General features: G+C 65.1%; 97 protein-coding genes, 6 tRNA genes and 8 pseudogenes (2 of these 111 running past the window's edge). 36 read left to right on the top strand and 75 right to left on the bottom strand.

The features are described from left to right. The 27 genes and pseudogenes from rplC to ACW7G0_RS01990 all read right to left on the bottom strand — a co-directional run. Positions 1–411, bottom strand: the 5' portion of a protein-coding gene (gene rplC / locus ACW7G0_RS02120; protein WP_456962232.1) for a 50S ribosomal protein L3. It extends 246 nt beyond the left edge of the window; the window shows 411 of its 657 coding nt (coding positions 1–411); its start codon is at positions 409–411; the stop codon falls past the left edge of the window. A gap of 10 nt (positions 412–421) precedes the next feature. Next, positions 422–733, bottom strand: coding sequence for a 30S ribosomal protein S10 (gene rpsJ, locus ACW7G0_RS02115; protein WP_036196039.1), 312 nt, complete (start codon positions 731–733; stop codon positions 422–424). A gap of 335 nt (positions 734–1068) precedes the next feature. Beyond that, the gene (gene tuf, locus ACW7G0_RS02110) at positions 1069–2259 is read right to left on the bottom strand and encodes an elongation factor Tu (RefSeq protein WP_456987327.1); all 1191 of its coding nucleotides are present in this window, start codon (positions 2257–2259) and stop codon (positions 1069–1071) included. 69 nt (positions 2260–2328) lie between these two features. Beyond that, positions 2329–4419: an elongation factor G gene (fusA, locus tag ACW7G0_RS02105; protein ID WP_456987341.1), complete on the bottom strand. Its 2091-nt coding sequence runs from the start codon at positions 4417–4419 to the stop codon at positions 2329–2331. Between the two features lie 142 nt (positions 4420–4561). Further along, positions 4562–5029 carry a 30S ribosomal protein S7 gene (gene rpsG, locus ACW7G0_RS02100; RefSeq protein WP_456962235.1) on the bottom strand — a complete coding sequence of 156 codons (468 nt, stop codon included), beginning with the start codon at positions 5027–5029 and terminating at the stop codon, positions 4562–4564. A 12-nt stretch (positions 5030–5041) separates the two neighbouring features. Further along, positions 5042–5416 (bottom strand): 30S ribosomal protein S12, encoded by a 375-nt coding sequence (gene rpsL / locus ACW7G0_RS02095; RefSeq protein ID WP_456987339.1) that lies wholly within the window; start codon positions 5414–5416, stop codon positions 5042–5044. Between the two features lie 277 nt (positions 5417–5693). Further along, complete coding sequence (gene rpoC / locus ACW7G0_RS02090; RefSeq protein WP_456987337.1) at positions 5694–9923, bottom strand: DNA-directed RNA polymerase subunit beta'; 4230 nt, start codon at positions 9921–9923, stop codon at positions 5694–5696. A 96-nt stretch (positions 9924–10019) separates the two neighbouring features. Continuing rightward, entirely contained in the window at positions 10020–14183 is a 4164-nt protein-coding gene (rpoB, locus tag ACW7G0_RS02085; protein WP_456989428.1) for a DNA-directed RNA polymerase subunit beta, read from the bottom strand. A gap of 283 nt (positions 14184–14466) precedes the next feature. After that, the gene (gene rplL, locus ACW7G0_RS02080) at positions 14467–14841 is read right to left on the bottom strand and encodes a 50S ribosomal protein L7/L12 (RefSeq protein WP_456987335.1); all 375 of its coding nucleotides are present in this window, start codon (positions 14839–14841) and stop codon (positions 14467–14469) included. An 86-nt stretch (positions 14842–14927) separates the two neighbouring features. After that, positions 14928–15452: a 50S ribosomal protein L10 gene (gene rplJ, locus ACW7G0_RS02075; RefSeq protein WP_456987333.1), complete on the bottom strand. Its 525-nt coding sequence runs from the start codon at positions 15450–15452 to the stop codon at positions 14928–14930. A 360-nt stretch (positions 15453–15812) separates the two neighbouring features. Further along, positions 15813–16511: a 50S ribosomal protein L1 gene (gene rplA / locus ACW7G0_RS02070; RefSeq protein WP_456962239.1), complete on the bottom strand. Its 699-nt coding sequence runs from the start codon at positions 16509–16511 to the stop codon at positions 15813–15815. Between the two features lie 4 nt (positions 16512–16515). Next, complete coding sequence (gene rplK / locus ACW7G0_RS02065; RefSeq protein WP_456962240.1) at positions 16516–16944, bottom strand: 50S ribosomal protein L11; 429 nt, start codon at positions 16942–16944, stop codon at positions 16516–16518. A gap of 101 nt (positions 16945–17045) precedes the next feature. Beyond that, on the bottom strand, positions 17046–17654 hold the full coding sequence (gene nusG / locus ACW7G0_RS02060) for a transcription termination/antitermination protein NusG (RefSeq protein ID WP_456987331.1): 609 nt from the start codon (positions 17652–17654) through the stop codon (positions 17046–17048). A 13-nt stretch (positions 17655–17667) separates the two neighbouring features. Then, the gene (gene secE / locus ACW7G0_RS02055) at positions 17668–18045 is read right to left on the bottom strand and encodes a preprotein translocase subunit SecE (protein WP_456987329.1); all 378 of its coding nucleotides are present in this window, start codon (positions 18043–18045) and stop codon (positions 17668–17670) included. A 15-nt stretch (positions 18046–18060) separates the two neighbouring features. Beyond that, positions 18061–18136, bottom strand: a tRNA-Trp gene (locus ACW7G0_RS02050). Between the two features lie 107 nt (positions 18137–18243). Beyond that, positions 18244–19434 (bottom strand): elongation factor Tu, encoded by a 1191-nt coding sequence (tuf, locus tag ACW7G0_RS02045; RefSeq protein WP_456987327.1) that lies wholly within the window; start codon positions 19432–19434, stop codon positions 18244–18246. 45 nt (positions 19435–19479) lie between these two features. Next, positions 19480–19555, bottom strand: a tRNA-Thr gene (locus tag ACW7G0_RS02040). Positions 19556–19590: 35 nt separating this feature from the next. Next, a tRNA-Gly gene (locus tag ACW7G0_RS02035) sits at positions 19591–19664 on the bottom strand. A gap of 62 nt (positions 19665–19726) precedes the next feature. Beyond that, positions 19727–19812, bottom strand: a tRNA-Tyr gene (locus ACW7G0_RS02030). A 69-nt stretch (positions 19813–19881) separates the two neighbouring features. Then, positions 19882–20973 carry a redox-regulated ATPase YchF gene (gene ychF / locus ACW7G0_RS02025; RefSeq protein ID WP_456962244.1) on the bottom strand — a complete coding sequence of 364 codons (1092 nt, stop codon included), beginning with the start codon at positions 20971–20973 and terminating at the stop codon, positions 19882–19884. A 34-nt stretch (positions 20974–21007) separates the two neighbouring features. Further along, positions 21008–21589 (bottom strand): aminoacyl-tRNA hydrolase, encoded by a 582-nt coding sequence (gene pth, locus ACW7G0_RS02020; RefSeq protein ID WP_456987326.1) that lies wholly within the window; start codon positions 21587–21589, stop codon positions 21008–21010. A gap of 75 nt (positions 21590–21664) precedes the next feature. Continuing rightward, the gene (locus ACW7G0_RS02015) at positions 21665–22321 is read right to left on the bottom strand and encodes a 50S ribosomal protein L25/general stress protein Ctc (RefSeq protein ID WP_456987325.1); all 657 of its coding nucleotides are present in this window, start codon (positions 22319–22321) and stop codon (positions 21665–21667) included. 116 nt (positions 22322–22437) lie between these two features. Next, positions 22438–23403, bottom strand: coding sequence for a ribose-phosphate diphosphokinase (locus tag ACW7G0_RS02010; protein WP_456962247.1), 966 nt, complete (start codon positions 23401–23403; stop codon positions 22438–22440). A 42-nt stretch (positions 23404–23445) separates the two neighbouring features. Continuing rightward, positions 23446–23522, bottom strand: a tRNA-Gln gene (locus tag ACW7G0_RS02005). A 107-nt stretch (positions 23523–23629) separates the two neighbouring features. Then, a pseudogene (gene ispE, locus ACW7G0_RS02000) lies at positions 23630–24499 on the bottom strand (4-(cytidine 5'-diphospho)-2-C-methyl-D-erythritol kinase); the annotation flags it as partial. Next, positions 24499–25170, bottom strand: coding sequence for a lipoprotein insertase outer membrane protein LolB (lolB, locus tag ACW7G0_RS01995; RefSeq protein ID WP_456987324.1), 672 nt, complete (start codon positions 25168–25170; stop codon positions 24499–24501). The pseudogene ispE and the gene lolB, both read right to left, overlap by 1 nt. Then, positions 25167–26858, bottom strand: coding sequence for a tetratricopeptide repeat protein (locus ACW7G0_RS01990; protein ID WP_456987323.1), 1692 nt, complete (start codon positions 26856–26858; stop codon positions 25167–25169). The genes lolB and ACW7G0_RS01990 overlap by 4 nt, the downstream gene beginning before the upstream one ends. A 95-nt stretch (positions 26859–26953) precedes the next feature. Between ACW7G0_RS01990 and hemA the strand changes: the two genes are divergently transcribed. Genes hemA through ACW7G0_RS01975 form a run of 3 tightly spaced genes read left to right on the top strand, consistent with a single transcriptional unit; the run spans position 26954 to position 31049 of the window. Then, positions 26954–28252: a glutamyl-tRNA reductase gene (gene hemA / locus ACW7G0_RS01985; protein WP_456987321.1), complete on the top strand. Its 1299-nt coding sequence runs from the start codon at positions 26954–26956 to the stop codon at positions 28250–28252. After that, on the top strand, positions 28249–29334 hold the full coding sequence (prfA, locus tag ACW7G0_RS01980) for a peptide chain release factor 1 (RefSeq protein ID WP_456987320.1): 1086 nt from the start codon (positions 28249–28251) through the stop codon (positions 29332–29334). Before hemA ends, prfA begins: the two co-directional genes overlap by 4 nt. A 17-nt stretch (positions 29335–29351) precedes the next feature. Further along, positions 29352–31049: an O-linked N-acetylglucosamine transferase, SPINDLY family protein gene (locus ACW7G0_RS01975; protein WP_456987318.1), complete on the top strand. Its 1698-nt coding sequence runs from the start codon at positions 29352–29354 to the stop codon at positions 31047–31049. Between the two features lie 31 nt (positions 31050–31080). Here ACW7G0_RS01975 and ACW7G0_RS01970 read toward each other — a convergent pair whose 3' ends face one another. Both ACW7G0_RS01970 and ACW7G0_RS01965 read right to left on the bottom strand, forming a co-directional pair. Then, positions 31081–31668, bottom strand: a complete 588-nt coding sequence (locus ACW7G0_RS01970; protein ID WP_456987316.1) for a TlpA family protein disulfide reductase — start codon at positions 31666–31668, stop codon at positions 31081–31083. 3 nt (positions 31669–31671) lie between these two features. Beyond that, positions 31672–32934 carry a YihY family inner membrane protein gene (locus ACW7G0_RS01965; protein ID WP_456987315.1) on the bottom strand — a complete coding sequence of 421 codons (1263 nt, stop codon included), beginning with the start codon at positions 32932–32934 and terminating at the stop codon, positions 31672–31674. Positions 32935–33008: 74 nt separating this feature from the next. Between ACW7G0_RS01965 and wrbA the strand changes: the two genes are divergently transcribed. The 3 genes from wrbA (at position 33009) to ACW7G0_RS01950 (ending at position 34514) form a co-directional block, all read left to right on the top strand. Then, positions 33009–33599, top strand: a complete 591-nt coding sequence (gene wrbA / locus ACW7G0_RS01960) for an NAD(P)H:quinone oxidoreductase (RefSeq protein ID WP_456987314.1) — start codon at positions 33009–33011, stop codon at positions 33597–33599. Then, entirely contained in the window at positions 33596–33967 is a 372-nt protein-coding gene (locus tag ACW7G0_RS01955; protein ID WP_456987312.1) for a DUF2069 domain-containing protein, read from the top strand. Before wrbA ends, ACW7G0_RS01955 begins: the two co-directional genes overlap by 4 nt. Positions 33968–34028: 61 nt before the next feature. Then, positions 34029–34514 (top strand): asparaginase domain-containing protein, encoded by a 486-nt coding sequence (locus ACW7G0_RS01950; RefSeq protein WP_456987311.1) that lies wholly within the window; start codon positions 34029–34031, stop codon positions 34512–34514. On the opposite strand, the gene ACW7G0_RS01945 is transcribed toward ACW7G0_RS01950, so the two are convergent. Then, a complete protein-coding gene (locus tag ACW7G0_RS01945) occupies positions 34511–34978 on the bottom strand; it encodes a hypothetical protein (protein WP_456987309.1) in 468 nt (155 codons plus the stop codon). The two genes, ACW7G0_RS01950 and ACW7G0_RS01945, sit on opposite strands and share 4 nt — an antisense overlap. A gap of 167 nt (positions 34979–35145) precedes the next feature. After that, complete coding sequence (sufT, locus tag ACW7G0_RS01940) at positions 35146–35703, bottom strand: putative Fe-S cluster assembly protein SufT (protein ID WP_456962259.1); 558 nt, start codon at positions 35701–35703, stop codon at positions 35146–35148. 129 nt (positions 35704–35832) lie between these two features. Between sufT and ACW7G0_RS01935 the strand changes: the two genes are divergently transcribed. Beyond that, positions 35833–36249, top strand: a complete 417-nt coding sequence (locus ACW7G0_RS01935) for a hypothetical protein (RefSeq protein ID WP_456987307.1) — start codon at positions 35833–35835, stop codon at positions 36247–36249. Positions 36250–36303: 54 nt separating this feature from the next. Here ACW7G0_RS01935 and ACW7G0_RS01930 read toward each other — a convergent pair whose 3' ends face one another. The 4 genes from ACW7G0_RS01930 to ACW7G0_RS01915 all read right to left on the bottom strand — a co-directional run bounded on the left by ACW7G0_RS01930 (position 36304) and on the right by ACW7G0_RS01915 (position 41771). Continuing rightward, positions 36304–37725 (bottom strand): NAD(P)(+) transhydrogenase (Re/Si-specific) subunit beta, encoded by a 1422-nt coding sequence (locus ACW7G0_RS01930; RefSeq protein ID WP_456987305.1) that lies wholly within the window; start codon positions 37723–37725, stop codon positions 36304–36306. Further along, positions 37725–38057, bottom strand: coding sequence for an NAD(P) transhydrogenase subunit alpha (locus tag ACW7G0_RS01925; protein WP_456987303.1), 333 nt, complete (start codon positions 38055–38057; stop codon positions 37725–37727). The genes ACW7G0_RS01930 and ACW7G0_RS01925 overlap by 1 nt, the downstream gene beginning before the upstream one ends. Before the next feature lie 111 nt (positions 38058–38168). Continuing rightward, positions 38169–39278, bottom strand: coding sequence for an NAD(P) transhydrogenase subunit alpha (locus ACW7G0_RS01920; protein ID WP_456987302.1), 1110 nt, complete (start codon positions 39276–39278; stop codon positions 38169–38171). Positions 39279–39368: 90 nt separating this feature from the next. Next, positions 39369–41771, bottom strand: a complete 2403-nt coding sequence (locus ACW7G0_RS01915) for a DUF1631 family protein (protein ID WP_456987300.1) — start codon at positions 41769–41771, stop codon at positions 39369–39371. Between the two features lie 106 nt (positions 41772–41877). Here ACW7G0_RS01915 and ACW7G0_RS01910 point away from each other — a divergent pair, with 106 nt between their 5' ends. The 3 genes from ACW7G0_RS01910 to ACW7G0_RS01900 are packed head-to-tail and all read left to right on the top strand — an operon-like array spanning position 41878 to position 44017. Continuing rightward, the gene (locus ACW7G0_RS01910) at positions 41878–42492 is read left to right on the top strand and encodes a nitroreductase family protein (RefSeq protein WP_456987298.1); all 615 of its coding nucleotides are present in this window, start codon (positions 41878–41880) and stop codon (positions 42490–42492) included. Then, positions 42489–43415, top strand: a complete 927-nt coding sequence (locus tag ACW7G0_RS01905; RefSeq protein WP_456987296.1) for a 5'-3' exonuclease — start codon at positions 42489–42491, stop codon at positions 43413–43415. The genes ACW7G0_RS01910 and ACW7G0_RS01905 overlap by 4 nt, the downstream gene beginning before the upstream one ends. 44 nt (positions 43416–43459) lie before the next feature. After that, positions 43460–44017 (top strand): NUDIX hydrolase, encoded by a 558-nt coding sequence (locus ACW7G0_RS01900; protein WP_456987295.1) that lies wholly within the window; start codon positions 43460–43462, stop codon positions 44015–44017. Positions 44018–44023: 6 nt separating this feature from the next. Here ACW7G0_RS01900 and pip read toward each other — a convergent pair whose 3' ends face one another. Together pip and prmC are read right to left on the bottom strand one after the other, a co-directional pair. Beyond that, complete coding sequence (pip, locus tag ACW7G0_RS01895) at positions 44024–44965, bottom strand: prolyl aminopeptidase (protein ID WP_456987293.1); 942 nt, start codon at positions 44963–44965, stop codon at positions 44024–44026. Between the two features lie 70 nt (positions 44966–45035). After that, a complete protein-coding gene (prmC, locus tag ACW7G0_RS01890) occupies positions 45036–45860 on the bottom strand; it encodes a peptide chain release factor N(5)-glutamine methyltransferase (protein ID WP_456987291.1) in 825 nt (274 codons plus the stop codon). Positions 45861–46238: 378 nt separating this feature from the next. Between prmC and ahpC the strand changes: the two genes are divergently transcribed. The 3 genes from ahpC (at position 46239) to ACW7G0_RS01875 (ending at position 49886) form a co-directional block, all read left to right on the top strand. After that, entirely contained in the window at positions 46239–46802 is a 564-nt protein-coding gene (ahpC, locus tag ACW7G0_RS01885) for an alkyl hydroperoxide reductase subunit C (protein ID WP_456962270.1), read from the top strand. Positions 46803–47285: 483 nt separating this feature from the next. Beyond that, positions 47286–48890 carry an alkyl hydroperoxide reductase subunit F gene (ahpF, locus tag ACW7G0_RS01880; protein WP_456987290.1) on the top strand — a complete coding sequence of 535 codons (1605 nt, stop codon included), beginning with the start codon at positions 47286–47288 and terminating at the stop codon, positions 48888–48890. A 69-nt stretch (positions 48891–48959) separates the two neighbouring features. Next, positions 48960–49886: a LysR substrate-binding domain-containing protein gene (locus ACW7G0_RS01875; protein ID WP_456987288.1), complete on the top strand. Its 927-nt coding sequence runs from the start codon at positions 48960–48962 to the stop codon at positions 49884–49886. 18 nt (positions 49887–49904) lie between these two features. Here the strand turns inward: ACW7G0_RS01875 and ACW7G0_RS01870 are convergent, their stop codons facing one another. Then, positions 49905–50180, bottom strand: a complete 276-nt coding sequence (locus ACW7G0_RS01870; RefSeq protein WP_456962273.1) for a putative signal transducing protein — start codon at positions 50178–50180, stop codon at positions 49905–49907. 151 nt (positions 50181–50331) lie between these two features. Between ACW7G0_RS01870 and ACW7G0_RS01865 the strand changes: the two genes are divergently transcribed. From ACW7G0_RS01865 to rlmM, 4 genes are read left to right on the top strand one after another with little or no spacing between them, the layout of a single operon-like run. Then, a complete protein-coding gene (locus ACW7G0_RS01865) occupies positions 50332–52080 on the top strand; it encodes a glutamine--tRNA ligase/YqeY domain fusion protein (protein WP_456987286.1) in 1749 nt (582 codons plus the stop codon). Positions 52081–52136: 56 nt separating this feature from the next. Next, positions 52137–52484: a hypothetical protein gene (locus tag ACW7G0_RS01860; RefSeq protein ID WP_456987284.1), complete on the top strand. Its 348-nt coding sequence runs from the start codon at positions 52137–52139 to the stop codon at positions 52482–52484. A 13-nt stretch (positions 52485–52497) separates the two neighbouring features. Beyond that, on the top strand, positions 52498–53073 hold the full coding sequence (locus tag ACW7G0_RS01855; RefSeq protein WP_456987283.1) for a nucleoside deaminase: 576 nt from the start codon (positions 52498–52500) through the stop codon (positions 53071–53073). A gap of 1 nt (position 53074) precedes the next feature. Continuing rightward, entirely contained in the window at positions 53075–54145 is a 1071-nt protein-coding gene (gene rlmM, locus ACW7G0_RS01850) for a 23S rRNA (cytidine(2498)-2'-O)-methyltransferase RlmM (RefSeq protein ID WP_456987281.1), read from the top strand. A gap of 15 nt (positions 54146–54160) precedes the next feature. Here rlmM and ACW7G0_RS01845 read toward each other — a convergent pair whose 3' ends face one another. Together ACW7G0_RS01845 and ubiH are read right to left on the bottom strand one after the other, a co-directional pair. Beyond that, complete coding sequence (locus ACW7G0_RS01845; RefSeq protein WP_456987279.1) at positions 54161–55360, bottom strand: FAD-dependent oxidoreductase; 1200 nt, start codon at positions 55358–55360, stop codon at positions 54161–54163. Next, on the bottom strand, positions 55357–56658 hold the full coding sequence (gene ubiH, locus ACW7G0_RS01840) for a 2-octaprenyl-6-methoxyphenyl hydroxylase (protein ID WP_456987277.1): 1302 nt from the start codon (positions 56656–56658) through the stop codon (positions 55357–55359). The genes ACW7G0_RS01845 and ubiH overlap by 4 nt, the downstream gene beginning before the upstream one ends. Before the next feature lie 42 nt (positions 56659–56700). On the opposite strand from ubiH, the gene ACW7G0_RS01835 reads away from it, so the two are divergent. From ACW7G0_RS01835 to ACW7G0_RS01795, 9 genes are all read left to right on the top strand, one after another. Further along, a complete protein-coding gene (locus tag ACW7G0_RS01835; protein ID WP_456987275.1) occupies positions 56701–57279 on the top strand; it encodes a DUF6580 family putative transport protein in 579 nt (192 codons plus the stop codon). 9 nt (positions 57280–57288) lie between these two features. Next, positions 57289–57843 carry a cob(I)yrinic acid a,c-diamide adenosyltransferase gene (locus ACW7G0_RS01830; RefSeq protein ID WP_456987274.1) on the top strand — a complete coding sequence of 185 codons (555 nt, stop codon included), beginning with the start codon at positions 57289–57291 and terminating at the stop codon, positions 57841–57843. 31 nt (positions 57844–57874) lie between these two features. Further along, complete coding sequence (locus ACW7G0_RS01825) at positions 57875–58798, top strand: histone deacetylase family protein (RefSeq protein WP_456989427.1); 924 nt, start codon at positions 57875–57877, stop codon at positions 58796–58798. 147 nt (positions 58799–58945) lie between these two features. Beyond that, a complete protein-coding gene (gene lptD / locus ACW7G0_RS01820; protein WP_456987272.1) occupies positions 58946–61306 on the top strand; it encodes an LPS assembly protein LptD in 2361 nt (786 codons plus the stop codon). Then, complete coding sequence (locus tag ACW7G0_RS01815) at positions 61303–62655, top strand: peptidylprolyl isomerase (protein WP_456987271.1); 1353 nt, start codon at positions 61303–61305, stop codon at positions 62653–62655. Before lptD ends, ACW7G0_RS01815 begins: the two co-directional genes overlap by 4 nt. Position 62656: 1 nt before the next feature. Further along, positions 62657–63643, top strand: a complete 987-nt coding sequence (pdxA, locus tag ACW7G0_RS01810) for a 4-hydroxythreonine-4-phosphate dehydrogenase PdxA (RefSeq protein WP_456987270.1) — start codon at positions 62657–62659, stop codon at positions 63641–63643. Continuing rightward, the gene (rsmA, locus tag ACW7G0_RS01805) at positions 63640–64506 is read left to right on the top strand and encodes a 16S rRNA (adenine(1518)-N(6)/adenine(1519)-N(6))-dimethyltransferase RsmA (protein WP_456987268.1); all 867 of its coding nucleotides are present in this window, start codon (positions 63640–63642) and stop codon (positions 64504–64506) included. The genes pdxA and rsmA overlap by 4 nt, the downstream gene beginning before the upstream one ends. A gap of 47 nt (positions 64507–64553) precedes the next feature. Further along, positions 64554–64937 carry a Co2+/Mg2+ efflux protein ApaG gene (gene apaG, locus ACW7G0_RS01800; RefSeq protein WP_456978429.1) on the top strand — a complete coding sequence of 128 codons (384 nt, stop codon included), beginning with the start codon at positions 64554–64556 and terminating at the stop codon, positions 64935–64937. A 13-nt stretch (positions 64938–64950) separates the two neighbouring features. Then, entirely contained in the window at positions 64951–65811 is an 861-nt protein-coding gene (locus ACW7G0_RS01795) for a symmetrical bis(5'-nucleosyl)-tetraphosphatase (protein WP_456987267.1), read from the top strand. Positions 65812–65834: 23 nt separating this feature from the next. Here ACW7G0_RS01795 and ACW7G0_RS01790 read toward each other — a convergent pair whose 3' ends face one another. From ACW7G0_RS01790 to nudE, 13 genes are all read right to left on the bottom strand, one after another. After that, positions 65835–66275 carry a dihydrofolate reductase gene (locus ACW7G0_RS01790; RefSeq protein ID WP_456989426.1) on the bottom strand — a complete coding sequence of 147 codons (441 nt, stop codon included), beginning with the start codon at positions 66273–66275 and terminating at the stop codon, positions 65835–65837. Between the two features lie 62 nt (positions 66276–66337). Next, positions 66338–67132, bottom strand: coding sequence for a thymidylate synthase (locus ACW7G0_RS01785; protein ID WP_456987266.1), 795 nt, complete (start codon positions 67130–67132; stop codon positions 66338–66340). A gap of 1 nt (position 67133) precedes the next feature. Then, complete coding sequence (lgt, locus tag ACW7G0_RS01780) at positions 67134–68006, bottom strand: prolipoprotein diacylglyceryl transferase (protein ID WP_456987264.1); 873 nt, start codon at positions 68004–68006, stop codon at positions 67134–67136. Positions 68007–68052: 46 nt separating this feature from the next. Beyond that, positions 68053–68544 (bottom strand): TPM domain-containing protein, encoded by a 492-nt coding sequence (locus ACW7G0_RS01775; protein WP_456987262.1) that lies wholly within the window; start codon positions 68542–68544, stop codon positions 68053–68055. Positions 68545–68554: 10 nt separating this feature from the next. Continuing rightward, on the bottom strand, positions 68555–69526 hold the full coding sequence (locus ACW7G0_RS01770) for a TPM domain-containing protein (RefSeq protein ID WP_456987260.1): 972 nt from the start codon (positions 69524–69526) through the stop codon (positions 68555–68557). Continuing rightward, a complete protein-coding gene (locus ACW7G0_RS01765) occupies positions 69519–70178 on the bottom strand; it encodes a LemA family protein (protein WP_456987258.1) in 660 nt (219 codons plus the stop codon). Before ACW7G0_RS01765 ends, ACW7G0_RS01770 begins: the two co-directional genes overlap by 8 nt. Positions 70179–70262: 84 nt before the next feature. Next, on the bottom strand, positions 70263–70988 hold the full coding sequence (locus ACW7G0_RS01760) for a TerC family protein (protein WP_456989425.1): 726 nt from the start codon (positions 70986–70988) through the stop codon (positions 70263–70265). Between the two features lie 73 nt (positions 70989–71061). Then, complete coding sequence (locus tag ACW7G0_RS01755; RefSeq protein ID WP_456987257.1) at positions 71062–71442, bottom strand: diacylglycerol kinase; 381 nt, start codon at positions 71440–71442, stop codon at positions 71062–71064. Between the two features lie 240 nt (positions 71443–71682). Continuing rightward, complete coding sequence (locus ACW7G0_RS01750) at positions 71683–72642, bottom strand: isoaspartyl peptidase/L-asparaginase family protein (RefSeq protein WP_456989424.1); 960 nt, start codon at positions 72640–72642, stop codon at positions 71683–71685. A gap of 107 nt (positions 72643–72749) precedes the next feature. Further along, positions 72750–74054 carry a sensor histidine kinase gene (locus ACW7G0_RS01745; protein ID WP_456987256.1) on the bottom strand — a complete coding sequence of 435 codons (1305 nt, stop codon included), beginning with the start codon at positions 74052–74054 and terminating at the stop codon, positions 72750–72752. A 1-nt stretch (position 74055) separates the two neighbouring features. Beyond that, positions 74056–74766, bottom strand: coding sequence for a response regulator transcription factor (locus tag ACW7G0_RS01740; protein ID WP_456962293.1), 711 nt, complete (start codon positions 74764–74766; stop codon positions 74056–74058). 90 nt (positions 74767–74856) lie between these two features. Then, positions 74857–75663, bottom strand: a complete 807-nt coding sequence (gene cysQ, locus ACW7G0_RS01735; RefSeq protein ID WP_456987254.1) for a 3'(2'),5'-bisphosphate nucleotidase CysQ — start codon at positions 75661–75663, stop codon at positions 74857–74859. Next, on the bottom strand, positions 75660–76208 hold the full coding sequence (nudE, locus tag ACW7G0_RS01730) for an ADP compounds hydrolase NudE (protein ID WP_456962295.1): 549 nt from the start codon (positions 76206–76208) through the stop codon (positions 75660–75662). Before nudE ends, cysQ begins: the two co-directional genes overlap by 4 nt. An 80-nt stretch (positions 76209–76288) precedes the next feature. Between nudE and bioA the strand changes: the two genes are divergently transcribed. Both bioA and ACW7G0_RS01720 read left to right on the top strand, forming a co-directional pair. Then, complete coding sequence (gene bioA / locus ACW7G0_RS01725) at positions 76289–77704, top strand: adenosylmethionine--8-amino-7-oxononanoate transaminase (protein ID WP_456987252.1); 1416 nt, start codon at positions 76289–76291, stop codon at positions 77702–77704. After that, on the top strand, positions 77695–78441 hold the full coding sequence (locus ACW7G0_RS01720) for a 16S rRNA (uracil(1498)-N(3))-methyltransferase (protein ID WP_456987250.1): 747 nt from the start codon (positions 77695–77697) through the stop codon (positions 78439–78441). The genes bioA and ACW7G0_RS01720 overlap by 10 nt, the downstream gene beginning before the upstream one ends. 30 nt (positions 78442–78471) lie before the next feature. On the opposite strand, the gene ACW7G0_RS01715 is transcribed toward ACW7G0_RS01720, so the two are convergent. The 3 genes and pseudogenes from ACW7G0_RS01715 to ACW7G0_RS01705 form a co-directional block, all read right to left on the bottom strand. Further along, the gene (locus ACW7G0_RS01715; RefSeq protein WP_456987248.1) at positions 78472–78993 is read right to left on the bottom strand and encodes a chemotaxis protein CheW; all 522 of its coding nucleotides are present in this window, start codon (positions 78991–78993) and stop codon (positions 78472–78474) included. A gap of 10 nt (positions 78994–79003) precedes the next feature. Continuing rightward, positions 79004–80227, bottom strand: a complete 1224-nt coding sequence (locus ACW7G0_RS01710) for a chemotaxis protein CheB (protein ID WP_456987246.1) — start codon at positions 80225–80227, stop codon at positions 79004–79006. Next, a pseudogene (locus tag ACW7G0_RS01705) lies at positions 80217–82517 on the bottom strand (response regulator); the annotation flags it as partial. The pseudogene ACW7G0_RS01705 and the gene ACW7G0_RS01710, both read right to left, overlap by 11 nt. A gap of 341 nt (positions 82518–82858) precedes the next feature. On the opposite strand from ACW7G0_RS01705, the pseudogene ACW7G0_RS01700 reads away from it, so the two are divergent. Then, a pseudogene (locus tag ACW7G0_RS01700) lies at positions 82859–83212 on the top strand (pentapeptide repeat-containing protein); the annotation flags it as partial. Here the strand turns inward: ACW7G0_RS01700 and ACW7G0_RS01695 are convergent. Beyond that, positions 83147–83398 (bottom strand): annotated as a pseudogene (locus ACW7G0_RS01695) (pentapeptide repeat-containing protein); the annotation flags it as partial. The pseudogenes ACW7G0_RS01700 and ACW7G0_RS01695 overlap by 66 nt on opposite strands. Between ACW7G0_RS01695 and ACW7G0_RS01690 the strand changes: the two are divergent. Then, positions 83324–83530, top strand: a pseudogene (locus tag ACW7G0_RS01690) (pentapeptide repeat-containing protein); the annotation flags it as partial. The pseudogenes ACW7G0_RS01695 and ACW7G0_RS01690 sit on opposite strands and share 75 nt — an antisense overlap. On the opposite strand, the pseudogene ACW7G0_RS01685 reads toward ACW7G0_RS01690, so the two are convergent. From ACW7G0_RS01685 to pilG, 6 genes and pseudogenes are all read right to left on the bottom strand, one after another. Further along, positions 83486–83599: pseudogene (locus tag ACW7G0_RS01685) on the bottom strand (hypothetical protein); the annotation flags it as partial. The pseudogenes ACW7G0_RS01690 and ACW7G0_RS01685 overlap by 45 nt on opposite strands. 235 nt (positions 83600–83834) lie before the next feature. Then, positions 83835–86570 (bottom strand): annotated as a pseudogene (locus ACW7G0_RS01680) (Hpt domain-containing protein); the annotation flags it as partial. 97 nt (positions 86571–86667) lie between these two features. Next, entirely contained in the window at positions 86668–88689 is a 2022-nt protein-coding gene (locus ACW7G0_RS01675) for a methyl-accepting chemotaxis protein (RefSeq protein WP_456987244.1), read from the bottom strand. A gap of 67 nt (positions 88690–88756) precedes the next feature. Further along, positions 88757–89317, bottom strand: a pseudogene (locus tag ACW7G0_RS01670) (chemotaxis protein CheW); the annotation flags it as partial. Beyond that, positions 89314–89679 (bottom strand): response regulator, encoded by a 366-nt coding sequence (locus tag ACW7G0_RS01665; protein ID WP_456962301.1) that lies wholly within the window; start codon positions 89677–89679, stop codon positions 89314–89316. The pseudogene ACW7G0_RS01670 and the gene ACW7G0_RS01665, both read right to left, overlap by 4 nt. A 19-nt stretch (positions 89680–89698) precedes the next feature. Continuing rightward, positions 89699–90100 carry a twitching motility response regulator PilG gene (gene pilG / locus ACW7G0_RS01660; RefSeq protein ID WP_456962302.1) on the bottom strand — a complete coding sequence of 134 codons (402 nt, stop codon included), beginning with the start codon at positions 90098–90100 and terminating at the stop codon, positions 89699–89701. Positions 90101–90297: 197 nt separating this feature from the next. On the opposite strand from pilG, the gene gshB reads away from it, so the two are divergent. Beyond that, on the top strand, positions 90298–91254 hold the full coding sequence (gene gshB / locus ACW7G0_RS01655; RefSeq protein WP_456987243.1) for a glutathione synthase: 957 nt from the start codon (positions 90298–90300) through the stop codon (positions 91252–91254). 2 nt (positions 91255–91256) lie between these two features. Further along, a complete protein-coding gene (locus ACW7G0_RS01650; protein ID WP_456987241.1) occupies positions 91257–92120 on the top strand; it encodes an energy transducer TonB in 864 nt (287 codons plus the stop codon). On the opposite strand, the gene tsaB is transcribed toward ACW7G0_RS01650, so the two are convergent. Genes tsaB through mrcB form a run of 4 tightly spaced genes read right to left on the bottom strand, consistent with a single transcriptional unit; the run spans position 92117 to position 97904 of the window. Further along, positions 92117–92866, bottom strand: a complete 750-nt coding sequence (tsaB, locus tag ACW7G0_RS01645; RefSeq protein ID WP_456989423.1) for a tRNA (adenosine(37)-N6)-threonylcarbamoyltransferase complex dimerization subunit type 1 TsaB — start codon at positions 92864–92866, stop codon at positions 92117–92119. The genes ACW7G0_RS01650 and tsaB overlap by 4 nt on opposite strands. Before the next feature lie 14 nt (positions 92867–92880). Next, complete coding sequence (locus ACW7G0_RS01640) at positions 92881–94968, bottom strand: ATP-dependent DNA helicase (RefSeq protein WP_456987240.1); 2088 nt, start codon at positions 94966–94968, stop codon at positions 92881–92883. Positions 94969–94971: 3 nt separating this feature from the next. Continuing rightward, positions 94972–95481 carry a tetratricopeptide repeat protein gene (locus tag ACW7G0_RS01635; RefSeq protein ID WP_456987238.1) on the bottom strand — a complete coding sequence of 170 codons (510 nt, stop codon included), beginning with the start codon at positions 95479–95481 and terminating at the stop codon, positions 94972–94974. Then, positions 95478–97904 carry a penicillin-binding protein 1B gene (gene mrcB / locus ACW7G0_RS01630; protein ID WP_456987237.1) on the bottom strand — a complete coding sequence of 809 codons (2427 nt, stop codon included), beginning with the start codon at positions 97902–97904 and terminating at the stop codon, positions 95478–95480. The genes ACW7G0_RS01635 and mrcB overlap by 4 nt, the downstream gene beginning before the upstream one ends. 156 nt (positions 97905–98060) lie before the next feature. Between mrcB and ACW7G0_RS01625 the strand changes: the two genes are divergently transcribed. Next, positions 98061–100163, top strand: coding sequence for a glycosyltransferase (locus tag ACW7G0_RS01625; protein WP_456987236.1), 2103 nt, complete (start codon positions 98061–98063; stop codon positions 100161–100163). On the opposite strand, the gene ACW7G0_RS01620 is transcribed toward ACW7G0_RS01625, so the two are convergent. Then, complete coding sequence (locus ACW7G0_RS01620) at positions 100160–101587, bottom strand: hypothetical protein (protein WP_456987234.1); 1428 nt, start codon at positions 101585–101587, stop codon at positions 100160–100162. The genes ACW7G0_RS01625 and ACW7G0_RS01620 overlap by 4 nt on opposite strands. 126 nt (positions 101588–101713) lie before the next feature. Further along, positions 101714–103924, bottom strand: coding sequence for a RelA/SpoT family protein (locus tag ACW7G0_RS01615; RefSeq protein WP_456987232.1), 2211 nt, complete (start codon positions 103922–103924; stop codon positions 101714–101716). 69 nt (positions 103925–103993) lie between these two features. Between ACW7G0_RS01615 and ACW7G0_RS01610 the strand changes: the two genes are divergently transcribed. Then, complete coding sequence (locus tag ACW7G0_RS01610) at positions 103994–104512, top strand: hypothetical protein (protein WP_456987230.1); 519 nt, start codon at positions 103994–103996, stop codon at positions 104510–104512. Positions 104513–104554: 42 nt separating this feature from the next. Here ACW7G0_RS01610 and hrpA read toward each other — a convergent pair whose 3' ends face one another. Beyond that, entirely contained in the window at positions 104555–108667 is a 4113-nt protein-coding gene (gene hrpA / locus ACW7G0_RS01605; RefSeq protein WP_456987228.1) for an ATP-dependent RNA helicase HrpA, read from the bottom strand. A gap of 82 nt (positions 108668–108749) precedes the next feature. Here hrpA and ACW7G0_RS01600 point away from each other — a divergent pair, with 82 nt between their 5' ends. Both ACW7G0_RS01600 and recQ read left to right on the top strand, forming a co-directional pair. Next, on the top strand, positions 108750–109301 hold the full coding sequence (locus ACW7G0_RS01600; protein ID WP_456987227.1) for a Dps family protein: 552 nt from the start codon (positions 108750–108752) through the stop codon (positions 109299–109301). Between the two features lie 523 nt (positions 109302–109824). Beyond that, positions 109825–111651, top strand: coding sequence for a DNA helicase RecQ (gene recQ / locus ACW7G0_RS01595; protein WP_456987225.1), 1827 nt, complete (start codon positions 109825–109827; stop codon positions 111649–111651). A 9-nt stretch (positions 111652–111660) separates the two neighbouring features. Here recQ and ACW7G0_RS01590 read toward each other — a convergent pair. The 5 genes from ACW7G0_RS01590 to pal all read right to left on the bottom strand — a co-directional run. Next, positions 111661–111736, bottom strand: a tRNA-Lys gene (locus ACW7G0_RS01590). A 133-nt stretch (positions 111737–111869) separates the two neighbouring features. After that, positions 111870–112547 carry a 7-cyano-7-deazaguanine synthase QueC gene (queC, locus tag ACW7G0_RS01585; RefSeq protein WP_456987224.1) on the bottom strand — a complete coding sequence of 226 codons (678 nt, stop codon included), beginning with the start codon at positions 112545–112547 and terminating at the stop codon, positions 111870–111872. A 42-nt stretch (positions 112548–112589) separates the two neighbouring features. Further along, entirely contained in the window at positions 112590–113267 is a 678-nt protein-coding gene (gene queE, locus ACW7G0_RS01580; RefSeq protein WP_456978394.1) for a 7-carboxy-7-deazaguanine synthase QueE, read from the bottom strand. Between the two features lie 47 nt (positions 113268–113314). Continuing rightward, entirely contained in the window at positions 113315–114058 is a 744-nt protein-coding gene (ybgF, locus tag ACW7G0_RS01575) for a tol-pal system protein YbgF (RefSeq protein WP_456989422.1), read from the bottom strand. Positions 114059–114157: 99 nt separating this feature from the next. Beyond that, on the bottom strand, positions 114158–114209 hold the end of the coding sequence (gene pal / locus ACW7G0_RS01570) for a peptidoglycan-associated lipoprotein Pal (RefSeq protein WP_456962320.1). It continues 461 nt past the right edge of the window; only the last 52 of its 513 coding nucleotides appear in the window; its start codon lies off the right edge, out of view — the gene reads right to left on this strand; it ends in the stop codon at positions 114158–114160.

The raw sequence follows: 114209 nt of genomic DNA, 5'->3' as shown, positions 1-114209 counted from the left end.
CATGGCGAAGTTCCAGCGCTTGATGGTGCCCTGGAAGCCCTTGCCCTTGGTCACGCCCTGGACATCGACCACCTGGCCGACCTCAAAGATGTCGGCCTTGATCTCACCGCCCACGTTGAAGTCACCGAGCTTGTCGTCGGCAACGCGGAACTCCCACAGGCCTCGGCCGGCGTCGACCTTGGCCTTGGCCAGGTGACCAGCCGCGGGTTTGTTGATCAGCGCCGCACGGCGTACGCCAACGGTAACCTGCACCGCGCTGTAGCCATCGGTATCGGGGGTCTTGATTTGGGTGATCCGGTTCGGGGTCGCTTCGATCAGCGTCACCGGAATGGACCTGCCATCCTCGGTGAAAAACCGGCTCATGCCGGCCTTGCGGCCGACGATGCCCAACGAATATTTCTTCGCCGTCATGGTCAGGTCCTCAGGTCAGCTTGATCTGTACGTCGACGCCCGCCGCGAGCTCGAGCTTCATCAGCGCGTCCACGGTCTTGTCGTTGGGGTCGACGATATCGAGCACGCGCTTGTGCGTGCGGGTCTCGTACTGGTCGCGCGCGTCCTTGTCGACGTGCGGAGAAGTAAGAATGGTGAAGCGCTCGATCTTGGTCGGCAACGGGATCGGGCCACGCACTTGCGCGCCGGTCCGCTTTGCCGTCTCGACGATCTCGCTGGCTGAGCGGTCGATCAGACGATGATCGTATGCCTTCAGCCGAATCCGGATCTTTTGGTCCGCCATGACGGTGTTCCTTGGTTTAAAGAGCGACGGGCCGGTGGCTAGGTGCACCGAACCCCGATGGAAACGACCCCGCCCGCGGTAGACAATCCGAGGGCGGAAATCCTTGGAAAAGCAAGGCAGGCCGGTTTCCCGGCCTGCCAGACAGAAAAGTATAAAGCGCGTGCCATGGTGCCGTCAAGCAGCGCCGGGATATCCGGCATTGCCAACGATCTTGTCACGCGACATTTCCCTGTCGGGCGAACACGAGGCGCTTCCTGCTCCTCTTTTCGCGGTAGACGCCACCCCGACCCAGCGGGATGACGCGGTATTACCAAATCTTTACTGGATACCAGGCATTACTTGATGATCTTGGCGACCACGCCGGCGCCGACGGTACGGCCACCTTCACGGATCGCGAAACGCAGGCCTTCGTCCATCGCGATCGGGTTGATCAACTCGACCACCATCTTCACGTTGTCGCCCGGCATCACCATCTCCACGCCTTCGGGCAGCTCGCAGGCGCCGGTCACGTCGGTGGTGCGGAAGTAGAACTGCGGACGGTAGCCCTTGAAGAACGGCGTGTGGCGGCCGCCCTCGTCCTTGCTCAGGATGTACACCTCGCCCTCGAACTGGGTGTGCGGCTTGATCGAACCGGGCTTGCACAGCACCTGGCCGCGCTCCACGTCGTCACGCTTGGTGCCGCGCAGCAGCAGACCGGCGTTATCGCCCGCCTGGCCCTGGTCGAGCAGCTTGCGGAACATCTCCACGCCGGTCACGGTCGTCTTCACGGTCGGACGGATACCGACGATCTCGATCTCCTCGCCGACCTTGACGATGCCGCGCTCGATGCGGCCGGTCACCACGGTGCCGCGACCGGAGATCGAGAACACGTCTTCGACCGGCATCAGGAACGCCTTGTCCACGTCGCGCACCGGCTCCGGGATCCAGCTGTCCAGCGCGTCCACCAGCTTGATGATCGACGGCACGCCGATATCGCTCTGGTCACCTTCCAGCGCTTTCAGCGCCGAACCGATCACGACCGGGGTGTCGTCGCCGGGGAACTCGTACTTGCTCAGCAGCTCGCGCACTTCCATGTCCACCAGCTCAAGCAGCTCGGCGTCGTCCACCATGTCCGCCTTGTTCAGGTAGACCACGATGTACGGCACGCCCACCTGGCGGGCCAGCAGGATGTGCTCGCGGGTCTGCGGCATCGGGCCGTCCGCGGCCGAACACACCAGGATCGCGCCGTCCATCTGCGCCGCACCGGTGATCATGTTCTTCACATAGTCGGCGTGTCCCGGGCAATCGACGTGCGCATAGTGGCGATTCGGGGATTCGTACTCGACGTGCGAGGTCGAGATGGTGATGCCGCGCGCCTTCTCTTCCGGGGCCCGGTCAATCGCGTCGTACGCGCTGAACTCGCCACCGAAACGCTCGGCACCGACCTTGGTCAACGCCGCGGTCAACGTGGTCTTGCCGTGGTCAACGTGACCGATCGTGCCGACGTTCACGTGCGGCTTGGTGCGCTCGAATTTACCCTTGGCCATGATTGTTACCTCTGAAATCGTTTAATGAGCTTGTTGGGAGCTGGCCGGCGGCAAGCGCCGGCCAATACGTCAGTTTTTATTGACCACGGCCTCGGCGATATTGCTCGGTGCCACGGCGTAGTGATCGAACTCCATCGTGAAGGTCGCGCGGCCTTGCGACATTGAACGCAGGCTGGTCGCATAACCGAACATCTCGCCCAGCGGCAAGGTCGCGTCGATGATCTTGCCCGACGGAGTGTCTTCCTGACCCTGCAGGATGCCGCGGCGCCGACTGACATCGCCCATCACGTCGCCGAGGTAATCCTCCGGCGTCACGATCTCGACCTTCATCATCGGCTCCAGCAACACCGGACTGGCCTTGTGGAAGCCTTCCTTGAAGCCCATCGAGCCGGCGATCTTGAACGCCATTTCAGATGAATCGACCTCGTGGTACGAGCCGTCAACCAGCTTCACCTTGACGTCAACGATCGGGTAACCGGCCAGCAGGCCGTTGGCGATCACTTCCTGGATGCCCTTGTCGACCGCAGGGATGTACTCCTTCGGCACCACGCCACCCACCACGCCGTTCTCGAAGACGTAGCCGCTGCCGGTCTCGCCGGGCTCGATTTCGAGCCAGACATGACCGAACTGGCCCTTACCACCGGACTGGCGCACGAACTTGCCTTCAGCCTTGACCGCCTTGCGGATGGTTTCGCGGTAAGCCACCTGCGGCTTGCCGACGTTGGCTTCGACGTTGAACTCGCGGCGCATGCGATCCACCAGGACGTCCAGATGCAACTCGCCCATGCCGGAGATAATGGTCTGGCCGGATTCCTCGTCGGTATGCACGCGGAAGGTCGGATCCTCCTGCGCCAGACGGCCCAGCGCCATGCCCATCTTTTCCTGGTCGGCCTTGGTCTTGGGCTCCACCGCCATCGAGATGACCGGCTCCGGGAAGATCATCCGCTCCAGCGTGATGATGTGATCGACCGCGCACATCGTATCGCCGGTGGTGACGTCCTTCAGGCCGACCGCAGCGGCAATATCGCCCGCGCGCACTTCCTTGATCTCGTGGCGATCATTGGAGTGCATCTGCAGGATACGGCCGACGCGCTCCTTCTTCGACTTGACCGGGTTGTAGACCTGGTCGCCCGAATTGAGCACGCCCGAATAGACCCGGAAGAACGTCAGCGAGCCCACGAACGGATCGGTCATGATCTTGAAGGCGAGCGCGGAGAACGGCGCGGTATCGGACGCTTCGCGATGCGTCTCTTTCTCGTCGTCATCGATGCCCGGAACCGGCGGCACGTCGACTGGCGAGGGCAGCAACTCGATCACCCCGTCGAGCATCGCCTGGACGCCCTTGTTCTTGAACGCGGTGCCACAGAAGACCGGAATCACTTCCACCTTCAAGGTGCGCTCGCGCAAGCCGGCGATGATCTCGGCCTCGGTCAGCTCCCCGTCGTTGAGATACTTGTCCATCAGCTCTTCGCTGGCCTCGGCGGCAGCCTCGACCATGAAGCTGCGGGCCGCCGTGGCCTCTTCGAGAAGCTCGGCCGGGATCTCGCCGTACTCGAACACGGTGCCCTGGGACTCGGTGTCCCAATGGATGCGCTTCATCTTGACCAGGTCGATCACGCCGTCGAAGCCATCTTCTGCGCCCACCGGCACCTGCATCGGCACCGGATAGGCGCCCAAACGGGTCTTCAGTTGACCGACGACCTTGTTGAAGTTGGCACCGGTGCGATCCATCTTGTTGACGAATGCAAGACGCGGCACCGAATACTTGTTGGCCTGGCGCCAAACGGTCTCGGACTGCGGCTGCACGCCACCAACGGCACAAAGCACGAACACCGCACCATCGAGCACGCGCAGCGAGCGCTCCACTTCGATAGTGAAGTCGACGTGCCCGGGGGTATCGATGATGTTCAGCCGATGTTGCTGCATGGTCTTATCCATGCCGCTCCAGAAAGCAGTCGTCGCGGCCGACGTAATCGTGATGCCACGTTCCTGCTCCTGCTCCATCCAGTCCATGGTGGCGGCACCCTCGTGGGTTTCGCCAAGCTTATGGTTGACACCGGTATAGAACAGGATGCGTTCGGAGGTGGTGGTCTTTCCGGCATCAATGTGGGCCATGATGCCGAAATTGCGATAGCGTTCGATGGGAGTGGTGCGAGCCACGGTACCCTCTCGTTTAGGTTTACGATCTCTGGAAGGCCGGACGCCGCCTGATGGCGGCACCCGGTTCGCTCAGGCAGCCTGGGCTGCCATCGGACTTGGATTTGTTGCTTTCGAATGCCTTGTTATCAACAAGGCTCCCGAATCACCAGCGGTAGTGTGCGAACGCCTTGTTCGCCTCTGCCATGCGGTGGGTTTCTTCACGCTTCTTGACAGCACCGCCACGGCTTTCCGCAGCGTCGAGCAATTCTGCAGCGAGCTTGCGCGGCATGGTGTTCTCGCCGCGCTTGCGTGCAGCATCAATCAACCAGCGCATCGCCAGGGCGACGCGACGCGACGCGCGCACTTCGACCGGCACCTGGTAGGTGGAACCACCAACGCGGCGTGACTTGACCTCGACCGCCGGTGAAATATTGGCCAACGCCTTTTCCACCACTTCCAGCGCGTTCGGGTTTTTCTCCCCGATCACGTCCATGGCGCCATAGACGATCCTCTCGGCGACGGACTTCTTACCGCTGTACATGACCATATTGATGAATCGCGCGATCGTCTCGCTGCCATGCTTTGGATCAGGCAGGATCGAGCGCTGCGGTGCGGAACCTTTACGCGACATGAGTCAAATTCCTCAGGACTTCGGGCGCTTGGCGCCGTACTTGGAACGGCGCTGGCGACGCTTGGCGACGCCGGCGGCATCGAGCGCACCGCGCACGGTGTGATAACGGACACCTGGCAGATCCTTGACGCGGCCGCCACGAATCAGTACCACGGAGTGCTCCTGCAGGTTGTGCCCTTCGCCGCCGATGTACGAGATGACCTCGTAACCGTTGGTCAGGCGCACCTTGGCCACCTTGCGCATTGCCGAGTTCGGCTTTTTCGGGGTGGTGGTGTACACGCGCGTGCAGACACCACGGCGCTGCGGGCAGTTCTCGAGCGCCGGTGAGGCACTGTTATATGTCGCTGCCTGCCGCGACTTGCGGACCAGCTGATTGATCGTCGCCATCTGGAGCTCTTTGGTGAGAAGCCGGCCAAGAGTGCCGTGCCTCTGTGAAAACGAACGGGAAGCCGAGCTCACTCGACTTACCGAGACCGAAAAGTATAGCCTGCGTTCGACGTTGCCGTCAAACACATTCAGCACGAAACCGCGGAAGCCGGAAACTATCCTCCCGGCCCCGCGAACATTCCTGATCCCGCCCTGCCCTGGGCCCAACACGAGGCGCTCCTTGCGCCTCATTTGGTGATCTGGGGTGGCTCCTGGGAGCCACCACGACACTACGGTATTACGAAGCGCTCGACTCCTCGCCAACATCGGTCGCGGCCGCTTCGGCTGCCACCGGCGCCGACAGCGCCTCCATCTCCGAGTCGGTCAGTCCCGACGCGTTCTTGCGGCGCTGCGCGTGGTAAGCCAATCCGGTACCGGCCGGGATCAAACGACCCACGATCACGTTTTCCTTCAGGCCGCGCAGGTTGTCACGGGTACCGCGCACGGCGGCCTCGGTGAGCACGCGAGTGGTCTCCTGGAACGACGCCGCCGAGATGAACGACTCGGTCGCCAGCGATGCCTTGGTGATACCCAGCAAGACCGGGTTGTACTGCGGGACAATCCCGTCGGCCGCGAGGACCTTGGCGTGCTCTTCGACGAAGCGCTGGCGCTCGACCTGCTCGCCGTGCAGGAACTTGCTGTCGCCCTGGTCGGTAATCTCGACCTTGCGCAGCATCTGCCGGACGATCACCTCGATGTGCTTGTCGTTGATCTTCACGCCCTGCAGGCGGTACACGTCCTGGATCTCCTTGGTCAGGTACACGGCCAGCGGCTCGACACCCAGCAAGCGCAAGATGTCCTGCGGAGTCGGCTCGCCGTCCACCACGGTCTCGCCCTTTTCGACGTGCTCACCTTCGAACACGATGATCTGGCGGTACTTGGGAATCAGCTCCTCGTGCTCGGTGCCATCGGAATCGGTGATCACCAGGCGCTGCTTGCCCTTGGTTTCCTTGCCGAAGCTGACCATGCCCGAACGCTCGGCCAGAATTGCCGGATCCTTCGGCTTGCGCGCCTCGAACAGATCGGCGACGCGCGGCAGACCACCGGTGATATCGCGGGTCTTGGACGCCTCCTGCGGAATCTTGGCCACTACGTCGCCAACGCCCACCGGTGCACCGTCCTGCAGGTTGACCACCGAGCGCGGCGGCAACTGGTACTGCGCAGGCAGGTCGGAACCGGGAATGACCAGGTCATCGCCATTCTTGTCGACGATGCGCACGATCGGACGCAGGTCCTTGGATGCGGAACCGCGACGCTTCGGATCGGTGATCTCGCGCGACGCCAAGCCGGTCAGCTCATCGGTCTTCTCGATCACGGTGATGCCGTCGACGAAGTCCACGAAGCGGACGAAACCGGCCACTTCCGACACGATCGGGTGGTTATGCGGGTCCCAGTGCGCGACCTGCTGGCCGGCCTTGATTTCCGCGCCATCCTTGACGTCGATGGTCGCGCCGTACGGCAGCTTGTAACGCTCGCGCTCGCGACCGTGGACGTCAAGCACCGACAACTCACCCGAGCGTGATACCGCCACCACGTGGCCGGCACCGTGCTCGATGTGCTTGAGGTTGTTGAACTTGATCGAACCGGTGGTCTTGACGGTTACGTTGTCGATCGCCGCCGCTCGCGATGCCGCACCACCAATGTGGAACGTACGCATGGTCAGCTGGGTACCCGGCTCACCAATCGACTGCGCCGCCACCACGCCCACCGCCTCGCCATGATTGACGATGTGTCCGCGACCGAGGTCACGGCCGTAGCAGCTGGCACATACACCGAACGAGGACTGGCAGGTGATGGTCGAACGCACCTTGATCAACTGCACGCTGGCGTCTTCGAGCTTCTGTACCCAGGCCTCGTCGAGCAGCGTGTTGCGGGTGACGATCGGATCGTCGTCATTGCCCGGCAGGAACACATCCTCGGCCACGACGCGACCCAGTACACGGTCACGCAACGGCTCGACCACGTCACCCCCTTCAACGATCGGGGTCATCATCAGGCCATCGAGCGTGCCGCAATCGTCCTCGGTGATCACAACGTCCTGCGCCACGTCGACCAGACGACGGGTCAGGTAACCGGAGTTCGCGGTCTTCAACGCGGTATCGGCCAAGCCCTTTCGTGCACCGTGGGTCGAGATGAAGTACTGCAGGACGTTGAGGCCTTCACGGAAGTTCGCGGTGATCGGCGTCTCGATGATGGAGCCGTCAGGCTTGGCCATCAGGCCACGCATGCCGGCCAGCTGGCGGATCTGCGCCTGCGAACCACGGGCGCCGGAATCGGCCATGATGTAGACCGAGTTCATCGACTTCTGGTCGATCGTTTCGCCCTTCGCATTCTGGACCTTCTCGGTGCCGATCGTGTCCATCATGGCCTTGGCCACGCGCTCATTGGTGCGCGACCAGATATCGACGACCTTGTTGTAACGCTCGCCGGCGGTGACCAGGCCCGACTGGTACTGCTCCTGGATTTCCAGGACCTCGGTTTCGGCCTCCTCCAGGATGCCCTTCTTGGCATCCGGGATGAGCATGTCGTCGATGCCGATGGAGACACCGGCGCGGGTCGCGTAAGCAAAGCCGGTGTACATCAGCTGGTCGGCGAACACGACCGTGTCCTTCAAGCCCAGCAGGCGATAGCTGGAGTTGATCAGGCGGCTGATGTTCTTCTTGGTCATCTCGACGTTGGCCAGCGCAAACGGCAGGCCTTCGGGCAGGATTTCCTGTAGCAACGCCCGGCCGACGGTGGTGTCGACGATGGAGGTCCTGGTCACGCGCTCGCCTTTACCGGCCTCGCTGTCTTCCTGGACCACCGACTCGGTGATGCGCACCTTGACCTTGGCGTGCAGTTCCACCACGCGGTTGTCGTAGGCACGCTTGACCTCGGACACGTTGGCGAACGCCATGCCCTCGCCCTTCTTGTTCTCCAGGCCGCGGGTCATGTAGTACAGGCCAAGCACGACGTCCTGCGACGGCACGATGATCGGCTCGCCGTTGGCGGGGCTCAGGATGTTGTTGGACGCCATCATCAGCGCACGCGCTTCCAGCTGGGCTTCCAGCGAGAGCGGCACGTGGACGGCCATCTGGTCACCATCGAAGTCGGCGTTGAACGCGGTGCAGACCAGCGGATGCAACTGGATTGCCTTGCCTTCGATCAGCACCGGCTCGAACGCCTGGATGCCCAGGCGATGCAGGGTCGGAGCACGGTTCAACAGCACCGGATGCTCGCGGATCACCTCTTCCAGGATGTCCCAGACCTCGGCCTCTTCACGCTCGACCAGCTTCTTGGCCGCCTTGATGGTGGTGGCCAGGCCCTGACGCTGCAGCTTGGCGAAGATGAAGGGCTTGAACAGCTCCAGCGCCATCTTCTTCGGCAGTCCGCACTGGTGCAGCTTGAGGTACGGACCGACCACGATGACGGAACGACCGGAGTAGTCGACGCGCTTGCCAAGCAGGTTCTGGCGGAAGCGGCCCTGCTTGCCCTTGATCATGTCGGCCAGCGACTTGAGCGGGCGCTTGTTGGTGCCGGTGATGGCGCGGCCGCGGCGGCCGTTGTCCATCAGCGCATCCACCGACTCCTGCAGCATGCGCTTCTCGTTGCGCACGATGATTTCCGGCGCATTGAGCTCCAGCAGGCGGCGCAGGCGGTTGTTGCGGTTGATGACGCGGCGGTACAGATCATTGAGGTCGGAGGTCGCGAAGCGGCCACCGTCCAGCGGCACCAGCGGACGCAGGTCCGGCGGCAGCACCGGCAGCACCGTCATGATCATCCACTCGGGCTTGTTGCCGGACTCCAGGAACGCCTCGACCAGCTTGACCCGCTTGGTCAGGCGCTTGAGCTTGGTCTCCGAACCGGTGGCGGCGATATCTTCCTTCAGCTGCACCATCTCGCCCGGCAGGTCGAGGGTGCGCAGCAGGTCGTAGACCGCCTCGGCGCCCATCGCGGCGTCGAAGTCATCGCTGTGCTCCTGGCGCGCCTGCATGTACTGCTCTTCGTTGAGCAGCTGGCCACGCTCGAACGGGGTCAGGCCCGGCTCGGTGACTACGAACGCCTCGAAGTACAGGATCCGCTCGATGTCGCGCAGGGTCATGTCCAGCATCAAACCAATGCGGCTGGGCAGCGACTTCAGGAACCAGATGTGCGCGACCGGCGACGCCAGGTCGATGTGGCCCATGCGCTCGCGGCGGACCTTGGCCAGGGTGACCTCGGTGCCGCACTTCTCGCACACCACGCCACGGTGCTTCATGCGCTTGTACTTGCCGCACAGGCACTCGTAGTCCTTGACCGGCCCGAAGATCGCGGCGCAGAACAGGCCGTCGCGCTCGGGCTTGAAGGTGCGGTAGTTGATGGTCTCGGGCTTCTTGACCTCACCGAAGGACCACGAACGGATCAGGTCCGGCGACGCCAACGCGATCTTGATCGCGTCGAAGTTGAGCGCCGGACGCTGCTGGTTGAAAAGGTTGAGCAGGTCTTTCATTTTTCTTTCTCCGTGGAGGAGTAAATCGTCAAGGGGCTGGGATTACCGACTCGGAACGGGGAACGCGCGGTGCGCGGCGTTCCCGTTCCGTTTTTCTCAGTTCTCTTCCAGCTCCATGTTGATCGCGAGCGAGCGGATTTCCTTCACCAGCACGTTGAAGGACTCCGGCATTCCGGCCACCATTTCGTACTCGCCATCGACGATGTTCTTGTACATCTGGTTGCGTCCCTGCACGTCATCGGACTTCACCGTCAACATCTCCTGCAGCGTGTAGGCCGCACCGTAGGCTTCCAGTGCCCAGACTTCCATCTCGCCGAAGCGCTGGCCGCCGAACTGCGCCTTGCCGCCCAGCGGCTGCTGGGTGACGAGCGAGTACGGCCCGGTCGAACGGGCGTGCATCTTGTCGTCGACCAGGTGGTTCAGCTTCAGCATGTGCATGTAGCCCACGGTGACCTGGCGGTCGAACGCCTCACCGGTACGGCCGTCATGCAAGGTGGTCTGGCCGCTGATCGGCAGGTCCGCCAGCTCGAGCATCTTCTTGATCTCCAGCTCTTCGGCACCGTCGAACACCGGTGTCGCCATCGGCACGCCGTCGGTCAGGTTGCCTGCCAGTGCCATCAACTCCTGGTCACTGAACTGCTTGAGGTCGACCCGCTGTCCGTGCAGCTTGACGTCGTGGTTGTAGATCTCGTCGAGGAACTTGCGCAGTTCGGTCACCTTGGCCTGCGCGTCGAGCATCCGCTGGATCTTTTCTCCCAGCCCCTTGGCCGCCCAGCCCAGATGGACTTCCAGCACCTGGCCGATGTTCATTCGGCTCGGTACGCCCAGCGGGTTGAGCACGATGTCGATCGTCTCGCCGTTGGCCATGTACGGCATGTCCTGCACCGGCACGATGGTCGAGACCACACCCTTGTTGCCGTGGCGGCCGGCCATCTTGTCGCCTGGCTGGATCCGGCGCTTAACTGCCAGGAATACCTTGACCATCTTCAGCACGCCCGGTGCGAGGTCATCGCCCTGGGTGATCTTGGCGCGCTTGTCGGCGAACCGGCGCTCGAACTCCTTCTCGTGCACGTCGATCTGCTTCTGCGCGCGCTCGATCGCCTCGACCGCCGACTCGTCCTTCATGCGCAGGCTGAACCAGTCCTTGCGGGACAGGCCGTCCAGCACCAGGCTGGTCACGGTCTCGCCCTTCTTCAGGCCGGAACCGCCATTGGCAACCTTGCCGATCAACTGGCTGCGCAGACGGCTGTAGATCGCCGCCTCGAGGATCCGGAACTGGTCGTCGAAGTCCTTCTTGACCCGGCGAACCTCGGACTCCTCGATCTGCTTGGCGCGCTTATCCTTCTCGATGCCGTCACGGGTGAATACCTGCACGTCGATGACGTTGCCATCCATGCCCGGCGGCACGCGCAGCGAGCTGTCCTTCACGTCGCTGGCCTTCTCGCCAAAGATCGCACGCAACAGCTTCTCTTCCGGGGTCAGCTGGCTCTCGCCCTTGGGCGTGACCTTGCCGACCAGGATGTCACCGGCACGCACTTCGGCACCGATGTAGACCACACCGGACTCGTCAAGGCGATTCAATGCCTCTTCGGAGACGTTGGGAATATCGGCGGAAATCTCCTCCGGTCCCAACTTGGTGTCACGCGCTACCGCGGTCAGCTCCTCGATGTGGATCGTGGTGTAACGATCCTCCTGCACCACCCGCTCCGACAGCAGGATGGAATCCTCGAAGTTGTAGCCGTTCCACGGCATGAACGCGATCAGCATGTTCTGGCCCAGGGCCAGCTCGCCGATATCGGTCGAGGGACCATCGGCCAGCACGTCGCCACGGGCGATCACATCGCCCACGTTGACCAGCGGGGTCTGGTTGATGCAGGTGTTCTGGTTGGAGCGGGTGTACTTGATCAGGTTGTAGATATCGACACCGGCATCGGTCTCGCTGCTGATCTCGTCCTCGTTGACCTTGACCACGATGCGCGCCGCATCGATCTGCTCGATCGTGCCGCCGCGCAACGCGTTCACGGTAACGCCCGAGTCACGCGCCACCGCGCGCTCGATACCGGTACCCACCAACGGCTTCTGCGAACGCAGCGTCGGCACGGCCTGACGCTGCATGTTGGCGCCCATCAGTGCGCGGTTCGCGTCATCGTGCTCCAGGAAAGGCACCAACGCCGCGGCAACCGACACCGTCTGCATTGGCGAGACGTCCATGAAGTGGACCTCGCTTGGCGGCTTGAGCATCGACTCGCCCTGGTAACGGCAGTCGACGAACAGTTCGCTCAGTACGCCCTTGTCGTCCTGCGGCGCATTGGCCTGGGCGATGACGTACTCGTTCTCCTCGATCGCCGACAGGTACTCAACGTCGTCGGTGACCTTGCCATCCACCACCTTGCGGTACGGCGTCTCCAGGAAGCCGTACTCGTTGGTGCGGGCAAACACCGCCAGCGAGTTGATCAGGCCGATGTTCGGGCCTTCCGGGGTTTCGATGGTGCACACGCGGCCGTAATGGGTCGGGTGCACGTCGCGCACCTCGAAGCCGGCACGCTCGCGGGTCAGGCCGCCCGGCCCAAGCGCGGACACGCGGCGCTTGTGGGTGACTTCCGACAGCGGGTTGTTCTGATCCATGAACTGGGACAGCTGCGAGGAGCCGAAGAACTCCTTGACCGCGGCCGCCACCGGCTTGGCATTGATCAGATCCTGCGGGGTCAGGCCATCGGCCTCGGCCATCGACAGGCGTTCCTTGACCGCACGCTCCACCCGGACCAGACCGACGCGGAAGGTGTTCTCGGCCATCTCGCCGACCGAACGCACGCGGCGGTTGCCCAGGTGATCGATGTCATCGACGATGCCGCGACCGTTGCGGATCTCGGTCAGCACCTTCAACACGTCGAGGATGTCGGAGCCTTCGCCGATCTCGGCCGCCAGACGCTTGGAGTCTTCATCCTTGCGCAGCGAGAAATAGCGCGCGTCGTACAGCACCGAGGCGCCGGTGACTTCCTTGCGGCCGATGCGACGGTTGAACTTCATCCGGCCCACGGCCGACAGGTCGTAGCGATCGAAGGTGAAGAACAGGTTGTGGAAAAGGTTCTGCGCGGCGTCCTTGGTCGGCGGCTCGCCCGGACGCATCATCCGGTAGATCTCGACCAACGCTTCCAACTGGGTCTTGCTGGGGTCGATCCGCAGCGTGTTGGAGATGAACGCGCCGCGATCCAGGTCGTTGGTCCAGATCGTGCCGACCACCTCGATACCACCCTTGCGGAACAGCTCCAGCTGCTCTTCGGTGATCTCGTCGTTGGCAGCAGCAATCAGCTCGCCGGTGCTGGTATCGACCACGTCGTGGGACAGGGTCCGACCGACCAGGTACTCGTCCGGCACCGCCAGTGCATCGATACCCGACGCTTCCAGCTGCTTGACGTGGCGCGCGGTGATGCGGCGGCCAGCCTCGACGATGACCTTGTCGCCATCGGCCAGGTCGAAGTCCAGGGTCTCGCCGCGCAGGCGTTCGGCAACCAGCTCCAGCTGGACGCCCTCGGTGGGATCGATGTGGAACGTGTTGACCTCGAAGAACTCGGCCAGCATTTCCTCGTCGTTGTAGCCCAGCGCCCGCAACAGAATGGTCACCGGCAACTTGCGGCGACGATCGATACGGGTGAACAGCGCGTCCTTGGGGTCGAACTCGAAGTCCAGCCACGAGCCGCGGTACGGAATCACGCGCGCACTGTAAAGCAGCTTGCCCGAGCTGTGGGTCTTGCCGCGGTCATGGTCGAAGAACACGCCCGGGCTGCGGTGCAGCTGGGAGACGATGACGCGCTCGGTGCCATTGACGATGAAGGTGCCGTTGCCGGTCATGAGCGGGATCTCGCCCATGTAGACCTCCTGCTCCTTGACGTACTTGATCGCCTTGGTCGACGACTCGCGATCGTAGATCACCAGGCGCACGGTCACGCGCAGCGGGGCGCCGTAGCTCATGCCACGCTGGCGGCACTCGCGCTCGTCGAACGCGGGCTCACCCAGTTTGTAGCCGACATATTCCAGCGCCGCGTTGCCGCTGTAGCTGGCGATCGGGAACACCGACTTCAGCGCCGCATGCAAGCCGCGCTCCTTGCGCTTGGCCTGGGGCACGTCTTCCTGCAGGAACCGGCGATAGGAATCGACCTGGATTGCCAGCAGGAACGGCACCTCGAGGATCGAACGGCTCTTGCCGAAGTCCTTGCGGATGCGCTTCTTTTCAGTGAACGAATAGTGGACCTTGGAGCTCATGGTCGTCTTGGAAGCTGTGGTCATGGTGAGCTACCGCCTCGGTGTGCATCGGGTCGCGCGTCCGCGAGCCTGGGGGATATGTGAATAGGGGAGATGCAAGAACAATGCAAAATTGCCAGTGGGAAGTCGCTGGTATTGCCGGCACCAGCACGCCATCTCCTGCTACTTCCAACTACCAACTCGTTACCTGGTATTGCAGATGCCGCAACAACGGCCAAAGGCCGGGGGCTTTCGCCCCCAGCCTTGGCTGGTCGCCCATGTTACCCGGCGACGCAAGTACTGCTTACTTTACTTCGACGGTGGCGCCAGCGGTTTCCAGATCCTTCTTCAGCTTGGCGGCTTCGTCCTTCGACACGCCTTCCTTCACATCCTTCGGCGCGCCTTCGACCAGGTCCTTGGCTTCCTTCAAGCCCAGGCCGGTGATCGCACGGACCACCTTGATGACCTCGACCTTCTTGTCACCGGTGGCCTTCAGGGTCACGGTGAACTCGGTCTGCTCTTCCGCCGGGGCGGCAGAAGCAGCGGCCGGGCCGGCAGCGGCCACGGGGGCAGCGGCGGACACGCCGAACTTCTCTTCCATCGCCTTCACCAGCTCCATCACTTCCATGAGGGACTTTTCAGCGATCGCTTCGATGATCTGTTCGTTGGACAGGGACATTGTAAAACCTCGATTATCTAGATTGGAAACGACTTGATTGTCGTACTGCGTTTCAAGACTGGAAAACGTAAACCGAACTGTTGGCCTCAGGCCGCCTTCGCCTGGCCAGCCGCATTGACGACGCGGGTGACCTGCGAGGCCGGTTCGCTGAGCAAGCGAACCAGCATGGTGGCGGGCTGGGACATGACGCTGAGCAGCATCGACAGCGCTTGGTCGCGGGTCGGCAGTGACGCCAGGACATCCACATGGGAGCCCGGGTACAACTGTCCGCCCAACGACACCAGGCGCGGCTTCAACTTGTCGTTCGCTTTCGCGAATTCCTTGATCAGACGTCCCGCGGCACCGGGATCTTCCTGCGAGAAGGCATACAGCAGCGGGCCTGTCAGCTCGTCGGCAATGACGGCATAATCGGTATTTTCCACTGCGCGCGAGACCAGCGTGTTCTTGACAACCTTCAAGTACACGCCCGACTCACGGGCCTTCTTGCGCATGTCGGTCATTTGACCAACGGTGAGACCCACATACTCCGCGGCGACCAGCGAGTGCGCCTTGCCGGCGACCTCGGCCAGTTCGGCAACGACTTCCTGCTTCTGGGTCAGATTAAGAGCCATTGCACTCCTCCGTACTTCAACTCCGTCCCGCACAAAATGCACGGGAGCGGTCCTCGGTCGGCATCGTTTGGCCCGATGCCGGGAATGCCGCAAGCGGCACTCCGGGTGGTAGCCGTTTCCAAGACAACACTTGCAAAAACACGTCTGGAGGGTCGGCAACCATCTACGCAGGCCCGGCTCGGTGAAGTCCTTGCGGCGACTCCACCTGAAACCGGATTAAGCAGTCCCGCTGGTGACGACGGCGATTCCCTGCCAGTGAGGAGCTTCCGTGCCCGTCGTCGTCACGCGCTGACCGCGCCTACGGTCTTTGACGGCTATCGCCGCGGCCGAAGCCTTGGCGATGCCCTCAAAATTCTTGCGTTACTTCAGGATCAGCGTTCCCTGGTCCACGGCAACGCCGGGGCCCATGGTGGAGCTGACCGAAATCTTCTGCAGGAAGTGACCCTTGGCCGTCGCCGGCTTGGCCTTGATCAGATCCATCAGCAGCGCTTCCAGGTTGCCCTTGAGCGAAGCATCGTCGAAATCGGCCTTGCCAATCGTGCAGTGGATGATGCCGGCCTTGTCGGTGCGATAACGAACCTGGCCGCCCTTGGCGTTCTTGACCGCCTCACCCGGGTTCGGCGATACGGTGCCGACCTTCGGGTTGGGCATCAGGCCCCGCGGGCCGAGCAGCTGGCCCAGCTTACCGACCACGCGCATCGCGTCCGGAGTGGCGATGACCACGTCGTAGTTCAAGTCACCCGCCTGCATCTTCTCGGCCAGGTCATCCATGCCCACAGCCTCGGCGCCAGCGGCCAGGGCCTCGTCGGCCTTGGCACCGGCCGGCGCGAACACCGCTACGCGCACGGTCTTGCCGGTACCTGCTGGCAGCACGGTCGAGCCGCGCACCTGCTGGTCGGACTTCTTGGCATCCACGCCCAGGCGTACGGCGACATCGACGGACTCGACGAACTTGGTCTTGGTCGCAGTCTTGACGATCTTGATGGCATCACCAAAGGCGTAGGACTTGCCCGGCTCGATGGCCGCCTTGATTGCTTTCTTGCGCTTGCTCATTGCCATGGTCTCAGCCCTCCACCGTCAAACCCATGCTGCGGGCAGAGCCCGCAATCGTCCGCACCGCCGCTTCAAGGTCAGCCGCAGTCAAATCGGCCTCCTTCATCTTGGCGATCTCCTCGATCTGGGCACGGCTGATCTTGCCGACCTTCTCGGTGTTGGGGCGCTTGGAGCCAGCCGTGACGCCAGCAGCCTTCTTGAGCAGCACGGCGGCCGGGGTGCTCTTGGTGATGAAGGTGAAAGTGCGGTCGGAGTACGCGGTGATGATCACCGGCGTCGGCAGTCCCGGCTCCAGCTTCGACGTCGCCGCGTTGAATGCCTTGCAGAACTCCATGATGTTCAGACCGCGCTGACCGAGGGCGGGGCCCACCGGCGGCGACGGGTTGGCCTGACCGGCCTTGACCTGCAGCTTGATATAACCAACTACTTTCTTTGCCATTGCTCAGCTCCTGCGAGTGCGGACGCCAGTGAATCTTTCGACCACGGGCTCCTCGCGGTTGTTGCCGGGGCGAACCACTCGTCCCGGCGAATCTGTTGCCGTCAGGCCTTCTCGACCTGACCGAATTCCAGCTCGACCGGAGTCGAGCGACCGAAGATCAGCACTGCAACGCGCAGGCGGCTCTTCTCGTAATTGATTTCCTCGACCACGCCGTTGAAGTCATTGAACGGACCGTCAACCACGCGAACCATCTGCCCGGCTTCGAACAACACCTTCGGCCGCGGCTTCTCGACGCCTTCCTGCACCCGGTCCAGGATTGCGGCGGCTTCGTGATCGGCGATCGGCAACGGCCTGTCGGCGGTGCCACCGATGAAACCCATTACCTTCGGGGTCTCCTTGATCAGATGCCAGCACTCGCTGTCGATCCGCGGAATGCCACTTTCGTCGTTCGTCTTGATCTGCACCAGCACGTAACCCGGGAAAAACTTGCGCTCGGAGCGGCGCTTCTGTCCGGCACGCATCTCCACGATCTCTTCGGTCGGAACCAGCACATCGCCAAAGCGATCCTGCATTTCCTCGCGCTGGATCCGGTCGCGCAGAGCCTGCGCGACGGTTTTCTCGAAGCCCGAATAGGCGTGGACGACGTACCAACGCTTGTCGCTGTTCGCGTCGCCGCCGTCATTGCCCGTGTTGTTGCCTGGCGTCTGCACCTGTGTCATCTCCTCAGCGTCCCAGTAGCCATTTCACGGCCGCCTGTATGACCACGTCGAACCCGGCCATGATCAGGCTCAGGATCACGACTGCCAAAACCACCACCCACGTGGTGCGCGTTGCTTCCTGCCGCTTTGGCCAGACCACCTTGCGCAACTCGAAGCGCGACTCCGAGAGGAACCCCAGGGTTTGCCCACCCAGGTGGCTGCTCAGGAAGACCACTACACCGGCGACCAGGCCCGCGGCCACGAACAAGGCGCGCAACGCGCCCGGCAACTGCTCGAACCAGTAGAACGAGAAGATACCGGCGACGACCAGGAGCACTGCCACCACGTACTTCAGGATATCGCCGGCGTCGGCGGACTTGTGTTGTTCAGCCTTGCTGTTCAATCGACCTTCCGCATTTGGCACGCCAGGAGGGACTTGAACCCCCAACCTGCGGTTTTGGAGACCGCTGCTCTGCCAATTGAGCTACTGGCGTATTGACTGGTTCTGAAAAAGGCAACGGCGGCTGACGCCGCCCTGCCGGGATTGATGCTTGTGGTATCGACAGGTCGCTCGCAACAATGCGACCTGCCGTATTGCGATTTACTTGATGATCTTGGCGACCACGCCGGCGCCGACGGTACGGCCACCCTCACGGATCGCGAAACGCAGGCCTTCGTCCATCGCGATCGGGTTGATCAACTCGACCACCATCTTCACGTTGTCGCCCGGCATCACCATCTCCACGCCTTCGGGCAGCTCGCAGGCGCCGGTCACGTCGGTGGTGCGGAAGTAGAACTGCGGACGGTAGCCCTTGAAGAACGGCGTGTGGCGGCCGCCCTCGTCCTTGCTCAGGATGTACACCTCGCCCTCGAACTGGGTGTGCGGCTTGATCGAACCGGGCTTGCACAGCACCTGGCCGCGCTCCACGTCGTCACGCTTGGTGCCGCGCAGCAGCAGACCGGCGTTATCGCCCGCCTGGCCCTGGTCGAGCAGCTTGCGGAACATCTCCACGCCGGTCACGGTCGTCTTCACGGTCGGACGGATACCGACGATCTCGATCTCCTCGCCGACCTTGACGATGCCGCGCTCGATGCGGCCGGTCACCACGGTGCCGCGACCGGAGATCGAGAACACGTCTTCGACCGGCATCAGGAACGCCTTGTCCACGTCGCGCACCGGCTCCGGGATCCAGCTGTCCAGCGCGTCCACCAGCTTGATGATCGACGGCACGCCGATATCGCTCTGGTCACCTTCCAGCGCTTTCAGCGCCGAACCGATCACGACCGGGGTGTCGTCGCCGGGGAACTCGTACTTGCTCAGCAGCTCGCGCACTTCCATGTCCACCAGCTCAAGCAGCTCGGCGTCGTCCACCATGTCCGCCTTGTTCAGGTAGACCACGATGTACGGCACGCCCACCTGGCGGGCCAGCAGGATGTGCTCGCGGGTCTGCGGCATCGGGCCGTCCGCGGCCGAACACACCAGGATCGCGCCGTCCATCTGCGCCGCACCGGTGATCATGTTCTTCACATAGTCGGCGTGTCCCGGGCAATCGACGTGCGCATAGTGGCGATTCGGGGATTCGTACTCGACGTGCGAGGTCGAGATGGTGATGCCGCGCGCCTTCTCTTCCGGGGCCCGGTCAATCGCGTCGTACGCGCTGAACTCGCCACCGAAACGCTCGGCACCGACCTTGGTCAACGCCGCGGTCAACGTGGTCTTGCCGTGGTCAACGTGACCGATCGTGCCGACGTTCACGTGCGGCTTGGTGCGCTCGAATTTACCCTTGGCCATGACTGTCGCTTCTCGTTATGGGACGGTGTGGATCGTTGGAAAATGTGGTGCTCACGACTGGAATCGAACCAGTGACCTCCTCCTTACCAAGGAGGTGCTCTACCGACTGAGCTACGTGAGCAAGTTGTTCCAGCAGGATGAACGTCGCGGCAGCAATGGAGCGGGAGACGGGGATCGAACCCGCACCATCAGCTTGGAAGGCTGAGGTTCTACCATTGAACTACTCCCGCGCCGGACCAAACCTGCTTGGGTACTGCGTCGACGGATGGTAAGTCTATCGATTTATTGCCTGTGGTGGAGGGAGGTGGATTCGAACCACCGAAGGCGTAAGCCAGCAGATTTACAGTCTGCCCCCGTTGGCCGCTTGGGTATCCCTCCAAAGAGCCCGCAATTCTGGCGGGGTCTGGAACGGATGTCAACGGGAAGCGGGATAAAACTTTGCACGATTCAGACGTTGAACAGGAAGTGCAGCACGTCACCCTCCTGCACGAGGTATTCCTTGCCCTCCTTGCGCAACCGGCCGGCGTCACGGGCACCTGCCTCGCCCCGGTGCTGGATGAAGTCGTCGTAGCCGATGGTTTCGGCGCGGATGAACCCCTTCTCGAAATCGGTATGGATGACCGCGGCCGCCTGCGGCGCGGTGGATCCGGCCTTCACCGTCCAGGCCCGGACCTCCTTCACGCCTGCGGTGAAGTAGGTTTGCAACCCCAGCAGCTTGTAGGCTGCGCGGATCACGCGGTTCAAACCCGGCTCGTCCAGGCCCAGGTCGGTCAGGAACTCGTCGCGATCGGCGTCGTCGAGCTGGCTCAACTCCTCTTCGATCGCCGCCGATACCGGCACCACCTCGGCGCCCTCGGTCACCGCCCGCGCGCGAACGGCATCAAGATGCGGGTTGTTCTCGAAGCCGTCCTCAAGCACGTTGGCGACGTACATCACCGGCTTCAGGGTCAGCAGGAACAGGTCGCGTACCGCCAACCGGTCGTCTTCGGACAACGCCAGCGCACGGGCCGGTTTGCCGGCATCCAGGCCGTCGCGCACCCGCGCCAGAACCTCGACCCGCACCTTGGCGTCCTTGTCGCCCGTCTTGGCAGTGCGCTCGGCGCGCTGCAAAGCCTTCTCGACGCTTTCCAGGTCGGCCAGCGCCAGTTCGGTGTCGATGGTCTCGATGTCGGCGATCGGGTCGATTTTGTTATTGACGTGGATGACGTCGTCGTTGTCGAAACACCGCACCACGTGGGTGATCGCGTCGACCTCGCGGATGTGGGCGAGGAACTTGTTGCCCAACCCTTCGCCACTGGCCGCGCCGGCAACCAGCCCGGCAATATCCACGAACTCGACCGCGGTCGGGATGCATTTTTGTGGCTGCACGATCTCCGCCAGCGCATTCAGCCGCGGGTCGGGCACCGGCACCACGCCAACGTTGGGCTCAATCGTGCAGAACGGGAAGTTGGCCGCCGCGATGCCGGCCTTGGTCAGGGCATTGAAGAGGGTCGACTTGCCGACGTTAGGCAAACCAACGATGCCGCATTTGATGCCCATGACGCTGTACTCACTTTCGTTGAAGGGGTGGAACTCAGGCGCGCGGCGTATGCAGCCGCTTCATGGCCTCGTTGAAATCGCCACTGATCGCCAATGGCAACACCTCGATCGCATCATCGATTGCGCGCAGGATCAGCGTCTCGTCGTCGCGTCCCGGCCGGCCCAGCACCCAGGGGGTGACCAGGTCCTTGTACCCGGGGTGCCCGATGCCCATCCTCAGCCGGTGGAATTGCCCGTGACCCAGCAGGCGCATGGTGTCGCGCAGGCCGTTCTGGCCCCCGTGGCCGCCATCGAACTTCAACCGCGCGGTACCGGGCGGAAGATCCAGGTCATCGTGTACCAGCAGCGCCTGGTCGGGTTCGATTTTCCAGTAGCGCAGCGCCGCGGTGACCGACTTGCCCGACAGGTTCATGAAGGTGGCGGGCTTCAACAGCCAAACCTGCTCACCAGCGACCTCAACCTTAACGGACTGGCCGAACAGCTTGGCATCCACGCGGAAGCTGACACCGAGCTTTTCCGCCAGGGCGTCAACAAACCAGAACCCGGCATTGTGCCGGGTCCGGAGGTGTTCGGGCCCGGGATTCCCCAGCCCGACGATGAGGCGCAAACCGGCCATCGAAGGCGAACAAGCCGCGTACCGGAGCGCCTGCAGACCGCTTTGTGTAAGCAGGCACCCCGATGAACCGCAGGCTTACTCCTGGTCCTTCTCGACCTTGGCCGCAGGCACTTCGGCCGCTTCGGCCTCGTCCTCGACCACTTCTTCGACTTCCACCCGGCCCTTGCGCGCCACGACGACGGGAACGTCGAAATCGGGACCCAGCGCCAGGCTCGGGATCTCGATCCCCTCGGGCAACTTGACCTGCGACAGATGGATGATGTCGCCCAGCTCCAGCGCACCCAGGTCCACTTCGATGTACTGCGGCAGATCCTTGGGCAGGCAGACCACTTCGACCTGGGTCAGCTCCTTCATCACGATCACGTCGTGGGCCTTGCCGGCCGGCGAGGTGTCCTCGTTGGTGAAGTGCAACTGCACCGGTGCGCGCAGGGTTTCGTTGGCGTTGATACGCAGGAAGTCCAGATGCATGATGATCTGCTTGAACGGGTGACGCTGCATATCGCGCAACAGCACGCTCTCGGACTTGCCGTCAACATCGATCGACAGGATGGACGAATAGAACCACTCGTTCTGGCTGGCGACCCAGATCTTTTCCTGATCCAGCTGGACCGGCATCGGATCGGACTTGCCGCCATAGATAATGGCCGGGATGGAACCGGCACGACGCAGGCGGCGGCTCGCACCCTTCCCCTCGACGCTCCGGCCAGTGGCCTTGATGGTGTGCTCAGACATTGTGTTTACTCACTTTGGACTTGCATTGAGCCGCCTCGCGGCGGCAGGGACGCTCACCCGCGACCAGGTGAGCGTTGGTTGCAGACACGGTGGATACCGTGACTGCACGATTGGGATCAGTCGACGTACAGCGAACTGACCGACTCGCCGCCGGCGATGCGGCGGATCGTCTCGGCCAGCAGCTCGGCGACACTGAGCTGACGTACCCGGCCACACTCGCGCGCCGCGTCGGTCAACGGAATGGTATCGGTTACCACCAGCTCGTCCAGCTCGGAGTTGCGGATATTGCTGATTGCCGGGCCCGAGAGCACCGCGTGGGTGCAGTAGGCCACGACCTTGACCGCGCCTTGCGCCTTGAGTGCGGCAGCGGCAGCGCACAGGGTACCGGCGGTATCGACGATATCGTCGACCAGTACGCAGATCTTGCCGGAGACGTCACCAATGATATTCATCACCGTGGAGACATTGGCGCGCGGGCGACGTTTGTCGATGATCGCCAGGTCGGCATCGTCCAGGCGCTTGGCGATGGCCCTGGCGCGGACCACGCCGCCCACATCAGGGCTGACCACGATCAGGTTGTCGGTGCCGTGCGCACGCCAGATATCGGCCAGCAGCAGCGGGGACGCATAGACATTGTCGACCGGGATGTCGAAGAACCCCTGGATCTGGTCGGCATGCAGGTCGATCGTCAGCACCCGGTCGCAATCCACCGAGTTGAACATCTTGGCCGCCACCTTGGCGGTGATCGGAACCCGCGAGGAGCGCGGCCGGCGATCCTGCCGCGCGTAGCCGAAATACGGCACCACCGCGGTCACGCTGCTGACCGAGGCTCGTTTGAGCGCATCGATCAGGACCAGCAGCTCGACCAGGTTCTCCGCGCTGGGCGCGCAGGTCGGCTGGATCACGAAGACCTCTTGCCGACGGACGTTCTCCTCGATCTCAACCTGGACTTCGCCATCGGAAAAGCTGCTGACCAGCGCTTTTCCCAGACGAATGCCCAGCTCCTTGCAGACCGCCTCGGCCAGGGGGCGGTTGGCATTGCCGGAGAAGACCAGCAAGTTGCGATCAGTTTGGACAGACATGTTCCGCGTAGCTCCGGCCTTGCGGCGGGTGTGTTTCAGGGTTGGCAGGGGCGGTAGGATTCGAACCTACGAATGCCAGGATCAAAACCTGGTGCCTTGGGCCTCTTGGCGACGCCCCTGTAAAACTGGTTGTGGGTGACTCGTTTATCTAACGCGCTGCATCCGATTCGTCTTGCCAACTGCGTACTGGTACCTGACCACTTGTATCCAGACCGCATCCAGCGGCCGCCTCGACAGCGACATGCAACGGCGACCGTACCGCACCCGGTGCCAGCCAGGCCTTGATGCCCGATGGCAGCGCCGTCAGCGCAGCCTGGGCAGGTTCGCGGTCGGCGAACTCGACAAAGCAACCACTGCCGGACCCGGTCAAGCGCGGCGAGCCATGACGCGCCAGCGTTGCGAACATGGCCTCGATGGCTGGTTCGCGGCTGCGTAGCACTGGCTCGAACGCGTTCCCGAGCGGTACACCCGAAACGAAGTCGGACATTGTCGCGGCCCGGGCATCGCGCGTCAATTCCGGGGATTGGAACAGCTCGGCAGTCGATACCCTGACTCCCGGGTCGGCCAGCAGGTACCACGCGGGCGGCAACGGGACCGGCGTCAGCAATTCACCCACGCCTTCGCCCCAGGCGTTGTGGCCGCGCACGAACACCGGCACATCGGCGCCCAACTGCAAACCAAGTGCGGCAAGCCTCTCCAGCCCCAGCCCGGTACCCCACAGATGATCCAGTGCGAGCAACACGGTGGCCGCATCGGACGAGCCACCGCCAAACCCGCCGCCCACGGGAATCCTCTTCTCGACCCGGATGTCCGCGCCCAGCCGCGTGTCCGCCAGCGCCTGCAGGTGTTTTGCGGCGATGACGGCCAGGTCATCCGCCTCGTCCACGCCGGCCGCCGATGCGCCGTGACGGACGATCCGGCCGTCAGCGCGCACACGCAGGTGGACCGTATCGCCCCACTCCAGCAACCGGAACACCGTTTGCAGCAGATGGTAGCCATCCGCGCGGCGACCCGGGATGCGCAGGAACAGGTTGAGCTTGGCCGGCGCCGGCCAAGCGCTCCAGCTCGCCGCCAAACCGGCCAGAGGGGCGCCCATCAAGTCGCCGGCGGCAGGTCGTCACCCACGCCATCGGTGCCGCCCTGATCACGGCGCCATTGATCGATGATCAATTTCACCCGTGCGTTGCCACGAACCGCGTCGACGCGGGAAGGCCGTGCAGCAGTTCCGGTCGAGGCGGCCGCTTGCGGCCATTCGTACTCGATTGCCCATCCGTCCTGTTCGATCCGCCACGGCAGGCCATTGCTGCCGTACTGGATCCGTGCGGGGCCCAACGCCTGCGCCCGGGCACCGCGCGCCCATTCGGCCAATGCCACCACCGGGATGTCCCAGCCGGTGATGCTCAACAGCAGCATGCGTGCGTCGGGGCCGGTTCGTGGCCCGCCTTCCAGGCCTTCCAGGCGTGCAGCACCGGCACCACCGGAAAGGTGCCAGCTCTGCCGGGTGACCGGGGCGCTGAGGGCGATGTGGTAACGCGGTCCGGTCTGGGTCCAGTCGATCCGGCCACTGCCGCCCTTGCCGTCATTGGACACCGCGATACGGCCGGTCAACGACCAGTCCTGCTGCGCACGCACCGTCTGCTCGCGTGCCTGCTGGGCGGCCTCGGCGGCGGCGAGCTGTGCCGGGCCAAGGTCCGGCCGCACCGGCGCGGCGACACAGGCCGCCAGCAGCAGCACCAGCAACGACGCAATGCCGTGACGCAGGCTCATTTGCCGGTGTTCTCGAGCGCCCGCTGCAAGGAGCGATTATCCGGATCCAGCTGACGCGCTTCCTCGAAATACTTGCGTGCCTCGTCATGCCTGCCCAGCGCCCACAGCACCTCAGCCAGGTGAGCGGCGACTTCCGCATCCTTCTGCAACGCGAATGCCTGGCGCAGCTCACCCAGTGCCTCCTCGGTCCGGCCGAGCCGATACAGGACCCAGCCATAACTGTCGATGATCGCCGCGTTGTCCGGTTGTGCTGCGCGCGCTCGATTGATCAGCTCCAGCGCCTCCTGATAGCGATCGGTGCGGTCGGCAAGGGTGTAACCCAAGGCGTTCAACGCGGCGACCGATTCCGGCTCGATCACCAGGATCCTGCGCAGGTCGGCCTCGGCACGGGCGATATCGTCACCGCGTTCCCAGCTCAAGGCACGGGCGTAGAGGATCTCCAGGTCATCCGGGAAAGCCGCCAGGCCGCGCGAGAACGCGTCCTTCTCGCTCACCGGGTCCTGGCCTTTGTCATGCAACGACGCCTCCAGCAGATAGGCGTCGCGACGGATGTCATCGGGTGCTCGTGCATTGGCCTGGACCTCACGCAGCAGCTTGAACCCCTCTTCGCCCCGGCCCATCTCATACAACACCTTGGCGCTGCGCAGGCGGGCCGGCCAGCGCTGCGGGCCGCCAGGCACATCCTGGTACCAGCCCAGCGCCTCATCGAAGCGATCAAGGAACTCGGCCATCTGGCCCAGCAGCAAGCGCCGCTGCGGATCCGGCGCATTGGCCGTGGCGCGCAGTTCGTCGTACAACGCGGTCAATGCCGCGTTGTCCTGGTCCCGGGCCAGCAGCGAAGCACGCAACGCGTAGGTATGGTCGTCCTGTGGCCCGCGAGCCAGGGTCGCGGCGGCGGCATCGAGATCTCCCAGCGCGTCGTATTCGTAGGCGATCGCCAGCCGCAGGTCAGCATCACCTTCCGCCCGGGCGGCCACCGAGTCCAGCACGTCGCGCGCCTGATCGTCCTGGTTCGCCTCGCGCAGCTGGCTGGCGTGCAATAGCGCCACCCGTGGCTCACCCGGGAACCGCTTGACCACTTCGGCGACGATGCGCTTGGCCAGCGCCGGCTGCTCAAGCCGCTGGGCAAGTCCCCCAAACGCCAGCCAGGCTTGCAGACGGGGCGGAATACGACCTTGCCTGACCAGCGCTTCCAATACCTCGGCAGCCTGCTCGGGGTCACGCGCTCCGGCGGCGATCACGCTCAGCGCCTGGCGCCAGCCCTCATCCCCGGGCGTGGCCAGCAGTCGAACCAGGTACCCGCGCGCACTGCGTTCGTTGCCTCGACGCAGCGCCAGGGCCGCTTCGGCGGCCAGCAAGTCGACTCCCTCGGCACCCTGCTCGCGCCACAGTGCCAGCAGGCGCCCGGCCGCTTGCTCGTCACGCGCCAACAATGCGATGCGGGTCGCCCGCTCGGTCAAGGCGACATCATCGGCGGCCAGTGCGGCTGCCAGATACCAATGCGAGGCTTGGTCCAGCTTCCCCGCCTGCAGTGCAAACTCCGCGGCCAGCAAGGGCTCCAGCGTACCTACGACCGGGTCATCGACCGGCGCCAAGACCGGTTCGGACGCTCGGCCGACGGGCGCCACCAGCCCCAGCAAGGCGACGATGACGGCACTGGCGGCGAGTGCGCGCAAGGCAGCTGGCATCGGATTCGAGGTCCTCGTTCCACGGGGCCGGTAGAATACCGACCTTCGGCAGCCAGCAGCTTATCGCAAGCACCTGAACCGGTAACGCATCTTCAATGAGTTCGGCGACAACCAATTTGCATGTTCTCGGCATCAACCACCAGACCGCGCCGGTCAGCCTGCGCGAGCGGGTGGCGTTTTCGGCTGAGACCTTGCCGGCAGCGCTTGCGTCCCTTCGCGCGCTGCCCCAGGTCCAGGAAGTCGCGTTGTTGTCGACCTGCAACCGGACCGAGATTTATGCGGTCAGCACCGACGATGGCCAGGCCGTAGCCAACTGGCTGGCCAATTGTCCTGGTGAGTTTGGCGGCTCCGGCGATGCGCTGCACGATTATTTGTACCGGCATGCCGATGCGGACGCAGTCCGACACCTGTTCCGGGTCGCCACCGGACTGGATTCACTGGTCCTGGGCGAGCCACAGATCCTCGGCCAGGTGAAGGATGCCTGGGCCAGTGCACGCGCGGCCGGCAGTCTGGGCACCCGGCTGGACGGGCTGTTCCAGCACACCTTCACTACCGCCAAACGTGCGCGCACCGACACCCGCATCGGTGCCAATCCGGTGTCGGTTGCCTCGACTGCAGTGCGCCTGGCACAGGAATCATTCGCTGCGCTGGAAGATTCGACCGTGCTGCTGATCGGTGCCGGCGAGACCATCGAGCTGGCCGCACGCCATCTGGTGCACGCCAAGGTCAAGCGGCTGCTGATCGCCAACCGCACCCTGGCGCACGCGCAAGCGCTGGCCAGTCGCCACGGCGGGGTCGCCCTGCCGCTGGCGGAGCTGGACCGGCACCTGTCCGAGGCCGACATCGTGCTGTCGGCCACTGCCGCGCGCGAGCCGGTCCTGCATCGCGAACAAGTCGCCACCGCGCTGGCCACGCGCAAGCATCGACCGATGCTGCTGCTCGACCTGGCGGTGCCGCGCGACATCGCTGCCGATGTCGCCAGCCTGCGCGATGTCTATCTCTACACCGTCGATGATCTGGAACGATCGATCGAGGACAATCGTCAGGGGCGCCGTGAAGCTGCCAACCAGGCGGAAGCGATCGTCGAGGTGCAGGTCGCCCGCTTCATGGAATCGATGATTGGTCGTACCCGCACCGCCCCGCTCAAGCGCCTGCGCGCCCATGGCGAAGCGGTCCGGGCCGAGGCATTGGCGAAAGCGAAAGCGCAGCTGGCTGCCGGCGAGGAACCTTCCGCCGTACTCGACTTCCTCGCCCACACCCTGACCAACCGCCTCCTGCATGCCCCAACCATCGCTTTGCGCGAGGCCGCCTGGACCGGAGACACGGAGCTGGCACGGGCCACCGACAAGCTGTTCCCGATCGACGGCAGCACCCCGGACGACGAGAACCCATGACCCCAAGCCTGCGCCGCAAGCTCGAAGCCCTCGTCGAACGGCGCGAGGAGCTGGAGCGCTTGCTCGCCGATCCCGGCGTGATCGGCGACAACCAGCGTTTCCGCCAGCTCTCGCGCGAGTTCTCGCAACTGGAGCCGGTTGCCATCGCACTGGCCAACGAGACCGCGGCCAACGCCGACCTCGCCGCCGCCCAGGCCATGCGTGACGACCCGGAGCTGCGCGAGTTGGCCGACGAGGAGATCACCGCCGCCACCGAACGCCTGCAACAGCTGGACGCCGAGCTGCTCGCCCACCTGGTCCCGAAAGACCCACGCGATGACGGCGATCTCTATCTGGAAGTCCGCGCCGGCACCGGCGGCGACGAAGCGGCGATCTTCGCCGGCGACCTGTTCCGGATGTACTCGCGCTACGCCGAGCGCCAGGGTTGGCGGGTCGAGGTCGAATCGGCGAGCCAAGGCGAGCACGGCGGCTTCAAGGAGGTCATCGCCCGGGTCGAAGGCCGCGGCGCCTACTCCAGGCTGAAGTTCGAATCGGGCACCCATCGGGTCCAGCGCGTACCCGAGACCGAGTCCCAGGGCCGCATCCACACCTCGGCGGCCACCGTCGCGATCATCGCGGTGGAACCCGAAGGTGAGCCGGTCGAGATCAACCCGGCCGACCTGCGGGTCGACACCTTCCGTTCTTCCGGCGCTGGCGGCCAGCACGTCAACAAGACCGACTCGGCAATCCGTATCACCCATCTGCCCAGCGGCATCGTGGTGGAAAGCCAGACCGAGCGCAGCCAGCACGCCAACCGCGACACCGCGATGAAGCGCCTGCGCGCCACCCTGGCCGAGCAGCAGGCCAGCAAGGCCGCCACCGCGATTGCCCAGGACCGCAAGCTGCAAGTTGGCAGTGGCGACCGCAGTCAACGCATCCGCACCTACAACTATCCGCAGGGCCGGATCACCGATCACCGGATCGAGGGGCTGACCTTGTACGACCTGCCCAACATCCTGACCGGCGATCTGGATGGACTGGTGGAGCGGCTCCAGCAGGAGCACCAGGCCGATGAACTGGCGCGACTGACCCACAGCGAATGAAGCAGGGGACTTGAGCCATGCCGCCCATCGACCAGGGCCATGACCTGCGCCGAGCGGTGGCCCGCGAACCGCACAACCCGATGGCATGGATCGTCCTGGCGGAAGCTGAACTGGACGCCGGCGACGCCAAGGCCGGCGAGGCGGCCTGCCAGCGTGCACTGGCATTGCGTCCGGGACATCCTGAAGCACTGGCGCGCCTGGGCCGCGCACAATGGATGCAAGGCAACAACGCCCAGGCTGCGGCCAGCCTGCGCGCGGCGGCACGCAACGCGCCCGACCATCCCGGCATCGCCGTCTGGCTGGGCCATGTACTGGAAGACATCGGTGAGGCCGAAGCGGCCGCGGATGCCTACGCACGCGCCCATGCCCTCGCCCCCGACGAACCCCAGCTGGCCGCCTATTTGCTGGCCTGGCGCCGCAAGCTGTGCGATTGGCGCGATCTGGACCGGCTGTCGGCCCAGGTTCGCGACGCCGTCCGCCGCGGACAGGCCGCGATCGAGCCATTCGCGTTCCTGAGCGAGGACAGCACCGCCGCCGAGCAACTTCACTGCGCCCGCCTGCGATCGGCCAGCATCGCTCGTGCCGTACGACCGCTGTCCACGCGCCAACCCATCCCCGCCAGTAGCAGGCCGGTGCGGGCCGGCTTGTTGTCGAACGGGTTTGGCGCCCACCCGACCGGCCTGCTGACGGTAGCCCTGCTCGAAGCGCTGGCCACCCAGGCGCGGATCGACGTTCACCTGTTCGCCCTCAATCCCGACGATGGCAGCCCGATCCGGGAGCGACTCGATCGGGCGACCCGGTTGCATGACGTCGCCGGACGCCGTCATGCCGACGTCGCGGAGGCCATCCGGGAGACCCGGATCGACGTGCTGTTCGACCTGCGCGGCTGGGGCGGCGGCGGCGCGCCGGAAGTCCTGGCGATGCGGCCGGCACCGGTACAGGTCAACTGGCTCGCCTACCCGGGAACCTCGGGTGCGCCCTGGATCGACTTCGTGCTGGCGGATGGGTTCGTCCTGCCCGAATCGCTGGCGCCGCATTTCAGCGAAAAGGTGGTCCACCTGCCCCGCTGCTTCCAGCCCTCCGACACCACACGCGAAGTCGCGCCGCCACCGCCGCGCGCCGAGTGCGGCCTGCCGCCGCGAATCGATGGCAACGGCGTGGTGTTCTGCTGCTTCAACAACAGCTACAAACTCAACGCCCACAGCGTGAAGCGCGCGTTGGCGGTGTTGCATGGCGTCCCCGGCAGCGTGCTGTGGTTGCTGTCCGGACCGGGTCATGCCGACCAGCGGTTACGGGCGGTGGCCCAGGTCGAAGGCGTTGACCCCCAACGTCTGGTGTTCATGGCCAAGCAACCGCATGCGGACTATCTTGCGCGGCTTCGCCACGCCGACCTGTTCCTGGATACCGAGCCGTATAACGCCCATACCACCGCCTCTGACGCGCTGTGGGCCGGCTGCCCGGTACTGACCCGGCCCGGTCAGACCTTCGCTTCACGCGTCGCCGGCAGCCTCAACCACCATCTCGGGATGGATGAGATGAACATGCCCGACGACCGGGCGTTCATCGCCCGCGCCATTGAGTTGGGTCGCAACCCCCGGAAGCTGGATACGGTCCGGTCCAGGCTGGACCAGCGTCGCCGCGATAGCGATGTGTTCGACATGGAGGGTTTCGCCAGCGATTTCGCGTCGGCGGTGCTCGCGATGAGCGCCGGCTGAGGCACCGCACCACCACCACCATCGGTGCCGTTTACGTAGCGGCAATCAACGCCTCGATCTCCTTGGCGGTGACCGGGCCAAGGATCTTCTTGGCCACGCTGCCGTCGGGCGCGATCAGGTAGGTCATCGGCAATCCACGCGGGGTGTCAAAGCCGACCGGCGGATCGTAGGTATCGACGATGGTGATCGGGTACACCACCGGGTGCTCCGCCAGGAATGCCTTCAAGTCCGCCGGCTGGATGTCTTCGTACGCCAATCCGATCACCTCGATGTGCTGGCGCATCGCATCCAGGGCAGACAGCTCCGGCATTTCCTCCAGGCACGGCCGGCACCAGGTGGCCCAGAAATTCACCACCACCCACTTGCCACGATGGTCGGCCAGATCGTAAGGGTCGCCATCGATGGTTGTGACCTGCAGGACCGGAACATTGGCCGCTTCTGCTGGCGGCGCGGCCTGTCCTGGCGTGGTCACTTCCGTGCCTGGTGGGTCCGCCACAGCCGCCGGCGACTCCGGCGCAACAGCCGATTCGATCGCGGGGTCCCCGGCCGGCTGGCAGGCGACGAGCAGGCTTGCCAGCAGTACCGCAACCAGAAATACGGCAGCGCTCATTCGGGTCATGGTTCAGTCCTCGGCATGGATGGTGGAAACCCGGCGTTTGAGCAGGTCGCGCAAGGGTATCCGCAAATCATCCAGGGCGGCGACCGCGGACTTGCCCAAGGCATCGTCCCGGCACGGCAAGTGCACCTCCGCGATCGGGATACGCAGCTGGCAGGCTTCGTAGATCTCGCCCAGTGCCAGGTTATCGAGGTCCCGGGCAAGCAGCCATTGTCCATCTTCGGCGCGCCGCACCACATCGATCTCGCCCAGCTGGGCAAGCATTTCCTGGATCAGCGCGTCGGTCAGGATCGGTTCCAGACGCTGGATATCCTCGCTATGCAGCCCCTGCCCGCGTTCGCGCGCCTCGTTGAAACGCGCCAACAGCCGCATCAAGCCGTATATCTCGTATCCAACCGGCAGACGCATCGATACGGGTTGATAGCGGAATGCGGAACTGGACGAGGCCAGCGAGGCACCCAGCAACACACCCACCCAGCTCATGAAGATCCACATCATGAAGATCGGCACGAATGCGACGGTGCCGTAGATCCGCGAGTAGTTGCCGAAGGTGCCCAGGTACACACCCAGTCCCCAGCGAACCAGTTCGAACAGGCAGGTAGCCAGCACAGCACCGGCAATCGCGTGCCGCCACTGCACGGTGCGATGGGGGACGACTCGATAGATGGCCGAGAACGCCATCACTTCCAACACCATCGGCGCCACCCGCAACATCACCTCTTCCAAGGCATGTCCGGCCGTGGTATCGAAAACCGACAGCGAGAAGAAACGCGCCGACACCGCCAGGCTGGCCGCCGCGATGATTGCCCCCAGCGTCAGCACGGTCCAGTACACCAGGAAGCGACCGACCTTGGGCCGGGTCGCCTTGACCCGCCAGATCCGGTTGAACGTGACTTCCACCCCGTTCAGGGTAATCAGCACCGACACCACCAAGGCGACAATGCCCGCGGTAGTGAGCTGGCCCGCATTGCTGGAGAACTGGAGCAGGTAACCCTCCACCGAGCGCGCCGCGGACGGCACGAAGTTGGAGAAAATGTAATCGCTCAGGCGCTCGCTCCACTCGGCGAACACCGGGAATCCGGACAGCACCCCGAAGACCACCATCGACAGCGGCACCAGGGCGAATACGGTGGTGTACGACAACGCGCCGGCGGCCTGGAACAGGTTGTCGTCCAGCACTCGCCTGCCAAGAAAGCGCAGGAAGCTGAGCACGCGCGGGCGATCGCGCACGCGCTCGCTCCAACGGTTGAGGGAGTCCAATGGTTCCATCCACAGCAGGTTAACTGATGACGGCAGCGGCTTCCTCTATCCTTGAGCGCTTTGATGCTGGGTGCGCAAGGCTAATGGCGGAAATTCTGGTGCTTTACTACAGCCGCAACGGGGCGGTCGCGCGGCTGGCGCGGCAGATTGCACGCGGGATCGGCGAAGTCCCGGGCATGAGTGCCCGGCTGCGCACGGTGCCGCCGGTCAGCGCAGTCACCCAGGCGGTCGCACCATCGGTGCCGGAGGATGGAGCGCCCTACGTGGAGCCTCGCGACCTGGAGGAATGCGCCGGACTGGTAATCGGCAGCCCGACCCGCTTCGGCAACATGGCCGCGCCGCTCAAGCATTGGCTGGACGGGTTGGGCGGGCAATGGGCCAGCGGCACCCTGGTGGGCAAGCCGGCAGCGGTGTTCACCTCCACCACCACAATGCACGGCGGTCAGGAGTCGACCCTGCTGACAATGATGGTGCCGCTGCTGCACCACGGCTGCCTGCTGGTGGGGATCCCGTTTACCGAGCCGCTGCTCAGTACCACCCAAACCGGCGGCACACCATACGGCGCCAGCCACGTCACTGGCACGGGCGATGACCGGCCAATCAGCGACGAGGAAGCGCACCTGGCGCGGGCGCTGGGCAAGCGGGTCGCGATGATTGCCGGGAGGCTGGGATGAGTACGCCGCGCGAACCCGGGACCACAACACGGTCGCATCCGGCCCGCTCGATGCCGCTGGTGTTTGGCTTGATCGGGTTGGCGGTGCTGTATGCGGCCTGGTTTGCGCCGGCGCGCGATTGGGTCGCCTTGACCGTATTCGGGTTGCCGCCGTTGGCACTGGGGATCGCGGCATGGTTTGGCTGGCGCACGGCCGGGTTCTGGGCTTCGGTACTGGCGCTGGCCTGGTTCAGCCACGGGATCATGGCGGCATGGACACGCCCGGCCGAGCTGGGGTTCGCCTTGATGGAAACCTTGCTGGCACTGGTGGTGATATTCGCTGCAAACCTGCCTGGGCTGCGTGCACGATTCGGGACCAGGCGCTCGTAGACCTGCCCCCCCGGCAACACCGGTGCCTATAATCGTCGGTCAACCCGCAACGCGAAGCCCCATGGACCAACTCTGCATCGTCACCACCGGCGGCACGATCGACAAGATCTATTTTGACGACAAGTCGGATTACCAGATCGGCGAGCCACAGATCGGACTGATTCTGGAGGATCTGGGGGTCGCGTTCCGCTATCGGGTGATCCCGATCCTGCGCAAGGATTCGCTGCATATCACCCACGATGACCGCGAGCTGATCCGGGCAACGATTGCGGCACAGGACGCGCGCTGCGTGCTGGTCACCCACGGCACCGACTCGATGGTGGAGACGGCGAAGGTATTGGCCAGCATCCCCGGCAAGACCATCGTGCTGACCGGTGCGCTGAACCCCGCACGATTCCGTGGCTCCGACGCCCAGTTCAATATCGGCACCGCCGTCGGCGCGGTGCAATCGCTACCGGCCGGTGTCTACATTGCCATGAACGGACGTATCTGGAACCCGACCAAGGTGCGCAAGAACGTCGAGGCGAACCGGTTCGAGGCGCTCTAAAGGTCGCCGCCAAGCGGTTCCGGCGGCGGCACCTTCGACCCCTGCTGGATCGTCGCAACGCCGTCGATCTCGATGTATTCAACCTGTGGATCCGACCCGAACTGCGCCATCAGGGCCGCCGCCTCCTGCCGGTCCAATGGACGCGACGTGGTGAATACGTCGGCACCCACCGCCAGGCGGCGCTGCCAATCCAGTTGCAATGGTTGGCCCGTCGCGGCCCCGTTCAGGCCGCTGGCGGCAGCACTGGCTTCCAGCTGGGCGCGCGCGGCTGCCGGGCTTTGCGCCGCGACGCTGCCATCGCGGTACTTCACGATGAAGCGCTGGTAGGGGCCTTCACCGGTCAGTTCGCCGAGCTTTGTCGGAGCCGGCGTGACTGCCGGTAACGCAACGGCGTCATCCACCGTTGGCACCGGCGTCAGGTCCTGCGGCTCCGGATTCCCCGTCGCCACGGCGCAAGCGCTCATGCCAGCGACCAATGCGACCGCAAGCCCGGCGCGAACAAAAGGGTATGGGCCATGCATGGGCTCCTCCACAAACCTGGAAAAAATACACGCTACAGCATGCCCAGGATGCAGGGAGTCATGGAACCGTCACCCATCAGCGTTCAACGCAACGCATCGGTGTTCAAGCCTCAAAGCATCCCGGTCTCGAGCTGGGCGGCCTCGGACATCATGTGGCGGTTCCAGGGTGGCTCGAACACCAGCTCCACGTCGGTTTCGGTGACCGTCGGAATCATCTTGAGCTTGTCACTGACGTCCGCCACCAATATCTCACCCATGCCACAACCCGGAGCGGTCAGGGTCATCCTGACCTCGACCAACCGCTGTCCCGCTTGTTGCGGATGCGCCTTTACGGTGGCCTCGTAGATCAGCCCCAGATCGACCACGTTGATCGGAATCTCGGGGTCGAAACAGGTCCGCAACTGCTTCCACACCAGTTCCTCGACAGCGCCTTCATCCGCGCCATCGGCAAGCTCCAGCGGTTCGGGAGGCTCCTTGCCAATGGCATCCGCGTCTTCGCCGGCAATCCGGAACAGGTTGCCATCCACGAACACGGTGTAACTGCCTCCCAGGCTTTGGGTGATGTAACCCGTGGTGCCGGCGGGCAAGTTGACCACGTCACCCTGAGGGACCAATACGGCAGGACAATCGCGCTCGAAACGGACCGGTTCGCTGTTGCGTGAATACATGTAGGGAGACCGCCAAGACAGGCTTTTCTGGAAGTAGGACCATTCTAGTCCAATATGCTGTTGGTAGCGCGACAGCTATGCTGCACGGCTCCCGACTCGACATCCCATTCCATGGTTCCATCCTCACGATTGACTGAGCGCAGATTCCGGTTCTCGCACTGGGCTCTTTCGCGCCTGCTGTTGGCGCTTGGCATCTGCGGGTTCGCCGCGATCTGGGTGATGCTGGCCGTCTACACCGACTCCCAGAAAAGCTGGATGGCGGTCGTGGGCGCACTGGACGTCGCCGTGATCCTGCGCCTGGGTGGCTGGCGCGCGGGCTTGGGACGCATGCTGCTGGCGGTGCTGTCCACGGCCGCGATCGTGGTGTTGGCCAACTGGGGCATCATCGCCTCCCACCTGGGCGCGATGCTGGGCCTGCTGCCGTGGGATTCGGCCACCCGGCTGGGTTTCCACCATGCATGGACCCTGGCGGGGCTGGCCAACGACGCCGCAGACCTGGCCTGGCTGTCGCTGGCGTTGCTGGTGGCTGCGCTGACCACCCGCTGAGCGAACTCCCGACGGGCTGCCTCGCCAAAGGTCGTTCCCGCGCGGCCCGTTGCCTCAGCCGTCCAGGGCCTTGAGCTCCGACACCAGCGCGCCGACCATCTCCGCACCATCGCCGTACAGCATCCTGGTGTTGTCGGCATAGAACAGCGCATTCTCGATACCCGCGAAGCCGGTGCCCTTGCCGCGCTTGATCACCACTGCGTTCCTGGCATTCATCACGTCCAGGATCGGCATGCCGTAAATCGGGCTGGCGGGGTCGGTTTTCGCTACCGGATTGACCACGTCGTTCGCGCCAATCACCAGCGCCACGTCGGTCTGCGGAAACTCCGGGTTGATATCGTCCATGTCGACGATCAAGTCGTAGGGCACGCCTGCCTCGGCCAGCAACACGTTCATGTGGCCGGGCATCCGGCCAGCAACCGGATGGATCGCGAACTTCACCTTGACCCCGCGCTCGATCAGCTTCTGACTCAGTTCCCACACCTTGTGCTGCGCCTGGGCCACTGCCATGCCGTAACCCGGCACGATCACCACCCGCTCGGCATACGCCACCATCGCGGCGACATCCCCGGCCTCGATCGGCTTTTGCGTGCCATCAATCTCCTGCGCCTCGCCACCGCCACCAAAGTGGGAAAACAGCACCCCACTGATTGGCCGGTTCATCGCCTTGGCCATCAGCCGTGTCAACAACATGCCGGCCGCACCGACCATGGTGCCGGCAATGATCAACGCCTGGTTGCCGAGCACGAAACCCTCGAACGCGACGGCCAGGCCGGTCAAGGCGTTGTACAGCGAGATCACCACCGGCATGTCGGCCCCGCCGATCGACAATGTCATCAACAGGCCCAGCAGCAGCGCCAGCGCGAAGAAAGCGATGATCACCGGCACCTCCAGCGACACCACCGCCCAGCCACCGGCCACCAGCATCGCGATGAAGACCACGGCGCTGAGCAGCTGCTGGGCCGGAAACACCACCCGCCTGTCCAGCCTCCCATCGAGCTTGGCCCACGCGATCACCGAGCCCGACAGCGATACCGCGCCAATGGCCGCGCCCAATACCGCCAGCACCAACACCGACAGCACCGGCGTCACGGCGTCGGCGGATGCCGCGGCCGGCTGGCCCGACGTCATTGACGAGAATTTCAGCAACTCCACCGCGCCAATCCCCGCCGCCGCGCCGCCGCCCATGCCGTTGTAGAGCGCCACCATCTGCGGCATGTCGGTGATCGCCACCTTGCGCCCGGAAACCCACGCGGCAACCGTGCCAATCACCAACGCGATCACGATCAGCTCGAAGTTGTGCAGCCCCGGCAGCAGGAAAGTCGCGGCCGTCGCCACTACCATCCCGACGCCCGCCCACCGGATGCCACTACGCGCGGTGCGTGGCGAGGCCATCCGCTGCAAACCAAGCAGGAACAAGGTTGCGGCGATGAAGTAACTGCTCGCCGCCAACAGCGATTGCCACCCGTCAGCCATCACGCCGGGCCACCTGGCTGATCGTCGGAGTCATCGCCGGATTTTGCGGCCGGCTTGCTGGGCTTGAACATGTCCAGCATGCGTTCGGTCACCACGTAACCGCCAGCGGCATTGCCCGCACCGAGCAATACCGCGACGAAACCAATGACCTTCTCAACCGTGGTGTCCGCATGGCCCAACACCACCATCGCGCCGACCAGCACGATGCCATGGATGAAGTTGGAGCCAGACATCAGCGGGGTGTGCAGGATGACCGGCACCCGGGCGATGATCACGTGGCCGGCAATCGCCGCCAGCATGAAGATATAGAGCCCCATCAGTCCATCGCCCATCGTTGCTTCTCCGCAAGGTGTTGGTCGCATCATAACCGTGTCGCGGACGCGCTCACCCGGGCGGCTGGCACACATCGAAAAGACTCGCGATAGCGCGGGCCATCGCCGTGTCTAAGCCGCCGCTGGTCGCTCCGGCCATACGGTTTTCGCCAGCAATTCATCGTCCCAGTCGAATTGGATGGCTCCGTCGACAAGGAACAGGCCGACGAAGTTGAATACGTTGCGGGCAAACATCTCGCTGGCGTGGGTCGCACCGCTGCTGGCCAGGTCAAGCGGCCCGGCGATGGTGACGCCGTCCGCCTGGATGGTCTCGCCCGGCCGGGTCGACTCGCAGTTGCCACCGGTCTCGGCGGCCAGGTCGACGATCACGCTCCCGGTTTTCATTCCCGCCACCATGGCCTCGCTGATGATCTTCGGCGCAGGCCGGCCAGGTACGGCCGCCGTGGTGACCAGGACATCCACCACCTTGAGGTGTTCGCCGAGCCGACGCTGCTGCTCGGCGCGCTCCTCATCGGTCAGTGCACGCGCATACCCGCCCTCGCCGGCCGCGCTGACCCCCAGATCGAGGAACCTGGCTCCCAATGATTCGATCTGCTCGCGGGTTTCAGGACGGACGTCAAAACCCTCCACCTGTGCGCCCAGACGCCTGGCGGTCGCGATCGCCTGCAGGCCGGCCACTCCCGCCCCGACCACCAGCACCTTGGAGGGCCGGATGGTTCCCGCCGCGGTGGTCAGCATCGGGAAGAAACGTGGACTGAGCTGGGCGGCCATCAACATGGCCTTGTAACCGGCCATGCCGGCCTGCGAGCTGAGCACGTCCATCGCCTGCGCGCGGGTGGTTCGAGGCAGGCGCTCCAGCGGGAAGGCCAGCAACCCGCGCGAGGTGATTGCTTCGGCGCGCGCAGTATCTGCCTGCGGCGCGATCTGGCCGACCAGCGCGGCACCGCGGCGCAACTGCCCCAGCAATTCCACCGGCGGTGCCTGTACGCACAGGACCAGGTCCGCATCGCGCAGCGCGGACTCGGCATCATCCGCCAGCTCAACCCCGGCTTGCCGGTAAGCCTCATCGTCGAAGCCTGCTCGCGACCCTGCACCACGTTGCATGCGCACCTTGGCACCGGCAGCAGTGAGTTTTTTCGCGGTTTCAGGGATCAACGCAACACGGCGCTCGCCGGGGGCAATCTCGCTTGCCACGCCAATGGTTATCGCCGTCGCGGTCATGCACATACTTCCTTGCCGAGGTTGGATCATCGTAACCAATGACCCTCGTCAACGCGATGCGCCCTCGGCGGCGAAGCCGCAACCAGGTGTTCAGTGGGTATGGGCGGCCCGATCGAGCTGCACCCGCACGTGTTGCATCGCCTGCTCGAAAGCCGTCGGCTCACAACCCGTCCGCAATCGGCCGACCCCGGCGAGCATCGCCAGCTCCTCGACGGACGCCACCAACAGCCGCACGCCCCGACGGCTGACCAACAGCCGGCGCCCGGTGACCGGACTGACCCAGGCAATCTTCGCCGCGCTGGAGTTGCCCCGGATATCGGTCACTTGCAACCAGCTGCCCACGGCCAGCGAGCGCAGTTGATCGGCTTGGGAGGGATCGAATTCCAGTCGCTCCCCCTTGTCCAGCCACAGATGCTTCTCCTGCGCGTCCTCCTCGGCCTCACTGGCGGGCGCTGGATGCAGATCGCGCGGCGTGTTGGGATAGACCAACCCCTTCACCAATACCGCCAAACCATGCTCGGCAGCGCTGTGACCCAGCCCGGAACTGGCCAAGCAGGTGCTGATCGCCGGCTCTATTGCCAGCAGGTGGCGGGCGAGATCGCGACCACGGCCTTCCGCGGCGATCCGGTCTGCCTCCACCAACGAGTCGCCCAGCGCTACCGCCTCGACCAGCTGCTCGCTGTCGGGTCCTTCACGCAGCAGCACCTGAACCAGATGGTGCCGCCAGGTCGTACTCAGGAACTCGGCCACGGCAGGGCTCAACGGCGGAGCGGCGAGACGCCGCGACAACAGGGTGTCGGTGTACTCGCGCGCGTGGTTCAGCCGCTCGCGACCATAGGTCGCCTTCGCCGCGCGCTCGGCCTGCAATTCGATGCGTCGCCGTTGCTGTTGCAACATCGTGTCCAGCTCATGATGGGCGATCTCGAAGATCGCCAGATCCTCGTTGTACTCGGCGACCACGCGCTGCGAGATAGCCGTCGCCCGGTCCAGCAGCTCACGCTCATGGGCGGTCTCGCCGCGATTGCCGGCGATCGCCTCGGTGATCGAGTCGAACAGTCGCCGCGCGGGATGCGTCGGCTGCACGAACAGTTGCTGGTCCGTCAACGCCACCTTGACAAAAGGCAACACCAGGCGCGCGTACACCCGCCGCGCCGGAGCCTCGAATTGCTGGCTGTGGAACAGCGAGTCGAACACCAGCCCGACCAGGTCAATCGCATCCTCGTCTTCGGTGCTGAAGCGGATCCTCTGCGGATCCAGTCCCAGCCGGCGCGAACCACCGCTGAGTTGTTGCCGGATCACATCGGCCAGTGCCCCGGAGCCCGCCAGCGCACGGGCGAAGGCATCGGCGGGCTCGGCCTGCAACAGCGAGGCGACACTGACCACCTCATCGAGCCGCAACTCGTGCCATTGCGACGAAGCGTCCGCCTTGGCATGGTTGGCCGGCTCAGCGGGGCGATTCAAAGCGCCCTCTCGCCAAGCATGCAGCATGCTGCGCAGCTCACCCAATTCGTGCGGCGTAGCGGAATCGCCGCCGGTATTTGCACCGGCGCCAGCCTGACCGCGATGGCCATGGCCTGCCCGCCCTGCCTGCTCTGACTGGCCTGCTGGGCCATGACGTCCGTAACCCTGATCTGACTCCGCTACGCGACCGTTGCCCGCCTGATGGTCGTAGCCACCGTGTCCACCATGCCCGATGTGGTCTGCGTGGCCGTGACCATCGTAGTTTCGTCCGCCTCGTCCGTCGAACCCATCCGCATGGCCGGATTCGCCATGACCTAACTGGCCTTGGCCCGATGGCGCCGGCGACCGCAACCCGGCGGAAATCGGTGGTCGGCGAGGCACCTCCGCCACGCCATAGCCCGCCGTTGCCAACAGGGTGTTTGCCTTGGCGTATATCTCGTCCAGCGTCCGGATCAGCTCGTGTTGGTAATGGCCGAACAGATGCCCGCGCAGGATCTCGGGGATCTGCTCGTCGCTAAAGGTCTCCACGAAGGTGTTGGCCAACCGTAGCGGGCCGATCGGGTTAATGGTGGATTCCACGCCAAGCGCAGCGGCCAGCAGTCCCAGGCGCCGGTCCATCACCTCCAGCGGCTCGTCAAAATGCTGCTGAAGCACCGTGACGAGCGCTTGCCCCGCCAGGTGGAAATCGATCTGGGTGTCCTCGACCAGGCCCAATGGTTGGTCACCTTGATTGCGAGCGTGCGGCGAGCGGAAATCGTCGAATCCCTGGGCGATTTGCTGCCGGTAACGCATCACCTGGGCAGCATGGTGTTGGCGCAAGACCCATAATGCCGACTGGCTCTGATAGACGACTTGCCCGGCATGGGCGTCATCACCACCCACGGCTGCGGCATTCAACGTCTCCTCGATCGGCCCGTAGAACTCCCCAGGCAGCCCACCCAGATGCTCCAGCACCAGTCGCTTGATCTGCTCAAGCACCCGGGTAGGATCAGTTGGCACGGCATTGACGCCACGCGATGGTTGGATAGACACGCCTACTCCGAAGGTTGGTGTGACGTTGACTCGTCCCAACGGACGCACTATGCAGCTTAGTGGCAAGATACGTCAGCCGATTATTACTTTCATCAAACTGTGATGCATGTCCGCCAACCACCCCAACACCTATCACACTAGCCCTTCACAGTCACCAAATCCGTTGGCGCCGCTGGACGCCCGCCGCTCGGTGCCTTTCATGCTGCTGGGCGAGCCGGGACCCGACCCGGCTACCTTGCTGCGCCTGCTGGGCAGCGCGACACGCGTGCCCGACCACGGCGCCAGGGTGCCGTTTCGGTTTGTATCCATCCGCGGCGAGGCACGTCGCGTGTTCGGCGAGCAACTGGCGATGCGTCACCTGGCCGCCGACCCGCAAGCAAGCGAAGCGGCTATCGCCAAGGATCGCGATCGCTACCTGCATGCCCCGGTGATCGTGGCCCTGGTCGCCCGACTGGGGCCGGATGAAAAAATCCCCGCACAGGAACGCCTGCTCACCGCAGGCTGCACCGGTTTTGCGTTGTTGCAGGCGGCGCAGGCGATCGGCTTCGGTGGCTGCTGGCTGACCGGCTGGGCCGCCTACGACCGTGGCGTGGCCAGCCTGCTGGGCCTGGATGAAACGGAACACGTTATCGGTTTCATCCACCTGGGAACTCCTTCCCGCCAAGCGCCTGAACGCAAGCGCCCCGATCCCGCCGAGCTGCTCACCCAGTGGACACCTTGAGCGCTTCGACCGCCGCGCCCACCCGCACCCTTTATCTGGTCGACGCCAGCTTGTATGTGTTCCGGGCCTGGCACTCGATGCCCGATGAGTTCCGCGACGCCGACGACTGGCCGACCAACGCTGTACACGGCTTCGCCCGGTTCCTGCTGGAGCTGCTTGACCGGACCCGGCCGCAGCACATCGCGGTGGCCTTCGACGAGGCACTGGATTCGTGTTTTCGCAACCTGCTGTATCCAGCCTACAAGGCCAACCGCGACCCCGCACCAGAAGAGCTCAGACGCCAGTTCGGGCAGTGCCGGGCCTTGTGCGCGGCACTCGGACTGAGCGTGCTGGGGCACCGCCATTACGAAGCCGACGACCTGATTGGCAGCGCCTGCGTGCAGGCACGGGCGCACGGTTTCCGGTCGGTGATCGTGTCGGCTGACAAGGACCTGTCGCAACTGCTTGGCGAGCACGACGAGCAGTGGGATTTTGCCCGTGGCCAGCGCTGGGGTGCGGACGGGGTGCCGGCCCGTCACGGGGTGCAGGCGCGACAGATGGCCGACTACCTGGCGCTGTGCGGGGATGCGGTGGACAACATTCCCGGGGTACCGGGGATTGGCGCAAAAACCGCCGCAGCATTGCTGGCGCACTTTGACACCCTGGACGCCCTGCTCGAACGCGTCGAGGAAGTCCCGTTCCTGCGCCTGCGTGGGGCCAAATCCTGCGCGCAACGGCTGCGGGACCATCGCGAGCAAGCATTGTTGTGTCGGCAACTGTCAACCATCGCCTGCGACGTGGCGTTGGAGGGCAGCCAGGAGCATTTCCTCCGCAACACCGCCGATGGCGCGACCCTGGGGGCCTTGTGCAATGGCCTGCGCTTCGGCCCGATGACCCGCCGCCGGCTCTACAACGCCGCAGGCCTTGAATTCGCTCCGGCCTGAAGGCAAACCGTGTTTTCGCGGCAAGGCGCAGTTAGCATCGAACCATGACCGATCACGACGAAACTCCCGAAATCCTCTACGACGGCCAATGGCTGCGCATGGTCCGTCGCGGCCGCTGGGAGTATGCCGAGCGCACCCACGGCAACGGCATGGCGGTGATCATCATCGCCGTCACGCCCGATGACCACGTGCTGTTCGTGGAGCAGTATCGGGTGCCGCTCGGCGCCCGCACCATCGAGATGCCCGCCGGGCTGGTCGGCGATGACCATGCCGAGGACACCTTGGCCAGCGCGGCGCATCGGGAGCTGGTCGAGGAGACCGGCTGGGAACCCGGTCGTGTTGAGGTGCTGCTCACCGGACCAACCTCTTCGGGGATGAGCAGCGAGCGCATCGCGTTCGTGCGTGCGTCGGACCTGGTCAAGGTCGGCGAAGGCGGCGGCGTCGACAACGAAGACATCACCGTGCACAAGGTCCCGCGCCCGCAGGTCCCGGAATGGCTGATGCAGAAGCAGCGCGAAGGCTTCGAACTGGACCTGAAGCTGTGGGCCGGACTGTGGATGATTGATCGCAACCCGGACGGTTCACCCGCCAAACCGGCCTGACGCAGGCTAGGCAAAGCCGTCGGTAGCCCGCACCAGCGCATCGACGTTTTCAGCCTCGAATGCCGAATGGCCCGAGGCGGGACTGATCGACAACTCGGCCTTCGGCCAGGCCTGGTGAAGATCCCAGGCGTTTTGTACCGGGCAGACCACGTCATAGCGGCCATGCACGATGATGCCGGGGATATCGGCGATGTTGCCGATGTCACGCAGCAACTGGTCGTCCACCTCGAAGAAACCGCTGTTGACGAAATAGTGGTTCTCGATCCGGGCGAACGCGAGGGCGAACTCCGGATCTTCGTGGCTACTGGCGAAATCCTCGTCGACATGCAGGAAGCTGGTCGCGCCTTCCCATACGCTCCAGGCCCTGGCGGCGGTCAGGCGGGTCTTCTCGTCGCTGCTGGTCAGTCGACGGTGGAAGGCACTGATCAGGTCGTGGCGCTCGACCTCGGGGATCGCCTGCACATAGTGCTGCCAGGCCTCCGGGAACAATCGGCTGGCACCTTCCTGGTAGAACCACTCCAACTCCCAGCGCCGCAGCAAGAAGATCCCGCGCAGGACCAGCTCGGTCACCCGCTTGGGATGCTTCTCGGCGTAGGCCAGTGCCAGCGTCGAGCCCCAACTGCCACCAAAAACCTGCCACCGGTCCACGCCCAACTTGACCCGCAGCTTCTCGATGTCCTCCACCAGGTGCCAGGTGGTGTTGTTGACCAGGTCGGCGGGCGGCGTCGAGCGCCCGCTGCCACGCTGGTCGAACAGGATGATCCGGTACTTGGCCGGATCGTGGAAGCGTCGCATCTTGCTGCTGCAACCACCGCCCGGGCCACCGTGCAGCAACACCACCGGCTTGCCGTCGGGGTTACCGCACTGCTCGTAGTACAAGGTGTGCCGTTCATCGACCTCGATGGTGCCGGTGTCGTAGGGCTGAATCTCGGGGTATAGGCTGCGCATGCTGACGCTCGCTGGAAAGATGGCTTGAGTCTAACGAGGCCTCACCGTTGCCGCACTCCAGCCGACCGGTTCAATCCGGCTTGCGGCCCAAGCTGGTGCGATCGCGCTGCTCCAGGTCGGCGAACGTCGCCACCTCGGCCAGCCCGGCCTCAGCCAGCAGCCCACGTACGCGCTCGCCCTGGTCCCAACCATGCTCCAGCAGCAACCAGCCACCCGGCACCAGGTGCCGCGGCGCATCGCGGATGATTACCCGCAGCGCGTCCAGTCCGTCTTCGCCGGAGACCAGCGCCCCGCGCGGCTCGAAACGCAAATCGCCCTGGCCCAGATGGACATCGGCCTGGGCGATGTAAGGCGGATTGCTTGCGATCAAGTCGAAGCTTGCGCCGGCAAGCGGGGTCAGCCAATCCCCCTGTGAAAACTCGATGTTCGGCACGCCCAACCGGCCCGCGTTGTCGATCGCGACCTGCAGCGCATCCGCACTGGCATCGGTGGCAACCACGCGCGCCAGTGGCCGTTCACGTGCCAAGGCAATCGCGATGGCACCGCTACCGGTGCCCAGGTCCGCAATCGAAACCCGCTCTGTGTCGGGCAATCGGTCCAATGCCAGCTCGACCAGCAACTCTGTCTCGGGTCGCGGGATCAGCACTGCCGGGGCCACCCGCAGGTCGAAGTCCCGGAACCCCCGCTGGCCAAGCAGGTAGGCCACCGGCTCGCCCGCGCGGCGACGCGCAAGCAAGTCGTCGAACCGCGCCGATGCCTCCTTGTCCAGGGAATCGTCGCCATGGGCATACAGCCAGCTTCGGGGCCGCCCCAGCACGTGGGCGAGCAACAACTCCGCCTCGCCGGGCTCGGTTCCCGACCGTGCCGCGCGCAGTGAGTGATCTATGCGTGCCATCGGGCTCCAGCATCGGCGTGTTTCAAATCGGTGTGTTTTAAATCGGTGTATTTAACCTGCCGCATCGTACCGGAGACAACCCTGCGGCGTTCCGCAAAAAGCGCGGGTTGAGCGGCGAAATGGCACGACTTCACTTGATAAACGAGCGGATCACCGCGATCTGGACTGGAGCGTGCTGGTACTCACCGGCTGCGCCCACGGCGCACACTCCGGGGATCCAGACGTGATCCGCCCACTGCCATCGTTGTCAGGTATCAGCGCTCTATTGATAGTTTATATCTATTACAATGATAAATTCAATCGATTTGAACAATCGAAATGGCCGATCTATGATGGCTTCACTCTCTCCTGTTCATCCACCAACCCGAGGATCCATTGATGTCTCTGATCAATACCGAAATCAAGCCGTTTACGGCCCAGGCGTTCAAGAACGGCAAGTTCATTGAAGTCTCCGACGCTGACCTGAAGGGCAAGTGGTCGGTCGTATTCTTCTACCCGGCCGACTTCACCTTCGTCTGCCCGACCGAGCTGGAAGACCTGGCCGAGAACTACGCCGAGTTCCAGAAGCTGGGCGTGGAGATCTACAGCGTCTCCACCGACACCCACTTCGCCCACAAGGCGTGGCACGACAGCTCCGAGGCGATCAAGAAGATCGAGTACACGATGGTTGGCGACCCGACCGGCACCATCACCCGCAACTTCGAGGTGATGATCGAGGACGTCGGCCTGGCCGATCGCGGCACCTTCGTGATCGACCCGGACGGCAAGATCCAGATCATCGAGATCAACGCCGGCGGCATCGGCCGCGACGCGTCCGAGCTGCTGCGCAAGGTCAAGGCCGCCCAGTACGTCGCCGCCCACCCGAACGAGGTCTGCCCGGCCAAGTGGAAGGAAGGCGAGAAGACCTTGGAGCCGTCACTGGACCTGGTCGGCAAGATCTAAGGATCGCCTGATCCGTTGCCGTTACCCGGCAACGGATCGTCACCCCGCAACAAACTGTCACCTGGCAGCACACCGTCATCTGACAGCAAGCCGTCATCCCCGCGAAGGCGGGGATCCATGGACGTCAAGCCGTCGATTGGCAACGTCCCTGGACTCCCGCCTCCGCGGGAGTGACGGTCGCTGCGGACGTGACGGTCGCTACGGAAGTAACGGTCGCTGCGGAAGTGACAATCAAAAGCGAGTTGGTCTGGGCTTCTCCAAGGTCTGCACCACGCTTCATGTGACACGGAATCCGGGCGCAAGTCGCCCGGCCCTCCGCCGCGTCGATCCGGCCCACCGGAATCCGCACTTTGCTTACCCGGTTGCTTGCATCAGCGGCCTGGGACGTTGCCGGAACACTCTCCCCCGGCTCCCTCCCCCTCGCCCCAGGCCGCTTCTGCAAGCACCCGAACCACCATTTTTCGCCTTCATGGAGCCATTACCATGCTTGACAACAACCTCAAGGCCCAATTGAAGGGCTATCTCGAGAAGCTGGTCCAGCCGATCGAGCTGGTCGCCTCGCTCGACGATGGCGACAAGTCGCAGGAGCTCGACACCCTGCTCAACGACATCGCGGCGCTGTCCGACAAGATCAGCCTGCGCCGCGATGATTCGCAGCCACGCAAGCCGTCGTTCACGATCAACCGCATCGGTACCGACGTCAGCGTCGGCTTTGCCGCGATCCCGATGGGCCACGAGTTCACCTCGCTGGTGCTGGCGCTGCTGTGGGTCGGCGGCCATCCGGCGAAGATCTCCGAGGAAGAAGCCAACCAGATCCGCGACCTGGAAGGCGAGTACCGCTTCGAGACCTTCATGTCGCTGTCGTGCCAGAGCTGCCCGGACACGGTGCAGGCACTGAACCTGATGAGCGTGCTGAACCCCAACATCCACCACGTCGCGATCGACGGCGCACTGTTCCAGGACGAGGTCGAGGTGCGCGAGATCATGTCGGTGCCGACCGTGCTCCTCAACGGTGAAGCCTTCGACACCGGCCGGATGACGGTCGAGCAGATCGTCGCCCGGCTGGACACCGGTGCCGGGCAACGCGCAGCCGAGGAGATCAAGACCAAGGCGCCGTTCGAGGTGCTGGTGATCGGCGGCGGTCCGGCCGGCGCGGCGGCAGCGGTCTATGCCGCGCGCAAGGGCATCCGCACCGGCGTGGCGGCCGAGCGTTTCGGCGGCCAGGTACTGGACACGATGGCGATCGAGAACTTCATCTCGGTCACATACACCGAAGGCCCCAAGCTGGCCACCGCGCTGGAGCAGCACGTCAGGGAATACGACGTCGACATCATGAACCTGCAGCGCGCGACCAAGCTGATCCCGGCGAGCGAACCCGGCGGTCTGGTGGAGGTGCAACTGGCCAACGGCGCGTCGCTGAAATCACGCAGTGTGGTCCTGTCCACCGGTGCGCGCTGGCGGCAGATGGGCGTGCCCGGCGAGGAGGAATATCGCAACAAGGGCGTCGCCTATTGCCCGCATTGCGATGGCCCGCTGTACAAGGGCAAGGACGTGGCGGTGATCGGCGGCGGAAACTCCGGCGTCGAGGCCGCGATCGATCTGGCCGGCATCGTCAAGCACGTCACCCTGGTCGAGTTCGACAGCCAGCTGCGCGCCGATGAAGTCCTGCAACGCAAGCTGCGCAGCCTGCCCAACGTGACCATCATCGTCAGCGCCTTGAGCACCGAGGTGTTGGGCGACGGCAAGAAGGTCACCACACTGGTCTACAAGGACCGCGTGAGCGAGCAAGTCCACCAGGTCGACCTGGACGGCATCTTCGTGCAGATCGGACTGCTGCCCAACACCGACTGGCTGAAGGGCGACCTGGAACTGTCCCCTCGCGGCGAAATCGTCATCGACGAGCGCGGCGGCACCTCGATGCCGGGCGTGTTCGCCGCCGGCGATGCGACCACGGTGCCGTACAAGCAGATCGTGATCGCGATGGGGGCGGGCTCCACGGCTGCCCTGAGCGCGTTCGATCATCTGATCCGGACGCCGGCCCCGGCAACCGCCCACTCCGTGCCGCAGCCAGAAGCCGCGGTCGTCTGATCTGACCCACGCGTCGCGTCGCACCGGCTCTGCCAAGCCGGCGCGACGCGGCGTGATCGAGGCACCGCCATGAACCTGCGCGATCTCAAATACCTGGTGGCACTGGCCGAGCACCGGCACTTCGGTCGCGCGGCGGCGGCCAGCTTCGTCAGCCAACCCACCCTTTCCACCCAGATCAGGAAACTGGAGGAGGAACTGGGAGTGGTGCTGTTCGAGCGCGCACCCCGCAAGGTGATGCTGACCCCGATCGGCCGCGAGATCGTCGAGCGCGCACGCAAGGCGCTGGCCAATGTCGAACAGATGACCCAGATCGCCCGGCGCAGCCAGGACCCGGAGGCCGGCAGTATCCGCCTGGGCATGTTCCCGACCCTCGGCCCCTACCTGCTGCCGCACGTGCTGCCGCCACTGCGCGAGCGTTTCCCCCGGCTCGAATTGCTGCTGGTGGAGGAGAAAACCGACGCCCTGCTGGCACGCCTGCACGAGGGGCGACTGGACGCGGCCCTGCTCGCGCTGCCGGTCCACGACGAGCAGTTGCATGTGCAACCGCTGTTTGATGAACCTTTCATGCTTGCGGTGCCCCGTGCACATCCGCTGGCGGCGCGAAAATCGCTGGCGATCAGCGACCTTGACCATGTCCCGCTGCTGTTGCTGGAAGAAGGACATTGCCTGCGCGACCAGGCGCTGGATGTCTGCCGGATGGCCGGCGCCGGAGAGCGTGACGGCTTTCGTGCGACCAGTCTGGAGACCTTGCGACAGATGGTGGCCGCCGGGGTCGGCCTGACGTTGCTGCCGGTACTGGCGACCCAGCCGCCAGTGCCGCCGTCTCCGGATATCGCGCTACTGCCCTTCAAGGGTGAATCGCCGCACCGCCGCATCGCGATGGTATGGCGCAAGACCTCCGCAATGGGCCCGCTGCTGGAACAGGTCGCACAAGGCTTGCGCCGTTTGCCAACCGCGCTGCTGGAAGCGCCGAAGCCTGGCCCAGCGCTCGGCTGAACGCGGCGGCAGCCGCTTTCAGCCCACCGCGGGTGCGGCGCCTGCCTGCCAATGGTCCTGGTCCGATTCGCCCAGCGCGACCGGTGCGCCCAGGCCGACCGTTTCCACCACCTCGCGCGCCGTCCGCCAGGCCGCTTCCGGCACACAGACCTGGACCAGGCCGAACATCGGAAGCTCGCCCATGCCGCCCAGCAAGGCTTCGCCCTTGATGAACACCGGAATCTCCGCCGCTTCCAGCGCGTGACGGATCAGATGGGCGTCAATGATCCCGGCGGCTTCATATACGACCCTCATCGGTGCGCTCCACAATAGGCGTGATGTAATAGGCGTGATGCCATTGCAGCCGAGCATACCGCGCACCACGACAATGCCGTGACAACAACGGGAACCGTGCCGTGACACCGGCTAGACTTGTCGCTTCCCCTTCGTCTCCCCGATGCGCCGCATGTCTGAGTCCACGTCCCCCACCATTGATCCGGGTACACCCGTCAAGCAGGACTTCGTCCGCCAGATCGTCCGCGACGACATCGCCAGCGACAAGCACACGGCGATCAAGACCCGCTTCCCACCCGAGCCCAACGGCTACCTGCACATTGGCCATGCCAAGGCGATCTGCCTGGATTTCGGCATCGCCGATGAATTCGGCGGTGTGTGCAACCTGCGCCTGGACGACACCAACCCGACGCGCGAAGACCTCGAGTACGTCGCCGCAATCCAGGAAGACGTGCAATGGCTGGGTTTCCAGTGGAATGAACTGCGCCACTCATCCGACTATTTCGAGGTGTATTACCTGGCGGCGGAAAAGCTGGTCGCCCAGGGCGATGCCTTTGTCTGCGACCTCAGCGCCGACCAGATCCGCGAGTACCGCGGCAGCCTGACCGAGCCCGGAAGGCCATCGCCGTTCCGCGACCGCAGCATCGACGAGAACCTCGACCTGTTCCGCCGCATGCGTGCCGGGGAGTTCCCCGACGGCGCGCGCACCCTGCGGGCGAAGATCGACATGGCCAGCGGCAACATCAACCTGCGTGACCCGGCGATCTACCGGATCAAGCACGTGCCGCACCAGAACACCGGCGACGCGTGGTGCATCTACCCGATGTACGACTACGCCCATGCACTGGGTGATGCAATCGAGGGCATCACCCATTCGTTGTGCACGCTGGAATTCGAAGACCACCGCCCCTTGTATGACTGGTGCGTGGACCAGGTCGACCTGGCCGGCCATCCCGAACTGCTGAAGCCGCTGACCACCAACGGCCTGCCGCTGGAGGCCGCAAAGCCACGCCAGATCGAGTTCTCGCGCCTCAACATCAACTACACCGTAATGAGCAAGCGCAAGCTGATGGCGCTGGTGCAATCCGGGCTGGTCGATGGCTGGGACGACCCGCGCATGCCCACCTTGCTGGGACTGCGCCGCCGTGGCTACACACCCTCGTCTGTGCGCCTGTTCGTCGACCGGCTCGGTGTCAGCAAGCAGAACTCGATGATCGATTTCTCGGTACTGGAAGGCTGCCTGCGCGAGGACCTGGATGCCACTGCGGCCCGTCGGATGGCAGTACTGGATCCGTTGAAGCTGATCATCGACAACCTGCCCGACGACCATGCCGAGTCGCTCACCTTCCCCAACCACCCCAAGGATGAAGGCTTCGGTTCGCGTCAGGTGCCATTCTCGAACGCGTTGTGGATCGAGCGAGAAGATTTCGCCGAAGTGCCTCCCAAGGGATTCAAACGCCTGGTCCCGGGTGGTGAAGTGCGCTTGCGCGGTGCCGGTATCGTGCGTTGCACCGATGTGGTGCACGATGAGCAGGGGCAGGTGATCGAAGTGCATGCCACCCTCGACCCCGAATCCCGGCCCGGCATGGAAGGCGCGAACCGCAAGATCAAGGGCACCATCCACTGGGTCTGTGCCCGCAACGCGATCGCCACGGAAATCCGCCTGTACGACCGCCTGTTCGTGGTACCTAACCCGGACAACGACGATGACGGCAAGACCTACCAGGATCACCTGAACCCCGACTCGTGCCGCACCGTGGTCGGGCAGGTGGAGCCCTCGGTGGTCCTGGCGGCGCCGGAGCAGGCCTTCCAGTTCGAGCGCGTGGGCTACTTTGTTGCCGATCGCCGCGATCATGCGCCCGGCAAGCCGGTGTTCAACCGCAGTGTCACCTTGCGCGACATCTGGGCCAACAAGGTTTGAGTCACGGCCTGCCAGCAAGACAGAGCAAGCGCGTCCCGGGATTTTTCGTGCCCTGGATGCTGCTGCTGTTGATGCTGGCCGGCTGCAGCACGCCATCCACGGCCGACGGCCAGCCGCCTTCGTCGACGGCACCCACCAGCGACATCGGGCGGATCGTCGCCGGCAACCCGGTCCAGATCGACCGCAGCTGCCACAGCGACGCCGATTGCACGGTAAAGAACGTCGGCAACTGCTGCGGCTATTACCCCGCATGCGTCAACCTCGACAGCCCGACCGACCCGGCCCGCGTGCAGGCGCAATGCGCGAGCACCGGCATGGCTTCGGTCTGCGGCTTCCCGGCGATCAGCCATTGCCAATGCGTGAACAACCGGTGCCAGGGCACTAACCGGGCCCGATTGAAATAATGGAGACCTGCCGATGCTGTACGCACAAATCCACCTGACCTTGCCGGTCTGGGTCCACGGGGCGATCGATACCGCCGCCGCCTACACCGGTGACGACGCCAAGGTCGCGCTGGCCATCGACCTGTCCCGGCGCAACATCGACGCCCGCAGCGGCGGTCCGTTTGGTGCGGTGGTGTTCGACCGCGAAGACCGCATCCTCGCCATCGGGGTCAACCGGGTAGTACCCCAGGCTTGTTCGCTGGCACATGCTGAAACCATGGCTTACATGCTGGCCCAGCAACGCACCCAACGCAGCCGTCTCAACGAGGTGGAACCCGGGGTCAGCGCCGGTCCAATCACCCTGGCAACGTCCGCGCAACCCTGCTGCCAGTGCTATGGGGCGACGATCTGGGCCGGCATCGACCGGCTGCTGATCGGCGCACGCAGCCAGGACGTTGAGGAGCTGACCGAGTTCGACGAAGGCCCGTTGCCCAGCGATTGGGTGGGGGAGCTGGAGCGACGCGGCATCGTGGTCGTGCGCGACCTGCATCGCGATGCCGCACGCGACGTACTGGCCAGCTATGCGCAACTCGGCGGGGTCGGGTACTGACATGGCCGACGCACTTTTTTGCTGGTGCCGCGCCGGATTCGAGCCGGAACTGGCTGCCGAGCTCACCGAGCGTGCCGCCTTTGCCGGTGTATCGGGTTACGCACGCGCCGAACGCGGCAACGGCTATGTCGAGTTCATTACCGCCGACGCGCTGGCGCTTTCGCGTGCGGTGCCATTGGAACAGCTGGTCTTCGCCCGCCAGAAGCTGCTGCGATTGGCCGACTTGCGCGCGCTGGATCCCACCGACCGGATCACTCCGCTGCTCGCTGCGCTGGCAGAGCTGCCCAATGCGAATCAGGGCCAACCCCGGTTTGGGGACTTGTGGGTCGAGCATCCCGACTCGGATGCCGGCAAGCCGCTGGCCGGGCTGGCCCGCAGCTTCGGCAACGCTCTGCGCCCGGCGCTGCGCAAGGCCGGTTGGCTCAGCGCGAAGGAGGACCTGCGCCGGCCGCGACTGCACGTGGTTTTCCTGGGCGGCCACCATCTGGTGCTGGCCACCAGCACCCCGGCGGACAGCTCGCCATGGCCGTTGGGGATTCCGCGGCTGCGGATGCACGCCGACGCCCCGAGCCGATCCGCACTCAAGCTGGAAGAGGCGCTGCTGACGCTGCTGGACGACAACGAACGCAAGGGGTTGCTGCGCGACAACATGCAGGCCGTCGACCTGGGCGCGGCGCCGGGCGGTTGGAGCTGGGTGATGGTGCGCCACGGCATGCTGGTCACCGCGGTCGACAACGGCCCGATGCGCGAGCAATTGCTGGAAAGCGGCCGGGTCGAACACATACGCGCCGACGGGTTCCAGTGGCAACCGCGACGCCCGGTCGACTGGATGGTCTGCGACATGGTCGAACAACCGCGCCGGGTCGCCGACCGCATGGCGACCTGGTTTCGCGAAGGCTGGTGCAAGTACGCGGTGTTCAACCTGAAGCTGCCGATGAAGAAGCGCTGGGAGGAAACCCGGATCTGCCTGGAAGCCTTCGAGCACCAGACCCACCGGCCGATGGTCATCCGTGCCCGCCAGTTGTTTCACGACCGTGAAGAAATCACCGTACTGGCGATGCCCAAGCGCTGATACAGACAACCACCATCAGTCCCGCAGCCCGGCCGCGTGACGCCACAGTGCCCGGGTCAGCGGCGGCATGCGCCCGGCCAGGCCGAGCAAGTGCCCGCGCAACAGCGTGGGCGCGAGCGAGTCGTTGGAAAACACCCGGTTGATCATCTCGAAACCATAAGCGGAAATCGTGTTTTCGCTTCGGCGCTGGCGGTTCCAGCGTTGCAGGCGACTGCCCGCCCCGGGGTCGCCATCGCCCACAGTCATCCCGGCCAGCATCGCATCCAGGCCGGCAACATCACGCAACCCCAGGTTCACGCCCTGCCCGGCCAACGGGTGAACCGCGTGCGCGGCGTCGCCCACCAGCACCATGCGTCCGGCCAACTGGGTGGCGGCCAGTTGCCGGCGCAGTGGAAACGCCGCCCGCTTCGACACCGCCAGCAGCCCTCCGAGCGGCCCGTCGAACGCCCGCCCAAGTTCGGCCAGGAACGTCTTGTCATCGACCGCCAACAGTCGTGCCGCCTCGCTTTCCGGCAGGCTCCAGACGATCGAGCTGCGCGGCTTGCCATCATCGGTGTCGCTGAATGGCAGGAACGCCAGCGGCCCGCCCGGCAGGAACCGTTGCCAGCAAGTCCCTTGATGCGCACGCTCATGCTGGATGAAACCCACCAACCCGCGCTGGTGGTAGTCGTGCCGCGGGGCATCGATCCCGGCCAGTGCGCGCAGCTGTGAATCGGCACCGTCGGCGGCGACCAGCAAGCGTGCGCGCAGGCGACCGCCCGATGCCAAGCCGAGATTCACGCTGTCTGCGTCCTGCTCCAGTGACGTGACCTGCTCGGGGCAAAGCAGCTGCACCCCGGCCCCCGGCAAGGCGCTCCAGAGTCGGTCAACCAGCAATCCGTTCTCGACAATCCAGCCCAGCTCACGCCGCGCCAGTTGGTCGGCATCAAATACCAGCGGCGCGCCGCCAGCCGCGTCCCAGACACGCATCTCGCGGTAGGGCTGGATGCGGGCGCTGGTGATCGCATTCCATACGCCCAGCCGATCCAGCAAACCCGCGTTGTCGGGCGCGAAGGCAAACACCCGCAGATCTGGTGCATCGCGTCGCCATGGGGCCGGCTGGCGGTTTTCCACCAATGCCACGCGCAACCCGCGCAGGGCGAGCGCCAACGCCGCGGCGGAGCCGACCACGCCGGCACCCACCACCACCGCATCGAGTATCCCGCGCCGACTCATGCGTCATCCACCCGGCGACGTGACAACGCGGGCACGTCACCGCGGTAGCCCAACGCGCCGGCCACGAGGCTCGCCTGCAAGGACGGCAGTTGATCGATCGCCAGCATTCCGAGGCTGCGAAGCGGCCGCAGCAGTGGCGATGGGTTCGTCGTGATCCGTGTCAGTCCATCGGAAAACTCAAGCGTCCGCTGGCGATCCTGCGCACGCCGCTGCGCATGGGAGGCCAGCAGGCTGGCGGCGCCGCAATCGGCCACCGGGTCCGCACGGCGCGCGGTTTCAACAAGTTCGGCAAGCATCAGCGCATCACGCAATCCCAGATTGAAGCCCTGCGCACCCAGGGGATGGATGGTCTGCGCCGCGTTACCCACCAACAACGCGCGGTGGGCGTGGGTGCGGTCGGCCAGCACCCGGACGGCCGGGTAAGCCACCCGCGGGCCACACGCCAGGAAACGTCCGGCCCGCCAGCCAAACGCCGCCTGCACTCGCGCCAGGAACGCGGCCTCGTCCAGCGCCGCGACCGCCTCCGCATCGTCGCGTGCAACCGCGTGCACCAATCCGTAATGACGATCACCACGCGGCAGCAAGGCGGTCGGACCGGACGCACCCAGACGTTCATAGGCGGTGCCGTCGGGCGCTCGTTCGGGCCGCATCCGGGTAACGAACAGGGTCTGCTGGTAGTCATGCACCTTGGTGCCGATACCCAGGCTCTCGCGCACCGCACTGCGCGTGCCATCCGCACCGACCAGCAATTGCGCGCGCAACATCTGCTCACCGCTGTCGTCGGTAATCCGGACCACACGAAACCCTTCCTCGTCCGGTTCCAGCGCCTGGAAACGCGCCGGACGATAGCGGGTCAACCCGGACAGTCCGGACAGCCGTGCTTCCAGCGCCTGGCCAAAATCGCGTGCGACCACCACCCGGCCAAATTCGCTGCGGCCATGGTCGCAGGCACGCAGCAGGCTGCGTCCGAAATCCCCGCGACGGCTGACATGGATCCGTTCGATCGCCCCGCCCGGCGCACGCAGCTCCTGCATCACTCCCAGCGCCGTCAGCGCATTCACGGTCGCCTCGGCGAAGCTGAGATTGCGCTCATCGAAAACGCTCGACTGCGCGGCTGTCGACGGTGCTGCCGGCGCCACGGCCTCCACCAGGCCCACGTCGACCCCCACCTGTTCCAGCGCGATTGCCAGGCTGGAGCCCACCAGGCCACCGCCAATGATCAACACATCATGCGACGCCGCAGGAAGCACGCAAGCCTCTTCGGGCAGGGTTTCGACGGATCGGGAACTGGCAGCCATTGCGCTATGCTAACGGCTCCGTCGTCCCGCACCCAGATCACGATGAAACCTTCCCAATCCCCTGCTTCCCTGCTCGCCGTCGGCCCATTGGTGCTGGTCGGCCTGATCCTGCTCGCCGCGCTCACCCGGGTGTTTCCACATCCACCGAACTTCTCGCCGGTGACTGCAATCGCATTGTTTGGCGGCGCCTATTTCGCCAGCCGCAGTTGGGCGTTGCTGGTGCCGTTGATTGGCCTGTTCCTGTCGGATCTGGTGCTGGCGTCGCTCAATGGCGGCTTGTATGCGAGTTGGTTCAACGGCATCGGCATCTGGCTGGTTTACGGCTGCATCGTATTGACCGCAGCGATGGGCTTTGGGCTGCGCGGCAAGGTTCGCGGCGGCACCGTGCTGGGTTACTCGCTGGCGGGCTCGGTACTGTTCTTCGTGATCACCAATTTCGGCGCGTTCCTGGCCGATCCGATGTATCCCAAGACGGTGGCCGGACTGACTGCTGCCTATGCCGCCGGCATCCCGTTCTTCCAGTGGTCGGTGCTGGGTACGTTGTTCTACTCGGCAATCCTGTTCGGCGGTTTCGCGCTGCTGCGCTCGCGCCTTCCCGCGCTGCACGCACAGACGGTCTGATTGGCGGCCGTGGGCAATCGTCTCTCCAGGATCTACACCAGGACCGGTGACGATGGCTCCACCGGACTGGGTGACGGCAGCCGGGTGGCCAAGGACTCGGCGCGGGTCAATGCCTACGGCACCATCGACGAAGCCAACTCGGCCATAGGCGTGGTCCTGGCCAGCGAGGTTCCGGACGACATCCGGATCTTGCTGCTGGCAATCCAACACCAGCTATTCGACCTGGGCGGCGAGCTGTGCATTCCGGGCCACGCGGCGATCACCGATGCCGACGTGGATCGTCTGGAACAACATCTGGACCAGTTCAACCAGGACCTGCCCGCCTTGAAGGAGTTCATCCTTCCCGGCGGTGGCGAGGCCTCGGCGCGGTGCCACGTCGCCCGCACCGTGGTGCGTCGCGCCGAGCGCGCCACCATCACCCTGTCACACGACGAGAGCGTCCGGCCCGAGGCGGTGCGCTACCTGAACCGGCTGTCGGACCTGCTGTTCGTCCTGTGTCGCGTCCTCGCCCGCGCCAGTGGCCACGGTGAAGTCACATGGCAACACGAGCGTCGCAAGACCTGAGCCGGTGGCCGCGGTCGTGAATGCAGCCGACCTGCGCCTGTATACCCACCAAGCCTGTCTCGGGCACCTGCCGGGCGCCGACATTCCCGAGAACCCCGCTCGCCTGCAAGCCGTCATCGAAGCGATCAGCAGCGCTTGGCCGGACCTCCCGTGGCACCAGGCACCCGCTGCCACCCGTAGCCAACTGCTCCGCGTCCACCATCCCGGCCTGCTGCGCCAAGTGTTGGATACCGTGGTCCTACCGGATGCTGCACCCGTCGCTCTCGACCAGGACACGCTGCTCGGCGCCGGCTCGGCGCAAGCGGCGCTGCATGCCGCCGGGGCAGGTATCGCGGCGGTTGATGCGTTGATGTCCGGACAGACCAGCCGTGCATTTTGTGCTGTCCGCCCTCCCGGACACCACGCCACCGACCGGGTTGCGATGGGCTTCTGCCTGTTCAACAACGTTGCCATTGCCGCAGCTCACGCATGCGAACAGTACGGTTTGCGGCGGGTGGCGGTGATCGATTTCGACGTCCACCACGGCAACGGTACCCAGGCGATCTTCCAGGCCGATGCGCGCGTGATGTACGTCTCCTCCCACCAGTCCTCGCTGTATCCGCATACGGGACTGACCAGTGAACGCGGCATTGGCAACATACTCAACTGGCCGTTGCCGGAAGCGACCGATGGCGATGTATTCCGCGCAGCATGGCGGGAGCACCTGTTGCCCGCCGTCGCTGGTTTCAGGCCCCAGATGGTGTTCATATCGGCCGGTTTCGACGCTCATTGGCGCGACCCGCTGGCCGGCCTTCGCCTGCATGCCGACGACTTTGGTTGGCTGACCGGGCAGTTGCGCGAGATTGCCGACCGCCACGCCGACGGCCGTCTGGTATCCACCCTGGAGGGCGGTTACGACCTGGAAGCACTACGACAATGCAGCTTGGCCCACGTCGGCGCCCTGCTGGAGCACTGAACCATAACGGCCGTTGACGTACTCCTAATGCGACTTTCCGAGAAGCGGTCAAACATGAATGCTGCAGCATCCCCGCCGACACCCTCGTTGCCGCGATCCCGTCGATGCGGCAAGCTAACTGCCGTTTCAGGATTCCCGGATCGCTACGTGCGCAACACTCTCCGTTTGCTGCCATTGTCGTTGTGCATCGCACTGGCGTTGCCCGCCCATGCGGCGGATGACGCCGAGAACTGGCGGCTGTGCCCGATCGAGGACGCCGTGCCGGCGTTCATCGAGGCACCGCCTTCGGCTCCCGTCGACGGTGAGCGCGTCGACCAGCCGACCGATATCGCCGGTGACGCGCTCAGCGCCACCGAAAGCAACCTTTCGGTCTTTCAGGGAAACGTGGAGCTCAATCGAGGCGACCAGTTCCTGGGCACCGACAAGCTGTCCTACAACAGCGATGACGGCACCTACGTGGCCGAGGGCAGCGTGCGTTATCAGGATTCCGGGATGCGCATCGTGGCCGAACGGGCCCACGGCGACCAGGAGGCCGACACCCACACCATCGAGGACCTGCGGTACCAGTTGATCGAGCAGCGCGGCAATGGCGGCGCGGAACGGATCAAGATGCAGGGAGACCAAGGCTCCTTGATGAGCTCGACCTACTCCACTTGCGCCCCGTCGCAGCGCGGCTGGGAGCTGCGCGCCCGCCAGATTGACTTTGACACCGCCGAGGGCCTGGGCGTGGCCCACAACGCCACGGTGCGGATTGGCAGCGTGCCGGTGCTGTACGTGCCATGGCTGATGTTCCCGATCGACGACCGCCGCCGCACCGGCCTGCTGTATCCGTCGGTCAGGGTGTCCGGTCGCAATGGCTTCGACTGGCGCCAGCCGATCTACCTCAACCTGGCACCCAATTACGACGCCACCTTGATGCCGCGGCTGATGACCAATCGAGGCATCCAGTTGGGCGGCGAATTCCGCTGGCTGTATGAGGGAGGACGCGGCGAGCTTTCCGGAGAATGGCTGCCCAAGGACAAACTCCCTGGCGATGAACCCGGGCGTTACCTCAACGACGAACAAGGGCGACCGATCGCCGGGGCAACGCTGCCGGAAGACGACCGCGGCCAGTTCAAGTTCGACGCGGTGCACGCGCTGGGCGGTGGATGGCGCGCCCAGGCGAATCTGGGCTGGGTCAGCGACACCCATTACCTGGAAGACTCCAGCAACAGCCTGTACGGCCTGTCGACCTGGCAGATCCGCAGCCAGGTCGGCGTGTTCGGCCAGGGCCAGCACTGGGACGCCGGCCTGATGGCCGACCACAACCAGCTTGCCGATTACACACTGACCGAACGCAACCTGCGCTACGACCGCATGCCTCGGGCATATCTGAATTGGGCGCAACCGTTTGCCCGCTGGTTCGAAGTCGGCGCCACTGCCGAAGCGGTCCACTTTCGCCACGAGGTCCGCAACGAGGGCAGCCGGCTCGACCTCAAACCCTTCGTCAGCATGCCGTTGCAAGGCGCCGCCTGGTTCGTCACCCCCAAGCTGGCCTGGCGTTATACCGCCTACCAGCTCGACGACGCCCTTGCGGCGGCCAATGGCGGTGACGACGCGCCGACGCGCAGCTTGCCGATCGCGTCGGTCGATGCCGGGTTGTTCTTCGACCGGGAGGTCAGCTTCGGCAACGAGTCCTACCTGCACACCCTGGAGCCGCGGATCTACTACCTGAATGTCCCCTACCGGGACCAGAGCGGCCTGCCGCGTTTCGACACCAATCCGATGACGTTCAGTTGGGGGCAGCTGTTTCGCGACAACCGCTATACCGGCCCGGACCGGCAGATCGACGCCAACCAACTGACGACGGCCGTCACCAGCCGCCTGATCAGCCAGGACGACGGACGCGAGCGTTTGTCGGTCAGCCTGGGGCAGATCCAGTATTTCGACGACAGTCGCGTGGTGGTACCCGGTGAAGACCTCGTCGAACGCGGCAAGTCGGCCTGGGTCGCCGATGTCGGGCTCTACGCCACCGACCGCTGGAGCATCAATGCGGCCTATCAATGGGATCCGAAGTACCGCCGCGAGGATCTTGCCAGCATCCGCACGCGCTACCTGATCGGCGATGTCGGTGTGGTCAATCTGGGCTACCGATACCGGCGCGACCTCACCGAGCAGGTGGATTTCTCGTTCCTGTATCCGGTCAACCAGAACTGGAGCCTGGTCGGCCGCTACTACTACTCGCTGGAAGACGACAAGTTGCTCGAATCCATCGCCGGCGTGCAGTGGGAAAGTTGCTGCATGGCCGTGCGCCTGATCGCCCGACGCTACGTCCGCGAGCGCAACGGCGACCTGGATGATTCCCTGCGCCTTGAGTTCGAACTCAAGGGCCTGGGCTCGGCCGGCCAGAAGACCGAGGATATATTGAGCCGTGCTATCCTCGGCTATGATCGTGACGATCTTTATCTGGTGCCACCATCTTCTCTGGATGGTGACGATTACGACAACTCCCTCGATCCGATCCCATGATGAAATTATTCGCCTGCCTCCTCGCCAGCGCGCTCCTTGTGGCGCCCGTCCAGGCACAACAACTTGAGCCGATCGACAGCATCGCCGTAGTGGTTGATGAAGATGTCATCCTGCAAAGCGAGCTGGATCGGGCGCTGGCCAACATCCGCAACCAGTACGCCGGCCGGACCGACCAGTTGCCTCCCGACAACGTGCTTGAACGCCAGGTCGCCGAGCGACTGGTCCTGCTCAAGCTGCAGGTCGCACGGGCCAAGAGCACCGGCGTGCGCGTGACCGACCAGGAGGTCGACCAGGCCATCGGGGCGATCGCTGCGCAAAACCAGGCCAGCGTCGACCAACTGGCGGCCCAACTGGCCAACGATGGTACGTCGCTGTCCCAGTTCCGCGACTCCATCCGCGACGAATTGCTGGTCCAGCGCTTGCGCCAGCGCCTTGCGCAGAGCCAGGTGTCGGTCAGTGACGCCGAGGTCGATGCCGCCATGGCGGCGCAGCAGGCCACGGGCGATCAATACCACTTGGCCCACATCCTGGTGGCATTGCCCGAGGGAGCCACTCCGGAGCAAATCAGTACCGGGCAAAGCAAAATTGAAGGCATCAAGAGCGTCATTGAACGCGGTGACATGAATTTCGCCGCGGCGGCGGTCCGCTATTCCGACAGCCCCAACGCCTTGGAAGGCGGTGACCTGGGCTGGCGTGCGGCCAATGAAATCCCGGCCGCGTTCACGGACATGGTCAACCGTCTTTCCCCCGGCCAGATCACCGATCCGATCCGCGGTCCCAGCGGGTTCCAGCTGTTGCAGTTGGTGGGCGTGCGCGCCGCATCCGCTTCCGATCCGGCGATGGCCACGCAGTACAAGGCCAGTCACATCCTGATCCGCGTCGACCCCACAGCCACCGATGCCCAGGCCAAGGCCGAAGCCGATACCCTGCACGCCCGCATTGTCGGCGGCGCCGATTTTGCCCAGTTGGCACGGGAGCACTCTGAAGATCCAAGCTCCAAGAATCGCGGGGGCGACCTGGGGTGGTTTACCCAGGACCAGTTTGGCCCCGATTTCGGCAGCCAGGTGGCCGTCTTGGCCGACGGCGGCGTGTCTGCACCATTTCGCACCTCGGCCGGCTGGCACATCGTCAAGCGCGCGGGTGTCCGGCAGGCCGATATTGGCGAGCAGTCCGAGCGCGCCCAGGTCCGCGAGACCATCGGTCAGCGCAAGCTTGAAGACGAATGGAACCGGTTCCTGCGCGAAATGCGTGGCGAGGCGTTCGTCGACTTCCGCTCCGGTGCCGCCGCGGCCGAGCAAGCCGCCGAGCAGGAGAGCGCGGCTGCCGTGAGTCCCGCCGACGGCGACTGAGATGCCCCCGATCCGGCTTGCGCTGGTCCCAGGCGAGCCGGCCGGCGTCGGGCCCGAACTGTGCGTGCGCCTGGTGCAGCAGTCGCGGGATTATCGACTGACCGCATTCGGCGATGGCCCCACGTTGCAGGCCGCCGCCGCCGCACTCGGGCTGCCCCTGCGGCTGGTCACGCCAGACCAGGCCAGCGGGGCCGCGGGAGAGCTGGCATTGGTCGACATTCCCAATGCCGTACGCGTCGCGTTCGGCCAGCCCGACCCACGCAACGCCGACGCCGTGATCAATGCACTACGGCGTGCCGCTGACGGCTGCCTGCAAGGTGCATTCGATGGCGTGGTGACCGGACCGGTGCACAAAGCGGTGATCAACCAGGGAGGCATCGCTTACAACGGCACCACGGAACTGTTGGCCCAACAGGCCGGCTGCGAGGTAGTGATGATGCTGGCCAACCCGGTCATGCGGGTCGCGCTCGCCACCACCCACCTGCCGCTGCGTGCCGTCAGCGAATCGATCACCATCGAATCACTGACCCGCACCCTGCGGATCGTGCATGCGGCGATGATGGCGGATTTCGGTATTGCCGCCCCGGTCATCGCGGTATTGGGGCTCAACCCGCATTCGGGCGAAGCCGGTCACATGGGGCATGAGGAGATCGACGTCATCGAACCGGTACTGACAACGCTGCGCGCCGAAGGCATGAACCTGCTCGGCCCGCTACCCGCCGATACCGCGTTCCTGCCGGACAAGCTGCGCCGGTTCGATGCGGTGCTGGCGATGTATCACGACCAGGGCTTGCCAGTGCTCAAGTTCAGCGGCTTCGAGCAGGCGGTGAACCTGACCCTTGGCCTGCCCTACCCCCGTGTCGCCGTCGACCATGGCACCGCGCTCGATCTGGCGGGCAAGGGTATTGCCGATCCATCCAGCCTGTTCGCCGCGGCGCATCACTGCGCCCAGCTCGCCAGGGCCCGCAAGCACCGGTTGACAGCATGACGACCCCGCACACTCCGTCTGGCGAACACCACTACGCGTCTTCCGGTGGCTTCTCGGCCAAGGCAAAGAAACACCTGGGTCAGAACTTCCTGCATGACCGCACGATTATCGACAAGATCGTGCAGGCGGTTAACCCCAAACCGGGTGACCGGCTGGTCGAGATTGGTCCCGGCCAAGGCGCCATCACGTTCCCGCTGCTGCAACGTCATGGCGAACTGACCGTGATCGAGTTCGACCGCGACCTGATTGTCCCGCTGACGGCAGCGGCGCGCACCCATGGCGAGTTGAAGGTCATCAACCGCGACGTGCTCCAGGTCGACTTCAGCGAGCTTGCCGCCGACATTGCCGATGCATCGGCCCAGCGGCCCGCAGGCGACCGTCAACTGCGATTGGTGGGCAACCTGCCGTACAACCTGTCATCGCCGATCCTGTTCCATGCCCTCGACCACGCCCAGTCGATCCGGGACATGGTGTTCATGCTGCAAAAGGAAGTGGTAGACCGCATGGCCGCCGGCCCTGGCAGCAAGATCTACGGCCGGCTGAGCGTGATGCTCCAGGCCTACTGCACGGTGACACCGCTGTTCCCGGTGCCGCCGGGCGCATTCCGGCCCGCGCCAAAAATCGACTCCGCCGTCGTGCGGCTGGTGCCGCATGTCGCCGGCAGCATCGACATCCGGGATCGGAAGCTGTTTGCCCACGTCGTTCGCGATGCCTTCGGGCAACGCCGCAAGACTTTGCGCAACGCGTTGTCCCGGCTATGCGACGCCACCGCACTGGAGTCCGCCGGGATCAGTCCGCAGGCACGCGCCGAGCAGATCGACGTCGCTGAGTTCATCCGCCTTGCCAACTCGCTCGCCCGCTGACGACAACCGCCCCCCGCTCCAGCCGGCCACGACTTACACTGTCAGATATGGAACACCGCACCGATTACGCATTCGACATCAAGGTCGCCACCCGGTATCTCGACGACCAGTCCGAGCCTGAGCAGGATCGCTTTGTCTTCGCCTACACCATCCAGATCCACAACCGTGGCGCCGTGCCGGCACAGCTGATTTCGCGCCGCTGGCTGATCACCGACGCCAACAGCAAGGTGCAGCAGGTCGAGGGCGAAGGCGTGGTCGGGGAGCAGCCGTGGCTGCGACCAGGCGAAGGCTTCGAGTACACCTCCGGGGCCGTACTGGAGACCGACCTGGGCACGATGGAGGGCAGTTACGCGATGGTCGCCGATGATGGCACGCATTTCGACGTCCCCGTGCCTGTCTTTACGCTGACTGTGCCGCGCACGTTGCACTGATGGCGAGCCTGGCATGAGTGTTTGGGCAATCGGCGATCTGCAGGGCTGTTACGACATCACCCAGCGACTGCTGGAAAAAATCGCCTTCGATCCGGCCCGCGACCGCTTGTGGTTCTGCGGCGACCTGGTCAATCGCGGTGGCCAATCGCTGGAAACCCTGCGCCTGGTGCACTCCCTGCGCGACAATGTGCAGGTGGTATTGGGCAACCATGACCTGTCATTGCTGGCGGTTGGTGAGCGTCGCGAGGAGGACCAGCGCCGAGTCAATCCCGACCTCCAGCGCGTCGTCTTCGCCCACGACCGCGATACCTTGCTGGATTGGCTGCGCGGGCAGGAAATGGTTCACGTCGACCGCGAACTGGGTTGGATGATGGTGCATGCCGGTCTGGCTCCCAAATGGACCACCCAGCTGGCCGAGAAACACGGCCGTGAAATCGAAGCGCTGCTGCGGGGCGACCAGTACCCGCGGTTGCTGAAGAACATGTACGGCGACGGGCCGGTCTGGAACCCGCGGCTGGCCGGAATCGACCGCCAGCGCGCAATCATCAACCTGCTCACCCGTATGCGTTATTGCTCGCCACGTGGCCGGATTTCATTCGACGACAAGGGGGTCCCCGGCACCCAGCCACCGGGACTCTACCCCTGGTACGCGGTACCCGGCCGCGTCGAGCGTGACCTGAAGATCGTTTGCGGTCATTGGTCGGCACTGGAGCTGTTTATCGGCCACGGCGTGCACGCGATCGACACCGGCGCGGTATGGGGCGGCAAGCTCACCGCAATACAGCTTGATACCGACCAGTTGCGCGTCGTCCAGGTACCCGGCCGGGATGTACCGGCCAATCCGCCAAAGCCGCGGCAGCGTCCGCGGCGCTAAGCGCGAACCGCCAGCCGCCACGCCTATGGGCCGGACCGGCGATAGTCGACAAATTCGAAACCGTACGCATGCTTGGGGTCGGCCGGGTGGCGCTCGCGGCCAGTGACCTGCCATTGCAGTGGGTCAAACGCCGGGAAAAAAGCATCGGCATCCGCGACCACCGTATCCACATGGGTCAGGTGCATTCGGGCTGCCGCTGCCATGCACAGGGCATAGATCTCACCACCGCCGATCACCCACAGCTCGCTGCCGGCCTCCCCGGAAACCAGGTCGATTGCCGCGTCGAGCGATGCGACCGGTTGCATGCCGTCAAACGGCGCCAGGCCCGACCGGGTCAACACCAGGTTGGTTCGGCCCGGCAATGCACGTCCCAGCGACTGGGCGGTCTTGCGTCCCATCAGTACCGGCTTGCCCAGCGTCAGCGCCTTGAAACGCCTGAGGTCATCGGACAGGCGCCACGGCATGTCGTTGCCACGACCGATCGCGCGGTGCCGGTCCAGTGCCGCAATCAGCACCAGTTCGACGATCACACCGCCACCGGTGCCTTGATCGCCGGCAACGGGTCGTACCCCTGGATCTCGATATCGGCATAGGTGAAGCCGGAGATATCCTGCACGTGCGGATTCAACTGCAGCCGGGGCAGCGCGAGCGGTTCGCGCGACAACTGCTCGCGTGCCTGCTGATAGTGGTTGGAATACAGGTGGGCATCACCCAGGGTATGCACGAAGTCGCCGACTTCCAGCCCGCACACCTGCGCCACCATATGGGTCAGCAGGGCGTAGCTGGCAATGTTGAACGGCACTCCCAGGAAGATGTCGCCACTGCGCTGATATAGCTGACAGCTGAGCTTGCCCTCCACGACATAGAACTGGAACAGCGTATGGCACGGCATCAACGCCATTTCCGGCAGGTCTGCGACATTCCATGACGAGACGATCAAGCGGCGCGAATCAGGGTTGCGCTTGATCTCATTCACCACCCATTCGATCTGGTCGATCTCTTTGCCATCCGCACCCGCCCAGCGACGCCACTGTTTGCCATAGATCGGGCCAAGCTCGCCGTCCGGATCCGCCCATTCGTCCCAGATCCTGACCTTGTTGTCGCGCAGGTAGGCGATATTGGTCTGTCCCTGCAGGAACCACAGCAACTCGTGCACGATCGAGCGCAAATGCAGCTGCTTGGTAGTGACCAGCGGAAACCCCCGGGCCAGGTCAAAGCGCATCTGCCAACCAAATACGCTGCGGGTGCCGGTGCCGGTGCGATCGGATTTTTCGGTGCCGTGCTCCAGCACGTGAGCCAGCAGCTCCAGGTACTGGCGCATCTCAGGCCTCCGGAAGTGGCTGTGGCTGCACGGTCGGTGAGCGACGTGAACGCCACAACCAGAACAGGCCCAGGGCAATCAACGGCACGCTCAACAGCTGGCCCATGGTCAGCCAGCCGAACGCCAGATAGCCCAGCTGCACGTCGGGTACCCGCACGAATTCGACCAGGAACCGGAAGCTGCCGTACAGCACCAGGAACAGTCCGGACACGGCATAGCGTGGCCGCGGCTTGCGCGAGAACCACCACACGATGCAGAACGTCACCAAACCCTCCAGCACGGTCTGGTACAGCTGCGAGGGATGGCGGGCGAACCGGTCCAAAGCCCCACTGGCAAACTGCGCCTGGAGCTGCTCGCTGCTCCAGCCGGCAAACTCCGGCGCACGCGGGAACAGCACGCCCCAGCCGCCATCGGTGACCTTGCCCCACAACTCGCCGCCAATGTAGTTGCCCAGCCGGCCCAGTCCCAGTCCCGCCGGCACCAGGGGCACGACAAAGTCGGCCACATCGAAGAAATGCAGGCCCTGCTTGCGCGACCACCAGTACCCGGCCGCGGCAACGCCGAGCAAACCGCCATGGAAGCTCATCCCGCCTTCCCAGATGCGCAGCAGCATCAACGGGTCATCCAGCAGGTCGCTGAACCCGTAAAACAGGACGTAGCCGATGCGCCCACCCAGCACCACCCCGAGCATGCCGTAGAACAACAGGTCGCCAAACGCCTGCTCGTTGACCCCCGGCAATCGGCCGGCGCGGATGCGGCGCAAGCCCAGCCACCAGGCGATGCCAAACCCCAGCAGGTACATGATGCCGTACCAGTGAACCTGCAACGGCCCCAGGCTGAAAGCAATCGGATTGATCTGGTGCAGGATGATCATGAAGCGCGCGGTTCCCGGTCGATGACAGTCAATCTATTGTGCCCGCTCAGTCCAGCACGTGGGGTCGGTTCGGCAACTCGTCGCGATCCTCATCGTCCGGATCACGCACAAAATGCCCGGCCACCAGCGCCGATATCGCCTCGATGCCGCGCACGATGGCGGTTTCAGGTTCACCGGCCTTGAGATGCTCCTCGATCAACTGACAGACACCCCGCCATTGCTCCGGGGCAACGCGGCCGTCGAAGCCGCGATCAGCGACCAGTTCGATGCGATGGTCCGCCAGCAACAGGTACAGCAACACGCCATTGTTGCCTTGCGTATCCCATACGCCGAGTTGCGCAAACACTTCCTGCGCCCGGTCGCGCGCCGACTGTCCCGCCAAGACCGCGCGGATCGACAGTCCCGACTCGACCGCAAAACATATCTCTGCACTGTGGTGCTGCTCGCTGTCGGCAACCGCAGCGGTGATGCGTTGCAAGCGCTCGGCCGGAAACAACCGCCGCGTGGAAGGTGCAAACAGGTGCCTGAGCATTCGCATCAGCATGTCGTCACCAGCTGCCCGAGGCGCCGCCGCCTCCGCTCATGCCACCACCACCACCCCAGCCTCCGCCGCCGAAACCGCCTCCGCCGCCAAGGCCACCACCGCCCCACCCGCCACCACCGATCCCACCGAATCCACCAATGCCGTGGTGTCGCGCAAATCGCCCACCGCCACCGCTGCCCAGTCCGAACAGCAGGCCGATGACCGCCCCGATGCCGCCCACCAGCAGCAACGACGACAGCAACCAGGCAACACCACCGGCAGCGGCCGCCACCAATCCGCCGCGCACGGGACGGGATGCACCGCTGAATACCCCTCGTGCGACCTGGGCGGCAATGAAGGCCGCGAACACGGCAAACAGCCAACCGCCACCACCCTCGTCACGACCAGTCCGGGTGTCGGCCATGGGTGCCGGCAATGGTTCGCCGTCGATCAACTTGGTCAGCGCGCCCGTAGCGGCGACGATGCCACCGGCATAATCGCCCTCGCGGAACCGCGGCACCAGGTATTCCTGGATCACCCGCATCGAGGTCGCATCGGGAATCGCGCCCTCAAGGCCGTAGCCGACCTCGATCCGGACCCGGCGGTCATCCCGGGCAACCACCAGCAGCACGCCGTCATCGACTTTCTCGCGGCCGAGCTGCCACTGGTCGTAGGCACGCACCGCATATTGCGCGATGTCCTCCGGCAACGTGGTGGGCACCATCAACACCTGCAACTGGCTGCCCTTGCGTTGCTGCAACGCCAATGCCTGGGCCACCAGCTGTTGGCGGGTGGTCGCATCGAGGGTACCGGTGGTATCCACCACGGGAGAATCCAGCGCCGGAATCGGTGCGAGGTCCTGCGCCGACAGCAGGCCCGTTACCAACAGCAGTGCGATCACCAGCCAGGGCCGCAACACCCCGGCCAGGCCATGCGACAAACGTGGAGTGACGACTGCCGTAACCGCGACGATGGCGATGGCGCTATCGTCAGCCATTCGCCGGCGCAGGCTCCGGTTGTGCCTGCTCCGGCTGTACAGGCTCCGATTGGGTCGGCGCGGTCGCAGGAGTGGCGCCCGGCTGGCTGAAATCAACCGTCGGTGGCTGTCGAATCTGCGCCTCGTTGTCTACCGAGAAGTTCGGCTTGGTGTCGTATCCGAACACCATCGCCGTCAGGTTGGTCGGAAACTGGCGAATGAAGGTGTTGTAGTCCTGCACCGACTCGATGTAGCGCTGGCGCTCGACCGTGATCCGGTTCTCGGTGCCCTCCAACTGCGCCTGCAACTGCAGGAAGTTCTGGTCGGCCTTCAATTGCGGGTAGTTTTCACTGACCATCAACAACCGGCCGATCGCACTTTGCAACTGTCCCTGGGCCTGCTGGAACTGCTCCAGTGATGCCGCATCGCCGGCATCGACATTGATGCTGCCAACCCGCGAGCGCGCCTCGGTGACTTCGGTCAGCACCCGTTGCTCATGGGACGCATAGCCCTGCACCGTAGCCACCAGGTTGGGCACCAGGTCGGCCCGACGCTTGTACACGTTCAGGACTTGTGACCAGGCGGCGGAAACCGCTTCATCCTTCTGCTGGATGGTGTTGTAACCGCAGCCACTGAGCAGCATCGCAGCCACCAGCACAAGCACGATTCGCATGGCACGACTCCTTTCCCGATGATGGTCGGCATTGCACCACCGCCGACCGCACCATGCAATAGACGCCGGGTGAAGAAGGCGCGCTTAGTGGTGCAGTTGCTGCCTGGCGGCGCGACGCTTGGCCGCCAGGTTCAGGACCTCGACCAGCGCCGAGAACCCCATCGCCCCATAGATGTAGCCCTTCGAGACGTGGATCCCGAAGCCTTCCAGGATCAGGTACACACCGATCAACACGATGAATGCCAAGGCGAGCATCTTGACGGTCGGATTACGATCGATGAAGCGCCCCAGCGGCGTGGCGGCCATCAACATCACCACCACGGCCAACAGGATCGCGCAGACCATGATCCAGGTCTGGTTGGCCATGCCGACCGCAGCGATCACCGAATCCAGCGAAAACACGATATCGATCACGGCGATCTGCGCCAGCACCATCCCGAACGAGACCGCGGGCCGGGTGTGGATATCATCCGATTCGGCTTCTCCACGGATCGAGTCACGGATCTCCATGACGCCCTTCACCAGCAAGAACGCGCCGCCGAGGATCAACACCAGGTCGCGTACCGAAATACCCCGGCCAAACAGCTGGAACAGATCGCTGGTCAGTCCGGCCAACCATGCCAGGACCAGCAACAGGCAGATACGGCTGATGCAAGCGACGGCGATGCCGATCTTGCGCGCCCGCTCTCGGGTTTCCGCCGGCAACCGGCTGACCGCGATCGAAATAAACACCAGGTTATCGATGCCCAGCACGATCTCGATCGAGCTCAGCGTAATCAGGGTGATCCAGACTTCCGGATCCATCAGCATCTCAGGCACGCGTGTGTCCCATGTCAGTTGAATAAAAGTGTTCTACGGCGCCACTACGACCGGGCGGGGTGAATCAGAACCACCTCGACCCGACGATCAGCGCCCAGGTCAGTGCCACGTTCAGCATCAGCACGAACACCGCAGCCGAACCCATGTCCTTGGCCCGGCCCGACAGCTCGTGAAACTGTGCTCCATACCGCTCGATCACCGCCTCGACCGCCGAATTGAGCAGCTCGACACTCAACACCAGCAGCATTGACCCAATCAGCAACACCTGCTCGACAGGAGTCTGGCCCAGCCACCAGCCCAGCGGAGCGAGCACCACGAACAGACAGACTTCCAGACGGAACGAGGACTCATGCAGCCACGCCGCAGCAAGCCCCTGCAACGACCACCTGGCTGCTTTCAGCACACGGCCGGGACCGCGTGGCAGATGGCCGATCTGATCAGCCATCTCAGTAACGTTGCCCGTGAATCGAGGTCTCGTGCATCAGCATAGGGTCGGCATCAGTAGGGGCTCGGTAACATCCAGGGAGCCATTCGCGGAAGTTCACCCGGAAATTTCCGGGTAGACGCAACCAAGGCCACGCCAAGCCGCCAATTTTGCCACAACGATCGCGATACCGTCGGCTCGGAACCCACCAGAACCGTATACACGGCCTCCCGACGCTGCGGTAGTGGCCGTCGCGGGCCGCTATTGCTCGAAGATCGCAATACCACGACTTCCGTCAGGCTTGATCCAGGCGCGGTACATGGTGCCGGTGTTGAACGGCATCGCGATATTGCCTTCGCTATCAAGCGCGATCGCGCCGCCGTCACCGCCAGCGGCGGGGACAATCCGGTTGACGACCTCTTCAGCTGCTTCGGCGAGCGAGTCGCCGCGGTAGGCCACGCGCGCGCAGATATCGTGGGCGACCGCATTGCGGATATAGAACTCACCCCAGCCGGTACCGGACACGCCACAGTGCTCATCGGCCCAGGTGCCGGCACCAATGATCGGGGCGTCACCGATCCGCCCCCACTTCTTGTTGGTCATGCCACCAGTGCTGGTCGCCGCGGCGATGTGGCCATGCTGGTCCAGCGCGACCGCACCAACGGTGCCGAAATACTGGCCGGGCGTATCGTCGCCAACCGCCACCTGTGCCTTTTCAAGTGCGCGGCGACGGTGCTCGGTATCGAACCAGTCATTGGACACCCGCTCGATCCCGGGCTGCGTATCAGCGAACGCTTCGGCACCCTCACCGGCCAGCATCACGTGCTTGCTGTGCTCCATTACCGCTCGCGCCAGGTTGATCGGGTGGCGCACGGTGGTCACGCCGGCAACCGCCCCGGCACGCCGGGTGTGGCCTTCCATGATCGACGCATCCAGCTCATGGCCACCTTGCGCGTTGAATACCGCGCCCTTGCCGGCGTTGAAGCGCGGCGAGTCTTCCAGCACCTGGATCGCCGCCTGGACGGCATCCAGGGCACTGCCTCCGGCCGCGAGAACCCCGTGACCCGCATCCAGCGCCCGGCCAAGATCGGCCCGCGCCGCCTTCTCGTCGTCAGCGCTGAGCGACTCACGCGGCACGTAACCGGCGCCGCCGTGGATCACCAGCGCGGTCTTGGAGGTGGTCGCGGTCTCCGCCCCGGGCTGTTGTGCGTGGACGTTCATGGCGGTCAACGCGAGCAGCAGGACGGGTGCGAGGAAAAGTTGGCGCATGGTCGACTCCGTGGTATCAGGCGCCGAGGATAGCGCGACCGGACCGCCTGCCCCAGCGGCTAGCCGAGAAACCGGATGGTCGCAATGGTGCCCTGTCCCGGCAGGCTGCCCAAGCTCACCGGCCAGCCCATGCGTTCGCCAAGCCGGCGCGCGATAGACAGCCCCATGCCCCGCCCACCCTCGCGCGAGGTATCGTGCCGATAGAACGGGGCGAACGCCTTGGCGATCGTTTGCGCGTCCATGCCGATGCCGCTATCGCGAACCTCCACACTGGCTGCCTCCAGCCGCACCTCGATGTTGCCGTGATCGGTGAACTGGACGGCGTTGCTGAGCAGGTTGCCCACCATCACCGCCAACACGTGCGGCGGACCGAATAATTGCGGCCCGCCGTTGTCGACCACCTCGATCGCGACCGGCTTGTCGCGAAGCATGGGACGGATGCGCTCCACTTGTTCCTGGACGATGTCGCGTACATCGAACTGGATGCTTTGTGGCGCCACGTCGGCTTCGCGAGCCAGGATCAGGAATGCGTCGATCACGGCCTCCATGTCACGTCCGGCCCTCTGCACGCGTGCCAGCGAACGCAATGTCGTGGGGTGGGTATCCGGGTCACCGAGCATCATGTCGGTGGCCACCCGGATCACCGTCAACGGCGTGCGCAGTTCGTGGCTGGCGTCGCGGGTAAAGTCACGCTCGCGCTCGACGAAATCCGCTACCCGGTCGGCCAAACCGACCAGCGCGCGGGACAGTTCGCGTACTTCGCTGCCCGCTTCGACCGGCAGGTTGTGGGGCTTGATCAGGCTGGCGTCGGGGTCGCGCGGGTCCCAGCGCGTTACCACGTTGGCCAGCCAACCGACCGGAGCCACCAGTCGCTTGGACGTGCGGTAGGTCAACCACGACACCAGGTAGGTCACCAGCAACGACAGGATCAACGACACCAGGCCGGTAAGGCCGATGGCGCGATCGATGTGCCCCGCCTGGAAGACCAGGTAGAAAGTGCCTTGCGGGCGGCGATCGACCAACACCTCTTCGAACTGCTCCGGAGCGCCGGGCACTGCGACCCGGTATCGGCCCGGCGCGAACTCGCGCAGATACCGGGGCGCGGTGCGGTCGCCCGGAGCGGCCGGATCGACATACCCCGCCATGGTGGAGGTCCGCGGCAATGGAAATGCCGGGCTCGCCGCCCTGCCGACCCAGAACGTGTCGGCCTCACGCTGCATCCGCTCACCCAGGATGGTGTCGCGCACGGCAATACCCGTAAGCACCACACCTGCAGTGATAACGATGCTGGCCACGACGGCCTGCAGGATGAAGGCCAGCTTGATTCGGCGTGGCAGGCCTTCGGTCACGGCAACTTTTGCCATGTCATTCCGGCTGTTGCGAGATATCCGCCACCCGATAGCCTGCCGATTGCACCGTATGCAGCAGTTGCTTGTCGAACGGCTTGTCGATTGTCTTGCGCAGGTTGTACAGGTGGCTCCTCAAGGTATCGGAATCAGGCAGCCCGTTGCCCCAGATCTCGCGTTCGATCTCCTGGCGGCTTACCACGCGGGGCGATTCACGCATCAGGATCGTCAGCAGGCGCAGCCCGATGGGCGATAACTGCAGCTCGCTGCCACCGCGGGTCACTCTCAAGCTGGCCGGATCCAGCACCAGATCGGCCACCTTCAGCACCTCGCCGCCCACTTGGCGACGATCACGGCGGATCAGCGCGCGCAAACGCGCCTCCAGCTCCTGGATCGCGAATGGTTTAGTCAGGTAGTCATCGGCGCCGGAGGACAACCCCTTGAGTTTCTCGTCCAGGGTGTCGCGTGCGGTCAACATCAAGACCGGCGTCGACTTGCGCGCTTCTTCGCGTAAGCGCTTGCAGACCTCGATCCCGTCCAGGCGCGGCAACATCAGGTCGAGCACAATCACGTCGTAGCTGTTCTCAGCCGCAAGCCGGTAGCCGTCCAGCCCGTCGGCGGCAAAATCCACCTCGAAGCCGCGACCTTCCAGGTATTCGCCCACCATCTCGGAAATATTGCGGTTGTCCTCCACGATGAGGACCAACCCTCCATCCTGCGTACCCTGCATGAGTCGCTCCTGTCTTCAGTTTTGTGAAGACTGCCGATCGGCGCGTAGACGTTTCGTGAAGATCACCCGTCGAGGATCACCCGTCGAAGATCAGCCGTCGCTGCCGTCCCACTGACGCCATGGCAACGCGGTATCGCCAAGTGCGATGAACGCCCCGTTGAGCAACGTATCGCGCTGGTTGTAGCGAAACGGCCGGCCTTTCAGGTCAATCACGCCACCGCCCGCGCCCTCCAACACCGCCTGACCGGCTGCAGTGTCCCATTCGCTCGTGGGGCCAAAACGCGGATAGACGTCGATCGCACCCTCGGCCAGACGGCAGAATTTCAGTGACGATCCCAGGCCAACCGGCTCCACCGGCCCCATGCGTTCGATGAACGTCGCAGTACGTTGGTCGCGATGGGACCGACTGGCGGCAACCCGCAGTGGTGCCGTCGCGGGGCGGCGTACATGCAGCGGCTGGTCGATGCCATCGTCGCCGCGCTTGAACGCGCCCAACCCGTCGCCGCCATGCCACACCGCACCGCTGGTGGGTGCCTGGACCACGCCCCAGGTCGCCACCCCGTGTTCGATCAGCGCGATGTTGACGCTGAACTCACCATTGCGCTTGACGAATTCGCGGGTGCCATCCAACGGGTCGACCAGCCACAGCCGCGACCAGCGCAGGCGCTCGGCCGCCGGGAGCTGTTTTGATTCTTCCGACAGCACCGGTATGTCCGGGGTCAATCGGGTCAACCCGGCCACGATGCAGTGGTGGGCGGCGAGGTCGGCGGCGGTCAATGGCGACTGGTCCGCTTTGTGATCGACCACGAACGGACTCTGGTAAACGTCCAGGATGCGGGTCGCGGCGGCCTGCGCAACGGCAATCACTGCTTCGCGCAGATCCTGATCAATGCTCATCCGTGCATCCTCAGCCATTCCCGGGCGATGAACAATGCGGCGATGCTGCGTCCCTCGGAAAAATCGTCGCGAAGGATCAGCTCGTGCAACGAGTCGATCTTCCACGGCACCAGTTCCAACGGTTCCGGCTCATCGCCCGCCAGGCGCTCGGGATACAGGTCGCGCGCGAGCACCAGATGAGTCGCATGGCTCATGTAGGTCGGAGCCAGGGTCAACTCGCGCAGCACGGTCAACGATCGCGCGCCGTAGCCAGCCTCCTCCTTCAACTCGCGGTCGGCCGCCTGCACCGGCACTTCGCCTGCGTCGATCCGCCCCTTGACCAGGCCGAGTTCATAGCGATGCACACCGGCGGCGTACTCGCGCACCAGCAATACGGTGTCCGCATCGAGCATTGGCACCACCACGACCGCGCCGTGGCCGCGACCGTGCAGGCGCTGGAAGCGTCGCCGCTCGCCGTTGCTGAACTCCAGGTCGAGATGCTCAAGCCGGTACGGCCCGCTGTCGTCTTCCTCGATGCCATGGATGACCGGCAGCCTCCGGGTCATGGCGTGACACCGGTGACGGAAACCGGACTCGCGGGAAGCGCGATAATGGACGAATGATAGAAAAGACTCACGATACGACGATGCTAGCAGAGCGCGGCGGCGACACGGACAACTCCGAAAACGAGGCCGCGAGCTGGCGCGCACGCGACCTCGCGGTCTTGTGGCACCCATGCACGCAGATGCGCGAACACCCCGACACCCTGCCATTGCTCGCCATAGAGCGCGGCGAAGGACCGTGGCTGGTCGGTCGCGACGGCCGTCGTTACCTGGATGCCGGCAGTAGTTGGTGGACCAACCTGTTCGGCCACGCCGAACCACGCCTGGCGGCCGCCATCTGCAGGCAGGCCAACACCCTCGAGCATGTGATCCTCGCCGGTTGCTCCCATGCCCCCGCAGTGGAGCTGGCCGAACGGCTGCTTGCACTGGCGCCACGCGAGCCCGGTCGACCACCGATGACCAAGGTGTTCTATGCCGACAACGGCTCGTCCGGCGTCGAGGTCGCGCTGAAGATGACATTCCACTGGTTCCGCAACCGCGGCGAACTGCGCCGGACCAAGTTCGCCGCACTGGAAGGCGGTTACCACGGAGAGACCCTCGGCGCCCTCGCCGTCGGCGACGTGCCGCTGTATCGACGCGTCTATGCGCCGTTGTTGACCGAGGCGGTGTTCGCGCCCTCACCCGATGCCTACCTGGCACGACCCGGGCAAAGCGCGGCCAGCCATGCCGAAGATGCCGCCGACGCGCTCGCCCGGCTGCTCGACCACCACGCCGGCGAGATCTGCGCATTGATCCTGGAGCCACGGGTGCAGTGCGCCGGCGGCATGCGCATGCACGACCCGGTCTACCTCAAGCGAGCACGCGAGCTGTGCGACGTGCACGGGATATTCCTGATTGCCGATGAAGTCGCGGTCGGCTTTGGTCGTACCGGAACCATGTTTGCCTGCGAGCAGGCCGGCATTGCACCGGACCTGATGTGCCTGTCGAAAGGCCTGACCGGTGGCACCATGCCATTGGCGGCCGTGCTGGCGACCCAGGAGCTGTACGACGGCTTCCTGGATGACTCGCGCGAGCGCGCATTCCTGCATTCGCACAGCTATACCGGCAATCCGCTTGGCTGCGCCGCGGCCCTGGCCACGCTGGACATCTTCGAGTCCGACGACGTGATCGCGCGCAACCAGGTTACTGCCGCGCGCATGGCGGAACTGGCGGCTCCGCTGGGCGACCACCCCCACGTCGCCGACCTGCGCCAGGCCGGGATGATCGTCGCTTTCGAGTTGACCAGGAACGGCAACAAGGCGACCCCGTTCGACCCCGCGGCACGCATTGGCTTGCGCACTTACCGCGCAGCACTCGACCGGGGGGTATTGCTGCGCCCGCTGGGCGATATCGTCTATTGGATGCCGCCATACACCGTGGACGAGGATGCCCTGCAACTGTTGGCCAACACCACCCGTGAGGTGATCGACCAGGCCATAACGGAGGCCGGGTGCGCCTGACCCGGGTACATGTCGACCAGCCCCTGTTGCCGGGGACGGAGCTGGCGCTGCCGGAGGGCCCCGCCGTGCATCTGGCGCGGGTGTTGCGCCTTGGCGTCGGTGATGCGTGCACGTTGTTCAACGGAGACGGACACGATTACCCGGCGCAGGTCGTTGCGGTGGGCAAGCGCCAGTTGCGGGTATTGATTGGCGAGGCCCGCGCGGTGGCGCGCGAGTCACCGCTGCGGATCATCCTGCTGCAAGGCATCGCGCGCGGCGAAAAGATGGACCTGATCATGCAGAAAGCGACCGAGCTTGGCGTGGCAGGGATCCACCCGATCATCTCCCAGCGCAGCGAGGTCAAGCTCGATCAGGCACGTGCGGAAAAACGCTTGGGGCATTGGTCCGCGGTGGTCATCGCCGCTTGCGAGCAGAGCGGCCGCGCGGTGGTGCCGGTGGTGGCCCCACCCGTCGCGCTGGCCGATGCCTTGGGCGCACTGTGCGCCGATGACCGGCGCAGGCTGGTCCTTGATCCTGACGGTCCGCTTTCTTTTTCCCGGATGGAACTCGACACCAACCAGACCCTGGTACTTGCGATCGGGCCGGAAGGCGGATGGTCAGACAATGACCAGCAGCAATTCGCTCAGGCGGGCTTCCAGGGCCTGCGTCTGGGACCGCGGATCCTGCGCACCGAAACTGCCGGCCTGGCCACGATTGCCGCACTCCAGGCCCGCTTCGGCGATTTGGCCGGCACCTGAATGAGTCATCAGGGCGGTGACCGTGCCAGCTCAGGCGGCCTGGTTGCGCGCCAGCGTCTCGGCGATCAGCGACTCGACAGCCTCCAGATCCGGCACGTAGGCGTCATCTTCGTTGAGCTTCACCCGCGCCTGCACCATGGCCGGTAATTCATCGCCGGTATCAACTTCCAGATGGGTGCGCGACACCGTCACCAGACGTGGAAATCCCTGGCTGAGGATGGCGAAATAGGGCGTTTTCGAAACGCCGCCCAGCGCCTTCAGTACCAGTACCTTGCTGCTCAACCCGCCTTGCTCCTGCGCCACCCCGGCCAGCGTCGAAAATCCAATCAGGGGCACCTGCCAGCCACGCCAGCGGGTCAGGCCGATCAACCAGTCCGGTGCTTCTTCCAACGGCTCAGGCGGAGCAAAGGACATCACCTCGGCGATGGTGGCGTTGGGCAGCAGCAGTCGTGCGCCAGCGATCTGGATCAGTACCCCACGGACATCCTGCTCGACGTCCTCACTCCGGGGTTGGTCGGCGACGGTGGCTTCCACGTGAGAATGATTTGACATATCGGGTTCCTCAGGACGGCCAGCGCCGTGACAGTTTCACGGCAAGTTCCGCCGGCGAAGCGACGTCGCCGCCACGCGCGGCCAGCGCATTGGACGCGTCGGCGTCATAACAGCCATCCGCGGCCTGTCCCGCCACCAGGGCACCGGCCCAGCCGTGGTTCAAGACTGCATCGACCTGGGAAGCATCACTGCCGCTCAGCAACAATATGGCACTGTCCGACGATGGCATGGACGCGATCAGATCCCCTTCCTGGTTGAAGCGGATCCCGCTATCGCTGACATCCACGCCGATCGAGTCGGGCAGGATGTAGACGATCCCGGCATGGGCAAACTGACCGGGTTCGGCAAGCCGCACCGGCAACGCGGTCGCACGTTGCATCTGTGCGACCAACTTGTCGTAACGCGCACCGGCCAGATGCTGCTGGACCAATATCGGCCGCGGGAACCCTTCCGCTATCCCGCCCAACAACTGCCGGACCGCGTCGGGGCCTCCCAACCCCGCAAGCACCAGTACCGCGCCACGTGCCTGCTCGGCACCTTTGACGGGCGTGTCATCGACCAGCTCAAGGCCGGAGATACGCCGCTCCAGGTCACCCAGATCGCGCTGGAACCGGTCTTTGATGGTCGACTCACTGGCCACTTCAAGTGCCACGGATCCGTCGTCGAGACTCAGCTCTGCCGGGCGCTCGTTCACGCCGGCCCGGTCCGGTACAGGTACAGGTACAGGTACCGCCACCGGGATATCTGCAATTTCCGCAAGCACCGGATCGAACTGATCTGACAGACTCAGCCCTTCCGGTTGTTCCGTGGGAACTGTCGGCGCGACATCGGCCGTGACCACCGCCTCGACGGATGCGGGCGCTTCCATCTCGCCGGGCTCGGTACCCGCCGGCAACACGTCACCGTGCCGTTGCAGCTTGGCGATCAGGTGGCGTTGCCAACGCGCGACCTCCCAGCCATCGCGGTTGCCAGCCAAATCGGCTTCCTCGTAGATCACCTCGACATCGGAATCAAACAGCACCGCATCGAACCGGTCCAGCGCATCCTCCGTCGACGGGTCCAACGCAACCAGCACCACCTTCGGCGCAGCCTCCGTCAAGGTTGCAGGGTCAAGATCCACCGGATCGCCTTCCAGTACGCATTCCAGGCCGGCCAGGCCCAGTACTTCGCGCAGGCGATCACAGGCCAACCCGGGACTGGCCAACAGTGCCGCCCGCCGCGATTCAGCCGTCATGGCGCACTTCGATCCCGAGCAGCTCATAGACATTGCGCATCAGTTCGGGTTCCTGGTAAGGCTTGCCGAGGTAGCGATCGACCCCGATATCCATCGCGCGCTGGCGATGCTTGTCCCCGGTGCGCGAGGTGATCATCACGATCGGGATGTCTTTCAGCCGCGGATCGGCCTTCATGTGGGTCGCCAACTCGTAACCGTCCATGCGTGGCATCTCGATGTCCAGCAACATCAGGTCGGGTACGACATCGGCCATCCGCTCCAACGCGTCGATGCCGTCCTTTGCCGTCGCCACCTCGAAGTTGTGCCGTTCCAGGACCCGACCGCTGACCTTGCGCATGGTCACCGAGTCATCCACCACCATCACCAGCGGCACCGAGCGGGCTTCCACCACTTCCACGTTGCCGGAGTAGTCGGCAGGCAACGCCGCCTGGCGGCGCACCAACGGAGCGATATCGAGGATCACCACGACGCTACCGTCGCCCATGATGGTTGCCCCGAAGATGCCGGGAAGCGAAGCCACCTGTGGCCCAACGGGCTTGACCACGATCTCCCGGTTGCCGATGACCTGGTCGACCAGCACCGCAACCCGCAGGTCGCCGGAGCGAACCAGCAACAGCGGCATCTGCAACTGGCCTTCCGCCTTCGCCGGGGCGTGGCCCGACAGCTGGCCGAGGTCGTGAACCACATAGTCCTCGCCACCGTAACGGTAGGTGGCGTCGCGTGGCTGGCCATCGGCGTCGACCAGTTCCTCGCGCGCGATGCGCGATACACCGCGGATCGATGCGATCGGGACCGCGAAGTTGACCTCGCCAATCTTGACGAACACCGCCTGGGTGACCGCCAGCGTCTGCGGCAGGCGCAGGACGAAGGTGGTGCCCTTGCCGGACTCCGACTGGATGTCCAGGGTACCGCCCAGCTGCCGGACCTCGTTGGCAACCACGTCCATGCCGACGCCGCGTCCGGACAAGCGGCTGACGGAATCCGCAGTCGAGAATCCCGGCTCAAGAATCAGCGCATCGAGGTCGAAATTGCTCAGCACCGCATCGCTGCGGACCAGCCCGCGTTCCTCGCCGCGGCGACGGATGCTCGCCCGGTCCAGCCCACGCCCGTCGTCGGCGATCTCCAGCACCACTTCCGATCCTTCGCGGCGGATCAAGATATGGACGGTGCCTTCTTCGGGCTTGCCGGCTTGCCTGCGCTCCGCCGGCGTTTCCAGCCCGTGCGCGATGGCATTGCGCAGCATGTGCTCCAGTGGCGCGGTCATGCGTTCCAGCACGTTGCGATCCAGCTCGCCGCTGGAGCCGTCCAGCTTCAGCAACACCTGCTTGCCGAGCTCACCGGAGGCCTGGCGGATCACGCGCCGCAGGCGTGGCAGCAGGCCATCGAAGGGCACCATGCGGGTGCGCATGAGGCCTTCCTGAAGGTCTGAACTCACCCGCGACTGCTGCAGCAACAAGGTTTCGTACTGACGCGTCAGGTCGTCCAGGGTGAGCTGCAGGCTGCCCTGATCGGCGGCCGATTCCGACAGCGCCCGTGACAGCTGCTGCAAGGTGGAGAAACGGTCCAGTTCGAGGGGATCGAAAACCGAGTCACCCTCTTCGGCCTCACGTTGATAGCGGGCGACGATCTGCGCCTCGGTCTCCATCTCCAGCCGGCGCAGCTGGTCACGCATACGGGTATTGGTTGCCGCCATTTCCGAGATAGCGCCGCGGAACGCGCCCAACTGCTGTTCCAACCGAGCCCGGTAGATCGCCACTTCACCGGCGTAGTTGACCAGGCGGTCAAGCAGGTCGGCGCGAATACGCACCTGCTCCTGCGGCGCGCGCACGACGATATCGTCATCGTCGTCTTGCTGCTGGTCATCAATAGGCGCCGACAATGGCGCAAGCGTCGCACTGGTGGTGCTGGCGGGCGCTTCTGCCTGGCGCGCCGTCGCCGCCGTGTCGCTACTCGGCTCCACAACGATGACTGCCGCATCCGTGCTTTCGCCGCGTGAACGCGCTTCAAATTCGGCGATCAAAAGGTCCGGCATCGCGATGGCGCGACGTCCGCCGACCCGGGTGACCATCGCGTGCAGGCGGTCGAACCCGCGCTCCAGCAACGGCACGCCATCGCTGCCGAGTTCACGGCGCTGTTCGACCACCGCTTCCAGCAGCGATTCCATGACATGGCCGAGTTCGCCCACGGCCATGATCCCGGCCATCCGCGCACCGCCCTTGAGCGTATGCAGGTCGCGTTGCAAGCCGACCAGCGGCTCGCGTTCCTCGGGGTTGTCACGCAATGTCGCCAACAAGGAGTCGGCATGGTCGAGCAGGTCAATGCCTTCTTCGACGAAGATATCGACCAGTTCGGGATCCAGGTCGGTCAGGTCCAGATCCTGATCGGGATCCTCGATCCGGCTGATGGCATCAAGCAATGCCGCAGATTCATCGGGCTTCGCCACCCGCAAACTATCAACCGCCTGGTCTGCCAGCTCGTGGTCTGCCAGCTCGTCGTTTGGCAGCTCGTCCTGGCCCGACGCCACCACGGCGGAATGAGACGACTCGACCTCAGGGTTGGTGATCTCGACCGCAGCCATTTCGACCGCTGTTGCGGTGGCCGCGCTTCCACCAGCCGCCTCGGCGGCTTGCTGTGCATATTCGATTTCGAGGGCGGCGTACTCTGCCGCTTCCTCCGCTTCGACGCGCTCGGCTTCGATTCGTTCGGCTTCGATTCGTTCGGCTTCGATCCGTTCGGCTTCGACCCGCTCGGCTTCGACCCGCTCGGCTTCGACCCGCTCGGCTTCGACCCGCTCGGCTTCGACCCGATCAGCTTCGACCCGCTCGGCTTCGACCCGATCAGCTTCGACCCGATCAGCTTCGGTCCACTCAGCCTCGATCCGCTCAGCTTCGATCCGCTCAGCTTCGACCCGATCAGCTTCGATCCGCTCAGCTTCGATCCGCTCAGCTTCGATCCGCTCAGCTTCGATCCGCTCAGCTTCGATCCGCTCAGCTTCGATCCGCTCAGCTTCGATCCGCTCAGCTTCGATCCGCTCAGCTTCGATCCGCTCAGCTTCGATCCGCTCAGCTTCGATCCGCTCAGCTTCGATCCGCTCAGCTTCGATCCGCTCAGCTTCGATCCGCTCAGCTTCGATCCGCTCAGCTTCGATCCGCTCAGCCTCGATCCGCTCAGCCTCGATCCGCTCAGCTTCGATCCGCTCAGCTTCGATCCGCTCAGCTTCGATCCGCTCAGCTTCGATCCGCTCAGCTTCGATCCGCTCAGCTTCGATCCGCTCAGCTTCGATCCGCTCAGCTTCGATCCGCTCAGCTTCGATCCGCTCGGCTTCGGTCCGCTCAGCTTCGGTCCGCTCGCCTTCGACCCGCTCGGCGTCAATCAGCGCGGTTTCGTCCGCCACCGCGGCGGCGTCATCACCCGCATAGGGGGTCAGATCGACCATCGATATCCCGCTGGTGGCCATTGTCGGCAGTGGTACGTCGATGTCGACCAGCGGCCCCGATGCCCGGGCATCGGGAAGGCTGTCGCGCAATGCCCGCATCTGCTCGGCCACGCCGGCGAACTCCGGCACCCGCGGCCGGTCCGACTGCAGCGCGGCAAGCGTGCTGGCAACGGCGGTCGCAACCCCCGAGATCGCCGCAACACCCTCGGCCGTGGCTGGCAACCCGGATGCCAACAGTCGCCTGACATAGGCTTCTGCGGGCGTGGTGATCTCGGTGATGACGGGCACTTCCGTCATCGCGAACGCGCCGTTGAGGGTGTGGATCGCACGCTGCAACTGGTCATCGGCCGGCTGCGGGTGATCCTGGGAAGCGCTCAGCCAATCGTGGATCGTGCCCAGGTGCCCGGTGACTTCGGTACCGAGGATCTCCAGCAATACAGGGTCAACCGAAGCGGGAATTCCGGACGGCTCCTCGGGCAGTGCTGGAGCTTCGAGTCCGTCGGTCTCCGGCACCACGTCAGACGCGTCGCCTTCGGCTTCACTGGCGGCACCCATATCCGCCGCGCCGTCCGCCTCCCTGCCCGTCGCGACGGTCGGGGTATGGAAGACTTCCTCGCCGTCGGCGATCCGATCAGCCACGGACTGGATGCCCTCGAGATCGGCGGTGATCGCCCCGACCCCTTGCAGCGCTGCGTGCAACTGCGGCAGGGCGGCGTGGGCTTCATCGACGATCGCCACCACCGCGGGGCTGGCCAGGCGCGTGCCTTCCAGGACGCGGTTGAGGACATTCTCGATCTTCCAGCTGAACTCACCCAGAGTGCTGGCCCCGACCAGGCGGCCGCTGCCCTTGAGGGTATGGAAGACGCGACGCAACGAGCGCAGCTGCTCCATGTTTTCCGGCGTTTGCCGCCAGACGGACAGCTGTGTCCCCAGATTACCGATCTCCTCCTCCAGTTCCTCCAGGAAGACTTCGCGGATCTCATCGTCGATGTCATCGTTACTTCCAAAACCATCGACACCGCGGCCTACCAGCACGACCGATTCGGGGTCGTGCGCCACCAGCCCGGACGTGACTGCCGGCGCGGTCGACTCCGGTTCCGGGGTCTCGTGCATCGCTGGGGCATCGATCGACAACCGGTCGATCGCGGCGGCGGCCTCGTCCTCATCGCGGGACGACAACGGTGATGGCGTCGCGGCCTGGTCGGCGTCGAACGGTGTCGGCACCGGCCAGTAGCCCAGCGTCGCCAGGCTATGACGGGCGATCTCCAGGATGCGGTCGCGGCTGGGCCGCTGCTCGCGCAACGCTTCCAGGTAGTACTCGACACTGGCCAGGGCGTCGGCCATGGTGTCCAGCTGCTTCCCGTTGGGGACACGTTTGCGGTCGATCAGCTCGACTTCGACATAACGTTGTATGCCAAACAGGTAATCCGCCGGCACGTTGAAATCCAGGATGCGCAACGCACCACTGACCTCCCCCAGCAGGCGCGGAACCTCGACCAGCTCAGCGTGGTCCCAGTTGGTCTCCACGAACGCGACGAACGACTGGCGGGCGTCACCGAAGTTCGCAATCGCCTCGCGCACCACGACCTCGAGGATCTTGCGCGACTCGCTCGCCAACATATCCTCGTCGGCGTGATCGTCCGACAATCCCAACCGGGCGACTTGCTCGTCGAGCGAAGCGTCCACATACAAAAGCGCGCCGGCGACGTCCAGCAAGACGGATTCTTCCGCGGCCCGCTGGCCGGAGACGATCTCCTGCATCGCATCGCGTTGCTGCACCACCACGCCGCGAGCGATTCCCAGCCCGAGCATGCCGAGGGTGTCGCTGACCCGACCAAGCGTCTCCACTTGCGGGCGCAGGTCGTCCACCCCGGTCTGACCCGTGCGCAGATGCAGATCGAGTGCGTCCTTCACACGCAGCAGGTCTTCCTTGAGCGCGCTGGATACGGTGTCCAGCAACGCACGATTGCGGCCGCTGAGGCTGCCTCGAGCGTGCTCGAGCTCCGATACGGTGGGTGGCGCCGCATCCAGCTCGAAGGTCTTGCGCAGGCTGTCCAGCGCCGGATGGCCGTCGTCACTATGGGCAACGTGGTACAGCAGTTGTCGGGTCGGCTCGGCATTGGGCTCGCCGCCCGGTGCACGGTAGCCGGTTTCGCCCAGCAGCTGCCGCGCCTCACGTTCCACGCCGCCAAAGGCGAGGCGCAAGGTGCGCGTTGGAGGCAGTGCGCCATCGCGCAGCGCACCGGCAACCGAGGAAGCGACCCACAGCATGCGTCGCAACGGCTCGATCGAGACTTCCGAAAGCAGGCCGTCGACCAACTGGGCCAGCCGCGCGGCATCTGCCGGCGCGCCGTTCTCGGGCCATTGCGCCAGTTCCCGGCCCAGCGCTACGAGGTTCTCACTGGCCGGCTGCCGGCCGGTGCGAATCGTGTCCGCATTCTGCTGGGGTGCCGGCAAGTCGACCGGCAACGGCCGGTTCATATTCGGCGCGAACAAGACACTTTCGTTCAGTCCGGCCTCGCCCCGCGTGGCGCGCAACTCGTTGAGCAGCGGCAGCAATACGATAGGAATATCCCGGTGACCACCCTGCAAGCGCTCAAGGTAATCGGGCAGCTGCACCACCCCGCGCATCAGCATCGTGCAGGCGTCGTCGCGATCGCTGATCTCGCCATGTAGCAAGGCCAGGGCCAGTCGCTCCATTTCCTCGGCGACCATTGCCGGCGCGTACAGCTCCACCATGCGCAAGGTCCCGTGGACCTGGTGCAGGTGGCTGGCGCAGGTCCGCATCGCGCTTCCGTCGCCAGGTGATTCGGCATACGCCTCGATCTCCTGGCGCGCCAGGCGCAAGGTCTCGTCCAGCTCCGGCTTGATCCAACCCAGCGTGGTGGTGTCGATCGCGTCGCGCATCACGGTCATCACGCAGCACTCCACTGGTTGGCGAGCGGGCGCAGGGGTTGCGAGCGACCGGGTGTCAGGCTGTTCATCCGTCGATCCAATTTTCGCCTCAGGCCGGGAGCTTGAAGTCGGCAACCGAGCGCCGCAGGTCGGCGGCCAGTTGCGCCAGGTTTCCAATCGACTGCGCGGTCTGGTTCGCGCCCTCGGTGGTTTGCGAGGTGATCTGCTGGATCGTGTTCATGGTCTGGGTGATGTTGGCCGCCGCGCCAGACTGCTGTTGCGCGGCCGTCGAGATCCCCTGGATCAATCCGGACAGATCCGACGAGACCTTCTCGATCTCACCCAGGGCGGTACCGGCATCCTCGGCCAGCCGCGCACCGGAGACGACTTCGGTGGTGGTCTGCTCCATCGAGCTGACGGCCTCGTTGGTATCGGATTGAATGGTCTGGACCAGCGACTCGATCCGCTTGGTCGCATTGGAGGAGCGTTCCGCCAGGCGCTGCACTTCATCGGCCACCACCGCGAACCCGCGGCCGGCCTCACCAGCCGAAGCCGCCTGGATGGCTGCGTTCAGCGCCAGGATGTTGGTCTGCTCGGAGATGTCGTTGATCAGTTCGACGATGGAGCCGATCTCCTGGGAGGACTCACCCAGCCGCTTGATGCGCTTTGAGGTTTCCTGGATCTGGTCACGGATGCTGTCCATGCCCTGGATCGTCTGGCGCACGACGCCGGCACCGGCCGTCGCGATCTGCACCGAGCGTTGCGCCACGTCGGCGGATTCCGCGGAGTTCTTCGAGACCTGGTCGATACTGGCGGCGATTTCGCTGATACGACCGGAGGCGGAAGTAATCTCCTGTGCCTGATGCTGCGCCGCGTCGGCCAGCTGCATGGCGGTGGCCTGGGTTTCCTGGGCGCTGGAGGCGACCTGGACCGAGGTATCGGTAATGGTCTGTACCAGGCTGCGCAACTGCTCGACGGCGAAGTTGATGGAGTCGGCGATTGCGCCGGTCATGTCTTCCGTCACGGTCGCCTTGACGGTCAGATCGCCCTCTGCCAGCGAGCCCATTTCGTCCAGCAGGCGCATGATCGCCTCCTGGTTGCGGTCGTTGAGTTCCTTGCTGGTGCTGTAGCGCGCGTGCTGCGCCCGGTTCAACGAGAACAGCAGTCCGACAATCGCCAGCAATGCGATCAGGCCGGAGATGATGGATACCCACAAGTTGCCCAGCAAGCTGGTGTCCTTCAACGAGCCGAATGCATTGAAGGCATCAAACAGCGAGCGACTTTCGGACAGCAACTTGTCAGAGCCGGTGGTGATCGCGTCAGCCGCAGCCTGGGCGCGGAACAGGTTCTGCGAACTTCCCAGGATCGCATCCAGGTCGGTCTTCATCGCCGTCCACAGCGTTTCGGCCTGGCCCAGGGCGTTCAGGGCGTTGGCGTTGCTCAGTGGGGTGATGCCGGTGCCTTCGTCGCCAGCGCGCAAGCCGGCCAACACGTTTCCAAACACTGCGGCGTCGCGGGCCAGGCCTTCGCCCGCGGCCTCGGCATTGCTTCCGCCGGCGCGGATCTCGGTCACCCGCCGGGCCATGGTCCCCGACAACACGACCTGGCGCAGCGCATAGTAGACCTGTGACGATGGCGAGCCGCTGGCGGACATCGCGCGGACCAGTTCGTCCAGCCGCGCCTGCAGGTCCGGCACCTGGCTGGTGAAGCTGTTGGCATTGCCGGCCAGGCCAAGCACGGCCTTCTCGCTGGCGATTACCTGCTGTGCACTTTTGTCCAGCGGCGCCCAGGTCTGGCTGACATCAGCGATTGCCCCGGATACCCCGGGGGTGTCCCCGAAGTTCGTGGTCAGGTCACCGATGTTCGCATCGACTTCCGCCTTGGTTGCCTTGAACGAGGTAAACGCCGCCTGGTCACCACCGACGGCCTCACGACCTCGCACCGCCAACTGCTGCGACAACACCTGCAGGTTCGAGGCCGAGGTACTGGCACCGCCCAGACGTGCGGCCTTCCAGGTCGCATAACCGGTATTCAGGCCGAAAATCAGCACCGAAAAACCCAGCACGATCAACCACGTGTTGACCCCGATGTTGCGGGTCTTGCCGGCGACGGAATTCATTTCAGTGCTCATGTTCAACCTCAAGTGCGTTGCTGGCGTGGGTTTCGTTGCCGTGAAGTTCGGTACGCAGCGGTTCAAAGGCCGCCTGTCTGAATTCCGGGGTTCGGGCCAGCCGGTCCAGGCTGAACACTCCCCAGAGATGCTCGCCCAAGCGGTAAGCCCGGCTGATGAAATGGGTATAACGGCCCTCGACCAGCGCGGCAGGGTCGGTGCCGTCGGCCGCCTCCAGCTGGGACTCGTTGAAGCTGCGCTGGCCGTACATCTCGTCGATCAACACGGCAACGTCACCGCCCGGCTGGCGCACCAGCAACATGCGCTGGGCTTCATGCAACACGGTGCGCTCGCCTTCCAGGAACTGGCGAAGGTCTACTACCGGCAACAGGTTCCCGCGTACGTTGGCCAGGCCCAACAGCCATGACCGCGCGCCCGGCACGGGTGTGACCTGGGGCAGCGGCAGGATCTCCAGGACCTCGTCAAACCCGGAGGCGAGCCGACGATTGCCTATGCGATAACCCACGCCGCGCCACAGGCCTGGCGCTTCCAACTGCTCTGGCAGCCCGGCGACATGCGCCAGGCTGCGCCGCTCGTAGTTGACCAGGATCGCAAACGGATCCGGCGCCGTAGCCGCCGGGTAGTTCACGGCCCCAACAGCTCGTTGATGCGCGCGATCAGCTCGTCTTCGCGTGGTGGCTTGACGATGTAGTCCCTGGCGCCCTGGCGCAGGCCCCAGGCCTTGTCGGTTTCCATGCCCTTGGTGCTGACGATCAATACCGGGATGGCCTTGGTGGCCTCATCGCGCGACAAGGCGCGCGTCGCCTGGAAGCCATTCATCCCCGGCAGGATCACGTCCATCAAGACCAGGTCCGGCTGCTCGCGGCGGCAGGTATCGATACCGTCCTCGGCATTGCCCGAAGCGAGTACCTCATGTCCGTTGCGTTCCAGCAACTGGGTCAGGACCGCCGTATCAGTCGGCGAATCCTCGATCAGAAGAATACGTGCCATTGGATGCCTTACCCCCCGGTCAGGCGTTGTTGACGTGCGTTCGTATGGCGTCGAGGAGTTCCCCGCGCGTAAATGGTTTGGTGAGGTACTGCTGGGAACCCACGATGCGGCCACGCGCCTTGTCGAACAAGCCGTCCTTGGACGAGAGCATGATCACCGGCGTGCTCTTGAAAACCTGGTTGTTCTTGATCAATGCGCAGGTCTGGTAGCCATCCAGGCGCGGCATCATGATATCCACGAAGATGATCTGCGGCTGCTGGTCGGCAATCTTTGCCAATGCCTCGAAGCCATCGGTGGCGGTCACCACTTGGCAACCCTCACGCTTGAGCAATGTCTCGGCGGTACGGCGGATGGTCTTGGAGTCATCAATCACCATGACTCGCAAACCATCAAGGCTGCCGCTGCGAACCTCGTCGTGCATCTTCAAATATCCCCGATATCCCAATGCGAAGCGCCAATGCCAAATCCCCGGGCGCGTTGCGTAGGCTCCCTTTATTCCAAGCCAGATGCAAGCTGTCAAGCACGGAAATGTTCGCGATCAAGATGAATGCGCGCCGCTGCGGCGATCTGCCGGAGCCCCTGCTACCATCGTTGCCACTCCATACAACCAGTGTCGCCATGCCACTCGACATCGTCGTCGTGATGGACCCGATCGGGTCGATCAAGATTGCCAAGGACTCCACCTTCGCCATGCTGCTGGAAGCCCAGCGGCGTTCGCACCGGTTGTGGTACGTGGTGCCGGGCGGGCTCGGCCTGCGCGATGGCAAGGCGGTGGCGAAGGTGACCCGGCTGCGTGTTCGCGACGACCCGGCCGACTGGTTCGAGCTGGAAGCGGCCACCCAGGTCGACCTTGGTGCAGGCCACGTGCTGTTGATGCGCAAGGACCCGCCGGTCGACAACGAATTCATCTACGACACCCAGGTCCTCAGCCTCGCCCAGGACGCCGGCGCGCTGGTGGTCAACGACCCGCAAGGGCTGCGCGACTACAACGAAAAGCTGGCCGCATTGCTGTTCCCGCAGTGCTGCCCGCCTACCGTGGTCAGCCGCGACATGGCAACGCTGAAGGCATTCATCGCCGAACAGGGCCAGGCGGTGTTGAAGCCGTTGGACGGAATGGGCGGACGCTCGATCTTCCGCGTTGGCCACGGCGATCCCAATACCAACGTGATCCTGGAGACCCTGCTCGGCGATGGGCCCCACATGGCAATGGCGCAGCGTTATATCCCCGAGATCAGCGCCGGCGACAAGCGCATCCTGCTGGTTGACGGGGTGCCGGTCGACTACTGTCTGGCGCGCATTCCGCAGGGCGACGAGTTCCGTGGCAACCTCGCCGCCGGCGGGCGTGGCGAAGGCCGTCCGCTGAGCGAGCGCGACCGCTGGATTGCCGCCCAGGTCGGACCGCAGATGAAGCGTCGCGGGATGTTGTTCGTCGGCCTGGACGTGATCGGCGACTACCTGACCGAGGTCAACGTCACCAGTCCCACCTGCATCCGCGAGCTGGACGCACAGTTCGGCTTGAACATCGCCGCCAGCCTGTTCGATGCCATCGAGGCACGGGCGGCCGCCGAAGCGTGAGCGTGGCCACCGCGCCAGTGATCGGTGAGCAACAACGTCTGGGCGCGACACTGGTCCTGTCGTTGCTGGTCCATGGGATGCTGCTGCTCGGGGTCGGCTTCGCGCTGGAAAGCGCGGCGCCGGTAGTCCCGACCCTGGACGTGATCCTGACCCAGACCCGCAGCGCACTGACGCCGAAGCAAGCCGACTTCTTGGCCCAAGCCAACAATCTGGGCGGCGGCGAACACGACAAGAGCACGCGCCCGAGCGAGAGCCAATCGGGGCCATTGCCACAGGCCACCGAGGGCATTGCCCAGCGCCAGTTGCGCGCGCAGTCACCCGCCCCGCAACCACAATCGCGGGCACGGGTCATCAGCAGCACGCGTAGCGAGATCGCCGTTGCCACCGCGCAGGAAACTCCCGAGGCCAGCGATCATCCGCTGCCACCCGGCCAGGAAAAGATCGATCGCGACGTCGCCATGGCCCGCCTGGCCGCGGAAATACACCTGCGTTCCGAGCGCTATGCCAAGCGTCCCAAGCGCAAGTTCGTTTCCGCCAGCACCACCGAATACGCCTGGGCCAGCTACTTGCGCGGCTGGGTCGACCGGGTCGAGCGCGTCGGCAACCTCAACTATCCCGACGAGGCCCGTCGGCGCCGGCTGGCCGGGCAGGTGGTCATCAGTATCGGGATCCGCCGCGATGGCACGGTGGAGCACTCGCAGATCGTTCTGAGCAGTGGCATCGCGCTGTTGGACGCTTCCGCCCTGCGGATTGCCAAGCTGGCCGAGCCCTACGCGCCGTTACCGGCAACCGATGAAGATCCCGACATCTTGCACGTGACCCGCACCTGGGCGTTCTTGCCGGACGGCGAGCTGCAAGACCGTTAGGGACTCGACGGCTTCGAGGCACGCAATGCCTTTTGCTCAGCGGTTGTCAGGGCAACGTGATTGCGCAGGTAGGCCGGTTCAATCCGCTCCGGCGCGACCCCCTCACCGCGAGCCAACGCCTCCGCCGCGAGCGTGGCCACCGCAGCGGCATGCGGCAATGCCGTCGCATCGATGCTCGTGAATCTGGCAGCAAGGCGTGACCCCAACGCGCCATCGCAAGCCGCAAACCCGGTGCCAACCCCGTGCCAGTCGCCGGGTCCGGAGGGCAACTGCGCCGCATCCGGGGCAACGACAACCTCCTCGCTGATCGCGATGAGTCCGTCACTGCGCCACTCGAACGCACCGGAATAGATCTCGCCCATGCGCGCATCAATGGCCGCCAGGATGTGGCCACCGGGCCGGTCGGCCAACTCCCCGGGCAGTGCAGCATCGGCCGGGCGATACCCGGCCGCCAGTGCGGCCAGCGTGGATACCGGGACGATCGGCCGGTCCAGCGCCAACGCGATGCCCTGTCCAATGGCGATCGCCAGGCGCACGCCGGTGAATGCTCCCGGCCCGCGGCCGACGGCGATTGCATCCAGCTGCGACTTGTTCAGGCCCGCCTGCGCAAGCAAGGCTTCCGCCCACGGCAATGCAAGCTCGGCGTGCCGGCGCGGGGCGACCTCGAAACGCTCATGCACCTCGCCATCGATCCACAACGCGACCGAGCAGCCCTCGGTAGACAGTTCAAACGCGAGCAGCTTCATTTCATCGGCCCTGGTCACTCATTGATGGTCTCCGCCAGGAGTGATGACTGTGATGCAAAAAAATCCTCCACCTCCTCGATCCGCCGCGTCTTTGGCAACGGCGGCAACGAGTCCAGGAACACCCGCCCGTAGCTCTTGGCCGACAGCCGCGGATCGCACAGCACCAATACACCGCGATCGGTCTCGCTGCGGATCAAGCGCCCGGCGCCCTGCTTGAGCGCAATGACGGCCTGCGGCAGTTGTTCATCCCGGAACGGGTTGCCACCGTCGCGCCGGATCGCTTCCAGCCGGGCCTCGAACACCGGATCATCGGGCGCGCCAAATGGCAGTTTGTCGATGATCACCACACTGAGCGCATCACCCGCCACGTCCACGCCTTCGCGAAAACTCGCGGCACCCAGCAACACGCCGTTACCCGACCCGCGGAAGCGCTCCAGCAGTAGCGAGCGCGGACCCTCGCCCTGCACGAACAGTGGCCACGGGCCGCCGCGCAATAATTCGGCAGCCTCACGCAGCGCCCGGTGCGAAGCAAACAACACGAACGCACGGCCTGCGGACGCCTCCAGGACAGGCTTGATCGCCTCCACGATGGCGGCGGTGTAGTGACGCGCCGACGGCTCGGGCAGCCCCGGGGGCAGGTAGCACAACGCTTGCTTCGGCCAGTCGAACGGGCTGGGTGCCAGCAACGTGGTTGGCTCATGCAGGCCCAGCTTGATGGCGTAGTGCTCGAAGCGGCCGCCGATCGCCAGCGTGGCCGAAGTGAATACCCACGCCGCCTGCGAACGTGCGCGGTGCTCGGCCAGCGGGCCGGCGACATCCAGCGGCGTGCGGCTCAGGCGGAAGCCACGTGCGGTCAGCTCGTACCACAACACGCTGGGCTCGCTGCCGTCCAGCAGCGGGCCGCGATCATCCGGATCCGCGACCGGGACATCAGCCTGCTGCGGGGCGAACGGCGACGAATCGCTACCGTCGACCCCGGCATCCGCCACGTTTTCCACAGCTCCTGCATCATCGGCATCACGCCAACGCAACAGGCGTTTCTCGAACTCCCTGGCCCGCGCGGTGCAACTGTCGAAACCCGGCGCCGCCTCCCGCAGTGGCAACAACGCGGCATGCAGGTCACGCAACGCCTGCAGCAAATCATCCAGTCCGGCCTCGGCGTTGGCGTCCTCGGCGGCACGGCGACGGGTGCCCCGCACCGGCAGTTCGTCCATTGACGCGCGCAGCTGGCGCACGGCCTGCTCCAGCGCGCGCGTAGGCTCCTGCAAAACGGCCAATGCCCCCGGGGTTTGCTTGCACTCGGCCAGCGCGTCGCGGGCCAACTCCACCAAGGGCCGGGCGCTTAGCGCTTCACCGAAAAATTGCGCCGCCAGCTCCGGCAGCTGATGCGCCTCGTCGACCACGAACGCCTGGGCACCCGGCAGTATCTCGCCGAAGCCTTCCTGCTTCAGCGCCAGGTCGGCCAGCAGCAGGTGATGGTTGACCACCACCAGGTCGGCGGCCTGCGCACGTTGCCGCGCCTGGACCACGAAACACTCCGAGAAAAACGGGCACTCGCTGCCCAGGCAGTTATCGGCGGTGGAGGTCACCATTGGCAGCAGCGGCGAATCGTCCGGCAGGTCCTCCAGCTCGGCCATGTCACCCATCCGCGTGCGACTGGACCAGGCCACGATGCGCTGGAACTGCGAGGCCATCGCGAGATTGTGGAAGCGCGGCTCGCCCTTGGCCTGCTGCAGTCGGTAATGGCACACGTAGTTGGACCGGCCTTTCAGCAACGCGGTCTTCAGGCCGACCCCGAGTGCGTCGCGCACCCGCGGCAAGTCGCGATGGTAGAGCTGGTCCTGCAGCGCGCGGGTGCCGGTGGACACGATGGTCTTCAGGCCGGACAGGATCGCCGGAACCAGGTAGGCGAAGGTCTTGCCGGTACCGGTGCCGGCCTCTGCCAACAGCACGCCGCGGTGTTCGAACGCATTCGCAATCGCGGCGGAAAAATCCTGCTGCGCGCTGCGTGGCGTGAACGCGGCAATGTTGCGCGCCAGCTCGCCGCCTTCGCTCAATGCGGCGCGGCTGGCGGTGCCAAGTCGACTTGTCGCGTGGTCCATCGGTCAATAACGCGCCGGTGCGGTGACGGTGCACGCGTCGCGTTGCTGGCGTGCCTGGGCGAGCTGCGCGGTTTCGCCTTCCACCGCCAGCACCTGGACCACGGTTTCCCAGTGCCGCCGACACTGCGGGCCCACTTCGGCGCCAATCGTGATTGCCTGGCGCGCGAGTCGTTCGGCCTGTGGCAGGTCACCCAGCAGCACGGCGGCCTCGGCGCGTTGTTGCAGCAGTTCCGGATCACCCGGATCAAGGGCCAGGGCCTGGTCGAGGATCACCGCAGCTTCGGCGTGGTGGCCTTGCGCATGCAATTGGCGGGCTTGGGCCTGCAAGTCGGTGACGTGTGCGCCGGCCAGGGGATTGACGACCAGCTCGGGGGTTGCGGAGGCGCCGGCCGCCTGGATCGCTTTCACCATGGCGACCGGATCGAACGACGGCGCGGGAGCGACCACCGGGGCGGCGGAGCAGGCACTGAGCACCAGTGCGAACGTGGCGACAATCAGCAAACGAAGGTTCATCGTGTTTCCTGTGGCGGTAGCGGCTGGTCGGCGGGTTCGGGCTGGGGCTTGTCATCGTCGCGACCAAACCCGAACCACTCACGCCAACCGCCTTGTCCCTGTTCCTGCCCCGGCACCACCTCGGGCTCGGGTGGCTGGCAAGGCTGGTGGGCGGGTGCAAAGCCGGCAACGAAGGCAAACCGGCGCGCGCCGGGACAACCGGCATCGGTCGTGTTCGACCCGACCACCCAGCGCCAGTCCAGGCCCTCGTCACCCACCTTCAACGGCGCGCTGGGCAGGTGCTTGAACAACCGTGACCACACCCGCATGCCGCCGGTCGAGCCATACAGTCCGGTCGGCTTGTTGTCGTCATTGCCTACCCAAACCACTGCCAGGTGATCACCGGTATAGCCGGCGAACCAGCTGTCGCGGCTGTCGTTGCTGGTGCCGGTCTTGCCCGCCGCATTGAGCCGGCCGAGCCCGTCGGATACCAGCTGTCGACCGGTGCCGTTGGAGACCGCGCGCTGCAACGCGATTGTGATCAACCGCGCCGCCACCGCATCGCCCGCTTGCGCCGGCGCCGGCGCGGTGTCGTAACGGTTGAGCGCGCGACCGTCGGTATCCAGCACGCCACGCACCAGGTGCAGTGGCTGGATCTCGCCGCCGGAGGCAAGGAACTGGTACAGCTGGGCCATCGCGTAGGGGCTCTGGTCGAGCGAACCGAGGATCAGCGACGGGTTGGGTTCGGCCTTGATCCCCGCCAGCGTCTGTACCAGATCGGCGATCCGCCGCGGGTCGACCTGCATGCCGACCCGCACCGTTGCCTGGTTGTAGGAGTTCGCCAGCGCGTCGACCAGGTGCACGCTGCCGTGGCTGCGGCCATCGGAATTGCCCGGCTCCCAGCGTTTTCCGTTGCTGAGCGCCACCGTCACCGGGGCATCGCTGACCCAGCTGGCCATCGACCATTGGCCCGGTGATGCCAGCGCGAGCAGGTACACGAACGGCTTGATCAGCGAGCCCACCGGACGATGCGCCTCCACCGCACGGTTGAAGCCGGGCAACGCCGGGGTCGCGCTGCCGACCACCGCCAGCACTTCGCCGTCATGGACGTCGGTCAGCACCAGCCCGGCCTGCAGGTCCGGCCGGTTTTTCCCGTCCAAGGCCTTCAAGGTGTGGGTGACCGCGCTTTCCGCATAGGCCTGCGCCGATGGTGCCATCCCGGTCATGACGCTCAGCCCGGCACCCGCCAACGCGTCGGCCGGATAGTCCCGCGCCAGCTGACGCCGCATCAGGTCGACATAGGCGGGGAACCGGTTGGCCGAGGTGCTGCCAGGTTGATCGGTGACGCCCAACGGCGCGGCGCGTGCACGCTGGTACTCGGCGTCGTCGATCAGCCCGGTTTCATGCATCTCGCCCAGCACGAAATTACGCCGTTGGGTGGCTCGATCGGGATGCCGTCGCGGATCGTAGTAGGACGGTCCGCGCACGATCCCGATCAGCAAGGCAATCTGCTCGGTGCTGATATCGGCCAGATCGCGCCCAAACCAGAACTCCGCGGCTGCCGCCACACCATGGATCGCTTGCGCCCCACGCTGGCCCAGGTAGACCTGATTGAAATAGGCCTCCAGGATCACCTGCTTGTCGTAGCGTGCCTCGATCAACAGCGCGTAGATGATCTCGTTGAACTTGCGGGTGTAGGTGCGCTCGCGCCCGATCCCGAGCAGGCCACTGCGCGCCAGTTGCTGGGTCAGCGTGCTGGCGCCCTGGCGGGCTTCGCCGGAGCGCAGGTTGACCCAGGCGGCCCGCGCCATGCCGGACAGGTCGATGCCGTGGTGGTGGGCAAAATCCCGATCCTCGACCGCCTGCAGGCCGGTCACCAGCAACTCGGGGACTTCGTCGAGTTGTACCAGCCGACGCTCCTGCTGCTGCTGGCCATACAGGGTCGCGATGCGGGCCGGGTCCAGCCTGGCCAGCTTCAACGCCTCATCGGCGCCGGCCGCGCGCAGACCAGTGACCTTGCCGCCCGACACCGTCACCTCGACCCGGCTGGGAGCAACCGGCCCATCCACGTCGTTGAAGCCGCGGCTGGAGATCACCCAGTGCGTGCCTTCGTTGGAATAGCTGCCGGCCCGGCGCCCGTCGCCGACGTGATAGCCGGCCGCGTGCAGTTCGGTCCTGAGCGTGCCGGCGTCCATCGCCAGACCCGGCGCCAGCGCCAGCGGCCGGCCGTATACCCGGGTCGGCAACTGCCAGCGGAGCTGGTCGAAGCGCTCCCCGACCTCGTGGTTGAGATACAGCGAATACGGGATCAGGAACCCCAACCCCAACCCGATCGCCGCCAACACCCAGGTCACCACGCGGCGGCGCCATTGCGGCGTCCGATGTTCGTCGGAGTTGGAGTGGTCGGAATTCAAATCGTCTTCGTCGTAATCGATTCGGGCCACGGCATGGGACAATGACAGGGCGGTGCCCTCGTGGACTGAAGTCTAACGCAGCCCGAGCCGACGCCCGTAGCGTGGGCACTGGCGTGAATTGGGCGTCAGTTCAGCCCGTTGCGATAGCGTACGACGCGCTTTTCCCTACTGCCGGAGTTGTAAAGCATGGCGATGTCGCGGGCCGACCTGCGGTTTCTGTTCGATCGCAGCACCGGCCTGATCCAACGCGGGCTGACCAGTTTGCGTACCCGCGGCCTCCATGCCTCGTGGCAGCGCGTGCTCAAGCAGTTGCGGCGGGTCCGGCCAGCGCCGCGCAGCGATCTGTACCTTCCCGCGCCGACGCCTTTCGCCGGCTTCGCCGTGCCTGCCAGCCAGTCGCCCGTCGCCAGCATCGTGATTCCCGTCTACAACCAGTTCCCGCACACCCTGGGGTGCCTGCGCGCGCTGGCCGCGCACCCGTCCGGGTTGCCGGTGGAGATCATCGTCGTCGACGACGGCAGCTCCGACGAAACGGCAACCGCATTGACGCAGGTGGACGGGCTGCGCTACTTCCGCCGTGTCGACAATGGCGGTTTCGTCGCCGCCTGCAACGACGGCCTGGCAAAGGCGCGTGGCGAGTTCGTGGTGTTCCTCAACAACGACACGGTTCCGCAACCGGGCTGGCTGGACGCGCTGTTGGCGACCTTCGACGAGCATGCCGGTACCGGACTGGTCGGTGCGCAGTTGCTCTATCCCGATGGTCGCTTGCAGGAGGCCGGCGGCATCGTGCGCAAGGACGGCTCCGCCGACAAGCTCGGCCGGCTGGACGCCGCCGACCACTGCGCCTTCAACTATGTCCGCCGCGTGGACTACTGCTCCGGCGCGGCCATCGCCCTGCCGCGGGAACTGCTGGAATCACTGGGCGGGTTCGACAACCGTTACGCGCCGGCATTCTACGAAGACACCGACCTGGGCATGCAGGTGCGTACACGCGGGTTGCAGGTGCTGTACCAGCCCGCGTCCAAGGTGGTGCACGCCGAGGGCGCAACCGCCGGCACCGATACGCGCCATGGCGTCAAGGCCTACCAGGTGCGCAACCAACAGTATTTCCGGGAGCGCTGGCACGCACTGCTGGCCGACCACCCTGGTCATACCGCCGCCGCGGCTGGACTGACCGACCGGCTGTATTCACGCACCGTATTGGTCATCGACGCGCTCACACCGCGTCCGGACCGCGACTCCGGGTCGCTGCGACTGGTCAACCTGATGCGCATGCTGCGCGAGGAAGGCGCGCACGTGGTGTTCATGCCGGCCGACCGCGACCACGATGGCGACTACACCCGCGCCTTGCAGCAGTTGGGGGTCGAGGTCTGGTACGCGCCATTCGCCCCACGGCTGCCGAAATGGCTGGCCGAGCACGGCTCACGCTTTTACAGCGTGCTTGTCTGCCGCCATTACGTGATGCGCGAGATGCTGCCATTGCTGCGCAGATACGCACCGCAGGCGCGAGTGGTGTTTGATACCGTCGACCTGCACTACCTGCGCGAGCGCCGGGGCGGCGAGCTGGCCAACGACCCTGTCCGGACCCGCGGCGCCGAGCGTACCCGCACCTTGGAGCTGGACGTCATCGCCCGCAGCGACGCAACCCTGGTAGTCAGCGAGGTCGAACGCGAACTGCTGTCACACGATGCCCCGCGGGCCCGCGTGGAGGTGCTGTCCAACCTGCACAGCAGCGGTGGCCACGGCCTGCCTTTCGAGGAGCGCCGCGACCTGATGTTCGTCGGCGGGTTTCGCCATCCTCCCAACGTGGACGCCGTGTGCTGGTTCGTCGAATCGGTCTGGCCGTTGCTGCGAGCCCATGAGCCGGACCTGCAATTCCACTGCATCGGCGGCGACGTGACCGCCGAGGTTGCGGCACTGGCGACATCACCGGGGGTCATCGTGCATGGGCACGTGCCCAACCTGACCCCGTACCTGGCCGAAGTACGGCTATCGGTCGCACCACTACGCTACGGCGCGGGGGTGAAAGGCAAGATCAACCAGCCCATGGCTCATGGCCAGCCCGTGGTAGCCACCACCTGCGCGATCGAAGGCATGCATCTGCGTGCCGGCCAGGACGTGCTGGTGGCCGACGATGCCGCCGATTTCGCCACCGCCGTCCTGCGCGCTTATCACGACGGCGCCTTGTGGCAACAGCTGGGCGATAACGGCCGCGCCAACGTCGAGCAGCACTTCTCGCTGGACGCTGGCCGCGCCGTGGTGCAACAAGTGCTGTTGGGTCGGGACTAGTCGGCCACCACCGAGGCGGCGCGCACGCGGTGGGCGAAAGCCTCCATGCCTTCTGCGAGTGGATCCAGCGCGCGCGCCGTGTCCAGGGCGTGTCGCGCGGCCGGCAGCTCGCCTGCTCCCAGACGCTCGTCACCCACCGCAATCCAGCGCAATGCCAGCCGCCGGCGCGCTTTCCGCACGTTGCCATCATCCCCTTCCAGCACCGCGTAGGCGTCCAGGCAGGCGCCTGCGGTCGTCAGCTGGTTGCGCGGTGATGCCTGCTCAAAACACTTCCAGGCCGCCGGACGCAGGCGTGCCGCCATGGCGAGCACCGCCGGCTCCTGCGGTGCGATGGCGCGCGCGGTGCGCAACTTGTCGTAGGCGCTCTCGCCCGGCGGCAACAGCAGGTCGCCGCGCGCTTCAGCGGCCCCGGCAGCAGCCAGCAGGTCAAGCACGCGGCGACGCTGGGCGGCGGACGGCACGCCATCGTTGAAACGTGCCTGCGACACCCGCGCCTCGGTCAGGTATCGCCGCGCGGCGACCACCGCGGCAGCCTGCGGTGCGATCGCCTCGGCCGCCAGCAACTCGGCTTGCGCTGGCCGAAGCTGAAAGTCGGCGGCGTAGCGTCGACTGCGTGCGGCATGTGCATCGGCCACCCGGACCCGACCGCGAGCCGCCTCGGCGTTGCCGGGATCGATCGTCGCAACCTGGTCATAGCCAGTCAGCGCCGCCGCCAGCTCACCTCGCGCCAGGTCATCATCCGCTTTCGCCAGCCGACGCTCGATCCCGGCTCCCAGTTCGGCCAGGGTTTGTGGCAGGTCGACGTGACCGGGATCCACCGCCTGCACGCGCGCGACCAGACTCGCCGCCTGGCCGAACTCGGCATCGCCCACGGCCTTGCGCGCCTGTTGCAGCAGGTCGGCCAGGGTGTCCTCCCGGCCCTCCAACGCCGCGATGTTGTTGGGTTGCAGTGCCAGCACGCGCTCGAACAATGGCAGCGCAGCAGCCGCATCGCCGTCAAGATGACCCATGCCGCGCGCCACGACCGCCTCGCTCAGCAGCCGATCCACCCCGATGGCATCCACTTCCAGCCTGCGCAGCCGGGCCTCCAGCGCATCGGCCTGCGCCGTTGGCACAGCCAGGTCGCGGGCCAACTGCAATGCGTCGCGCGCTTCCGTCGAATGTCCCTGGTCAATTGCCGATCCGGCACGTGCCAATGCGGCGTTGCCGACCGCGGCCAGCCCGTCACGCGCGCCAATCCGATCGGGATCCAGCGCCAACGCGGCTTCATACAGCTCGCGTGCGCCACGCCCGTCTGCGCGACTCAGCTCTCCGGCTCGCAGCGCCCGGGCGGCATCGATGCGTAATTGCTGGATACGCGTGTCCGGCCACAACCACTGCGATATCGGTTGGCGGGCCAACAGCAACACTGACAGCCCGCCCACCGCCAACGCCAATGCCAGCCAGCGATGCCAAGCAGGGACGCGCGGCCTGTGGTCATCATTGCAATTGTTTCGGGGTGAGCGCAGAGGCATGACAGCAGCATAGTCCGCCCGGTCACCCGGTTTGCATCAACTGCGCTGGGCGTGCTCCACCCCGGGTAGCGCGGAGAGCTTTCCCAGCAGTGCCGAGAGCTGGCCGAAGTCGCCTACCCGCAACCGCATCCGGATCCGGACGCGGGCACCGTTTCGCTGCAGGTCGCTGCGGATGCTACCGACATGCACGTTGGCCTGGGCAATCACGTTGGTGACCTCCTTGAGCAACCATTTTCGATCCACCGCGACCACTTCCACATCCACCTCGTAACCGCTGCTGGCACCCCACTCCACCGGCAGGATGCGCTGGGGCTGCCTCTCCGCCAGTCGCTGGAACATCGCGCAGCTGTCACGGTGCACCGTAACGCCACGCCCACGGGTCAGGTAGCCGGCAATGGGCTCGCCCGGCAACGGCTGGCAGCAACGACCCAGCTGCACCAGCAGGTTGTCGAGCCCCTGCACGGTAAAGTCGCGCGCCTTGTTGCGCGGCGGCCTGGCCGGGGCGGCGACGACCTCCGGGGTCGGCGCGGGAGTGGCCCTGGCACGTTCATGCTCCAGCAATATCCGGCCGACCTGATGCGGCCCCAGATCACCCAGGCCGACCAGCACGTGCAGGTCACCATCGTTGGCCAATGCAAAACGCTCACGTGCCGGTGCCAGGTCGGCGCCCAGCAAACCCAGCCGACGCAGCTCCTTGTCCAGCAACTCCTTGCCGGCGATCTCGTTGCGACCACGATCCAGCTTGTGGAACCAGTTGCGCACCTTCTCGCGCGACCGGCTGCTGGCAAGGAAGCCGTTGGACTCGATCAGCCAGTCACGACGCGGCTCGCCGGTCTTGGCGGTCTTGATCTCGACCCGGTCACCACTGTTCAACCGATGATCCAGCGGCACGATGCGCCCATCCACCTTGGCGCCGCGGCAACGGTGTCCGACCTCGGTATGCACCCGATAGGCGAAGTCCAGCGGCGTGGAACCCACCGGCAGGTCGATCACCTCGCCCTTGGGCGTCAGCACATAAACCCGGTCCTCGACCAGCTCGGCATCCAGCTCGCCGGCCAGGGCCGCGTCATCGGCACCCGTCCCGGCAGCCGGTTCCAGCAGTTTTCGCATCCAGGCGATTTTGCGATCGAATGCAGCGTCGCCGCCGCTGCCTTCCTTGTAGCGCCAGTGTGCCGCCACGCCCAGCTCGGCCTGGCGGTGCATGTCGAAGGTGCGGATCTGCACTTCCAGGGTCTTGCCCTGCGGCCCGATCACCGCGGTGTGCAGCGAGCGGTAGTCATTGCGCTTGGGGCGGGCGATGTAGTCATCGAACTCGCTGGGGATCGGCACCCAGGTGGCGTGCACCACTCCGAGCGCGGCGTAACAGGCCGCCACGTCGTCGACCAGGATGCGTACCGCACGCAGGTCGTACAGCTCGCTGATCGGCGCCTGCTTGCGCTGCATCTTCTTCCAGATGCTGTAGATGTGCTTGGGCCGACCGGCAATATCGGCCTCCAACCGATGCGCACCAAGGGCCGCGCGCAAGGTCTTCTGGACCTGGTCGATGTAGCTTTCCCGGTCGCGGCGCTTCTCGGCCAGCAGACGTGCGATCTGCTGGTAGGTGTCTTCATGCAGGTAACGGAACGCGAGGTCTTCCAGCTCCCATTTCAGTTGCCAGATGCCCAGTCGATTGGCCAGCGGAGCGTGGATGTCGCGGGTGAGCGTGGCCAACGCGGTACGCCGCTCCGGTGGCAGCGTATCGGCTTGCTGCATGCGGGCCAGCTGCCGGGAAAGCAGGATCGGCACTCCCCGCATGTCGCGCACGATCGCCAGCAACAAGCGGCGCAAACCTTCACTGCTGCCGCGTCCCTGTTGCTCGACATGCAGCGCCCATACCTGGCCGGCCGCACGCTGGCCTTCCAGCAAGGCACAAATCAACGGGAAGTCGCGTTCGAGCGTTTCACTGATCCGCGCCTGCAGGCCGGGATACGTATGCAGGATCGCCGCGGCGAGGCTGTCACTGTCGGCGCCCAGTCGCTGCAGCGCCGTCAGCATCTTCGCGACCGTGTCGGGCGGGTCGCGTGGATCGTCGGCGACGGTTGCGTCCGTTGCCACCGCCTGCACCATCGCCACCAGCAACGCCGACTCAATGGTGTTTGCAGGCGCCTGCCCCAGCAACGCCGCCAACGCGGCTGCCGGCGCGGAGATCGCGGCCGCATTGGCCACCGGAACACCCGCCTTGGGCGCAGTGGGTCGCGAAGTGCTCATCGCGGTATCGGTTCATCTGTGTGCAGGAGAGTGTCTACACTAGCGGCCAAACACCCACAGGAACAACTCATGCAAACGACTGAACGCAACGGCCCTGCCTTGTATCGCCTCCGTCCGATTGCCTTGGCCGGCCTGCTTCTGCTGGCTCCATTCGCGTCGGCCCAGGACGCCACCCGGATCGAGCAGCAAATGACCGCCGAGCAGTTCCAGGCGGCCGGCCTTGACCAGCTCACCCCGGCGCAGCTGACTCAGCTGAACAACTGGCTCAACCGCACCCTGGATACCGAGACCGACAAGGCCACCAAAGTCGCAGAGGAACGAGTAAAGCAGGAGCAACGCGGATTCGCCTCCAACCGCTCCAGCGAGCCGGTGATCGCGCATCTGCAAGGCGAGTTCGATGGGTTCCGCGAAGGTCTCAAGTACACCCTGGACAACGGCCAGGTGTGGCGCCAGACCGATAATGCATCGCTGGTCGGCGTGCACGTGGACAACCCCCAGATAACCATCACGCCCGGCATATTTGGCGGTATCTGGTACCTGCGGGTCGAGGGCTACAACACCCGCGCGAAGGTGGAGCGGGTCAAGTAGGCGGACCGCCAACGTCTGCCCGGCACGCGATTGTCGTCCACGCTACGGACGTAACCGCGCCAAGCGCGCGGCGAGCTTCTTCGGGGACACGCCACGCGACCCCAACTCCTGGGCAAACAGTGACACCCGCAGCTCTTCCAGGTCCCAACGCAACGCCTGCCACGGCGTTGTGTCGGCTTCGCCGCTGGCGTTTGCAGCCGCCAGCGCATCAGCGAACGGTTTGAGTTCCAGCATCCGAGCCTGGTCACGCACCGGGTCGCGCAAGGCACGCTCACCGCGTAGCGCCAGGGCTTTCAGGTAGCGCGGATACTCGGCCAGGGCCGGCGCTGGCACGTCGCCGAGGAATCCCGGCGGCGTCAATCCCGCCAACTGCACACGCATGTCATCCAGATTGGCGCCCGCCCAACCCATCAGCGGCGATTCCAGGCTGGCGCGCGCCTGCGACACCGCCGCAAGAATGATCTCCGCTTGCTGCAAGCGCTCCATGGATTCGGCGAACAGCCGCTTGGCCACGGCGTCGCGGCGCGCGGTGAACGCCGAGATATCGCGGATCTCGTCCAACCCATCCGCCACCAGCGCGGCAAAGGCGCCATCGACCAGGTCGGTGCGCAGATGATCGCCATCGCGACTGCCTTTCTCCCGCGGCGCAGCCGACTCGATGGCGGCATATAACAGACCCGTCTTGGCCGATATCGGCAACTGCTTGCGTGCCTGCTTGCGCGCATCGCCCAGCGCCAGCCACAGCAGCCGGCGCACGCCAGCGGGGTGATGCCGCAGTGCGATCTCGCGTTCGGCATGAACCTGGAGCGACACGCTGTCGCCGTCATCGTGCAGCGCCGGATACGCCGGCATGCCTGCCGCGCCGGGCAAGCTGGCCGGGATGGCCGTGTCGGGGAAGCTCACCAGCCCGCGTTGGCCGAGGCCATCGGCGGCGTGTGCGGCGAAGGCGCGCGTCGAGCGTTCCCCGAAGCGCTCGCGCAGCTCGCCCAGGTCACGCGACTCCGCCAGCACCACGGCTTCGCCGCGCTTGCCCGGCACATCCAGCAGCCGCAGGTTGACGCGCAGGTGCGGTTCCAGGCCGGGCTCATCAAACTCGTCGGCGGTGACTGCCGCGCCGGTGATCTGCTTCAGGAAATCTGCAAGCGCGCGGGTCATGGGTTCGGCTTCCGGTCCGGGGTGCGCCTCGTGGAAGGCCTTGGCGAAATCCGGTGCGGGGACGAAATTGCGACGTTGGGCCTTGGGCAAACTCTTGATCAGGGCGATGGCCTTGTCCTGGGTGAAACCCGGCGCCAACCAGCCCAACCGCGCCGGGTCCAGCGCGTTGAGCAGGTGCAGCGGGACGGCAACCGTCATTCCGTCATCGGGCGCACCCGGCTCGAAGCGGTAGCTGACCGTCAGCTGCGCTTCACCCAACGCGATCTGTGGCGGAAAGCGTGTCGCATCGGTCTCATCGCCGACCAGCAAGTCATCCAGCGCCCATTCCAGCGTGGCCTTCTCCGTTGCCGGCAACTTGCCGTACCAGGCATCCAGTGCCTGGGCGTTGTGGACATCGGGCGGCAACCGCTGCAGGTACCAGTCTGCCATCCAGTCTTCGTCGACCACCAGTCCGGCGCGCCGCTGCTTGGCTTCCTCCTCGCGCGCCTTGTCGAGCATCGCCAGGTTGCGCGTCAGGAACACGCTGCGGGTGTTGATCTCGCCGGTGACCAATGCGTCGCGAGCGAAGATCGCGCGGCTCTCCTGCGGGTACAGCCCGCCGTAGTGGATCGGACGCTTGGGCGCCAGCACCAGGCCGAACAGGCTGACCTGCTCGCTGCCCAGCACCCGGCCCTGCGAGCGCGACCAGCGCGGGTCATGGTGACGACGCGCGAGCAGGTGCGGCAACTCGTCGATCGCCCACTGCGGCTCAATCGAGGCGTTGCTCATCGCCCAGACCTTCTCGGTGTCGAGCAGGGTCGCCGACAGCACCCACGGCGGCGGCTTGCGGATCAGCCAGGAGCCCGGAAACAGCTGGAACTTGCGCCCGCGCGGGCCATCGTAGACCGCGGCCGGCTTGCGTTCGCCGGGCTTCTTGCCGGGCCCATTGCCGGGCGCCTTGTTCTCGGCCGGCGGCACCCGGTGGCCGATCTGGGTCGGCAAGCCGGCGATCAGCGCCCGATGCAGGTTGGCGTAGGCGCCGGCATCGAGTTCCGGCGTTTGGTGCGACGACGGCATCCAACCAAGATCGCCCGCCATCAGTTTCAACTGGCGGTGAAGTTCGCGCCACTCGCGCATGCGCAGGAAACCGAGGAAGTTCTTCTCGCACCAGCGCCGTAACTGCGACTGGGTGGAGGCTTCATGGGTCTCCTGGTAAGCAGCCCACAGCTTCAGGGTGCCGACGAACTCCGAGTTGTAGTCAACGAACCGGACGTGGGCATTGTCGGCGGCCGCACGCTGGTCGGCCGGGCGCTCGCGCGGGTCCTGGATGCCGAGGAACGACGCGATCACCAGCATCTCGCGCAGGCAACCGCGGGCATTGGCGGCGACCAGCATCCGTGCCAATTTGACGTCCACCGGCATCCGCGCCATCAATCGCCCGGTTGCGGTCAGCTGGTTGCGCCCGGCCTTGTCGCTGGCGACCTCCACCGCCCCCAACTCGCCCAGTTGCTGCCAGCCATCGGCCACCGCGCGCGGCTCGGGGGGCTCCAGGAACGGAAAGTCGTCGATATCGCCCAGACCCAACGACAACATCCGCAGGATCACCCCGGCCAGCGCAGCGCGGCGGATCTCCGGGTCGGTATAGGCCGGACGCGATTCGAAATCCGCCTCGCTGTAGAGCCGGTAGCAGGTGCCCTCCGACACCCGCCCGCAGCGGCCCTTGCGCTGGTCGGCACTGGCCTGGCTGACGGGCTCGATCCTCAGGCGATCCAGCTTGCTGCGCGGGCTGTAACGCTTGATCCGCGCCACCCCGGGATCCACCACATAGCGGATCCGCGGCACCGTCAAGGACGTCTCCGCGACGTTGGTGGCCAGCACGATCCGCCGCTGCGGGCCGGGGTTGAACACCCGGTCCTGGTCGCGCACCGACAGCCGCGCGTAGAGCGGCAATACCTCGGTATGGCGGTATTTCCGGCGCTCCAGCGCCTGGTGTGCATCGCGGATCTCGCGCTCACCGGGCAGGAAGATCAGCACATCGCCACGTGGATCCTCGCCGGTGATCTCGTCGCACGCCGCAACGATGCCGTCGTTGATGCTGCGCTCGCCATCACGGTCACCCTCGCCTTCCAGCGGCCGGTAACGCACCGACACCGGATGCCCGCGCCCCTCCACGTCAACCACCGGCGCGTTATCGAAATGCTCGGAGAAACGGGTGGTGTCGATCGTCGCCGAAGTCACGATGACCTTCAGGTCGCGACGCTTCTTCAACAGCTGCTTGAGGTAGCCGAGCAGGAAGTCGATGTTCAGGCTGCGCTCGTGCGCCTCGTCGATCAGGATAGTGTCGTAGCGCGACAGCCAGCGGTCGGACTGGATCTCGGCCAGCAGGATACCGTCGGTCATGAACTTGATCGCGGTCGATTCACTGACCTTCTCGTTGAACCGGACCTGGTAGCCGACCAGGCCACCGAGCGGGGTGTGCAACTCCTCGGCAACGCGTTTGGCGACCGCTCGCGCGGCAATCCGACGCGGCTGGGTGCAACCGATCATGCCAGCCGCGCCACGCCCGGCCGCCAGGCACAGTTTCGGCAACTGGGTGGTCTTGCCCGAGCCGGTCTCACCGGCAATCACCACCACTTGGTGTTCACGCAGCAGCGCGACAATGCGTTCGGCCTGGCTGGCAATCGGCAGCGACGGATCGACCGGTACTTGCGGCAACTGGGCGGCGCGCTGGCGACACTGACTGAGCGAGCTGTCCCGGGCCTTCTCGAATGCGGCGCGCGCGGTCACGTCGGATGGCTTTGCACGCCAACGCGACCACAGGCCATGCAGGCGACCGCGATCCCGGCTCAGGGTCGCGTCAATGCTGCGGCGCGCCTGGTCCAGTGCGGCCGCGTCAGCGCCGGTCCGTTTGGAGTCGGCCGGTTTCGGGCGAGGCGGTGTCGAGTCGGCCCGTGGTGAGCGAGCTGGCTTTGAACCGACGCGTCGTGACGCCGTCTTATCGGGAACATCGGTAGGCTTCATGGATCCTTTCGCAGAAACTGCATAGTTCAACCGCGTGCACAGCGCCCTATTGTCACCGCAACATCCACCAGAGGAAAAAACCATGGCCAAATCGCAGCCCGCCAAGACCGCCAAGAAGAGCAAGTCCGCGACATCCGCCCAGCCGGCATCGGGCGCTCCAGCCATTGATATCGGCCTGAGCAATACAGATCGCAAGAAGATCGCCGACGGCCTGGCCCACTTCCTTGCCGATGCTTACACGCTGTACCTGAAGACCCACAACTTCCACTGGAACGTCACCGGGCCGATGTTCAACGCGCTGCACCTGATGTTCGAGACCCAGTACACCGAGCAATGGACCGCGCTGGACGAGATCGCCGAGCGCATTCGCGCGCTGGGCTACAACGCCCCGGGCTCGTATGCCGAGTTCATCGAACTGTCGTCGATCCCGGAAGAGGCGGGCCTGTCCGACATCCCCGACTGGAAGGAGATGGTGCGCCAGCTGACAGTCGGCAACGAAGCGGTCTGTCGCACCGCGCGCAAGGTGCTCAAGACCGCCGACGATGCCAGCGACGACCCGACCGTCGACCTGCTGACCCAGCGTCTGCACACCCACGAGAAGTACGCCTGGATGTTGCGTTCGTTGCTGCAGTAAGTTGCTAGTGCGTTAACTGCAGCCAGCAGTTGGAAGCTGGAAGCTCAGGAACCCCGGGGATCATCGCCTTGGGGTTTCTTGTTTCCCGATCGCGCGCGGCGGACGCGGGAGCCGGGCTGGGGGGATTGCTACTCCCCTCGATCAGGGCTTCCTGCCCTGACTCGGGGCCGCCGGCCATCCATGGCCGGCTTTCCGCAATTCCCCCCAGCCCGACTCCCGCCCGATTGCCCTCGTTTTCGGCAAGAAAGAGCGAAGCCGCTAAATCCAAACGCCGATGCGGCGTCCTGTCCGGGTATTGCGGAGAGTGCGCCATGGATGGCGCACGGCGGTGAGTGCGGCCAGGGACGGCCGCCCGAACCGAGTAGCAATGCCCGGACAGGGCGGCGCCCCACCGAAGCCCACGCACTCCACCGCTGTTGCTGTTGCTGTTTTCATGCGCGCCCCAGCCATCAGGCAAGCCCCGACCGACCAAAGCGGACTTCTCCGAGCATCCCCGAGACCCGCGCTTGCTACCCTGTGACGCATGGAAAACGCCGCACTCGACTTGCTTCGCACCACCTTCGGCCACCCGGAATTCCGCGGCGAGCAGGCCGAGATCATCGACTGTCTGGTCAAAGGCGGCGACGCCTTGGTGCTGATGCCGACCGGCGGCGGCAAGTCGCTGTGCTACCAACTCCCCGCCCTGCTGCGCAACGGCTGCGGCGTGGTCGTCTCACCGCTGATCGCCCTGATGCAGGACCAGGTCGAAGCCCTGCGCCAGCTCGGCGTGCGCGCGGCCTACCTCAATTCCTCCCTCGACGCCGCCACCGCCGCCGAAATCGAACGCGAGCTGCTCGCCGGCGAACTCGACCTCCTCTACGTCGCCCCCGAGCGCCTGCTGAGCGGCCGCTGCCTGAGCCTGCTCGACCGAGTCCATGCCGGCCCGGGTATCGCCCTGTTCGCGATCGACGAAGCCCACTGCGTCTCCCAATGGGGCCACGACTTCCGCCGCGAATACCGTGAACTGACCATCCTGCACGAGCGCTGGCCCGACATCCCGCGCATCGCCCTGACCGCTACCGCCGACGAGCCGACCCGACGCGAGATCGCCGAGCGCCTGGCACTGGAAGATGCCCGCAAATTTGTCAGCTCGTTCGACCGGCCCAACATCCGCTACCGGGTCGCACAGAAAGACGGCAGCGGCCAGCGCGCCCTGCTGGACTTCCTCGCCGACCATCGCGGCGACAGCGGCATCGTCTACGCCTTCTCACGCAAGCGGGTCGACAAGACCGCCGAGCAACTGCAGGCAGCCGGCATCGACGCCCTGCCATACCACGCCGGCATGCCCGCGGCCGAGCGCGCCGCCAATCAGCGCCGCTTCCTGCAGGCCGACGGCGTGGTGATGGTCGCCACCATTGCGTTCGGCATGGGCATCGACAAGCCCGACGTGCGCTTTGTCGCCCATGTCGACCTGCCCAAGTCGATCGAGGGCTACTACCAGGAAACCGGCCGTGCCGGACGCGATGGCGAACCGGCCGAGGCCTGGCTGAATTACGGCCTGGGCGACGTGGTCAACCTGCGCATGCTGATCAACCAGGGCGAGGCCAGTGAGGAACGCAAGCGACTGGAGCTGCGCAAGCTGGATGCCTTGCTGGGTTACTGCGAGTCTACCCAGTGTCGCCGCCAGGCCCTGCTGGGCTGGTTCGCGGAAAGCCATCCAGGCGCCTGTGGCAACTGCGACAACTGCCTGAATCCACCGGAGAGCTGGGACGCCACCGAAGTGGCGCGCAAGGCTTTGTCGTGTGTCTATCGAACCGGACAGCGGTTTGGCGCCGGCCATGTCATTGACGTGTTACGCGGCACGGCGACCGACAAGGTCACACAGCATGGCCACGACAAGCTCAGCACCTGGGCGATCGGCGATCACCTCGATGCGCGGCAATGGAGCAGCGTGTTCCGGCAACTGGTGGCCACCGGACTGCTGGAAGCCGACCACGAACGTCATGGTGCATTCCGGTTGACCAATGACGCCGGGCCGGTGCTGCGCGGAGAGCGCCAACTGCGCTTTCGTCGGGACGCGCCGAAACCGGTTGGGCGCCGCAATCGCAGCGGCTCCGCACCCGCGCCGATCGACCTCGCCCCCGAGCCTGCGGCGCGCTTCCGCTCGCTGCGTGGATGGCGCGCTGAAATGGCCCGCGAGCAGAACGTCCCCGCTTACGTGATCTTCCACGATGCAACGCTGCGCGCCATTGCCGAATCCGACCCCGGCGACCTCGACGAGTTGAGCCACATTCCCGGCATCGGCGCCAGCAAGCTGGAACGCTATGGCGAGGCGGTGCTGCAGCAGTTGCTGGATTGCGACATGGCGTGATGCGAAAACTGGTGGGCCGTGATGGATTCGAACCATCGACCAGCGGATTAAAAGTCCGATGCTCTACCGACTGAGCTAACGGCCCACGTGACCCGGCCTTGCGCCGGGGGCGTGAATTCTAACGCAACTGGGCGCTCAGGTGCGAAGCGCACGAGCCGAGGACGGGGAAAGACGGCGGGTGCAAACGACCCCCGTGCGCCGACGCCGGTGCCCAGGGTTCAGACATACCGGGTCGGATCGGCAACCCCGGCACCGGCGAAGCCCGCCGCGCGCAACCGGCAAGCGTCGCAGTGACCGCAGGCAAGACCCTCATCGTCGGCCTTGTAGCACGATACGGTCTCGGCGAAATCGACCCCCAGGCGCACGCCTTCACGCACGATGTCGGCCTTGCTCATGGTTTGCAATGGTGCATGCACGTGCAGTCCGGGCCCTTCGACACCGGCCTTGGTGGCCAGGTTGGCGAGCTTCTCGAAGGCGCTGATGAACTCGGGACGGCAATCGGGATATCCCGAGTAGTCCACGGCATTGACGCCGCAGAACAGGTCGGCTGCACCGATCACTTCGGCCCAGCCGAGTGCGACCGACAGCATGATGGTGTTGCGTGCCGGCACGTAGGTCACCGGGATGGCGTCGGCGCCCGCAGGCTCGTCCAGCGGCACCGCGATGGACTCATCGGTCAACGCGGAGCCACCGATGGCACCCAGATCAACGCTGACGATCTTGTGCGCGACCGCGCCCAATGACGTCGCCACGCGGGCGGCAGCGGCGAGCTCGGAGGTATGGCGCTGGCCGTAGTTCACGCTCAATGCGTGCACGGCAAAGCCCTGTTCGCGGGCGATGGCAACGACGACCGCGGAGTCCATCCCCCCGGAGAGCAATACAACGGCTTTTTTCATGGTTGGTTTTCTTGAGTGACAACAAGGAAAGACGAGTCCAGGTCAGCGACCGGGCTCGTCATCCCACAGGATCTTGTGCAACTGCAACTGGAAGCGCACCGGCAAATGGTCGGCCACGATCCAGTCGGCCAGCTCGCGCGGGCTGATCTGGCTGAAACTGGGTGAGAACATCACGTCGCAGATCCCGTCCAACCGGTATTCGGCCACCACGGTCTTCGCCCAGTCGTAGTCCTCACGCGAGCAGATCACGAACTTGACCTGGTCGTGCGCGGTCAGCAGGGCGATGTTGCTCCACAAGTTACGATCGACCTCGGCCGACCCGGGTGTCTTGATGTCCAGCACCCGCGAAACGCGCGCGTCGACCTGGCTGATGTCGATCGATCCGGAGGTCTCCAAGGACACCTCGTAACCGGCTTCGCACAGTCGTTGCAACAGGCCGATGCAACGCTTCTGCGCGAGCGGCTCGCCGCCGGTGACACAGACGTGGCGGGTTTGATGGCGCGCCACCTCGGCCAGGATGGTGTCGTAGTCCCACCACTGTCCACCATGGAAGGCGTAGGCGGTATCGCAGTATTGGCAACGCAACGGGCAACCGGTGAGGCGCACGAATACCGTGGGCCAGCCGATGCTGCGCGACTCGCCCTGCAGCGACAGGAAGATCTCGGTCAGCCGCAAGCGCTCCGGCGCCGCGTTGGGCGCCTGGGGGGAAACAACGTTCATCGCGCCATTTTAGCCGAGCAAGCGAAACCCTGCCGCGGCCGTTTCCATTATTGGATGCGGCCGAGCTGGATGGCGCCCAGACGGTCAGCGGCGATCCGCGCGGCGTCGGTGCCGGGATAACGTTCGGTAACTTCGGTGAGGGTTCGCTCGGCCGCGTCGGGCTGCTCCAGGCCTTGCTGTGACAGGCCCACCTTGAGCATCGCGCCCGGCGCCTTGTCATGGGTCGGGTAACGCTGCAGCAACGCCTCGAACTGCTCCAGCGCGAGCTGGTAGTTCTGGGTGACGTAGTAGCTCTCGCCCAGCCAGTACAACGCATTGGGCGCGTAGGCCCCACCCGGGTAGTGGCCAAGGAAGGAATGGAACAGTCGCGCCGACTCGACGTACTCGCCGGTCCGCAACGCGTCAAAGGCGACATCGTAGGCCTCGCGCTCCCCGGCTGTCTGGTCCAGCTTGCCCGGATCTCCGTAGATGGCCGGGGTGCTGTCGACAGGAACCGCCACGTCGGCACCGGATTCCTGAGGATCCACGTCGCTGGCAGGGGCCGCTCCCGGCGTGCCCAACTCCGACGTGCCAGCGCCGCCCTGTAGCCGGTTGATGCGGCCATCCAGATCGAGATACTGGGCGCGGGCGGTACCTTGGAGTTGTTCTTGCTGATGATGGAGCTGCTCGACCTGGGACCGCAGCGCGGTCACCTCTTCCTTGAGCAGGTTGACTTGGCGTAACAGATCGACGGTCGCCTGGTTGTTGCCCGCCTGCTGTTCCAGCAGGGACACCCGCTCAGCCAGGCTCATGCGCTGGGCAGAAGCAGGTGCGGCGGCCACCAGGGCCGCCGCTGCAACCAGCGATGTCGCAATTGCAATTGACAACTTGCGCATCATGGATTGCCTTTATTACTTCGCGGTGTAGATGATCTCGACGCGACGATTCTGTGCCCAGCAATCC

Source organism: Lysobacter sp. A286, from assembly GCF_054052105.1.
Note: the sequence above shows the minus strand (reverse complement) of the source record. Positions and strands in the feature narration are given on the sequence as shown.

What these genes read in the sequence shown, in the direction of transcription:
- ACW7G0_RS01815 (WP_456987271.1), top strand. Translation starts at nt 61,303, where the DNA reads ATGATGAAATTATTCGCCTGCCTCCTCGCCAGCGCGCTCCTTGTGGCG.
- ACW7G0_RS01625 (WP_456987236.1), top strand. Translation starts at nt 98,061, where the DNA reads ATGGCGATGTCGCGGGCCGACCTGCGGTTTCTGTTCGATCGCAGCACC.
- ACW7G0_RS01865 (WP_456987286.1), top strand. Translation starts at nt 50,332, where the DNA reads ATGTCTGAGTCCACGTCCCCCACCATTGATCCGGGTACACCCGTCAAG.
- ACW7G0_RS01745 (WP_456987256.1), bottom strand. Translation starts at nt 74,054, where the DNA reads ATGGCAAAAGTTGCCGTGACCGAAGGCCTGCCACGCCGAATCAAGCTG.
- tsaB (WP_456989423.1), bottom strand. Translation starts at nt 92,866, where the DNA reads ATGAAGCTGCTCGCGTTTGAACTGTCTACCGAGGGCTGCTCGGTCGCG.
- ubiH (WP_456987277.1), bottom strand. Translation starts at nt 56,658, where the DNA reads ATGGCTGCCAGTTCCCGATCCGTCGAAACCCTGCCCGAAGAGGCTTGC.
- rplJ (WP_456987333.1), bottom strand. Translation starts at nt 15,452, where the DNA reads ATGGCTCTTAATCTGACCCAGAAGCAGGAAGTCGTTGCCGAACTGGCC.
- ACW7G0_RS01795 (WP_456987267.1), top strand. Translation starts at nt 64,951, where the DNA reads ATGAGTGTTTGGGCAATCGGCGATCTGCAGGGCTGTTACGACATCACC.
- ACW7G0_RS01635 (WP_456987238.1), bottom strand. Translation starts at nt 95,481, where the DNA reads ATGAACCTTCGTTTGCTGATTGTCGCCACGTTCGCACTGGTGCTCAGT.
- ACW7G0_RS01615 (WP_456987232.1), bottom strand. Translation starts at nt 103,924, where the DNA reads ATGAGCACTTCGCGACCCACTGCGCCCAAGGCGGGTGTTCCGGTGGCC.
- ACW7G0_RS01775 (WP_456987262.1), bottom strand. Translation starts at nt 68,544, where the DNA reads ATGCGAATGCTCAGGCACCTGTTTGCACCTTCCACGCGGCGGTTGTTT.
- tuf (WP_456987327.1), bottom strand. Translation starts at nt 2,259, where the DNA reads ATGGCCAAGGGTAAATTCGAGCGCACCAAGCCGCACGTGAACGTCGGC.
- ACW7G0_RS01945 (WP_456987309.1), bottom strand. Translation starts at nt 34,978, where the DNA reads ATGAGCGCTTGCGCCGTGGCGACGGGGAATCCGGAGCCGCAGGACCTG.
- ACW7G0_RS01900 (WP_456987295.1), top strand. Translation starts at nt 43,460, where the DNA reads ATGACCGATCACGACGAAACTCCCGAAATCCTCTACGACGGCCAATGG.
- rplL (WP_456987335.1), bottom strand. Translation starts at nt 14,841, where the DNA reads ATGTCCCTGTCCAACGAACAGATCATCGAAGCGATCGCTGAAAAGTCC.
- ACW7G0_RS01950 (WP_456987311.1), top strand. Translation starts at nt 34,029, where the DNA reads ATGGACCAACTCTGCATCGTCACCACCGGCGGCACGATCGACAAGATC.
- recQ (WP_456987225.1), top strand. Translation starts at nt 109,825, where the DNA reads ATGGAAAACGCCGCACTCGACTTGCTTCGCACCACCTTCGGCCACCCG.
- ACW7G0_RS01955 (WP_456987312.1), top strand. Translation starts at nt 33,596, where the DNA reads ATGAGTACGCCGCGCGAACCCGGGACCACAACACGGTCGCATCCGGCC.
- apaG (WP_456978429.1), top strand. Translation starts at nt 64,554, where the DNA reads ATGGAACACCGCACCGATTACGCATTCGACATCAAGGTCGCCACCCGG.
- rpsL (WP_456987339.1), bottom strand. Translation starts at nt 5,416, where the DNA reads ATGGCGACGATCAATCAGCTGGTCCGCAAGTCGCGGCAGGCAGCGACA.
- ACW7G0_RS01740 (WP_456962293.1), bottom strand. Translation starts at nt 74,766, where the DNA reads ATGCAGGGTACGCAGGATGGAGGGTTGGTCCTCATCGTGGAGGACAAC.
- rlmM (WP_456987281.1), top strand. Translation starts at nt 53,075, where the DNA reads ATGGCCGACGCACTTTTTTGCTGGTGCCGCGCCGGATTCGAGCCGGAA.
- bioA (WP_456987252.1), top strand. Translation starts at nt 76,289, where the DNA reads ATGCTAGCAGAGCGCGGCGGCGACACGGACAACTCCGAAAACGAGGCC.
- ACW7G0_RS01640 (WP_456987240.1), bottom strand. Translation starts at nt 94,968, where the DNA reads ATGGACCACGCGACAAGTCGACTTGGCACCGCCAGCCGCGCCGCATTG.
- queC (WP_456987224.1), bottom strand. Translation starts at nt 112,547, where the DNA reads ATGAAAAAAGCCGTTGTATTGCTCTCCGGGGGGATGGACTCCGCGGTC.
- ACW7G0_RS01600 (WP_456987227.1), top strand. Translation starts at nt 108,750, where the DNA reads ATGGCCAAATCGCAGCCCGCCAAGACCGCCAAGAAGAGCAAGTCCGCG.
- ACW7G0_RS01875 (WP_456987288.1), top strand. Translation starts at nt 48,960, where the DNA reads ATGAACCTGCGCGATCTCAAATACCTGGTGGCACTGGCCGAGCACCGG.
- ACW7G0_RS01770 (WP_456987260.1), bottom strand. Translation starts at nt 69,526, where the DNA reads ATGGCTGACGATAGCGCCATCGCCATCGTCGCGGTTACGGCAGTCGTC.
- pilG (WP_456962302.1), bottom strand. Translation starts at nt 90,100, where the DNA reads ATGCACGACGAGGTTCGCAGCGGCAGCCTTGATGGTTTGCGAGTCATG.
- ACW7G0_RS01845 (WP_456987279.1), bottom strand. Translation starts at nt 55,360, where the DNA reads ATGAGTCGGCGCGGGATACTCGATGCGGTGGTGGTGGGTGCCGGCGTG.
- ACW7G0_RS01925 (WP_456987303.1), bottom strand. Translation starts at nt 38,057, where the DNA reads ATGGGCGATGGACTGATGGGGCTCTATATCTTCATGCTGGCGGCGATT.
- ACW7G0_RS01835 (WP_456987275.1), top strand. Translation starts at nt 56,701, where the DNA reads ATGAAACCTTCCCAATCCCCTGCTTCCCTGCTCGCCGTCGGCCCATTG.
- rplK (WP_456962240.1), bottom strand. Translation starts at nt 16,944, where the DNA reads ATGGCAAAGAAAGTAGTTGGTTATATCAAGCTGCAGGTCAAGGCCGGT.
- ACW7G0_RS01760 (WP_456989425.1), bottom strand. Translation starts at nt 70,988, where the DNA reads ATGCTGATGGATCCGGAAGTCTGGATCACCCTGATTACGCTGAGCTCG.
- nudE (WP_456962295.1), bottom strand. Translation starts at nt 76,208, where the DNA reads ATGACCCGGAGGCTGCCGGTCATCCATGGCATCGAGGAAGACGACAGC.
- prmC (WP_456987291.1), bottom strand. Translation starts at nt 45,860, where the DNA reads ATGGCACGCATAGATCACTCACTGCGCGCGGCACGGTCGGGAACCGAG.
- rpoC (WP_456987337.1), bottom strand. Translation starts at nt 9,923, where the DNA reads ATGAAAGACCTGCTCAACCTTTTCAACCAGCAGCGTCCGGCGCTCAAC.
- queE (WP_456978394.1), bottom strand. Translation starts at nt 113,267, where the DNA reads ATGAACGTTGTTTCCCCCCAGGCGCCCAACGCGGCGCCGGAGCGCTTG.
- ACW7G0_RS01665 (WP_456962301.1), bottom strand. Translation starts at nt 89,679, where the DNA reads ATGGCACGTATTCTTCTGATCGAGGATTCGCCGACTGATACGGCGGTC.
- lolB (WP_456987324.1), bottom strand. Translation starts at nt 25,170, where the DNA reads ATGAGCCTGCGTCACGGCATTGCGTCGTTGCTGGTGCTGCTGCTGGCG.
- ACW7G0_RS01675 (WP_456987244.1), bottom strand. Translation starts at nt 88,689, where the DNA reads ATGAGCACTGAAATGAATTCCGTCGCCGGCAAGACCCGCAACATCGGG.
- ahpF (WP_456987290.1), top strand. Translation starts at nt 47,286, where the DNA reads ATGCTTGACAACAACCTCAAGGCCCAATTGAAGGGCTATCTCGAGAAG.
- hemA (WP_456987321.1), top strand. Translation starts at nt 26,954, where the DNA reads ATGAGTTCGGCGACAACCAATTTGCATGTTCTCGGCATCAACCACCAG.
- prfA (WP_456987320.1), top strand. Translation starts at nt 28,249, where the DNA reads ATGACCCCAAGCCTGCGCCGCAAGCTCGAAGCCCTCGTCGAACGGCGC.
- ACW7G0_RS01920 (WP_456987302.1), bottom strand. Translation starts at nt 39,278, where the DNA reads ATGACCGCGACGGCGATAACCATTGGCGTGGCAAGCGAGATTGCCCCC.
- cysQ (WP_456987254.1), bottom strand. Translation starts at nt 75,663, where the DNA reads ATGAGCATTGATCAGGATCTGCGCGAAGCAGTGATTGCCGTTGCGCAG.
- ACW7G0_RS01860 (WP_456987284.1), top strand. Translation starts at nt 52,137, where the DNA reads ATGCTGCTGCTGTTGATGCTGGCCGGCTGCAGCACGCCATCCACGGCC.
- rpsG (WP_456962235.1), bottom strand. Translation starts at nt 5,029, where the DNA reads ATGTCGCGTAAAGGTTCCGCACCGCAGCGCTCGATCCTGCCTGATCCA.
- ACW7G0_RS01855 (WP_456987283.1), top strand. Translation starts at nt 52,498, where the DNA reads ATGCTGTACGCACAAATCCACCTGACCTTGCCGGTCTGGGTCCACGGG.
- ACW7G0_RS01715 (WP_456987248.1), bottom strand. Translation starts at nt 78,993, where the DNA reads ATGTCAAATCATTCTCACGTGGAAGCCACCGTCGCCGACCAACCCCGG.
- ybgF (WP_456989422.1), bottom strand. Translation starts at nt 114,058, where the DNA reads ATGAGCCTGGCTGAGCGGGTGTCCCTGCTGGAACAGCAGGCGGGCAAC.
- sufT (WP_456962259.1), bottom strand. Translation starts at nt 35,703, where the DNA reads ATGTATTCACGCAACAGCGAACCGGTCCGTTTCGAGCGCGATTGTCCT.
- ACW7G0_RS01990 (WP_456987323.1), bottom strand. Translation starts at nt 26,858, where the DNA reads ATGCCAGCTGCCTTGCGCGCACTCGCCGCCAGTGCCGTCATCGTCGCC.
- ACW7G0_RS01970 (WP_456987316.1), bottom strand. Translation starts at nt 31,668, where the DNA reads ATGACCCGAATGAGCGCTGCCGTATTTCTGGTTGCGGTACTGCTGGCA.
- rsmA (WP_456987268.1), top strand. Translation starts at nt 63,640, where the DNA reads ATGACGACCCCGCACACTCCGTCTGGCGAACACCACTACGCGTCTTCC.
- lgt (WP_456987264.1), bottom strand. Translation starts at nt 68,006, where the DNA reads ATGATCATCCTGCACCAGATCAATCCGATTGCTTTCAGCCTGGGGCCG.
- ACW7G0_RS01870 (WP_456962273.1), bottom strand. Translation starts at nt 50,180, where the DNA reads ATGAGGGTCGTATATGAAGCCGCCGGGATCATTGACGCCCATCTGATC.
- ACW7G0_RS01785 (WP_456987266.1), bottom strand. Translation starts at nt 67,132, where the DNA reads ATGCGCCAGTACCTGGAGCTGCTGGCTCACGTGCTGGAGCACGGCACC.
- tuf (WP_456987327.1), bottom strand. Translation starts at nt 19,434, where the DNA reads ATGGCCAAGGGTAAATTCGAGCGCACCAAGCCGCACGTGAACGTCGGC.
- ACW7G0_RS01610 (WP_456987230.1), top strand. Translation starts at nt 103,994, where the DNA reads ATGCAAACGACTGAACGCAACGGCCCTGCCTTGTATCGCCTCCGTCCG.
- rpsJ (WP_036196039.1), bottom strand. Translation starts at nt 733, where the DNA reads ATGGCGGACCAAAAGATCCGGATTCGGCTGAAGGCATACGATCATCGT.
- pip (WP_456987293.1), bottom strand. Translation starts at nt 44,965, where the DNA reads ATGCGCAGCCTATACCCCGAGATTCAGCCCTACGACACCGGCACCATC.
- pth (WP_456987326.1), bottom strand. Translation starts at nt 21,589, where the DNA reads ATGGCCGGTTTGCGCCTCATCGTCGGGCTGGGGAATCCCGGGCCCGAA.
- ACW7G0_RS01930 (WP_456987305.1), bottom strand. Translation starts at nt 37,725, where the DNA reads ATGGCTGACGGGTGGCAATCGCTGTTGGCGGCGAGCAGTTACTTCATC.
- ACW7G0_RS01975 (WP_456987318.1), top strand. Translation starts at nt 29,352, where the DNA reads ATGCCGCCCATCGACCAGGGCCATGACCTGCGCCGAGCGGTGGCCCGC.
- rplA (WP_456962239.1), bottom strand. Translation starts at nt 16,511, where the DNA reads ATGGCAATGAGCAAGCGCAAGAAAGCAATCAAGGCGGCCATCGAGCCG.
- hrpA (WP_456987228.1), bottom strand. Translation starts at nt 108,667, where the DNA reads ATGAAGCCTACCGATGTTCCCGATAAGACGGCGTCACGACGCGTCGGT.
- wrbA (WP_456987314.1), top strand. Translation starts at nt 33,009, where the DNA reads ATGGCGGAAATTCTGGTGCTTTACTACAGCCGCAACGGGGCGGTCGCG.
- ACW7G0_RS01910 (WP_456987298.1), top strand. Translation starts at nt 41,878, where the DNA reads ATGTCCGCCAACCACCCCAACACCTATCACACTAGCCCTTCACAGTCA.
- ACW7G0_RS01755 (WP_456987257.1), bottom strand. Translation starts at nt 71,442, where the DNA reads ATGGCTGATCAGATCGGCCATCTGCCACGCGGTCCCGGCCGTGTGCTG.
- rpoB (WP_456989428.1), bottom strand. Translation starts at nt 14,183, where the DNA reads ATGAGCTCCAAGGTCCACTATTCGTTCACTGAAAAGAAGCGCATCCGC.
- ychF (WP_456962244.1), bottom strand. Translation starts at nt 20,973, where the DNA reads ATGGGCATCAAATGCGGCATCGTTGGTTTGCCTAACGTCGGCAAGTCG.
- ACW7G0_RS02015 (WP_456987325.1), bottom strand. Translation starts at nt 22,321, where the DNA reads ATGTCTGAGCACACCATCAAGGCCACTGGCCGGAGCGTCGAGGGGAAG.
- ACW7G0_RS01710 (WP_456987246.1), bottom strand. Translation starts at nt 80,227, where the DNA reads ATGACGGCTGAATCGCGGCGGGCGGCACTGTTGGCCAGTCCCGGGTTG.
- ACW7G0_RS02010 (WP_456962247.1), bottom strand. Translation starts at nt 23,403, where the DNA reads ATGTCTGTCCAAACTGATCGCAACTTGCTGGTCTTCTCCGGCAATGCC.
- ACW7G0_RS01790 (WP_456989426.1), bottom strand. Translation starts at nt 66,275, where the DNA reads ATGCCGTGGCGCCTGTCCGATGACCTCAGGCGTTTCAAGGCGCTGACG.
- pdxA (WP_456987270.1), top strand. Translation starts at nt 62,657, where the DNA reads ATGCCCCCGATCCGGCTTGCGCTGGTCCCAGGCGAGCCGGCCGGCGTC.
- gshB (WP_456987243.1), top strand. Translation starts at nt 90,298, where the DNA reads ATGCCACTCGACATCGTCGTCGTGATGGACCCGATCGGGTCGATCAAG.
- ACW7G0_RS01750 (WP_456989424.1), bottom strand. Translation starts at nt 72,642, where the DNA reads ATGAACGTCCACGCACAACAGCCCGGGGCGGAGACCGCGACCACCTCC.
- ACW7G0_RS01965 (WP_456987315.1), bottom strand. Translation starts at nt 32,934, where the DNA reads ATGGAACCATTGGACTCCCTCAACCGTTGGAGCGAGCGCGTGCGCGAT.
- ACW7G0_RS01765 (WP_456987258.1), bottom strand. Translation starts at nt 70,178, where the DNA reads ATGCGAATCGTGCTTGTGCTGGTGGCTGCGATGCTGCTCAGTGGCTGC.
- ahpC (WP_456962270.1), top strand. Translation starts at nt 46,239, where the DNA reads ATGTCTCTGATCAATACCGAAATCAAGCCGTTTACGGCCCAGGCGTTC.